This is a genomic window from Amycolatopsis sp. NPDC039088, assembly GCF_055598845.1.
This window is the reverse complement of the sequence record NZ_JBVKAE010000014.1, coordinates 102,961-218,303: the sequence shown is the minus strand read 5'-3', so window position 1 is coordinate 218,303 and position 115,343 is coordinate 102,961. Positions and strand designations below refer to the sequence as shown.

103 protein-coding genes and 3 tRNA genes (2 of these 106 only partly in view) are annotated in these 115,343 nt (G+C 68.0%); 57 read left to right on the top strand and 49 right to left on the bottom strand.

The features are described 5' to 3' along the window. The 3 genes in view from ACZ7KI_RS20215 to ACZ7KI_RS20205 are tightly spaced (each overlapping or abutting the next) and all read left to right on the top strand, a layout consistent with a single transcriptional unit that may run on beyond the window. Positions 1-1,073 carry the 3' portion of an AI-2E family transporter gene (locus ACZ7KI_RS20215; protein ID WP_470274628.1) on the top strand. It extends 133 nt beyond the left edge of the window, so 1,073 of the gene's 1,206 nt are visible here — the last part of the coding sequence; its start codon lies off the left edge, out of view; the stop codon is at positions 1,071-1,073. Continuing rightward, on the top strand, positions 1,070-2,236 hold the full coding sequence (gene macS / locus ACZ7KI_RS20210; RefSeq protein WP_470274627.1) for a MacS family sensor histidine kinase: 1,167 nt from the start codon (positions 1,070-1,072) through the stop codon (positions 2,234-2,236). Before ACZ7KI_RS20215 ends, macS begins: the two co-directional genes overlap by 4 nt. Then, positions 2,233-2,892 (top strand): response regulator, encoded by a 660-nt coding sequence (locus ACZ7KI_RS20205; RefSeq protein ID WP_470274626.1) that lies wholly within the window; start codon positions 2,233-2,235, stop codon positions 2,890-2,892. Before macS ends, ACZ7KI_RS20205 begins: the two co-directional genes overlap by 4 nt. Position 2,893: 1 nt before the next feature. On the opposite strand, the gene ACZ7KI_RS20200 is transcribed toward ACZ7KI_RS20205, so the two are convergent. Beyond that, positions 2,894-3,925, bottom strand: coding sequence for a hypothetical protein (locus ACZ7KI_RS20200; protein WP_470274625.1), 1,032 nt, complete (start codon positions 3,923-3,925; stop codon positions 2,894-2,896). Positions 3,926-4,009: 84 nt separating this feature from the next. On the opposite strand from ACZ7KI_RS20200, the gene ACZ7KI_RS20195 reads away from it, so the two are divergent. Next, a complete protein-coding gene (locus ACZ7KI_RS20195) occupies positions 4,010-4,675 on the top strand; it encodes a DUF1707 SHOCT-like domain-containing protein (protein WP_470274624.1) in 666 nt (221 codons plus the stop codon). Between the two features lie 4 nt (positions 4,676-4,679). Here ACZ7KI_RS20195 and ACZ7KI_RS20190 read toward each other — a convergent pair whose 3' ends face one another. The 7 genes from ACZ7KI_RS20190 to ACZ7KI_RS20160 form a co-directional block, all read right to left on the bottom strand. After that, a complete protein-coding gene (locus ACZ7KI_RS20190; protein ID WP_470274623.1) occupies positions 4,680-6,098 on the bottom strand; it encodes an MFS transporter in 1,419 nt (472 codons plus the stop codon). Between the two features lie 111 nt (positions 6,099-6,209). Then, positions 6,210-7,844 carry a phosphoenolpyruvate--protein phosphotransferase gene (gene ptsP / locus ACZ7KI_RS20185; RefSeq protein ID WP_470274622.1) on the bottom strand — a complete coding sequence of 545 codons (1,635 nt, stop codon included), beginning with the start codon at positions 7,842-7,844 and terminating at the stop codon, positions 6,210-6,212. A 68-nt stretch (positions 7,845-7,912) separates the two neighbouring features. Beyond that, positions 7,913-8,773 carry a ribokinase gene (locus ACZ7KI_RS20180; RefSeq protein WP_470274621.1) on the bottom strand — a complete coding sequence of 287 codons (861 nt, stop codon included), beginning with the start codon at positions 8,771-8,773 and terminating at the stop codon, positions 7,913-7,915. Between the two features lie 321 nt (positions 8,774-9,094). Next, entirely contained in the window at positions 9,095-10,177 is a 1,083-nt protein-coding gene (locus ACZ7KI_RS20175; RefSeq protein WP_470274647.1) for a DUF6346 domain-containing protein, read from the bottom strand. An 86-nt stretch (positions 10,178-10,263) separates the two neighbouring features. Then, a complete protein-coding gene (locus ACZ7KI_RS20170) occupies positions 10,264-11,277 on the bottom strand; it encodes a hypothetical protein (RefSeq protein WP_470274620.1) in 1,014 nt (337 codons plus the stop codon). Continuing rightward, complete coding sequence (locus ACZ7KI_RS20165) at positions 11,270-11,608, bottom strand: hypothetical protein (RefSeq protein WP_037308575.1); 339 nt, start codon at positions 11,606-11,608, stop codon at positions 11,270-11,272. Before ACZ7KI_RS20165 ends, ACZ7KI_RS20170 begins: the two co-directional genes overlap by 8 nt. A 24-nt stretch (positions 11,609-11,632) precedes the next feature. After that, positions 11,633-12,181 (bottom strand): YbaB/EbfC family nucleoid-associated protein, encoded by a 549-nt coding sequence (locus tag ACZ7KI_RS20160; RefSeq protein WP_470274619.1) that lies wholly within the window; start codon positions 12,179-12,181, stop codon positions 11,633-11,635. Between the two features lie 190 nt (positions 12,182-12,371). Here ACZ7KI_RS20160 and ACZ7KI_RS20155 point away from each other — a divergent pair, with 190 nt between their 5' ends. Further along, entirely contained in the window at positions 12,372-12,743 is a 372-nt protein-coding gene (locus ACZ7KI_RS20155; RefSeq protein WP_470274618.1) for a hypothetical protein, read from the top strand. Positions 12,744-12,781: 38 nt separating this feature from the next. Further along, entirely contained in the window at positions 12,782-13,498 is a 717-nt protein-coding gene (locus tag ACZ7KI_RS20150) for a TetR/AcrR family transcriptional regulator (protein WP_470274617.1), read from the top strand. On the opposite strand, the gene ACZ7KI_RS20145 is transcribed toward ACZ7KI_RS20150, so the two are convergent. From ACZ7KI_RS20145 to ACZ7KI_RS20135, 3 genes are all read right to left on the bottom strand, one after another. Beyond that, positions 13,495-14,232 (bottom strand): SDR family oxidoreductase, encoded by a 738-nt coding sequence (locus ACZ7KI_RS20145; protein WP_470274616.1) that lies wholly within the window; start codon positions 14,230-14,232, stop codon positions 13,495-13,497. The two genes, ACZ7KI_RS20150 and ACZ7KI_RS20145, sit on opposite strands and share 4 nt — an antisense overlap. Before the next feature lie 89 nt (positions 14,233-14,321). Continuing rightward, the gene (gene leuS, locus ACZ7KI_RS20140) at positions 14,322-17,177 is read right to left on the bottom strand and encodes a leucine--tRNA ligase (protein ID WP_470274615.1); all 2,856 of its coding nucleotides are present in this window, start codon (positions 17,175-17,177) and stop codon (positions 14,322-14,324) included. Positions 17,178-17,347: 170 nt separating this feature from the next. Then, the gene (locus ACZ7KI_RS20135) at positions 17,348-18,499 is read right to left on the bottom strand and encodes an esterase-like activity of phytase family protein (protein ID WP_470274614.1); all 1,152 of its coding nucleotides are present in this window, start codon (positions 18,497-18,499) and stop codon (positions 17,348-17,350) included. 65 nt (positions 18,500-18,564) lie between these two features. Here ACZ7KI_RS20135 and ACZ7KI_RS20130 point away from each other — a divergent pair, with 65 nt between their 5' ends. Continuing rightward, the gene (locus ACZ7KI_RS20130; protein WP_470274613.1) at positions 18,565-18,996 is read left to right on the top strand and encodes an SdpI family protein; all 432 of its coding nucleotides are present in this window, start codon (positions 18,565-18,567) and stop codon (positions 18,994-18,996) included. Here the strand turns inward: ACZ7KI_RS20130 and ACZ7KI_RS20125 are convergent. Then, positions 18,993-19,574, bottom strand: coding sequence for a YqgE/AlgH family protein (locus tag ACZ7KI_RS20125; RefSeq protein WP_470274612.1), 582 nt, complete (start codon positions 19,572-19,574; stop codon positions 18,993-18,995). The genes ACZ7KI_RS20130 and ACZ7KI_RS20125 overlap by 4 nt on opposite strands. 307 nt (positions 19,575-19,881) lie before the next feature. Between ACZ7KI_RS20125 and ACZ7KI_RS20120 the strand changes: the two genes are divergently transcribed. Genes ACZ7KI_RS20120 through ACZ7KI_RS20080 form a run of 9 tightly spaced genes read left to right on the top strand, consistent with a single transcriptional unit; the run spans position 19,882 to position 37,481 of the window. Continuing rightward, complete coding sequence (locus ACZ7KI_RS20120; protein WP_470274611.1) at positions 19,882-20,496, top strand: YbaB/EbfC family nucleoid-associated protein; 615 nt, start codon at positions 19,882-19,884, stop codon at positions 20,494-20,496. Beyond that, positions 20,496-20,825: a WXG100 family type VII secretion target gene (locus tag ACZ7KI_RS20115; RefSeq protein WP_465500219.1), complete on the top strand. Its 330-nt coding sequence runs from the start codon at positions 20,496-20,498 to the stop codon at positions 20,823-20,825. Before ACZ7KI_RS20120 ends, ACZ7KI_RS20115 begins: the two co-directional genes overlap by 1 nt. Positions 20,826-20,835: 10 nt before the next feature. After that, positions 20,836-28,140, top strand: a complete 7,305-nt coding sequence (locus ACZ7KI_RS20110) for a WXG100-like domain-containing protein (RefSeq protein ID WP_470274646.1) — start codon at positions 20,836-20,838, stop codon at positions 28,138-28,140. Further along, positions 28,137-28,583 (top strand): hypothetical protein, encoded by a 447-nt coding sequence (locus ACZ7KI_RS20105; protein WP_470274610.1) that lies wholly within the window; start codon positions 28,137-28,139, stop codon positions 28,581-28,583. The genes ACZ7KI_RS20110 and ACZ7KI_RS20105 overlap by 4 nt, the downstream gene beginning before the upstream one ends. 5 nt (positions 28,584-28,588) lie before the next feature. After that, positions 28,589-30,058, top strand: coding sequence for a TNT domain-containing protein (locus tag ACZ7KI_RS20100; protein ID WP_470274609.1), 1,470 nt, complete (start codon positions 28,589-28,591; stop codon positions 30,056-30,058). Further along, a complete protein-coding gene (locus ACZ7KI_RS20095) occupies positions 30,059-32,305 on the top strand; it encodes an ADP-ribosylglycohydrolase family protein (protein ID WP_470274608.1) in 2,247 nt (748 codons plus the stop codon). Between the two features lie 5 nt (positions 32,306-32,310). After that, entirely contained in the window at positions 32,311-34,383 is a 2,073-nt protein-coding gene (locus ACZ7KI_RS20090) for a YrhB domain-containing protein (RefSeq protein ID WP_470274607.1), read from the top strand. Positions 34,384-34,387: 4 nt separating this feature from the next. Continuing rightward, a complete protein-coding gene (locus ACZ7KI_RS20085; protein WP_470274606.1) occupies positions 34,388-35,515 on the top strand; it encodes an ADP-ribosylglycohydrolase family protein in 1,128 nt (375 codons plus the stop codon). Positions 35,516-35,555: 40 nt separating this feature from the next. Then, entirely contained in the window at positions 35,556-37,481 is a 1,926-nt protein-coding gene (locus ACZ7KI_RS20080) for a TNT domain-containing protein (RefSeq protein ID WP_470274605.1), read from the top strand. A gap of 18 nt (positions 37,482-37,499) precedes the next feature. Here ACZ7KI_RS20080 and ACZ7KI_RS20075 read toward each other — a convergent pair whose 3' ends face one another. The 3 genes from ACZ7KI_RS20075 to ACZ7KI_RS20065 form a co-directional block, all read right to left on the bottom strand. Then, complete coding sequence (locus ACZ7KI_RS20075; RefSeq protein ID WP_470274604.1) at positions 37,500-38,351, bottom strand: class I SAM-dependent methyltransferase; 852 nt, start codon at positions 38,349-38,351, stop codon at positions 37,500-37,502. 16 nt (positions 38,352-38,367) lie between these two features. Beyond that, positions 38,368-39,675, bottom strand: coding sequence for a sensor histidine kinase (locus tag ACZ7KI_RS20070; RefSeq protein WP_470274603.1), 1,308 nt, complete (start codon positions 39,673-39,675; stop codon positions 38,368-38,370). Between the two features lie 79 nt (positions 39,676-39,754). Next, a complete protein-coding gene (locus ACZ7KI_RS20065) occupies positions 39,755-41,173 on the bottom strand; it encodes a CCA tRNA nucleotidyltransferase (RefSeq protein ID WP_470274645.1) in 1,419 nt (472 codons plus the stop codon). A 148-nt stretch (positions 41,174-41,321) separates the two neighbouring features. Between ACZ7KI_RS20065 and ACZ7KI_RS20060 the strand changes: the two genes are divergently transcribed. The 9 genes from ACZ7KI_RS20060 (at position 41,322) to ACZ7KI_RS20020 (ending at position 52,633) form a co-directional block, all read left to right on the top strand. Continuing rightward, positions 41,322-41,843, top strand: coding sequence for an NUDIX hydrolase (locus tag ACZ7KI_RS20060; RefSeq protein ID WP_470274602.1), 522 nt, complete (start codon positions 41,322-41,324; stop codon positions 41,841-41,843). After that, complete coding sequence (locus ACZ7KI_RS20055; RefSeq protein ID WP_470274601.1) at positions 41,844-43,994, top strand: DUF6049 family protein; 2,151 nt, start codon at positions 41,844-41,846, stop codon at positions 43,992-43,994. It abuts the gene before it with no gap. A 353-nt stretch (positions 43,995-44,347) separates the two neighbouring features. Then, complete coding sequence (gene murJ, locus ACZ7KI_RS20050) at positions 44,348-46,495, top strand: murein biosynthesis integral membrane protein MurJ (RefSeq protein ID WP_470274644.1); 2,148 nt, start codon at positions 44,348-44,350, stop codon at positions 46,493-46,495. Between the two features lie 120 nt (positions 46,496-46,615). Then, positions 46,616-48,178 (top strand): protein kinase family protein, encoded by a 1,563-nt coding sequence (locus ACZ7KI_RS20045; protein WP_470274643.1) that lies wholly within the window; start codon positions 46,616-46,618, stop codon positions 48,176-48,178. Positions 48,179-48,209: 31 nt separating this feature from the next. Next, positions 48,210-48,869, top strand: coding sequence for an RNA polymerase sigma factor SigM (gene sigM, locus ACZ7KI_RS20040; protein ID WP_037308644.1), 660 nt, complete (start codon positions 48,210-48,212; stop codon positions 48,867-48,869). Beyond that, on the top strand, positions 48,866-49,651 hold the full coding sequence (locus ACZ7KI_RS20035; protein WP_470274600.1) for a hypothetical protein: 786 nt from the start codon (positions 48,866-48,868) through the stop codon (positions 49,649-49,651). The genes sigM and ACZ7KI_RS20035 overlap by 4 nt, the downstream gene beginning before the upstream one ends. A gap of 215 nt (positions 49,652-49,866) precedes the next feature. Next, positions 49,867-50,862: a thioredoxin-disulfide reductase gene (trxB, locus tag ACZ7KI_RS20030; RefSeq protein ID WP_470274599.1), complete on the top strand. Its 996-nt coding sequence runs from the start codon at positions 49,867-49,869 to the stop codon at positions 50,860-50,862. A 38-nt stretch (positions 50,863-50,900) separates the two neighbouring features. Then, positions 50,901-51,224, top strand: coding sequence for a thioredoxin (gene trxA, locus ACZ7KI_RS20025; protein ID WP_061981640.1), 324 nt, complete (start codon positions 50,901-50,903; stop codon positions 51,222-51,224). 260 nt (positions 51,225-51,484) lie between these two features. Beyond that, positions 51,485-52,633, top strand: coding sequence for an N-acetylmuramoyl-L-alanine amidase (locus tag ACZ7KI_RS20020; protein ID WP_061981639.1), 1,149 nt, complete (start codon positions 51,485-51,487; stop codon positions 52,631-52,633). Between the two features lie 359 nt (positions 52,634-52,992). Here ACZ7KI_RS20020 and ACZ7KI_RS20015 read toward each other — a convergent pair whose 3' ends face one another. Continuing rightward, a complete protein-coding gene (locus tag ACZ7KI_RS20015) occupies positions 52,993-53,637 on the bottom strand; it encodes a GNAT family N-acetyltransferase (protein WP_465459656.1) in 645 nt (214 codons plus the stop codon). 195 nt (positions 53,638-53,832) lie between these two features. Here ACZ7KI_RS20015 and ACZ7KI_RS20010 point away from each other — a divergent pair, with 195 nt between their 5' ends. Continuing rightward, the gene (locus ACZ7KI_RS20010) at positions 53,833-55,152 is read left to right on the top strand and encodes an aminotransferase-like domain-containing protein (RefSeq protein ID WP_470274642.1); all 1,320 of its coding nucleotides are present in this window, start codon (positions 53,833-53,835) and stop codon (positions 55,150-55,152) included. A gap of 37 nt (positions 55,153-55,189) precedes the next feature. Further along, positions 55,190-56,140, top strand: coding sequence for a D-alanine--D-alanine ligase family protein (locus tag ACZ7KI_RS20005; protein ID WP_470274598.1), 951 nt, complete (start codon positions 55,190-55,192; stop codon positions 56,138-56,140). A 48-nt stretch (positions 56,141-56,188) separates the two neighbouring features. On the opposite strand, the gene ACZ7KI_RS20000 is transcribed toward ACZ7KI_RS20005, so the two are convergent. The 9 genes from ACZ7KI_RS20000 to rpmH form a co-directional block, all read right to left on the bottom strand. Then, on the bottom strand, positions 56,189-56,599 hold the full coding sequence (locus ACZ7KI_RS20000; RefSeq protein ID WP_470274597.1) for a hypothetical protein: 411 nt from the start codon (positions 56,597-56,599) through the stop codon (positions 56,189-56,191). An 82-nt stretch (positions 56,600-56,681) separates the two neighbouring features. After that, a complete protein-coding gene (locus ACZ7KI_RS19995; protein WP_470274596.1) occupies positions 56,682-57,698 on the bottom strand; it encodes a ParB/RepB/Spo0J family partition protein in 1,017 nt (338 codons plus the stop codon). Then, positions 57,695-58,624 carry a ParA family protein gene (locus ACZ7KI_RS19990; protein ID WP_061981634.1) on the bottom strand — a complete coding sequence of 310 codons (930 nt, stop codon included), beginning with the start codon at positions 58,622-58,624 and terminating at the stop codon, positions 57,695-57,697. The genes ACZ7KI_RS19995 and ACZ7KI_RS19990 overlap by 4 nt, the downstream gene beginning before the upstream one ends. A gap of 64 nt (positions 58,625-58,688) precedes the next feature. Continuing rightward, positions 58,689-59,369 (bottom strand): 16S rRNA (guanine(527)-N(7))-methyltransferase RsmG, encoded by a 681-nt coding sequence (gene rsmG, locus ACZ7KI_RS19985; RefSeq protein WP_470274595.1) that lies wholly within the window; start codon positions 59,367-59,369, stop codon positions 58,689-58,691. A 250-nt stretch (positions 59,370-59,619) separates the two neighbouring features. After that, entirely contained in the window at positions 59,620-60,177 is a 558-nt protein-coding gene (locus ACZ7KI_RS19980) for a Jag family protein (RefSeq protein WP_470274594.1), read from the bottom strand. 30 nt (positions 60,178-60,207) lie between these two features. Further along, a complete protein-coding gene (yidC, locus tag ACZ7KI_RS19975; protein ID WP_470274593.1) occupies positions 60,208-61,308 on the bottom strand; it encodes a membrane protein insertase YidC in 1,101 nt (366 codons plus the stop codon). Between the two features lie 4 nt (positions 61,309-61,312). After that, the gene (gene yidD / locus ACZ7KI_RS19970) at positions 61,313-61,618 is read right to left on the bottom strand and encodes a membrane protein insertion efficiency factor YidD (protein WP_470274592.1); all 306 of its coding nucleotides are present in this window, start codon (positions 61,616-61,618) and stop codon (positions 61,313-61,315) included. Positions 61,619-61,622: 4 nt separating this feature from the next. Next, positions 61,623-62,033: a ribonuclease P protein component gene (gene rnpA / locus ACZ7KI_RS19965; RefSeq protein ID WP_465500244.1), complete on the bottom strand. Its 411-nt coding sequence runs from the start codon at positions 62,031-62,033 to the stop codon at positions 61,623-61,625. Positions 62,034-62,056: 23 nt separating this feature from the next. Beyond that, on the bottom strand, positions 62,057-62,200 hold the full coding sequence (gene rpmH, locus ACZ7KI_RS19960) for a 50S ribosomal protein L34 (protein WP_005154511.1): 144 nt from the start codon (positions 62,198-62,200) through the stop codon (positions 62,057-62,059). Between the two features lie 606 nt (positions 62,201-62,806). Here rpmH and dnaA point away from each other — a divergent pair. The 14 genes from dnaA (at position 62,807) to ACZ7KI_RS19890 (ending at position 77,672) form a co-directional block, all read left to right on the top strand. After that, complete coding sequence (dnaA, locus tag ACZ7KI_RS19955) at positions 62,807-64,444, top strand: chromosomal replication initiator protein DnaA (protein ID WP_470274591.1); 1,638 nt, start codon at positions 62,807-62,809, stop codon at positions 64,442-64,444. 922 nt (positions 64,445-65,366) lie between these two features. Next, complete coding sequence (gene dnaN / locus ACZ7KI_RS19950) at positions 65,367-66,500, top strand: DNA polymerase III subunit beta (RefSeq protein ID WP_470274590.1); 1,134 nt, start codon at positions 65,367-65,369, stop codon at positions 66,498-66,500. Positions 66,501-66,537: 37 nt separating this feature from the next. Then, positions 66,538-67,425: a phosphogluconate dehydrogenase (NAD(+)-dependent, decarboxylating) gene (gnd, locus tag ACZ7KI_RS19945; protein ID WP_470221551.1), complete on the top strand. Its 888-nt coding sequence runs from the start codon at positions 66,538-66,540 to the stop codon at positions 67,423-67,425. 26 nt (positions 67,426-67,451) lie between these two features. Further along, positions 67,452-68,606, top strand: coding sequence for a DNA replication/repair protein RecF (gene recF / locus ACZ7KI_RS19940; RefSeq protein WP_470274589.1), 1,155 nt, complete (start codon positions 67,452-67,454; stop codon positions 68,604-68,606). Between the two features lie 273 nt (positions 68,607-68,879). Beyond that, complete coding sequence (locus tag ACZ7KI_RS19935; protein ID WP_470274641.1) at positions 68,880-69,371, top strand: DciA family protein; 492 nt, start codon at positions 68,880-68,882, stop codon at positions 69,369-69,371. 205 nt (positions 69,372-69,576) lie between these two features. Then, on the top strand, positions 69,577-71,544 hold the full coding sequence (gyrB, locus tag ACZ7KI_RS19930) for a DNA topoisomerase (ATP-hydrolyzing) subunit B (RefSeq protein ID WP_470274588.1): 1,968 nt from the start codon (positions 69,577-69,579) through the stop codon (positions 71,542-71,544). A gap of 51 nt (positions 71,545-71,595) precedes the next feature. Beyond that, a complete protein-coding gene (gene gyrA, locus ACZ7KI_RS19925; protein WP_470274587.1) occupies positions 71,596-74,121 on the top strand; it encodes a DNA gyrase subunit A in 2,526 nt (841 codons plus the stop codon). 36 nt (positions 74,122-74,157) lie between these two features. Then, a complete protein-coding gene (locus ACZ7KI_RS19920) occupies positions 74,158-74,847 on the top strand; it encodes a DUF3566 domain-containing protein (RefSeq protein WP_037308707.1) in 690 nt (229 codons plus the stop codon). 47 nt (positions 74,848-74,894) lie between these two features. After that, positions 74,895-74,968 (top strand) — tRNA-Ile (locus ACZ7KI_RS19915). Positions 74,969-75,258: 290 nt separating this feature from the next. Further along, complete coding sequence (locus ACZ7KI_RS19910) at positions 75,259-75,447, top strand: DLW-39 family protein (RefSeq protein WP_016330468.1); 189 nt, start codon at positions 75,259-75,261, stop codon at positions 75,445-75,447. A 38-nt stretch (positions 75,448-75,485) separates the two neighbouring features. Further along, positions 75,486-75,558 (top strand) — tRNA-Ala (locus ACZ7KI_RS19905). Positions 75,559-75,724: 166 nt separating this feature from the next. After that, positions 75,725-76,096, top strand: a complete 372-nt coding sequence (locus tag ACZ7KI_RS19900; protein WP_470274586.1) for a hypothetical protein — start codon at positions 75,725-75,727, stop codon at positions 76,094-76,096. Positions 76,097-76,103: 7 nt separating this feature from the next. Then, positions 76,104-77,150, top strand: coding sequence for a hypothetical protein (locus ACZ7KI_RS19895; protein ID WP_470274585.1), 1,047 nt, complete (start codon positions 76,104-76,106; stop codon positions 77,148-77,150). A gap of 9 nt (positions 77,151-77,159) precedes the next feature. Next, entirely contained in the window at positions 77,160-77,672 is a 513-nt protein-coding gene (locus tag ACZ7KI_RS19890; protein ID WP_470274584.1) for a YbaB/EbfC family nucleoid-associated protein, read from the top strand. Here ACZ7KI_RS19890 and ACZ7KI_RS19885 read toward each other — a convergent pair whose 3' ends face one another. The 5 genes from ACZ7KI_RS19885 to ACZ7KI_RS19865 all read right to left on the bottom strand — a co-directional run bounded on the left by ACZ7KI_RS19885 (position 77,673) and on the right by ACZ7KI_RS19865 (position 82,422). Further along, positions 77,673-78,524, bottom strand: a complete 852-nt coding sequence (locus ACZ7KI_RS19885) for an ADP-ribosylglycohydrolase family protein (protein WP_470274583.1) — start codon at positions 78,522-78,524, stop codon at positions 77,673-77,675. Positions 78,525-78,534: 10 nt separating this feature from the next. Further along, on the bottom strand, positions 78,535-79,539 hold the full coding sequence (locus ACZ7KI_RS19880) for a helix-turn-helix domain-containing protein (RefSeq protein ID WP_470274582.1): 1,005 nt from the start codon (positions 79,537-79,539) through the stop codon (positions 78,535-78,537). A 154-nt stretch (positions 79,540-79,693) separates the two neighbouring features. Next, positions 79,694-80,971: a M14 family metallopeptidase gene (locus tag ACZ7KI_RS19875; RefSeq protein WP_470274581.1), complete on the bottom strand. Its 1,278-nt coding sequence runs from the start codon at positions 80,969-80,971 to the stop codon at positions 79,694-79,696. A gap of 93 nt (positions 80,972-81,064) precedes the next feature. Then, on the bottom strand, positions 81,065-81,706 hold the full coding sequence (locus ACZ7KI_RS19870) for a pyridoxine/pyridoxamine 5'-phosphate oxidase (RefSeq protein ID WP_470274580.1): 642 nt from the start codon (positions 81,704-81,706) through the stop codon (positions 81,065-81,067). After that, complete coding sequence (locus ACZ7KI_RS19865; protein WP_470274640.1) at positions 81,706-82,422, bottom strand: hypothetical protein; 717 nt, start codon at positions 82,420-82,422, stop codon at positions 81,706-81,708. Before ACZ7KI_RS19865 ends, ACZ7KI_RS19870 begins: the two co-directional genes overlap by 1 nt. A gap of 100 nt (positions 82,423-82,522) precedes the next feature. On the opposite strand from ACZ7KI_RS19865, the gene ACZ7KI_RS19860 reads away from it, so the two are divergent. Both ACZ7KI_RS19860 and ACZ7KI_RS19855 read left to right on the top strand, forming a co-directional pair. Beyond that, positions 82,523-83,044 carry a DUF2020 domain-containing protein gene (locus ACZ7KI_RS19860; RefSeq protein WP_470274579.1) on the top strand — a complete coding sequence of 174 codons (522 nt, stop codon included), beginning with the start codon at positions 82,523-82,525 and terminating at the stop codon, positions 83,042-83,044. Between the two features lie 167 nt (positions 83,045-83,211). Beyond that, the gene (locus ACZ7KI_RS19855) at positions 83,212-83,664 is read left to right on the top strand and encodes a DUF6918 family protein (protein ID WP_470274578.1); all 453 of its coding nucleotides are present in this window, start codon (positions 83,212-83,214) and stop codon (positions 83,662-83,664) included. 282 nt (positions 83,665-83,946) lie between these two features. Here ACZ7KI_RS19855 and ACZ7KI_RS19850 read toward each other — a convergent pair whose 3' ends face one another. Further along, entirely contained in the window at positions 83,947-84,678 is a 732-nt protein-coding gene (locus ACZ7KI_RS19850) for a hypothetical protein (RefSeq protein ID WP_470274577.1), read from the bottom strand. A gap of 89 nt (positions 84,679-84,767) precedes the next feature. Here ACZ7KI_RS19850 and ACZ7KI_RS19845 point away from each other — a divergent pair, with 89 nt between their 5' ends. From ACZ7KI_RS19845 to ACZ7KI_RS19835, 3 genes are all read left to right on the top strand, one after another. Next, positions 84,768-85,328, top strand: a complete 561-nt coding sequence (locus tag ACZ7KI_RS19845; protein WP_470274576.1) for a peptidylprolyl isomerase — start codon at positions 84,768-84,770, stop codon at positions 85,326-85,328. A gap of 52 nt (positions 85,329-85,380) precedes the next feature. After that, on the top strand, positions 85,381-86,343 hold the full coding sequence (locus ACZ7KI_RS19840) for a rhomboid family intramembrane serine protease (protein ID WP_470274575.1): 963 nt from the start codon (positions 85,381-85,383) through the stop codon (positions 86,341-86,343). 100 nt (positions 86,344-86,443) lie between these two features. Then, entirely contained in the window at positions 86,444-86,932 is a 489-nt protein-coding gene (locus tag ACZ7KI_RS19835; protein WP_470274574.1) for a hypothetical protein, read from the top strand. Here ACZ7KI_RS19835 and ACZ7KI_RS19830 read toward each other — a convergent pair. Together ACZ7KI_RS19830 and crgA are read right to left on the bottom strand one after the other, a co-directional pair. Continuing rightward, complete coding sequence (locus ACZ7KI_RS19830) at positions 86,917-87,294, bottom strand: PH domain-containing protein (RefSeq protein ID WP_470274573.1); 378 nt, start codon at positions 87,292-87,294, stop codon at positions 86,917-86,919. The genes ACZ7KI_RS19835 and ACZ7KI_RS19830 overlap by 16 nt on opposite strands. A 118-nt stretch (positions 87,295-87,412) precedes the next feature. Further along, on the bottom strand, positions 87,413-87,679 hold the full coding sequence (crgA, locus tag ACZ7KI_RS19825) for a cell division protein CrgA (protein WP_037308756.1): 267 nt from the start codon (positions 87,677-87,679) through the stop codon (positions 87,413-87,415). Between the two features lie 210 nt (positions 87,680-87,889). On the opposite strand from crgA, the gene ACZ7KI_RS19820 reads away from it, so the two are divergent. Genes ACZ7KI_RS19820 through ACZ7KI_RS19810 form a run of 3 tightly spaced genes read left to right on the top strand, consistent with a single transcriptional unit; the run spans position 87,890 to position 90,125 of the window. Beyond that, complete coding sequence (locus ACZ7KI_RS19820) at positions 87,890-88,990, top strand: class E sortase (RefSeq protein WP_470274572.1); 1,101 nt, start codon at positions 87,890-87,892, stop codon at positions 88,988-88,990. Next, positions 88,990-89,145 (top strand): hypothetical protein, encoded by a 156-nt coding sequence (locus tag ACZ7KI_RS19815; RefSeq protein ID WP_005161850.1) that lies wholly within the window; start codon positions 88,990-88,992, stop codon positions 89,143-89,145. Before ACZ7KI_RS19820 ends, ACZ7KI_RS19815 begins: the two co-directional genes overlap by 1 nt. 2 nt (positions 89,146-89,147) lie before the next feature. After that, the gene (locus ACZ7KI_RS19810) at positions 89,148-90,125 is read left to right on the top strand and encodes an LLM class flavin-dependent oxidoreductase (protein WP_470274571.1); all 978 of its coding nucleotides are present in this window, start codon (positions 89,148-89,150) and stop codon (positions 90,123-90,125) included. On the opposite strand, the gene ACZ7KI_RS19805 is transcribed toward ACZ7KI_RS19810, so the two are convergent. The 3 genes from ACZ7KI_RS19805 to ACZ7KI_RS19795 form a co-directional block, all read right to left on the bottom strand. Then, positions 90,122-90,514, bottom strand: coding sequence for an SCO5389 family protein (locus ACZ7KI_RS19805; protein WP_470274570.1), 393 nt, complete (start codon positions 90,512-90,514; stop codon positions 90,122-90,124). The genes ACZ7KI_RS19810 and ACZ7KI_RS19805 overlap by 4 nt on opposite strands. A gap of 110 nt (positions 90,515-90,624) precedes the next feature. Then, on the bottom strand, positions 90,625-91,359 hold the full coding sequence (locus tag ACZ7KI_RS19800; protein ID WP_470274569.1) for an ABC transporter permease: 735 nt from the start codon (positions 91,357-91,359) through the stop codon (positions 90,625-90,627). Positions 91,360-91,373: 14 nt separating this feature from the next. Next, positions 91,374-92,084, bottom strand: a complete 711-nt coding sequence (locus ACZ7KI_RS19795; protein ID WP_470274568.1) for an ABC transporter ATP-binding protein — start codon at positions 92,082-92,084, stop codon at positions 91,374-91,376. Positions 92,085-92,215: 131 nt separating this feature from the next. Between ACZ7KI_RS19795 and ACZ7KI_RS19790 the strand changes: the two genes are divergently transcribed. Together ACZ7KI_RS19790 and ACZ7KI_RS19785 are read left to right on the top strand one after the other, a co-directional pair. Continuing rightward, the gene (locus ACZ7KI_RS19790; protein ID WP_470274567.1) at positions 92,216-94,057 is read left to right on the top strand and encodes a sensor histidine kinase; all 1,842 of its coding nucleotides are present in this window, start codon (positions 92,216-92,218) and stop codon (positions 94,055-94,057) included. Next, positions 93,997-94,650, top strand: coding sequence for a response regulator (locus ACZ7KI_RS19785; RefSeq protein ID WP_470274566.1), 654 nt, complete (start codon positions 93,997-93,999; stop codon positions 94,648-94,650). The genes ACZ7KI_RS19790 and ACZ7KI_RS19785 overlap by 61 nt, the downstream gene beginning before the upstream one ends. A gap of 199 nt (positions 94,651-94,849) precedes the next feature. On the opposite strand, the gene ACZ7KI_RS19780 is transcribed toward ACZ7KI_RS19785, so the two are convergent. Then, positions 94,850-96,169: an FAD-dependent oxidoreductase gene (locus tag ACZ7KI_RS19780; RefSeq protein WP_470274639.1), complete on the bottom strand. Its 1,320-nt coding sequence runs from the start codon at positions 96,167-96,169 to the stop codon at positions 94,850-94,852. A gap of 111 nt (positions 96,170-96,280) precedes the next feature. Between ACZ7KI_RS19780 and ACZ7KI_RS19775 the strand changes: the two genes are divergently transcribed. The 3 genes from ACZ7KI_RS19775 to ACZ7KI_RS19765 are packed head-to-tail and all read left to right on the top strand — an operon-like array spanning position 96,281 to position 98,366. Further along, positions 96,281-96,925, top strand: coding sequence for an aminodeoxychorismate/anthranilate synthase component II (locus ACZ7KI_RS19775; protein WP_470274565.1), 645 nt, complete (start codon positions 96,281-96,283; stop codon positions 96,923-96,925). Continuing rightward, a complete protein-coding gene (locus ACZ7KI_RS19770) occupies positions 96,922-97,734 on the top strand; it encodes an ATP-binding cassette domain-containing protein (RefSeq protein WP_470274564.1) in 813 nt (270 codons plus the stop codon). Before ACZ7KI_RS19775 ends, ACZ7KI_RS19770 begins: the two co-directional genes overlap by 4 nt. Beyond that, positions 97,722-98,366 carry a hypothetical protein gene (locus tag ACZ7KI_RS19765; RefSeq protein ID WP_470274563.1) on the top strand — a complete coding sequence of 215 codons (645 nt, stop codon included), beginning with the start codon at positions 97,722-97,724 and terminating at the stop codon, positions 98,364-98,366. Before ACZ7KI_RS19770 ends, ACZ7KI_RS19765 begins: the two co-directional genes overlap by 13 nt. A gap of 61 nt (positions 98,367-98,427) precedes the next feature. Here ACZ7KI_RS19765 and ACZ7KI_RS19760 read toward each other — a convergent pair whose 3' ends face one another. From ACZ7KI_RS19760 to ACZ7KI_RS19720, 9 genes are all read right to left on the bottom strand, one after another. Then, entirely contained in the window at positions 98,428-98,844 is a 417-nt protein-coding gene (locus ACZ7KI_RS19760; protein ID WP_470274562.1) for a PIN domain-containing protein, read from the bottom strand. Then, complete coding sequence (locus ACZ7KI_RS19755) at positions 98,841-99,113, bottom strand: type II toxin-antitoxin system Phd/YefM family antitoxin (RefSeq protein ID WP_470274561.1); 273 nt, start codon at positions 99,111-99,113, stop codon at positions 98,841-98,843. Before ACZ7KI_RS19755 ends, ACZ7KI_RS19760 begins: the two co-directional genes overlap by 4 nt. A gap of 91 nt (positions 99,114-99,204) precedes the next feature. Further along, a complete protein-coding gene (gene pknB, locus ACZ7KI_RS19750; protein WP_470274638.1) occupies positions 99,205-101,172 on the bottom strand; it encodes a Stk1 family PASTA domain-containing Ser/Thr kinase in 1,968 nt (655 codons plus the stop codon). Then, entirely contained in the window at positions 101,169-102,458 is a 1,290-nt protein-coding gene (locus tag ACZ7KI_RS19745; RefSeq protein WP_470274560.1) for a protein kinase domain-containing protein, read from the bottom strand. The genes pknB and ACZ7KI_RS19745 overlap by 4 nt, the downstream gene beginning before the upstream one ends. 3 nt (positions 102,459-102,461) lie before the next feature. Next, the gene (locus ACZ7KI_RS19740) at positions 102,462-103,925 is read right to left on the bottom strand and encodes a peptidoglycan D,D-transpeptidase FtsI family protein (protein WP_470274559.1); all 1,464 of its coding nucleotides are present in this window, start codon (positions 103,923-103,925) and stop codon (positions 102,462-102,464) included. Next, positions 103,922-105,400, bottom strand: coding sequence for an FtsW/RodA/SpoVE family cell cycle protein (locus tag ACZ7KI_RS19735; RefSeq protein WP_470274558.1), 1,479 nt, complete (start codon positions 105,398-105,400; stop codon positions 103,922-103,924). Before ACZ7KI_RS19735 ends, ACZ7KI_RS19740 begins: the two co-directional genes overlap by 4 nt. Further along, on the bottom strand, positions 105,400-106,800 hold the full coding sequence (locus ACZ7KI_RS19730; protein WP_470274557.1) for a PP2C family protein-serine/threonine phosphatase: 1,401 nt from the start codon (positions 106,798-106,800) through the stop codon (positions 105,400-105,402). Before ACZ7KI_RS19730 ends, ACZ7KI_RS19735 begins: the two co-directional genes overlap by 1 nt. Then, entirely contained in the window at positions 106,797-107,264 is a 468-nt protein-coding gene (locus ACZ7KI_RS19725) for an FHA domain-containing protein FhaB/FipA (RefSeq protein ID WP_007030429.1), read from the bottom strand. Before ACZ7KI_RS19725 ends, ACZ7KI_RS19730 begins: the two co-directional genes overlap by 4 nt. A 160-nt stretch (positions 107,265-107,424) precedes the next feature. Continuing rightward, positions 107,425-108,675 (bottom strand): DUF3662 and FHA domain-containing protein, encoded by a 1,251-nt coding sequence (locus tag ACZ7KI_RS19720; RefSeq protein ID WP_470274556.1) that lies wholly within the window; start codon positions 108,673-108,675, stop codon positions 107,425-107,427. Positions 108,676-108,804: 129 nt separating this feature from the next. Here ACZ7KI_RS19720 and ACZ7KI_RS19715 point away from each other — a divergent pair. Both ACZ7KI_RS19715 and ACZ7KI_RS19710 read left to right on the top strand, forming a co-directional pair. After that, positions 108,805-108,887 (top strand) — tRNA-Leu (locus ACZ7KI_RS19715). 211 nt (positions 108,888-109,098) lie between these two features. Next, entirely contained in the window at positions 109,099-111,156 is a 2,058-nt protein-coding gene (locus tag ACZ7KI_RS19710) for an AAA family ATPase (protein WP_470274555.1), read from the top strand. Here ACZ7KI_RS19710 and ACZ7KI_RS19705 read toward each other — a convergent pair. The 3 genes from ACZ7KI_RS19705 to ACZ7KI_RS19695 all read right to left on the bottom strand — a co-directional run bounded on the left by ACZ7KI_RS19705 (position 111,104) and on the right by ACZ7KI_RS19695 (position 113,309). After that, positions 111,104-112,369, bottom strand: a complete 1,266-nt coding sequence (locus ACZ7KI_RS19705) for a hypothetical protein (protein WP_470274554.1) — start codon at positions 112,367-112,369, stop codon at positions 111,104-111,106. The genes ACZ7KI_RS19710 and ACZ7KI_RS19705 overlap by 53 nt on opposite strands. Beyond that, positions 112,323-112,823, bottom strand: coding sequence for a hypothetical protein (locus ACZ7KI_RS19700; protein WP_470274553.1), 501 nt, complete (start codon positions 112,821-112,823; stop codon positions 112,323-112,325). Before ACZ7KI_RS19700 ends, ACZ7KI_RS19705 begins: the two co-directional genes overlap by 47 nt. A gap of 111 nt (positions 112,824-112,934) precedes the next feature. Next, positions 112,935-113,309 (bottom strand): FKBP-type peptidyl-prolyl cis-trans isomerase, encoded by a 375-nt coding sequence (locus ACZ7KI_RS19695; protein ID WP_470274552.1) that lies wholly within the window; start codon positions 113,307-113,309, stop codon positions 112,935-112,937. Positions 113,310-113,450: 141 nt separating this feature from the next. Between ACZ7KI_RS19695 and ACZ7KI_RS19690 the strand changes: the two genes are divergently transcribed. Beyond that, a protein-coding gene (locus ACZ7KI_RS19690) for a penicillin acylase family protein (RefSeq protein ID WP_470274551.1) crosses the window boundary here: on the top strand, positions 113,451-115,343 show its 5' portion. It continues 1,341 nt past the right edge of the window; 1,893 of the gene's 3,234 nt are visible here — the first part of the coding sequence; its start codon is at positions 113,451-113,453; the stop codon falls past the right edge of the window.

Below are 115,343 nucleotides of genomic sequence, written 5' to 3'. Positions count from 1 at the left end.
TGGTGATCGCCGCGCTCTACGTCATCGTGTTCCTGATCGGCTACCTGTCGGTGGTCGTCATCCCGCTGTCGATCGCGCTGCTGCTCGCCGCGCTGCTCGCGCCCGCGGTCTCCAAGCTGATGACACTGAAGTTCCCGCGCGGACTCGCGGCCGGGATAGTGCTGATCGCCGGACTCGCGGTACTCGGCGGGTTGCTGACCTTCGTCGTCGCGCAGTTCTCCTCCGGCCTGCCGGAACTGCAGAAGCAGCTGACGGAGAGCCTCAACCAGATCAAGGTGTGGCTCATCGACGGCCCGCTGCATCTGCGCCAGGAGCAGATCCAGGAGTTCATCAACCAGGCGATCGGCTTCCTGCAGCACAACCAGTCGTCGATCACCACCACGGCGCTCACCACGGCGGGCGCCGTCGGCGAGATCGTCACCGGGTTCATCCTGACCCTTTTCATCCTCATCTTCTTCCTCTCCGGCGGCGACGGGATCTGGAAGTTCCTCGTCCGCGGCGTGCCCGGCCGGGTGCGCAACCGGGTCGACGTCGCCGGGCGGCGCGGGTTCGCCTCGCTGGTCAGCTACGTCCGCGCGACGGCGGCGGTGGCCGTGGTCGACGCGGTCGGCATCGGCGTCGGGCTGGCGATCGTCGGCGTACCGCTGGTGATCCCGCTGGCGACGCTGGTCTTCCTCGGCGCGTTCATCCCGATCATCGGCGCCGTGATCGCCGGCGCGGTCGCCGTGCTGATCGCGCTGGTGACGAAGGGCGTCGTCGGCGCGCTGATCGTGCTGGCCATCGTCATCGGCGTCATGCAGCTGGAGAGCCACGTGCTGCAGCCGATCCTGCTCGGCCGCGCGGTCAAACTGCATCCGCTCGCGGTGGTGCTCGCGATCACCGCGGGCCTGGTCACCGCCGGGATCGCGGGCGCGCTGCTCTCGGTGCCGCTGCTCGCGGTGCTCAACGCCGGTATCCGCTCGCTGCTGCACGAACACGATCCCGATCCGGCCGAGGTCGATGTCCTGAAGGATCAGGCGGCTCAGCCGAACGATTCCGGCTCGCCGGATGAAGAGGTCCAAGCCAAGCCGTGACCGAAACCCCGCTCTGGCGCGCCGTCTCGGCGTTGGGCACGCGGGACCCGGCCACTCCGCTGTGGCGCGGGGTGATCGTGCTTCGCGTGACAACGCTGCTCTTCGCGCTCGGCTCGTTCATCGTCCACTACGACGGCTACGCGAAACAGTGGCTGGCGTGGACCGCGTTCGGTGTGATGACGGCGTGGACGGTGGTCAGCGGCGTGCTCTACGCACGGCCGTCGAGCCGCTGGCCGTGGCTGGTCGGCTTCGATCTCGTGCTGACCGTCGTCCTCATGTTCACCTCGGCGTGGATTCTGTCGACCGCGCAGTTCGACGCCAACACGCCGCTCATCACGACGGTGTGGGCGGCGGTCCCGCCCGCGGCCGCCGGGACGCGGTTCGGCGCGCTCGGCGGGGTGCTCGCCGGGCTGGTGGTCTCGGTGGTCACCGGGCTGGTGCGCTGGCGGTTCGACGTCGACGTCGCGCGGGACGGCTTCCTGCTGACCGCGAGCGGGTTCGTGATCGGGCAGGCCGCGACCATGGCGCGGCGGTCCGCGGACGCGCTGACCAGGGCGTTGCGCATGGAGGCCGCGACGGCCGAACGGGAGCGGCTCGCCCGCTCGATCCACGACAGTGTCCTGCAGGTGCTCGCGCGGGTGCGCAAACGCGGCGCCGAGTTCGGCGGAGAAGCCGCGGAACTGGCGAAACTGGCGGGCGAACAGGAGATCGCGCTGCGCGCGCTGGTCACCACCGAGCCGACGCGGCCGAGCGCGAACGGCACCACCGACCTCCGGGCCGCGCTGCAGTTGCTCGCGACCCCGTCGGTGCAGGTCTCGACGCCGGCTGGCGAGGTCCAGCTGCCCGAGCACGTGACCGCGGAACTCGTGGCGGTGGCGCGCGAAGCGCTGTTGAACGTGGAGAAGCACGCCGGTCCCGAGGCGCACGCCTGGGTGCTGCTGGAGGACCTCGGCACCGAGGTCGTGATCAGCGTTCGTGACGACGGTCCCGGAATCGCACCCGGGGTGATGGAACGCGCGGCGGCCGAAGGACATCTAGGTATCGCGGAGTCCATCAAGGGCCGCGTGCGGGATCTGGGCGGAAGCGTCGCCCTCGACACCGCGCCGGGCCAGGGCACGGAATGGGAAGTCAAGGTTCCAGTCGCGGCGAGGGGAAAGCGATGACCGGTACGCCCGGAGTGTCGGTGATGGTGGTCGACGACCATCCGATGTGGCGGGACGGGGTCGCTCGCGACCTGACCGAGCACGGCTTCGACGTGCGGGCCACCGCGCCGGACGCGCCTGCCGCGGTGCGGATCGCGCGGACGGTCCGGCCGGACGTCGTGCTGATGGACCTGAACCTCGGCGAGACGTCGGGCGTTGACGCGACCCGCGAGATCACCACGGAACTGCCGTCGACCAAGGTGCTGGTCCTGTCGGCGAGCGGCGAGCACAGCGACGTCCTCGAGGCGGTCAAGGCCGGGGCGTCCGGTTACCTGGTCAAATCGGCCTCGGCGAGCGAACTGGTGGACGCGGTCAAGCGGACCGCCGCCGGTGATCCGGTGTTCACCGCCGGGCTCGCCGGACTCGTGCTCGGCGAATACCGCCGCATGGCCGACGCGCCCGACGACGGGCCCGCCCCGCCACGGCTGACCGAACGCGAGACCGACGTCCTGCGACTGGTCGCGAAAGGGATGACTGCGCGGCAGATCGCCGAGAAACTCGTGCTTTCGCATCGGACGGTGGAGAACCACGTCCAGTCGACGCTGCGGAAACTCCAGCTGCACAACCGCGTCGAACTCGCCCGCTACGCCATCGAGCACGGGCTCGACGAGGAGTAGTTCAGCCCTGGGCGACGGTCACCACCGACCGGTTCCGCTCGGCGGGCAACGGCGTCTTGACGACCGTCCAGTGTGGACGGTCCAGCCGCCAGCTCGCGACGACGTCGGTCGTGAGCACCAGAGCGTCGTCCTCGGTCCATTCGATCGCGGCTTGCTTGAGCGGGGTCGCGATCGGCATCGAGGGCGCCCGTGTCCAGGTCAGCGTGTCGAGGGCGAGCACCCAGACGTCGGCGGTCTGCGTCGCCGTCCCGGCCCAGGCCGGATCGCCGAACAGCACGGCGACCTTGTAGCCGTCCCGGCTCGGCACCACCGGCCCCGGCGTGCCGTTGGCCACCGGCCGTTCGACCGGCGTGCGCTGATCGTTGCGCAGGTCGAGCACGGAGAACTTGGTCAGCTCGGCGAGCAGCATCCGGTCTTTGGTGACCGCGAGCACCCGAGGGAACTGGTGCACGGCGCGGCCGGTGGCGGGGTCGATCAGGACGTCCTCGGCACTGGCGGTCCCGCTGTTCACCGTGATCAGCAGCCCCTTCGACACCTCTTGGCGCACCGCCGTCGTACAGCTAGCCGGACGCCCGCGGTCGCGTTCGACGCCGAGCAGGGAGACGTACTGGAGACGGCAGAGGTCGTTGCCGTCGTCACGGATCAGCCAGACGCCGGTTTCGTCGGCCGACGGGGCGACACTGCGCGCTTTCCCCAGCTTCCAGGGCTGATTCCTGGGATCCCCGTAGACGAGCACCTCGGACGGCTCCAGGCACGACGGCCCGCAGCGACCTGCCGACAACACGACCGGGAACTTGCCGACCCGGACGACGTCGTTGACCCTGTCCCCGTCCGGAGCGCCAGGAAGCGGAGTGGTGACGCCAGTGGCGGGATCGAGTATCGAAGGCGGCGAAGTCGCCATGACGAGCCGGAAACCGCTGTAGTCCACCGGTTCGCCTTCGATGCGCGACGGCGGTGGGGTCGTCGGCGCCGAAGGAGGCTGCGGAGGCTGGGCGTCGACGGTACAACCCGACAGCAGCAGGACAGCCGCCATCAGGGCGGCACAGGGGAGAAATGCGGGTCTGTTCAGGGTATTTCCCCGATCTCGCGCGTGAGATCCGGTTCTACCATTCCAGGCATGGGCGAGGAAGAGCAGTCGACGACCGAGACCAAGCCGTTGAGCGGACGGGACATCCGGGTTTCGGACGCGGAACGCGAACACGTCGTCGAAGTACTGCAGAAGGCGATCGGCCTCGGGATGCTGAACCTCGACGAGTTCACCGAGCGGACCGACCGCGCCCTCGCGTCCAAGACCCGCGGTGAGCTGAACGCGGTGCTCACGGATCTGCCCGGCCTGGTGCATCCCGAAGCGGGAATGATGCCGCGTCAGCAGCAGAATCCGTGGGTGCCGCCGCAACAGCAGTACGCCTACGGGTCGCCGTCCGGGCAGGCCATGGAACTCAACGGCAAGTACTCGGCGTTGCAGCGCAACGGGAACTGGCTGGTCCCGGAGTCGATGGTGATCCGGAACAAGTACGGCGCCACGAAACTGGACTTCTCCCATGCGGAGATCCGGTTCCCGGTGGTGTACATCGAATTGCAGGTCAAATGGGGTTCGGTGGAGATCACCATCCCCGAAGACGGTGCCGTCGACACCAACTCGATCACCGACATCAAGTTCGGCAGCCTCGACGACCGGACCCGCTCGAACGGCCGCCCCGGCACGACCCGGTTCGTCATCACCGGGCGCGTGCACGGGGGCGCGCTGATCATCAAGTACCCGCGGCGGGGCTTCTTCGGCTGAGGTTTCAGGCTCCGACCGGGCGCACGTGCCGCAGGTGCCTGACCACGAAGTACGCGACCGCCGCCAGCACCAGCGCGGCCAGCCCGGACACCGCGTGCATCCCGGTGGCGAAGGCGTCGTGCGCGGGGACGGCGTCGGCGAGCTGGGCCTGGGTGACGGCGTTGCCCAGCGTCCCGACGGTCGCGATGCCCAGCGCGTAGCCGAACTCGTTGCCGGTCTGCGACAGCGAGGCCGCCGAACCGGCCTTCTCCGGCGGCACGGAGCCGACGACCAGATCCGTGCCGAGGGTGACCAGCGGGCCGCCGCACAGACAGGTGATGGCGAAGGCGATCGACGGGATCACCGGACCGGCGCCCGCCTCGACCTGCGTCAGCAGCAGGAATCCGGCGATCGCACCCGCCAGCCCACCGGCGATCAGGGTCGCGGGACGGAAGCGACGGGCGAGGATCGGCGCGGTCAGGAAGCTGACGGTCGACGCGAGCATGCCCGGCAGCAGCGCCAGCGCGGCGCCGACCGGTGAAAGCTCCAGGACGAGCTGGAAGAACTGCGCGACGAACAGCATCGTCGTGCCGCCCAGCATGGTGAACGCGCACATCCCGCCCAGCGCCGTCGTGAACGCGCGACTGCGGAAGAGCTTCAGGTCGATCAGCGGGTCGGCGAGCGTCCGCTGACGGCGCACGAAGACCACGCCGAAACCGAGGCCGATCAGGAGCGAGGCCACCGGGACCACGTGCACGCCTTCGCGGGCGAGTTCCTTGATGCCGTAGACCGCGGGCAGGATCGTGACCAGCGAGAGCACGACACTCGGCAGATCGATGCGGCCGGCATTCTCGTTGCGGTACTCCGGCAGGAACTTGGGTCCGACGACGAGCAGCAGGACCATCGCGGGCACGCCGAGCAGGAACACCGAACCCCACCAGAAGTGCTCCAGCAGCACGCCGCCGACCATCGGGCCGACGATCGCGCCGACGGTGAAGCAGCCCGCCCAGATACCGATCGCGAGCGAACGCTGGCGGCTGTCGAGGAACAGGTTGCTGATCAGGGCGAGCGTCGACGGCGCCAACGTCGCACCGGCGATACCGAGGATCGCGCGGGCACCGATGAGCATCAGCGCGCTGGTCGAGAAGGCGGCCAGGACGGACGCCAGTCCGAACGCGGTGGCGCCGATCAGCAGCAGTCTCCGGCGGCCGATGCGGTCGCCGAGGGTCCCCATGGTGACCATGAAGCCGGCGATCATGAAGCCGTAGACGTCCATGATCCACAGCTGCTGGGTGCTGTCGGCGCCGAGGCTCTGGCTGAGCTTCGGCAGCGCGAGGATCAGCACGAAGACGTCGAGGGAGACCAGGAAGGTGGGCAGGGCCAGTACGGCCAGCCCGACCCACTCCCGGCGTCCCGCCCGCGTCGGGGTCATGGTGGTCGTCATGGTCGGAGTCCTTTCGTCGCTTTGGCTGTCTTCACCAAGGCGTCGAAGCCGTGGACCGGATTTCGACACGCTCCCCGAAACTTTCCCGACCGGGGGAGCAAGGGACCTTTGCTATCGCTTCGCGGTCACCGCGCGAGCCTCGACCGGATCCGCCGCGGCCAGTGCGGCCTCGGCGAGCGCCTCGCACTCGGCCAGCGTCGTGGCGGCCAGGCTCGCGCCGACCGCGCGTACGGCGGGCGCGTTCATCGACAGGCTGGTCAGGCCGAGTCCGGCCAGTACCAGCGCGAGCCGCGGATCGGCGGCGGCCTCACCGCAGACTCCGGCGGGCTTGCCGGTGTCCTTGGCTGCCTGGCCGATGACCTTGAGCAGGCGCAGCAGCCCGGGCTGCCAGGGGTCGTTGAGCTTGGCGACCGCGCCGAGCTGGCGATCGGCGGCGAAGGTGTACTGCGCGAGGTCGTTGGTGCCGACGGAGACGAAGTCGACCGCGTCGAGGATCTCGCGGGCGGTCAGCGCGGCGGCCGGGATCTCGATCATCACCCCCGCACGGGCGATACCGGCGGCACGGACCCGCTCGGCGAACCAGGCGGCCTCGGCGGCGGTGGCGACCATCGGCGCCATCACCGAAACCTCGGCCCCGGAGTCCTGTGCGGCACCCGCGATGGCTTCGAGCTGGCGGTCGAGGATCTCGGGCCGATCGAACGCGACGCGCAGGCCGCGTACGCCGAGCGCCGGGTTGGGCTCGGCTTCGGGCTCCAGGAAGGCGAGAGGCTTGTCGGCGCCCGCGTCGAGCGTGCGGACGATGACCGGCTTGCCGCGGAACGGCGAGAGCACGGCGGTGTAGGCCTTGCGCTGCTCTTCGACACTCGGCTCGGCGGAGGCGTCGAGATAGCAGAACTCGGTGCGGAACAGCCCCACGCCTTCGGCCCCGGCTTCGGCCGCGGCCTGGGCGTCGGTGGCGGAACCGACGTTGCCGAGCACCTTCACGCGGTGGCCGTCGGCGGTGGCTCCGGTGCCATTCCAGTCGATCGCGCCGACCTTGACGGCCGCGACGACCTCGGCGCTCGGGTCGGCGAGCTCGACCACACCGGTGTCACCGTCCACCGCAAGCGCTTGCGCGTCGAGGGCGAGGATCCCGCGCACCGCGACGACGGCCGGAATGCCGAGGGCGCGGGCGAGGATGGCGGTATGACTGGTGGGGCCGCCCTCCTCGGTGACGAGCGCGAGCACCTTGTCCGGATCGAGGCCCGCGGTGTCGGCGGGAGCGAGGTCACGCGCGACGAGCACACTCGGCGAAACCAGCTCAGGAACGCCAGGAGGCGCGATACCGAGCAGTTCGGCGACGAGCCTGTCGCGCACATCGCGGACGTCTCGGGCACGCTCGGCCATGTAGCCGCCCGCGGCCGCGAGCGCTTCGGCGAACTTCTCCGCCGCCTCGTGCACCGCACGCGGGGCGGGCAGGTTCTGGGTCTTGACCAGTGTCTCCGCCGAGGAGACGAGAGCCGGGTCCGCGGCCATGGCCGCGGTGGTGATCAGGATCGTCGCGGCTTCGCCGGTCGCGGTCTCGGCCAGCTTCTCGAGCCGGGCCGCCACGATCTGCGCGGCCGGTTCGATCCGGGCGGCCTCGGCGGCGGGATCGGCGGGCGCCGGTGTGTTCGCGGGTTCGCCGAGGGGTTCGGCGACTCGGACGACAGGACCGCTCGCGCGGCCGGGACTGACGGCGACCCCGGTCAGTGACTCAGACGGCATGGTCTAGACCATATCTCATAGGCGGCGTGACCTGGCTCATAGCTGACAGCACAACACAGAAGAAGACATCATTCCAGTTCGGACGCCTTCGGATAGGAGGGCTGAGCGCCTTGCCGCGTCACAGTGATCGCGGCGACCTTCACCGCCCTACGCGCCGCGTCAGCCAGCTCCTCCCCCTTCGCGAGCGATGTGGCGAGCGCACCCGCGAAGGCGTCCCCGGCACCCGTAGTGTCCACGGCTTCGACCTTCGGCGAGGACACCTCGACCACCCCGTCCGCGGTCACCACCGCCGCACCCTTCGCGCCGAGCGTCACGACGGCGGCCTTCGGACCGAGGTCGAGAAGCTTGGGGAAATCGGTTTCGCCGCCGAGAAGGAAAGCGGCCTCGTGCTCGTTGACCAGCAGGACGTCGAGATTCTGAAGCGTCTTCGCGGAAAGCTCGGCCGCCGGCGACAGGTTCAGCAGCGTCCGAACCCCGGCCTCGGCCGCCTTCGCGACGGCGTGCTCGACGGTCTCGAGTGGAATCTCGAGCGACAACACCACGATCTCGGCGCCATCGAGGTCGATGTCCTCAGGCCGCAAACTGGAATTGGCGCCCGGCGAGACGAGGATCGAGTTCTCGCCGTCGGGCGTCACGGTGATGTACGCGATACCGGTCGGACGCTCGCTGGTGCGCAACGGCCCCGTGTTCACCCCAGACTCGGCCAGCGACCGCTTGAGCAGCTCGCCGTACGGGTCGTCGCCGACCGCCCCGAGCAGCGCGACGTCGGCCCCGAGCCGAGCCGCGGCGACCGCGGTATTGGCCCCTTTGCCACCCGGCGACAAGATCGTGTCGCCACCGAGTACGGTTTCGCCACCCGCAGGTCGCCGGTCGACCGGCACGACAAGATCGGCGTTGGCGGAACCGATGACCAGTACCTGAGAAGTCATGGAGGAAACGATCCCATGACCAGCTGTTGTCCGGCGATGTCCCCACCGTCGGCGAAGATGTGAAGAACTTTGTAACTTTCCCGGTGCCTGGTGCGACAATCAGGCGAGCAGCGGAACGCCGTCACTCTTTCGGGGGATAACCTTCCCTCGGACGTCACTTCGGCGATCACCCCCGCTCTTCAGGTGCGTTGCCGCGTTCACGCGGTGACGTTGCCCCGATCCCGGCGCGAGCCGAGGTCAGGGCATCGGGTCGCCGGCGTCGATCACGTAGCCCCCCGAGTGATCGGCGCCGGCGGCGCCCCGCTTCGTCGGGCGCCGCACTCAGGACGCAACCGTGTTCCGCGGGATTCCCCGGTACTCGCTCAGCTTGTCCGGCCGGATCATCGTCATCGCGGCCCGGATCTCGGCGAACGCGGCGTCACTGAATGCCTCGGGAATCCGGTAGCCGTTCACGACCGGCGGAAGCAGACGGCCGTCGAGGTTCGCCCCGATCTCCCATAGCCCTTTCAGCGGTCGATGACGCTTCGCGAAATCCTCGTCGAGGGGGAAGAAGTCGATCATCCGCAAGATGCGTTTGCCATCAGTGACTGTGGTCAGCCGAAGCTCGCGGAGGTCTTCCCAGCCGACCTCGAAGGTCGCCTTGTCGCGACGGAACCAGCGGATTCCTTCGACCGACACAGTGAACGTGGTGCACCAGTTCGACTTTTTCCATCGCGCCGGAGTGCAGAACCACAGCCAGGCGGGAGAGAGGAGTCCGATCGCCGCGATCGTGAGAGTCGCTTCGCGGAGCTCCGTTCCGCGTCCCGCGGTGAAGCCTACGATCCCGCAGATGACGGCGACGACGAAGATCAACCCGAAAATGCGCCAGAACTTGGCGGACGACCAATCGTCGGGCGTGACCGTCCTCGAGGCCGTCGCAGGAAGGCCGGCAGGAGCCGCCACGCCACCCAGCGGACGAACTGCCGAGAGAGAAAGCGGGAGCGGCGCAGGCGGCTCCTCGACAGGTTTCCGGAAACGCTTGTTCCGTCGCCAGTGGGCGAACAGGCCCAACCCCACGACCCCGACGACCGGAGGTACGACGCTCCACCACGGAACGTCGCGCTTGAAATCCCGGGCGTAGTATTTTCCGAGTTCTTTGACGCGGACCGATTGACCGATATCGGCCGGTGTCAGCTCGTCAGGGAACGACCGTGCCGTCACCACTTTTTCACTGAACCGGGATGAATACGGGCGAACCTCGATGTCGCAAACCCAGTAGTAGCCGATCCCGGCGATGCTTAGCGGCCCTGTCTCCTCGCAAGTCTTCACCGTCGCCATATCGGCCGACCCGCCCGTTCCCTCCTCACCGTGGGACACCATCCCGCGGCCGATCAGGGTCCAGCAGATCAGCGCGTAGAGGAGCACACCGACGGCGACGCCGACCACCTTCCACGGGGATCTGCGCGTGACAGTGGGAACTGCTTCGTACCCGGTTATCAGAAGGCCGTTACTCACTGGAGCGACCCGGATATCCGTTGCGTGCCAGGTTGCTCGAAAATCGGCTCCTGCTCGGCAGTGCGCCTGGAGCCGACTGCTCCGTTTGTCTTCTCTGGCGGCTTCGGTTCACCAGTGGCGTTGATGGTGGTCTCTCGCCGGTCGCGCGTCTTGTCTTCCGACGCGCTCTTGACCACCTCCTTCACGGCCGTCTTTCCTGCTTCCTTCACCACTTCCCAGAACGCCCCCATTCCCGCACCCTCGAACACGTCGCCCTTCTTGAGGAGGTCGCCGACGTTCTTGTAGAAGTCCATCAACATGGACTTCGCGCGCATGAGGACGCGCATCAGCTTCTCGGCCCAGGTCATGGCTTCGGTGCTTTTTTCGATCGCGAAGGGAACGCCCTCCGCCGCCAAAGCGGCAGGGTAGGCAGGCGGCGGATACCTGGCGATGATCATGACGATTTTCGCCAGGGTGTCGGTGATCAGGTCGCGAATAATTGTTCGCACCACTGAGAGCACTGTCTTGCAGATGTTGATGATGTTCCCGGCGCGCTCGGCAAGCCGTACGATTTCCCGGTACCCGTTGAGCTGCTTTTGCACATAGGCGCGGTACGCGTCGGCTCCGGCGCCCGACCAGTCCATGCAGTTCTTTTGCACCTCATCGGTCAACTCTTCGGCCGTCGTCTTGACGTATTTGCCGACCTCCAGCCATTTCTGCACCTCGAGATCAAGTGCGTCTTGGTCGCCGGAAACCCAGTTCAGAGGTTCCTTCAAGAAGTCGACGTGCTCGATGATCCAACCGAAACCCCAGCTCATCAGAGTTTCCAGAGGGTTCTTGATCACATCGACGATATCCGGGACCGCTCCCGCCAGGCTGAGGAGTCCCTCCGTCCAATCACCGTTCGCGAGCTTTTCGATACCGCCCGCCAAATCTTGGATCGCGCCCGCGCCTTCCAGCGCGTTGTCCACCTTGTATTTCTCGGCGTCCGTTTCGTTCTTGGCGCTCTTGAGGACGTCGTTCTCAGCCACGTTCCACCTGCTCTGCCCGTTTCAGAAGATCCACCGCGTCCTGGTCGGTCACCCGGCGTACTTCGGCCCACTTCCGCACCGCGGCGACATGGTGCTCGCCTGCCGAGATCGCGGACTGCAGAGCCTCGCGCACGTTCTCCGAAAGGTTGTTGCAGATCAACGGCATCCCGCACATGTTGCCGATCAGTCCGAAGGCCAACATGTCCACACGATCTCTGTCCGCGTCGAGCGCGGTCCGCAAATGCTCGTGCGTCTGCTCCACTTGTTTGGCGTGTTCGTCGATCTGGTCCGGGTTTACGTCGAAACCCTGACCTGCCTGCGGCTGCCCCATGATTCCCCTCCCTCAAGTACCTGCTCAGCGCAGGAAGTCGCCACCGGTGAAGTAGTCGTCCTCGTGGTCCGTCTGCTGCCTGCGCGCCGCCCGAGGCGGGGCAGGAGGAGCCGGGGGCGCGGGCGGCTTGGGGGCAGGCGGGGGTGGCGGGGCGTCGAGTTCGTCCTCGGCGACGAAACGATCGTCCTCGTCCACGTCCTGGTGACCGCCCTCGACGAAGCCTGTCGGCTCGGGCTCCGGGTACTCGTTGTGCAGCTGGTTGACCAGCTCGTTCATGGTCTCGGTGCCCGCGATCGACGGGACGCCGGTCTGCACCGCGCTCGCCAGCTTGCTCTGCGCGCTTTGGACGACGCGGAGGATCTCCTGCGCGAGCGCCGGGTTGTCCCGCACCGACGGGCCGATCTCCAGGCCGACCAGGTTCCCGGCGTGGTTGACCTTGACCGAGATCTGGCCGTCCTTGCTGCGTCCGGACACGGAGACGCTTTCGATCTCGGTCCGCATCTGATTCGCCTTTCGCTGGGCATCGGCCAGCTTGGCCTCGAAATCAGCGAAGAGCTGCTCAGGGTTCGACACGCGAACCTCCCCTGTTCACGTCGTAGCCGTTCGGCGACCGAGTGTGGCATACGCGTCTGACATCGGGGAACGTTTCGCGCGCATCCGCACCCCGGTCGTGTGGATCACCACAGCGGACCCCGGTTTTCCCTACCGGACATGGCGGGCAACCTGGTGTTCGCGCAGGTCAGCGGGCCATAGCGTGCCGGTTATGACGATTTCGGACTGGAAACGCGCGATCTACGCGCTTCTCGCACTTCCGGCTTATCTCGGTGGCGCGAAGGCGCAGCGTGGGCTCGCGCGGCGCTGGCTCGGGCAGACGGGCGGGGCTCGATCGCGATTCGTGGCCGCTTTCGGTCCGAGCGTGCTCGCGTTCCTTCTCGCGTTGCTGCTCTTCTATCTCGTCGGGCGCATCGCGACCTACGGTCTGTTCTGGACGGGAAGCGACCCGGAGGGCACGTGGGGTGGTCCGACGCTGGCAGGGGCGTGGATCGTGCACTTCTTCGTCGCGCTCGGGATGGCGGTGCCGATTTTCCTGGCGCTCCGGCCACTCACCAGGCTCCAGGCTCGCCTTCTGGGCTGATCCCCGGTATCGATGCGCTGGCCACCTAGAATGCCCGGATGAGCAACCCCAGCCGCAGGGGTCGCGAGCGGGCTGCGACCGATCAGGACATCCGCCGGACGGCGCGGGCGCTTCTGGTCGAGCAGGGCCCGGAGGCCGTGACGCTGCGGGCGATCGCGCGTGAGCTCGGCATCACGGCGCCGGCGTTGTACCGCTACTACGGCTCACGCGACGATCTGGTCGAGCATCTGCGGGCGGACGTGGTCGCGGATCTCGCGGCCGAGCTCGCCGAGGACATCGCGCAGCTGCCGGACGAGGGCGCGCTGCAGCTTTTCGCCATCTGCAAGGGATTTCGGCGGTGGGCGCTGACGCACACCAAAGAGTTCACGCTGGTCTTCGCGTCGCCGGCGGGAGACGCGGGGAACAGGCTGGACGAGCCGTTCGGGAAGATCTTCCTCGCCGCGGCGGGGCGGGTCCTCGCGATGCACGATCTGGTGACGCCGTCGAACGACGTCGTTCCCGCCGAGCTCCGCGACGACCTCACGTCGTTCCGGGCGGAATTGCTGGCCGTGCTGGAGGAATCCGGCGCGACGTTCCCGTTGGAGAAGCTCGACCTCGGCGTGACGTACCTGATGATCCAGTTCTGGGCCCGGCTCTACGGGCACGTCACGCTCGAGGTCTTCGGCAATTATCCGATCCCGTTCTCGAAACCGGACGTCCTCTTCGACGCGATGCTGGCCGATCTCGCGCGCGAGATCGGCCTGTCGATCGACTAGGCCGCGTGCCCGCCGTCGACCGAAACGGTCGTCGCGGTCACGTACTTGCTTTCCGGCCGGGCCAGGAACGACACGGTGGCGGCGACCTCCGACGGCGAGCCGTAGCGGTCGAAAACCGTCATGCTCCGCTGGTCGGCGGCGTACGGGCCGTCGGCCGGGTTCATGTCGGTGTCGGTCGGGCCGGGGTGGACGATGTTCACCGTGATCCCGCGCGGGCCGAGTTCCCTGGCCAGGCCCTTGGTCAGGCCGAGCAGCGCGGTCTTGCTCACCGCGTACAGCGACATTCCCGGCCCGGGCACACGATCCGACACGCAGCTGCCGATGGTGATCACGCGCCCGCCCTCACCGAGGTGCCGGGCCGCGGCCTGCGTGGCCACGTAGACACCGCGGACGTTGACCGCCAGCACGCGATCGATGTCCTCCAGGCTCGTCTGGTCGAGCGGCCCGACGAAACCGACGCCCGCGTTGTTGACCAGTACGTCGAGCCTGCCGAACTCGGCGACCGTCGTCTCGACCGCGGCGGCCACGGCCGCGGCGTCGGCGCTGTCGGCCTGGATCGCCAGCGCACGACGGCCGAGTGCCTTGATCTCGTCCACGACGCCCGCCGCGAGTTCGGCGTTGTTCTGATAGGTGAGTGCGATGTCGGCGCCGTCCTCGGCGAGCCGGATCGCCGTGGCGGCACCGATCCCGCGGCTGCCGCCGGTCACCAATGCCACCTTGCCGTCGAGGGTCATGGGGTGTTCTCCGTTCGATTTCGTTGTCCTTGAACAACTCCATCGAATCGCCTCATGACCCTCGACGCTGGCGCAAATCCGCCACGGCGCTACAGCACGATGTTGACCAGACGTCCCGGTACGACGATCACCTTGCGCGGCGTGCCGTCGCCGACCAGGGCGGCGATCTTCTCGTCGGCCAGCGCCGCCGCCTCCACGGCGTTCTTGTCCGCGTCGGCGGCCACGGTGATCCGCGAGCGCACCTTGCCGTTGACCTGGATCGGGTACTCCACGGTGTCCTCGACCAGGTACTTCTCGTCGACGACGGGGAACGGCCCGTGCACCAGGGAATCCGCGTGGCCCAGGCGCTTCCACAGCTCCTCGGCCAGGTGCGGGGCCAGCGGCGCCAGCATCAGCACCAGCGGCTCCACCAGTTCACGCGGCGTCGCTTCGGCCGAACCGTAGGTCTTGGTGACGTAGTTGTTCAGCTCGATCAGCTTCGCGCCCGCGGTGTTGAACCGCAGTTCCGCGTAATCCTCACGGACACCGGCGATCGTCTTGTGCAGCTGCTTGCGGTCCTCGTCCTTCGCGTCCACATTGGACACCCGCAGTTCGCCGGTTTCCTCGTTGACGACCAGCCGCCACAGCCGCTGCAGGAACCGGTGCGCGCCGACGACGTCCTTGGTCGCCCACGGCCGCGAAACGTCCAGCGGGCCCATCGACATCTCGTAGAACCGGAAGGTGTCGGCACCGTAGTCGGCGGACATCTGGTCAGGCGTGACGACATTCTTCAGGCTCTTGCCCATCTTGCCGTATTCCTGCTTGACCTCTTCGTCCCCGAAGAAGAACTTGCCGTCGCGCTCCTCGACCTGGTCGGCCTGGACGTAGACGCCGCGGGAATCGGTGTAGGCGTAAGCCTGGACGTAGCCCTGGTTGAACAGCTTCCGGTACGGCTCCTTGGACGAGACGTGGCCCAGGTCGAACAGCACCTTGTGCCAGAACCGCGAGTACAGCAGGTGCAGCACGGCGTGTTCGACACCGCCGACGTACAGGTCCGTGCCGCCCGGGTCGTCGACGCCGTGCTCGGCGGGACGCGGGCCGACCCAGTACTCCTCGTTCTCCGGCGCGACGAACACGTCCGGGTTGGTCGGGTCCAGGTACCGCAGCTGGTACCAGCAGGAGCCCGCCCAGTTCGGCATGGTGTTGATGTCACGGCGGTAGGTCTTCTTGCCGTCGCCCAGGTCCAGTTCGACCTCGACCCAGTCCGTGGCACGCGCCAGCGGCGAGGACGGCGTGCTGTCCTTGTCCTCCGGATCGAAGGTCACCGGCGAGTAGTCGGCGACCTCGGGCAGTTCGACCGGCAGCATGCTGTCCGGCAGCGCGTGGACCTGACCGTCCTCGTCGTAGACCACCGGGAACGGCTCGCCCCAGTAGCGCTGGCGCGAGAACAGCCAGTCGCGCAGCTTGTACTGGACGGTGCCGCGGCCGTGGCCGTGCTCCTCCAGCCAGCCGATCATCGTCTTCTTGGCCTCGTCGACGCCCATGCCGTCCAAGAACCCCGAATTGATCGCGGGCCCGTCGCCGGTGAACGCCTTGCCGTCGAAACCGTCCGTCGGCTGGACGGTGCGGATGATCTCCAGGCCGAACTTCTCGGCGAACTCCCAGTCACGGGTGTCCTGACCGGGGACGGCCATGATCGCGCCGGTGCCGTAGCCCATCAGGACGTAGTCGGCGACGAAGATCGGGATTTCCTTGCCATCGGCCGGATTCACCGCGTAGGAGCCGGTGAAGACGCCGGTCTTCTCCTTGTTCTCCTGACGGTCCAATTCGGACTTCCGCGAAGCGGCGGTCCGGTAGGCGGCGATGGCTTCGGCCGGGGTGGCGGCCTCACCGGTCCAGCGGGCGTCGACGCCTTCCGGCCACGTCGCGGCGGTCAGCTCGTCGACCAGCGGATGCTCGGGGGCGACCACCAGATACGTGGCGCCGAACAGGGTGTCCGGGCGGGTGGTGAAGACCTCGATCTTCCGCTCGCCGGAAGCGAACGAGACGCGCGCGCCGTGCGAGCGGCCGATCCAGTTGCGCTGCATGGACTTGACCTTTTCGGGCCAGTCCAGCAGGTCCAGGTCGTCGACCAGGCGGTCGGCGTAGGCGGTGATGCGCATCATCCACTGCCGCAGACTGCGCCGGAACACCGGGAAATTGCCGCGTTCGCTGCGGCCGTCGGCGGTGACCTCTTCGTTGGACAGCACCGTGCCCAGCCCCGGGCACCAGTTCACCGGCGCCTCGGAGATGTAGACCAGCCGGTGTGAGTCGATGATCTCCAGCTGTTCGGCGCGGGTCAGCTCGCACCAGTTGCGGCCGTCCGGCGTGCGGCGTTTGTCCTGCGCGTACTCGGTCTCCAGCTCGACGATGGGCCGGGCCTTACCGGCCTTCTCGTCGTACCAGGAGTTGAAGATCTGCAGGAAGATCCACTGCGTCCACTTGTAGTAGTCCGGGTCGATCGTGGAGATCCGGCGACGCTCGTCATGCCCCAGGCCCAGCCGCCGGATCTGGCGCAGGTAGGTCTGCATGTTCTCTTCGGTCGTCTTGCGCGGGTGCTGACCCGTCTGGACCGCGTACTGCTCCGCCGGCAGACCGAAGGCGTCGAAGCCCATCGTGTGCAGCACGTTCCGGCCGATCATGCGGTGGTACCGCGCGAAGACGTCGGTCGCGATGAAGCCCAGCGGGTGCCCGACGTGCAGGCCCGCGCCCGAGGGGTAGGGGAACATGTCCTGGACGAACAGCTTGTCCGAGGGGACGGACGAGCCACTGTCGCCCTCGTCCGCGAGCGGGCCGACCGGGTTCGGGGCGTGGTAGGTGCCGTGGTCGGACCAGTAGTCCTGCCAACGCTGCTCGATCTGGCCCGCCAGCTCCGCGGTATAGCGGTGCTGAGGGGCCGAGTCGGCGCCTTCGCTCGCCTGGTTCATCGCCGAAATCCTCCGTGCTCATCCACGTCAAGCCACTCCAGAAACAACTCGACCCCTCAGCCCGGAGGGCATGAGGGGTCGCCGCGCTGTTCCCGGCCGATCGGCCGAGTTCAGCGCGGCAGGCTAAGGAGCAGCCGAGCCGTGTCCATGTACCCAGTTTAACGCGCTGGTCAAAGCCGTTCCGAGGGGACCGCCAGAGCGATGAACTGGGTCACTTGCGTCGCCGAGAAGTTGTTGTCGCTGACCAGCACCAGACTGCGCTCCCCGGTGGGCAGGCGCGGACCCCAGGTCATCCCCTCGACGTTGTCCACTGTGGACAACTTGAAGTCGGCGAGGTCGGCGAGCAGGCGCTTCTTGACCGGTTTGACGTTCTTGGCGTCGGCCGGCGAAGGCGTCTTCGCGATGTTCGTAGCGCCCTTCGTGTCGATCTCGTAGATGCGGATCTTGTTGCCGACACCGGTGACGAACGCGCGCTCCATGACGAGGTAGCGCGTCGGGTCGGCCTGGTCGACGGCCAACAGCGACGAGACACCGGTGGTCGCGAACGCGCCGGGCGGGTTCGGCGCCGCGAAGACCTTCTCCTGCGGGTACGCGTACTGCGCGAGCACCGGACCGAAACGCGACTGCAGGGTGATGCGGGAAAGGGCGCCCGATGTGGTGGTCGGCTCCGGACCGTCCTGCAGGAGCGGCCCCTCGACCGAACTGGCCACGAGCGAGCCGAAGCCGGCGAAGGTGAGGCCTTCGAGGACGAGGTTCTGCCGTGGCCCGGCGGTCGCGGCCATCTTCTCGTTGTCGGGAATCGGCAGGTCACGGACGTACGAGCCGTCGCGTTTCGCCTCTCGGATCGACGGATCGATCAGCGCGGCGGCGGAGCGCTCGCCCTCCTGCGACCAGAGGTAGTGGCCGGTCCACGGGTCGACACGGAGTTCCTCGGGGTCGATCGTCCGCATGTTCTGCGGCCGCGTCTGGTCGTTCTTCGCGAGCGGCGGGTACGGCGTGCCGTCGGGGCGCAGGAGCGGCTTCGTGCCAGTGAAGGTGACCGGACCGAGCCCCTTGGCGTCGAGGGAGAACTTCGCCGTGTAGAACCGGGCCGGGTTGATCGCGGACCGGTCGTCGCAGATCAGCGCGTACTCGCCGGTGCGGGGGTCGTAGTCGATGCTGGACAGGCCGCCGACGACGGTGCCCTCGTAGGGCAGGGCGTTCGGGACGGTCTGTTCACCGATCAACCGCAACGGACGGTGCTCGGCTTGCGCGGCGGGGGCCGCCATCAGGGTGAGGGGAACGGCCCCGATCAGGGCGACGGTAAGAACTCGGCGTGACATGGCCTGTAGCACAGTCGATCAGGGTATCCGGCAGGTTGCCGGAACGTCACGCTTATCCTCGTGGAGTGTTCGTCATAGCGCTGGTCCCGATCGTGCTGGGTGTCCTCGTCGGCTGGGGTGGTTTCCTCGGTCTGCGTGAGAAGCTGCCGCGTGACCGCGGCGCCGGCGTGCGTACCGCCGCCACGATGCGCAGCGAGGACGCCTTCCGCCTCGGCAACAAGGTCGCCGGGCTCCCGACGCTGGCCGGTGGCGTGATCGCCGTGCTCGCGGGTGCCGCCGCGCTGGTCATGCCGACGACGTTCGGGCTTCTGCTGGGCTCGGTCGTCGGCGTGATCGGGATGATCGCGCTGGTCGCCGCCGGGGGAGTGCTCGGCAACCGCGCGGCCGCGACCGTCCCGGCGCCCGAACCCGCCGCACCGGAAGCGCCCGCGGGCTGCAGTGGCTGCGCCTGCGGGACCTGCGGCGTCTTCAAGAAGGCCGACACGGCCACGGCTTAATTCCGCTGCAGGTCTCCCGGGTGGGTGGCCAGCAACGCCAGCGGGATGCCCTGACGACGCAGCACCTGACCCCACAGATCGTGGTGCGGCGAGGCGAGGACGTCACTGGGCAGCGCGGGCACGATCACCCAGTCGTCGCGTTCGATCTCGCTCGCGAGCTGCCCGGAGTCCCAGCCCGCGTACCCGGCGAAGACCCGCACGCCGCGGACCTTCGGGACCAGGATCTCGGGATCGGTGTCGAGATCGACCAAAGCGACCGGACCGCGGACGGCGATCACGCCGGGCACGCTGGACGCCGTCTCGCCGGTCCGCAGCGCGGCCAGGCACAGGGCGGTCTTCTTCTCCACCGGCCCGCCGACGAACACCGACTGCGGCTCGGCGACGTGTCCACCCCAGTTGGGCAGCACGTCGTACACCGGAACGTCACTCGGCCGGTTGAGCACGACGCCGAGCGTTCCCTCGTCCCGGTGATCTATGACGAACACGACGGTCCGCCGGAAATTGGGATCGAACATCGTGGGGGCGGCGACCAGGAGCGTTCCCGGTTCGACCTCGGCGTCCGCTGGCACATCCGCCATGATCCCACTTCGAGTGGAGACAAATCGTCCGGCCAGGGAACAACAGCATCACGAGCATCGTTGGACACACCAGGTCGGTGCGCTTTCCGTGTCCCCCGGGCTCACTGAAGAACCGCCTTTGTGGAATACCGTCCGGCTGGAGCCACACTGCGCATAGCCGCCGAGAGGCGACCTTTGAGCGCACCGACCTCCTTCTTCACGCACCAAAACGTCAGATGCGGCGATACGGCTCCTCCGTTGGCATTAGGGTGACGCCTACCGACACCGGGTGACGTATGCCCGGGATCAAGTACTTCCGGGGGCCCAAGTGACGACGGCAGGCGACGACAGCGCGCGCCTCGAAGCGCGCAATGCCGCCATGAAGGATCAGGTCGACACGCTGCTCGAACAGTTCGAGCGCCAGACGGCCCAGCTCCGGGACGCGCAGGAAGCCGCTTCGCAGATGTCCGCGACGGTGGTCTCGCAGGACGGTCTCGTCCGCGCCACCATCGACGCGACCGGCACACTCGCCAAACTCGAGATCCAGCCGAACGCCTTCGAACGCACCAACCCGGCGCAGCTGGCCAACACCGTGCTGACCCTGGTGCGCCAGGGATCGCTGCAGGTCAAACAGCAGGTCGCCGATCTGATGGCCCCGGTCACCGAAGGGCTGCCGGATCTCTCGGACCTCATCGAAGGCGCGCCGTCGCTGCAGGGACTGATGCCGGCGATCCCCGACTTCCTCGCCGAGGAAGAGGAGCCGTCCGCACCGGCCAAGTCCGACGACGACTTCGAGGATCCGCTGCTGCGCAAGGACGACGCCCCGCCGCCGGCCGCCCCGCCCGCGCCGCCGACGCCGAAACCGATTCCGAAGCGCGTGCGTCCAACGCGGGACGATGACGAGGACGAGCCGCCTTCGAGCTGGCTGACCAGGGGAGTCTGATGCCGAACGGTGGGGGCGGTGGCGGATTCACCGCGGATCCGGACGCGGTCAAAACGGCCGCGGCCAAACTGGGGCTCGCCGCAGATCAGCTGGACGACGTCGGCAAGGAACTGATGGCCGCGATCAACTCGCTCGGCCAATGCTGGGGGAACGACGACGCCGGCAAGGAGTTCGCGAAGGACTACGAGCCGGGCGCGAAGGGTTCGTCCGAAGGGTTCGCGAACATCGTCGAAGCGCTGCGAGGCATGCAGCACAACGTCGAACGGTCGATGACGGCGTTCACGAACGCCGAAGAAGAGATCAAGTCGACGCTGGACAAGAAGGCATAGCGCCATGGGTATGGAGATGCCCGACGCGGTCAAGTGGCTCTTGCCGATCGTCGTCGGGGAAAGCTGGCCCGAAGGCGACGAGGACAAGCTCCGCGAACTGCGCGACGCCTGGCACAACGCGTCGAGGGCCGTCCAGCCGATCGCCGACACCGCGACCAAGGGCGCCACCGAGGTCCTCGGCGGCTGGACCGGCGAGGGCGCGGAGAAGTTCGCCGAGGCGTGGAAGAAGTTCATCGAAGGCGACGAGGCGTACTTCAAGTCGCTGGCCGATTCTTCGAAGGCACTCGGCGACTCGTGCAACGCGACCGCGCTGGACGTCGAGTACACGAAGTACATGATCATCATCTCGCTGGTGATCCTGGCCGCGCAGATCGTCGCGATGCTCGCGGCCGCGGCGGTGACCTTCGGCGGCTCGACGGCCGGGATCGCGCCGGCGCAGATCGCCACCCGCATGACCGTCCAGATGATCTTCCGGCAGCTGATGCAGAAGCTCGCGCAGGAAGGCTTCAAGAAGGTCGCGAAGGAACTCCTCGAGAAACTTCTCAAGGAGGGCCTGAAGAAGATCGGCAAAGAGGTCCTGCAGAACACGGCGATGAACCTCGCCATGGACGCGGGCATCCAGGGCCTGCAGATGGCCAAGGGCGACCGCGACAGCTGGGATTTCAGCAAGACCAAGGATTCCGCGATCAGCGGCGCGGTCGACGGCGTCGTCGGCGCGGGCAGCAGCAGCATCGGCAAGGGCGCCACCAAGGGACTTTCGGACAGCGTCGGCGGCCAGATCGTCGACAGTGCGGCGCGAGGTGCCGTGCGGGGCGCGGCCGAAGGGGTCGCGAGCACCGTCGGACAGGCGGCCGTCACCGGTGACCTGGACAAGCTTTCCGCCAAGGACCTCCTGATGGGCGCTTCCGGCGGGGCCGTCGGTGGCGGTGTCGACGGGGCGAAGAGCCAGATCGGCGACATCCGTACCGCGAACACGCCGGGTGCCTCGGCGGCGGGCGACGGGCCGACGACGCCGGATGTCGATTCGGGGGATTCCGGGACGCCTTCGCGTACTCCGGACACCTCGTCGAGCCGCGATTCGTCCTCTAATGGCGATTCTTCGGAACGCAATTCGTCCCCTGATGGCGAAAGCTCGTCGCGGAGTACGTCCGAGTCGCCTCAGCAGACTTCGCAGCGCGTCGGGGACGGTGACCGGGTCACGCAGTCGTCGACGCAGGCTCCGGAACGATCGGCGGACGCCCCGGCGAACACCGGCGAGCGCGCCGGTTCGCCCGCACAGCCCCAGCATGCTCCGGCGGCGGCCGACAACGGCGCCGGTTCCGGGCAGCAGCAGGCCGCGTCGGCCAATCAGCAGCAGGCACCCGCGGCAGCGCAAGGACCGGCACAGACACCAGCGCAGACCCCGGCGGCGAGTTCGGCTCAGGGACCGGCTTCGAGCCCGGCCGCGAGTGCCGCACATTCCGGCGGGACGCCGTCGAGCGCTTCGTCCGGCACACCAACTTCGACCGGTAGCCCGGCTTCGACCGGATCACCGGCATCGTCCGGTGCCCCGGCTTCGTCAGGGGCGCCCGCCTCGACCGGAGCGCATTCTTCGTCGGGAGCGCCCGCTTCGTCCGCCGGCCCCGCTCCGGCGGCGTCGGCCGGCTCAGGAGGCTCGTCCTCCGGCGGGTACGGCATGGCGCCGAACTCGGGTTCGAGCACGCCCGGCTCGACGGGCGGGTACGGCATGGCGCCCGGCGGCACTCCGCCGGGCAATGGCCCCGCACCCGGCGGTTTCTCGCCGGGTGGCCACGATCCGGCCCGGCCGAACCGGCCGCACGACGGCGTCCAGGCCGCCGGCTTCACCGGCGCTGGCGGCCCGCAGCAGCCGCGATTCGACCAGCCGCCCGGCCAGACGCCGTTCCAGGGCCAGCCGCCGATGCAGCCGCCGCCCGGCGGTGGTTTCGCCCCTCCGCCGCCTCCTCCCGGTGGTGGCCATGGCCCCATGCCCTCTCGCGGACAGCAGGGGCCGATGGGTCCGCGTCCCACCGGACCGCAGCCGCCGCCTCCGCACCCTGGTGGACATCCGCAGGATCGTCGTCAGGACCGGGGACCGCAGGAACGACCGCAGCAGCGTCCTCAGCAACCACCGCCGCCCCCGGGCCCGCAGGGTCTTCACGGCCAGCAGCCGCCTCGGCCGCACCAGCCGCCGCAGGGTTATCAGGGCAGGCCGGGACCGGCTCCCGGTCCGCACGGTGGTGTCCCGCCGCGTCCGCAGACGCCTCCGCCGGGGCAGCATCCCGGCAACCGCGGTCCCGCCGGCTACCCGCCGCCTCCGCCGCGGCCCCCGCATCCGGGCAACGGCCCGGTTCCTGGCAACCGTGGCCCCGTGCCGCCGCCCCCGCCCGGACAGCACCCCGGCCAACGCCCCGGCCAGCAGCCTGGACCGCACCCCGGTCAGCGTCCGGTGCCGCCGGGCGGCGAACCGCCGCGGTTCGGTGGCCAGCAGCCGCAACGTCCGCCGCAGGTCCCGGCACCGCGCCCGGGTCACGACGGAAACGCGGGCCCGCAGGACCGCACGCAGCAACAGCAACGCCCGCAGCAGCCGCCGCCGCAGCGGCAGCCCGAACCCGTCCGGCCGGTGGAGCGCGCGCCCGAACAGGCCGCACCGCAGGAGCGCGCGCCCCAGCACGAGGAAGCACCCGCGTACCGCGGCAACCTCGAGGACGGCGCCGAGCTGCCGAAGGACAGGGACGCGGAAGCCCCGGCCGAGACCGAGACGCCCACTGACGTCACGCCCGAGGACAAGACCAACGACGACAGCGGTTCCTCGATCGACGAGCCGTACCTGACGGATCCGGACTTCCACACGGACGATCCCGCGGCCTATCGCGCGCTCGCCGAAACGCAGATCGACAAGCGTGGTTTCGACGCCGAGACCGGGGAAGCGCGGAGCGAACAGGTCCGCCGCGAAGCCCTCGACAAGCGCAAAGCGCACGAAGACCCGCGCGTCAAGCAGATGTCGGATCAGGGCGCGTACGCGGTGCACAGCTACACGCGCACCGACATGGCCGAGAGGATCACTCACGCCCAGCGGCACGGTGGGCCTGAGCTGGACGCGCTCCGCCCGCATATCGAGGCGATCACCTCCGGCCTCAACGAGATGCCGGTCTACGAGGGCGTCGTCTCGCGGCGGGTGAACTTCCACGGCAACGAAAGCGCCATGCAGGGCTTCCTGGAGGCGCACGCCAAGGGTCAGGTCATCTGCGACCCGCAGATGCTGAGCACGTCCCGGGTGACCCCCGACCATCCGCGCAGCATCTTCCCCGGCGAAGTCGAGATGCGCATCCAGTCGAAGACCGGACGCCACATCGAGGATCTCGCCTCCAAGAAGGAAGAGCGCGAAGTCCTGATGAAGTCGGCGACGCAGCTGCGCGTCACCGAAATCAAGAAGGGTCCCGGGCATCCCGAGCACCCCGACTACAAGGCGCGGCTGGACGACGGCTCGGTCAACGACCTGCCGAAGTGGATCGTCGAATGCGAAGAGGTCCTCCCCGGTGAAGAGGGCCACCTGACGCCGGAGCAGGTTCAGGAGAAGGTCGCGGAGCGGCGCGAGTACAACAACGCCGAGCAGGAGCGGCTGGCCAAGGAAGAGGCCGACCGCGATGCGCAGCTGCGCCGCGATCACCCCGAGCTGTTCAACAACCAGGGTTTCGCGGGACTCGAAACCAAGATCGCCGATGGCAAGGGCGGCTGGATCGACGCTTCCGAGGCTCCGGAGCACAACGTCCCCAAGCCGAGGGAGCACGTTCCCGACGGCGGCTGGTCGGAGCTGGCGAAGCCGCTCGACGAGGGCGGGACGCCGGTCATCCACGCCGGCTCGACCGACACCCCGCACCAGCAGGTCCGCCTGCTCATGGACGAGCTTCCGGCGGTCGGCGAGGTCAACACCCGCAACTACTACGCGCCCGAATCGTGGAAGGACGGCTACCAGACCAACTCGGCCGAGGCGCTGGTCGCGTTCGAGAACCGGATGAACGGTGGCGACGCCGTCGCCGGGCCGTCGACCGGTGGCTCGCCGCTGCAGCATGTCAGCGACCAGCTCGGTGGGCGGTGGTCTGATCAGCACGGATTCGCCGACATCGCCCGTGACCTGGGTGAACGTCCGGTCGGCGCGCGGACGGCGGTGGCGTTCGAGCACCACGCCCCCGGCGACCCGAACGCGCCGGAAGGCTCGCCGCGGTCCAAGGACCGGGTCGAGACGCGGATCGTCGCCGCGGTCAACACCCCGCACGGCGTGGTCTTCGCCGATCCGATGACCGGGCGGCTCGCGACGCTGCCCGACAATCCGACGTCGATCAAGGCGATGCCGATGGGCGGCGGCGACGCTCCGCACGCTCGCACGCCGGAAGCACCGACGCAGTCCCCAGCGCCCGAGACCGCGAAGGCGCCGGAGGAGACGCACACCGAAAAGACCGACAAGACCGACGAAAGCGCTCAGGAGCAGGCGAAATCGACTGCCGAACGGCTTGGCGGCGGCGACGAACCGCCGTCGTCGCCGGACCGGCCCGACGACCAGCAGGCGCCGAAGACCGAGTCCGACATCGCCGATCGGCTCAAGGGCACCGAAGAGACACCCGCGCGACTCGACGAGAGCTACCTCGACGACAAGAACTTCCGGGGCTCGCCGGAGGACCACAAGAGCCTCCGTGACCGCTACGACAATGCCGATCTCGCCGAGCAGGCCAGGGAAAAGGCACTCAAGCGGCTCGAAGCCAGCCCGCTGAAGGACCGCATCTCACCCGAGGCCGCGGAAGCGATCTACTCGTACTCGCGCGAACACGCCTACGCGATCAACGAAGCGAACCGCCTGGGTGAGTCGCACCCCGGCTTCGAGAACGCGCAGCGCAGCACCCGGGCGATCGTCGGCGCGCTGAACGAGCTGCCGGACTTCCGCGGCGAGTCCATCCGCGGCGTCGACACCAAGGGCGACATGCGCGCCGCCGGGATCATCGCCGCGCATTACGAGGTCGGCCAGACCGTCCCCGAACCGACGATGACCAGCTCCACCATCAAGACGTCGTCGGACACGAAGTCGAAGTTCGGCGAAGACGTCGAGATCCACATCATCTCGAAGACGGGCAAGGACGTTTCGTCCCTCGCCGAGAACCCTGGCGAGAACGAAGCGATCAACAAGCCGAAGACCCAGCTCTACATCCACAGCAAGGAGTTCAAGACTCCGCCGGGGGTCGACCGGCCGAAGTGGGTCATCCACGCCGAAGAGGTCGTCCACCCCGACCCTCGCGCCCTCACCGGCGACAAAGCCACGAAGGCGTTGGAGGAGCGGCGGGCCCGGCACGCCGCGGAGGCGCCCGAACTGGCGCGCCTCGCGCAGGAACGGTCGATGGCGCGCCTCGGCGGTTTCGACGAGCCTCAGACCCCGCCCATCACCACCGAAAACCCGGCCGAGCACAAGGTAGCGGACGCCGACAAGGGCCCGGAGTACGGCGAACAGCCCGCTCCGGACCACTCCGCCACCGACGACACGATGGAGTTGCCGGTCCCCGAGCGGGACTACTCCTCGATGGCGGTCGCGACGAACCCGCCGAGCGAACCCGCGATCCACGCCGGTTCGGCGAGCCCCGCGCAGCAGGCCGCCTACCTTGCCGACCGGCATCCGCGGCTCGGCGAAGTCAACCCGCATTTCCACGATCAGGATGCGCTGGCGAACGGCTTCCGGTCCAACTGCACCCGCACGCCGGGCGCGTACTGGGACCAGCTGCACGGCATCGATTCGACCGCCGATCCGCTGCTCGTGCACGAGATGGACAGCCGGGGCACGCTGGAGCACGTCGAAGAACGCTTCGGCGGCCAGTTCTCCGACAGGGCCGACTACGACACCGTCATCCGCGAGATGCGGGGCATGCCGACCGATCACCACGCCGTCGTCGCGGTGAAGTACCTCGACGAGAACGGCGTCGAGCGCGGCCACGTCGCCATGGTGGCGAACACGCGGGACGGTGTCGCGTTCATCGACCCGCAGTCGGGTGCGCTGATGAACCTGCCGCATCCGCCGCTGAGCATGAAGCTGATGCACGTCGGCGTCCCGGAAACCCCGGCCGCGCACACGGGGCAGCACGCCGATGGGCACACGACGCAGACCGAAACCGCGTCGACCAGGCCTGTCGACCCGCGTATCGCGTTCGCCAGGGAAGACACGCCCGAGGTGCAACCGTCGCGGATCGGTCCGGACGGCCGTCCGATCGTGACGCCGCATGACGCCGGCTACGGCATGGCGCACGATCCCGAGGTCGCGGCCGCGGTGGACGGACTCGACCCGGACAAGAAGCGGGCCGTTCACGAGGACGAGAACGGGGTCAAGCACGACGTCGGTCCGATGCGGGACTTCATCCGTGAGCACCTGCCCGCGCATCCGGAACTCGTCCGGCTGATGGAGCATCCGGACAACGCGTACCTGCGGGCTTCGCTGCTGAACAACCCGATGACCATCGGCAGCCTGCTGCTGCACCCGGAAGCCATCCCGATCCTCGAAGAAGCCTTGCGCGACGTCGAGGAACGCGGCTACGAGATGATCGACGAGGTCCGCCAAGAGGGCCCCGGCGAAACTCCGCTGACGCAGGATCAGCGCGACCTCGCGAACGCGGCGGCGGACATCGCCGCCGACGTGGACCCCGGCGATCAGTACCACGCCGGCTTCGATCGCGCGGACAAGGGCGATCCCGCGAAGATCCAGGAATTCCTGGACGCCGAACGGGAAGCGTGGCCGCGGAACCAGGGCGACCTCAACGCGATCGCCGACCGGATCGCGGCGGAGAACAACGGCGAGTCGTCGGGCCGCCCCGGTCCGAAGGACGACGACCGCGCGAAGGCGAAGATCGAGGGCTACGACGGAGACGCGTCGAAACTGACCGACCTGGTGGGCGTGAAGATCCAGTTCGACACGCTGGCCGACGTCTACAACGCGCTGAACGCGGTAATGGACAATCCGGACCTCCGGATCGTCAGCTTCGACGACCGGTTCGCGAATCCGCAGGACAGCGGGTACCGCGATCTGCAGATGAACGTCCGGCTGCCGAACGGGCACGTCGCCGAACTGCGGCTGCACCTGAAGCACATCGACACCGTGTCGGCCTACGAGCACGCCTTGTACGAGGTCCGCCGCGACTTCCCGACGTACAACCGGACACTGGACGAGAACAACAAGAAGAGGTTGTCCCCGGAACAGGCCCTGCTGGAGGCCGCCTTGATGGACCGGGTCCGGGAGAAGTTCATGGCCGGTCTCCGCAAGGGCCTGCCTCCTGAGGAGAACACGTGATCCAGACGCCGTCCTTCTACACGTACTTCGGAAAGACCTACCGCGTCGAGTCGACCGCCGACGGGGGCCTGACCGGTTTCCTCCTCAACCTGAGCACCGGCGAGTTCGACGAAAAGCCGGAGCACGTGCGTGAGGTCATGTGGGCGATGGCGAGTTCGGACATCAGCAAGGTGTCCGAAGAGAAGTTCGTCCAGGAGACCGAGCGCGCCCGTGCGTACGAACTCAAGGGCGGCGGACCGATCTTCGCGCTCTACGAGACCATCGACGGCCTGTACGCGCAGGCCAAGCGCGAAAACCGGCGTGTGGAACCGCAGGAATCGGCGCTGATCCAGTCGCTGCGCGAGCGCACCTTCAAGATGTGGGAGGACGAGCTGGCCCGCCGCGCCGCCGGGGAGCCGCCGTCGTTCCGGGCGGAACCACGTTTCCCGAACCGGGCGCGATGATTCACGTGGAACAACTCAGCGCCGGACAACAACGCGAGCTGCTGGTCGAGATCGGCAAGCTCATCCGGGCGGGGGTCACCGACGCCGCGCACATCGCCGTCGCCGATTTCCGGCAAGCCGGGGAGCACACCGAACTCGAGGGTCACAACGTCGTGCCCGCGCCCGAGCTGACTGAACTCTTCGGCAAGCTGCGCACGGGGATGTACGGCACGGGACGGGGGACCTGGCTCCAGTCGCGGTTCACGCTCAAACCCGAGGGAACCTTCGACTTCGACTTCACCCTCGACGACGAACCGGCCTGGACCGAAGCGCCGTCGACTTCGGCGTACCCGGACGAGCTGGCCGCCTTCCCCCGCGACGACGAGCACATCCCGGACTGGTGGCGGCTGCGCGCGCAGTTGCCGTTGCGGGTCGAATTCCGGCACGCCCGGATCGTCGACGCCTACACCGAGGGCAAGCCACCGGTGGTCGACAGACCGGAGCTCGACGAATCCGAAGCACCACTGATCGCGCAGTACCTCGAACGCGAACCGGCGATCCTGTCGGGAAGTGGCTTCGGCAAGGACATCTTCGAGCCCGAAGCCGACGGGGACGTCCCGGAGAGCTACCACACCGACGGCACCTGGATCTGGCACGCGTCCGTGCCGCATTACCTGCGGAAGTACGGGATCCCGCCGGAGCCGGACCTGGTCGAGCACATCCGGGGCCAGCGCTTCCAGCCGCCGTACGTCGAGCACCTCGTCCGGCGGACCGCCGAAGCGGATCTGCTGGGCAAGGCGCGACCGAAACCGGGCCGCTCCGACGTCAAGAAGACCGAGGGCGACATCGCCGCGGAGCTGGAGACGTCGCCGAATCCGGCCCTGACCGATGAAGAGCTCCTGGTCGTGCTGGTCAGCAGGCTCGGCGAGCACGCCGTCTGGCCGGAGGCGTACCGCATCGGGGACCGCGCGGACGGCGCCTGGTGCCTCAACTTCACCGAAAAGGGCTGGGAGGTCGCCGCCTATTCGAATGGCACCCCGGCCTCACCGAAGTACTTCGACAAACTCGAAGACGCGGCTCACCAGCTCCTCGGCGCCGTCCTCCTGCATCCGGCGCGGATGACCGCCGGCCACGAAACGCCGCTCGAGACCGCCAAGGAACTGGCCGACTGGCCGGTGCAGGCGGCACCGGGTGAGCCTCCCCTCACACTGCTCCGCAACAAGCGCGTCAGCCGGATGGTCGCCGGTACGGTCGTACTGCGGTTCGGCGAGGAAACCGGCAATCTGGTGCACCACGGAGGGGTACGGTTCGCCACGACGTCCCTGCCGCTGGAGCGGGAACGTGTCGGTGGGACCTACCGGCTGCGCCGCCCGCTCCACGTGATCACCGGTGTCACCGTCCCTTGGGCCAACATGCCCGGTGGGGCGGTGGCCTACGTGCTCCCGAAGACCATCGCCGAGCACGTGTCCGACGGTAGCCTGGAGAGGATCGAGTAGGTGGAATCGGCGGAAGCGGTAGCCAAGGTCGAAGAGTGGCTGCGCGCGGTCCACGGTCCGGACGTGTCCGCACCTGGCGGCGCCGGCCTGCGCGTGAACCACGAAAAGGTCCTGCGCATCCCCGAGGGCTGGTCGGTCCCCTACAACACGATCGCCTTCCTCGACGAGGGTCACGCCGAGAAGGAGATCTTCCCGCCGCCGTCGGTGATCGTCCGCGAACCGGACGGCGAACTGCGCCAGGCGCATCCGCAGCCGGGCGGGCTCAGCGTCCCGGTCGCGTTTCCCGGACAGGAGTCGTGGCGCGAGGTCGTCGACCCCGAATACGCCAAAGCCGGGCTCGGTGACCTCGGGGTCCCGCCCGCGGTCGTCGCGGGCTGGGTCCAGGTCAACGCGGACGGCGTGCAGACCGGGCAGGAGCGGGAGAACCCCGAGTACAAGGCCGGTCCCATCCGCCGCGGCTACCCGAAGCCGGAGAACAGGCTCGAAACGCTGCTGTCGTTCGCCAGTGTCGGCTGGCTGACCAGGGAACAGCTGCTCATCGGCCTGCTGCGCTGCGAGGTCTACGTCCCGGTGGACCTGGCCTCTGGCAAGACCGAGCGGTTCTATTTCAACGAAGACCGCGCCGAGCTGCGGGTGTTCAGCTCGACCAGGAATCTCCCGTCCCGTGAACACGGGTACTGGAAGGTCGACATCGCCACGCTGGCCGGTTACGAGAGCCCGCCGAACCTCGTGATCAACGGCGGCCCCGCGACGTTCGAGGACGTCAGCGGCGCCGAGCTCGCCGAGACCGCGGCGAAGTTCCCGCGCCGGGACGCCCACGTCGACGTCAACGAACGTTGCCCGGAAGCGGATCCGCAGCTGGAGGCCCTGTCGGCCGAAACCGCCGCGAAGATGGGCCTGACCGAACCGGTGAAACCGCCGCTGGCCGCGGCCGAACGGGCTCGCCGTCGCGGGTTCGAACTGACCGCCGAGGAATGCCAGAAGACCGTCCTCGGCCAGTCGTGGATGGCGCGGCTCAAGCTGCCCGAACCGCCGCGCAGCCGTCCGAACGATCTGCGGGCGAACGGGCTGGCACCGGGCTACGACAACGAAGGGCAGATCCAGCCGCGCCTGGACACCTTCGGCAAATACTTCGAGCGAGACCGCTCCAGCTCTCGTTATGGCTGGCAGCGCGTCACGGGCGCGTACGTGGGCTTCGCGCTCGGCGAGGCACTCGGCGCCGCGGTCGACCGGATGCGGCTCGACGAGATCCACAACGCCTACGGCCCCGACGGGGTCACCGACCTGCCGGTCGCGTTCGATCTGCCCGGCCGGATCGGGCCGCTCACCCAGCGGCTGCTGTTCTACACCGAGGCCGTGATCCGTAGCCCGCATCGCGAGCAGCCGGAGAACCGCGACGCGGAACGGGCGCTCGGGACGGTCGCGCGCAACTCGCTGATGCGCTGGCTGCACACCCAGGGCGCGCCGCTCGACAACGCCGACGGCTGGCTGGTGAAGGTGCCGGAACTCCGCGTCCGCCGCACCCCCGACGACGCCGAACTGAACGCCTACCACGCGTTGGCCACCATTTCGCCGACGGCGATGCCGCTGAGCGGGCCGGAAGCGCTGGTCGCGGCCCTGCCGGCGGCGATGACCGCGGCGGGCCCCGGCACGTCGATGAGCGGCGGCGTCCGCCAAGCGGTGCGTGACCTCGTTTCAGTCACCCACCCGGGGGAGATCGACGTCGAGGCGGCGACCTATCTGACCTGGCTGTTCGAACCCGCGCTGACCTCGGAGGCGTTCAGCTACCCGGTCTGGAACACCTCCCGCGAGATCTTCAACGACCAGAACCCGCACCAGCGCGGACCGGTCTGGGCGGATCTCAAGGCGATGGTCGCGGAATCGGTGCCGTTCTTCGGCAAGCACGGCCTGCCCGATCTGCGCGTCCCGGAACTGATCGGCGACGGCAAGGGCACGCTTTCGGTGCTGGGCCGCGCGTTCGCGGCGCTGTCCGGCTTCGAGAACTACCCGGAACAGGCACTGCTGAGGGCGGTCAACCACTCGGGCCGCAGCGCGGTCACCGGCGCGATCGCCGGTGCGCTGCTCGGCGCCCGCACCGGCATTCCCGGCCTGCCGCAGAAGTGGGTCGAACAGCTGGAACTGCGCTATCTGGTGGAGAACATCGCCACGGACGCGTTCTGGCATTTCGACCGCCATTCGGCGCTGCACGAGGTCGACGGCTGGGCCCAGCGGTATCCGCGCTGGTGAACGAAATGGGGACGATGAACGAAGAGGAAGCCGTCAGCCGCGTCGAAGAGTGGCTGGCGGGTCAAGGCGCGGAGGGGACCGGCGCGCTGCGGGTCCGCCGCGAGTACGTCGTGCGCGCGACCGACGGCTGGAACGTCACATACAACACCGTCGGCTGGCTCGACGGGACCGACCCGGCCGCCGGCCTGTTCCCGAGCCCGGTCGCCTTCGTCCCGGACGACGGCGGTGAAATCCGGCTCGACCTGGAGCTGATGGCGGTTTCGGCGGCGGGCGGTGACGGAGACGCCGACGCGTTCACCCGCTGGGTCGAGATCGTCGATCCCGAGTTCGACCCCTCGGTGGCCCCTGGCTTGCCCGTCCCGAAGGCAGCGATCGTGCGTTGGGAGCAGCACACGCTGTACGGCGAACCGACCGGCACGGTCCGCGCGAACCCCGAGCACCGGCCGGGGCCGCGGTTCGCCGGACGTCCGAAGCCGGAAAGTGCGGTCGAGACGCTCCTCGGCTACCTCCGCGTCGAGTGGATCACGCCGGAGGAATTCGTCCACTGGATGCTCGATCTCGAGGTGCTTGCCCCGGCGAAGGACGGCCACCTGCAGGTCCGCGACTTCGGCGACGCCGGAGCGCGCTTCGTCGTCTACACCTCCGAAGCGCAGATCCCGTCCGAGTACACGATGTGGCAGCGAGTCCAGCCTCGCGTGCTGCTGCGGCGGGCCAAGGACATCCCCGGGGTCGGCCTGCTGGTCAACCCGGGACGGCCGGAGACCTTCAACGTCTACCCGGAAACCCTGCGGCAGGTCGCCGACCTCGAACTCCCGGCCGGAACCGAACGTCCCGAGTCCGTCGGACGTCCCGCTTACTTCGACGAGGACTACGCGGAGGCGTTCAAAGCCCTTCGCGAGGAGTACGGCCAGGCTCTCGGCGAGGCCACCTCGAATCTGCGGAATCTCACTGACCAGGCCCGCGACAACGGTCTTCCGCTCAGCACTGACGAGCTCGTCCGCTACGCCCGCGCTGCGACGCTGGCTTACCAGCGGTCCCGGGCGAAGTACGACGGCCGTCCGCTGCCGGAACTGCCCGAAGATCTGTTCGCCAACGGGCTGGTGACGCACTACTACGACGACGGCCAACCGCGTCCGAGTGCCTGGACATTCGGGAAGTTCTACAACCCGACGATCCCCGTGGGCAGCTTCGCGTACCCGCGGCTTGTCGGCGCATACGTCGGCTTCGCGCTCGGCGACGCGCTCGGGTCGGGCGCGGATCCGGCCGAGGGCCTGCCGCTCGGCGGGCTCACCCGGCAGCTGCTGTTCCACACCGAGTCGGTGATCCGCGGCCTGGACGCGACTCCGGACAAGGCCGAGATCCCGGCGTCGCTGCCCGCGGGCGGACGTCCGGAAGGCTGGGTCGCGAAGGCCACCGCGTCCGCCGGACCGGCACCCGCCGAGTTCTCGGCCATGCTGGCAACCGCGCTGGCCGCGACGGTGACCGGCGGTGTCCCAGGCCCGGCCGACGATTCCTTCTACGCGATGAAGGTGGTCCGTGAGCTGGTCGGTTCCGCGGCCGGGCACGAGGTCGTCCACGGCGCCGAACTGCTGGTGAACCTGTTCCGCGCCCAGCTCGCGGCCCGCGACGGCGAGCCCGCGGTGGCGAACTTCCTCGAAGGTTTCGACGAGTACAGCGGCGAGGTCGGCGACCTGGTCAAGACCGTGCTCGACCTCAGGAACGACATCGACGGAGACGACGTCGAGCAGTTCGACAGCATCGGGGACGGCCGGACGCCGCTTTCGGTGCTGGGCAGGGCGTTGTTCGCCGCCGCGAAACGGGGACACGACCCCGAGGCGGCGCTCACGCTGGCCGCGCGCGGCGGCGCGGTGACCGGTGCGCTGACCGGCGCGCTGGTGGGTGCCAGGCTCACCGTGCCCGGGCTGCCGCAGACGTGGCTCGCCGCGTATTCCGACCTCGGCGTCGTCGACAACATGGCGGGCGACGCCTATTACTACTTCAACCGTTTCGGCCTGCCCCGCGAACCCGAGGAGCGACGTCGCTGGGACGCGAAACGGTACCCGCGAGGAGAACAGTAGAGCTATGCGCGAGTGGCTTCAGGATCCGGCGACCAGGTCGCGGCTGCGTGGCAGCCTGTTCGCCGGAGCGCTCGGCGACGCGCTCGGCGCGAAGACCGAGTTCGACTCGATCGACCGCATCCGGGAAATCGCCGGACCCGCCGGGATCACCGGCCTCATCCCCGCGTACGGCGGGCTCGGGCGGATCACCGACGACACCCAGATGACGCTGTTCACCCTGGAAGGCCTGATCAGGGCCCATGCGGGTGCGCGGCGGGAGCAAGGGACCTTTACTACCGCTGCTATCGCCGTGCCGGTCGAGCAGTCCCTCCAGCAGGCGTATCAGCGCTGGCTGCACACCCAGGGCGTCTCGTGGGAGCGGGCGCGCGGCCCGCACGACACGAGCGCCGAACCGGACGGCTGGCTGATCACGAACCGCGAGCTCTTCAGCCGTCGCGCCCCCGGCCTGACCTGTTTCAGCGAGCTGGAGGCGTACGGCAAGACGGGCGTGCGCGCCGGCATGGACAAGCCGGTGAACAACTCGAAGGGCTGCGGCGGGATCATGCGCGCGGCACCGGTCGCGCTGTGGTCGGACGACCTCGCCGAGGTCTTCCGGCTCGGCGCCGAGAGCGCGGCGCTGACGCACGGTCACCCGAGCGGGTACCTCTCGTCGGGTGCGTTCGCGGTGATCGTGCACGAACTGCTGCGCGGGAAACCGCTGCTCGACGCCGTCGCGACCGCACGGGTCGAACTGGAGAAGTACCAGGGACACGAGGAGCAGAGCGTCGCGCTGGACCAAGCGCTCGCCCTGGCCGGGGAAGGGGCCCCGACACCGGAGAAGCTCGAGACGCTCGGACAGGGGAACATCGGCGAGACCGCGCTCTCGATGTCGGTCTACGTCGCACTGAGCACCACGGATCCGAACGCCGCGCTGCTCGCGTCGGTGAACCACAGCGGTGACAGCGACTCGACGGGCTCGATCTGCGGGAATCTCGTCGGCGCGATGTACGGGGAGGAAGAACTCGAGACGGACTGGCTCGTGAAGCTGGAACTGAGCGAGGTGATCGGACAGCTGGCGGACGACGCGCTCGCGGAGTTCGGCGGAAACGCCCCGGGTGACGACCGGTGGTACGCCCGCTACCCGGCCTACTAGATTTACCTCCGGTTTGGGGAACTTGGGGAGGGGACGACACGTGCGTTACCGGGTTCAAGCGGCGGAGCGGCCGGATGGCCTGTACGCCGTATGGGGGGAAACCGTTTTCGCGGCCCAGCGGTCGACCGAAGACGGCACGCTGCTGCTCATCGCGCCGCCGGGGGAAGCGGCGCCAGAGGGGTTCGACCGCGAGTGGGACGGACGTGCCGCCCGGGTGGTGCTGAACGGCGAGGTCGGCGCGACCTTCAGCCTGCAGACCTACGGCCGGTTCGACGACGAGCACTTCCAGATCGCGCCGCAGACCGGCGGCGGCGAGCTGACCTTGCGCTGGGCGGGCGAGGACGCGGCCCGCGCGGCCGAACTGGGGCTGACGGACTTCTCGACCACGGCCGCGCCGTCACGGCTGACGGCGTTGTGGCAGACCAGGCACGATTTCGTCGAGGTGCCGGACGCCCGGCCGGTGAACGGCACGGGTGACCAGCCCGCGCTGCTGCGCGCCATCGGCCGGACACTGCTCGGCGTGCTGCCGCCGGGCTGGCAACGGGTCGGCGCCCAGTTCCGGCAGGTCGGCGACTACGCCGAACTCGAGGTCCGCTCGGTCGGCGACGAGGGCAACGGCCCGGTGTCGGTGTCGATCCCGGCTCCGCCGCGGCTCGGCACGCTGTTCACGCGGCTGCGCGCGGCGATGCACAACCCCGAGACCGGCACCTGGTTCCAGGGCACCTTCACGCTGGACTCGGAATCGCATTTCGACTTCGACTTCGACTCCGAACAGGAACCGACCTGGCGGATCCCGCCGAACGAGGGCGGGAAGCCGTCTCCGCGCGCGTACGCGGCCGAGCTGGCGATCTTCCCTCGCGACAAGAAGCACATCCCGGCCTGGCTCTCGGCCAAGGCGGGTCTGCCGCTGGACATCGGGTTCCGGCACGCGAAGGCCGTCGACGCGCACAACGAGGGCGAACGCCCGGTCGTCAACCGGCCGCCGGTACCGCCGGACCAGATGCGCGGCGTGCTCGACTACCTCTTCCGTTCACCGGTGGCGCTGACCCGGCCAGGTCCGCAGCCCGACATCTTCACCCCGAACGGCCCGCCGGACGTGCCGAACGCCTTCCACACCGACGGCGTCTGGATCTGGCCCGCGGCCGTCCCGCACTACCTCCGGAAGTACGGCGTGCCGCCGGAGCCGGAGCTGGTCGAGCACATCCGGGCCGCCGGGTTCCGGCCGCCGCTGGTCGGCGAGCTGGTGCGGGCGACCGCCGAAGCGGAGATCGTCGGCAAGCCGCGGCCGCCGCAGACCGACGCGGATCTGCCGGACGAGAGTGTCCGCACCCGCGTCGAGCGTGACGGCGAGCCGGTCCGCGACATCCGGGCCGGTGAGGTCCTGGACGTGCTGTACCAGCGGCTCGCCGAGCACGGGGTGGCACCGACGGCTTACCGGATCGGCGCGAACGCCGTACCGGAGCCGGGGGTCTGGACGCTGCGCCGCGCCGAGAACGGCTGGGAGGTGTCGCGTCCGCCGACGGACGAGCCGGTGGCGTTCGCCAAACTCGAAGAAGCGACGCGGTTCTTCCTCGGCACCCTGCTGCTGTATCCGGCACGGGCCTCGGTCGGCTCGAACGAGGAAGCCGACAACCCGGCCGACTGGCCGATCCTGCCGCTGCGGGGCGAGCCGCCGCTGAACTTCTTCCGCCGCAAGCGGATCATCGTGCTGCCCGCGGGCAGCACCGTGCAGCGGTTCGGGAACGAGACCGGCAACCTCGTGCACGCCGAATCGGCGCGATTCGTCGAGACGTCGCTGGCCGGGGACCGCGAACGGGATCGCCGCCTGTACCGCGTCCAGCGTCCGCTGCGCGTGGTCACCGGGATCACCGCGCCGTGGAACGGGACGCCGGGCGGGGCCGTGGCCTACGTGCTGCCCCGGCCGATCGCCCAGCACCTCGAAACCGGCGCCCTCAGCCGCATTTAGAGGACTAAATGCGGTCCTTCAGGACGCGGTGATGAGGACCGCGGGGGACCACCAGTAGTCGGCCAGCGGTTCGATCCGGATACCGGTGAAGCCCGCTTCCTTGAGCTGCGAGGCCCAATCGGTGGCAGGCTGCTCCCAGTTCGTCCGGTCGGCCCCGGGTTTCACCAGGCCCAGCAGGATCGGCAGCAGGAACCCCTGCGCCACCAGCGACGCGTTCTTGCCGTACTCCGAGATCCCGCGTTCGTAGCGGGTCACCAGGGAAAGCAGGTATTCGGCGGAGTCTTCGTTGTACTCGGGGACGTCGAACTCGGCGAGCACCAGGGAGCCGGTACGAGGCCGGAGTGCCCGCAGGACCTCGGTCCGCTCACCGGTCGGGATCGACTGGAGCGCGAACGTCGACTGCGTCAGCTGCCACTTCCGGTCGTCGTCGCGGGCGAGGAATTCCTGCGCGGTGGCGTCCCAGGTGTGCAGGCCATGGGTGCCGCCGAGCTGCTCGCGCGTTTCCGCGAGCAGCGCGCCCGACGGCTCGACCAGATCGATCCGGCCCGGCTGCCGGTTGGCCTGTTCGAGCGCGGGGACGACGGCGAGCCCGTCACCGCAGCCGAGGTCCAGCAGGGAACCGACGCCGTCATATCGCCTGGCGAGCCTCGTGCTGAGCGTGCGATAGAGCTGGACGTTCCCGCCCCCGCGGATGAAGGCGGTGAAGGCGGCGGGCTGGTCGTAGACCGGGCCGCCACCGCCTTCGCTCAGGTACCGGTGCAGTTCGTTGCCGAGCGTGGACCCGGCACGCCCGGCGAGGTCCGCTGCCGTGGCCCGGTCACCGTCGCGATACGCGGTGAGCGCCTTGACCAGGACATCCGTTTTCTTCATGTTCTCCTGTTTACCGTCAGAACGGCACCCAAAGGGTGACTCTGGTGCCATTGCCCGGAGCCGATTCCACCCTGGCCGTCCCGCCGACCTCGTGCAGCCGGGCGGTGATGGACTCACTGATCCCGAAACCGGCCGGCCGCGAGTCGAGGCTGAACCCCGCACCGTGGTCACGGGTGATCACCGCGACCCCGCCTTCCTGCTCCTCGACGCGCACGACGACCTTGTCCGTCCCGGCGTGTTTGAGCGTGTTGCGCAGGGACTCGCGGACGGCGTCGCGGATGGCGATCTGCCGGACCTCCGAGAGGGTGTCGTCGTCTAGTTCGGCGATCACGAGCTGCGCGCGCAGACCGTCCCGCGCCATCTCCGCCGCCAGCGACGCGAGTTTCTCGCCCAACGGCCGCGATCCTGCCTCCGAACGCTCCGAAGCCTCGCTCTCGATCGTCCGCCGCAGTTCCATCGACTGCGCCCGCGCCAGCCGCTGGACCTCGGCGAGCCGCTCGGCGGGATCGCCCTTGTCGGCCAGCGCGATCACTTCGAGCGTCTGCAGCACGGAGTCGTGCAGCACCCGGTGCTGACGCGCGCGTTCGGCGAGCCGGCCGTTGCGGATGCCGTAGGCGAGGGCGAGCCGGGTGCCGAGCCCGATCAGGACGAGCGCGCCGGTCGCGGTGAAGAGCACGCCGAGGATCGGCGGGAAGGTGGCCAGCGCGTCGGACGGCGCGCCGTGGCCGGTGCCGAACAACGACGCGAGCATCCGGACCGGGAAGCTGACGACGACCAGCGCCGCGGCGGCCGGCATGCCCAGTGCCAATGCCAGCAGCGCGACCTCGCCGAGCAGATGTTTGCCGGGCACCGCCATCGCCTCGGTGAACACCGAACCCGGCACGAGCGCGCCGACGGCCAGCGGCGCGAGCAGCGTGAACGCGAGGTCGATGGCCAGCAGCCTCGCCGCGTACTGCGGCTGGAACGGCGCCGACCGCAGCATCCACCGGATCCCGTAGGCGCTCAGCGCGACCGACCCCAGCGTCACCAGCCCGACCGGGCCGATACCCGTCATCCCGTGCGTGGAGACGTAGACCGCGAACGCGCCGGGCACCGCGAAGAGCCGGTAGACCAGCGGCACGAGTGCGACATAGCGGGCGGCTCGGAGCAGGAGATTGTCGCGATAGGCCGTGTCGACGGGGCCGGACATCCGCTGGATCCGCCGGAGCGCCCGCATCGGCGTCGGATCACCGACCTCGTCGGACAGCTCGCTCGTCGCCGTGGCCAGCGCGGGCGCGCCGCGTCGCAGCAACGTCACCAGGAAACTGGTCGGCCGCTTCGCCATGGAATTTCCCCCTGCCCGGAGCACCGGCAGGAGTATCTCCGGTTACACCGGATGGATCCAGAGACCAACGGGGTTCATCTCAGCCGATGCCGTTCTCGGCGGCCCACTTCCGCAACTCGGCCACGGCGTCGTCGTGCTCCAGCGGACCGCGGTCGAGCCGCAGTTCCTTCAGGTGCTTCCACGCCTTGCCGACGTCCGGCCCCGGCTTGAGGCCGAGGATCCGCATGATCTCTTCGCCGTTGAGGTCCGGCCGGACCCGGTCGAGGTCCTCCTGCGCCTGGATCGCTTCGATCCGCCGCTCGAGGTCGTCGTAGGTCGCCTGCAGCGCCGCCGCCTTCTTCCGGTTGCGCGTGGTGCAGTCGGCGCGCACCAGTTTGTGCAGCCGGGGCAGCAGGTCGCCGGCGTCGGTGACGTAGCGCCGCACCGCCGAATCCGTCCACTCGCCCTTGCCGTACCCGTGGAACCGCAGGTGCAGGAACACGAGCTGGCTGACGTCCTGGACGATCTCCTTCGAGAACTTCAGGGCACGCAAACGCTTGCGGGCCATTTTCGCGCCGACGACCTCGTGGTGGTGGAAGCTCACGCCACCGCCGGGCTGGAACTCGCGCGTCGCCGGCTTGCCGATGTCGTGCAGGAGCGCCGCGAGCCGGAGGATCAGATCCGGTTCCGACGTCGGTTCGTGTGACTTCTCCAGATCGATCGCCTGCTCGAGCACGGTCAGCGAGTGCTGGTAGACGTCCTTGTGCTGGTGGTGCTCGTCGATCGCCAGCCGCATGCCGGACACCTCGGGCACCACGCGGTCGGCGAGGCCGGTCTCGACCAGCAACTCGATCCCTGGCCGGGGATCGCCGGCGAGCAGCAGCTTCGACAGCTCGGCCTGGACACGCTCGGCGGTGATCCGGTCGATCTCGTCGGCCATCGACGTCATCGCGTCGATCACCCGCGGCGCCGCGGTGAACCCGAGCTGCGCGGAGAAACGCGCGGCACGCAGCATGCGCAGCGGGTCGTCGGCGAAGGACTCCTGCGGGGTCGCGGGCGTGTCGAGCACCCTGTCCTGCAGCGCCTGCAGCCCGTTGTGCGGGTCGACGAAGGTCTGGTTCGCCAGGTCGATCGCCATCGCGTTGACCGTGAAGTCACGGCGGAGCAGGTCGCCCTCGATGCTGTCGCCGAAGGTGACCTCGGGGTTGCGGCCGACGCGGTCGTAGCTGTCGGCGCGGAACGTCGTGATCTCCAGGGTCATGCCCTGTTTGGTCACGCCGACCGTGCCGAACGCGATACCGACGTCCCACACCGCGTCACCCCAGGCGCTGACGATCTTCAGTACCTGGTCCGGCCGCGCGTCGGTGGTGAAGTCGAGATCGCTCGACAGCCTGTCGAGCATCATGTCGCGGACGCTTCCGCCGACCAGGTACAGGCTGTAACCGGCCTTGGCGAAGAGCTTCGCGAGCTCATCCGCCAACGGGGAGATCCGCATCAGCTCCGCCACGGCGTTCTGCATCGCAGTGCTCTTCCCCGCAACCGCCTGCCCGGCGACCACCTTGTTCACGACAATCCCACCACGATTTGGATGTACTTACTACGACCCGGCCCAACACGGGCACGGTGAGCCAGCGTACCCGTACCGCCGTTTGCTCTAGCATCGCAGCATGTCTGGATCAGCCGGCCGCTCCGGCGCTTCGAAGCCGGGCCGCCGGCGGAGGCGCAGGCGGGGCAGGCGGCTGACCACGGTCGACGAAACCTCGGCCGGTGGACTCGTCGTCGACGCCGAACGGGCCAACGCCGCGCTGATCGGGCGGCTCGACAGGCACGGCAGACTGCTGTGGTCGCTGCCGAAGGGCCATATCGAGGACGGGGAGACGGTGGAGCAGACCGCGGTGCGGGAGGTGAAGGAGGAGACCGGCATCTCCGCGCAGGTCCTCCAGCCGCTCGGCACCATCGACTACTGGTTCGTGGCCGAGCGACGGCGGGTGCACAAGACGGTGCACCATTTCATCCTGGAATCCACCGGCGGCGAACTTTCGGACGAGGATGTCGAGGTGACCGAGGTCGCCTGGGTACCGCTCGCCGAGCTGGAGACCAAGCTCGCCTACTCCGACGAGCGCAAGCTGGTCCGGAAGGCCAAAGAACTCTTCGCGCAGCAACGCACGAACCGCCGAGGGAGCACCTGAGTGAAGCGGCTCGCCGCCACTGTCCTGTCGATCCTGTTCCTGGCTCTGCCCGCGTTGTTCGGCGCGGTCGCGCAGGCCCAGGAACAGCCCCGGCTGCGCGTGGACCTCGACCAGCTCAACCCCCGTGTGGTCACCACGACCTCGACGTCGCTCACCATCACCGGCCGCGTCACCAACATCGGCGACCGGCGGATCAGCAAACTCGGCGTGCGGCTGCAGCTGGGCACCCGGCTCCAGACCGAGCAGCAGATCAGCGACGTGCTCGGCGGCGGCAAGTTCAAGGACCTCTCGGCCACGGACTTCGTCGACCTCGCGCCGGACTCCTTGGAGCCGGGGCAGAGCGCCGGGCTGAACCTGGCCGTCCCGCTCGGACAGTCCTCGAAGCTGCAGTTCCCGCGGCCCGGGGTGTATCCGCTGCTGGTCAACGTCAACGGCACCCCGGATTTCGGCGGTCCGGAACGGCTCGCGGCGGTCAGCCTGCTGATGCCGGTGCTCGGCGTCCCCGGCAAGGCGCCCGCGTCGCGTCCGCCGTCCGCGCCGTCCACCAGCCTGCTGTGGCCGATCGCGAACAGCACCGTGCACGTCGTCTCGTCCCCGCTCGGCGGTCCGCTGACCCTGTCCGACGAGCGGCTGGCAGGCGAGCTGGGTACCGGCGGACGACTGGACTCGCTGGTCGCGGCGGCGCGCGCGGCCGAGGCCGACACGAAGGTCTCGTCGTCGTTGTGCCTGGCCATCGACCCCGATCTCGTCGCGACCGTGGACGGGATGACCCGCGGCTACCAGGTGGCCACCGGGAGCGGGCCTGTTCCCGGCAAGGGCGTCGAAACCGCGAAGAACTGGCTCGGCCAGCTGAAGGCACTGGTCGCGGGCCGATGCGTGGTCACCCTCCCGTTCGCCGACGCCGACCTCACCGCGCTGACGAAGGTCCGCGCCGGGGACGCCACCGACACCGCGCTGCTGGCCAGTGCGATCGGCGGCGCGGCGACGATCAAGAACCTGCTCGGGATCCAGCCGCAGGACGGCGTGCTCTGGCCCGGCGGCGCCCTCGACTCGCAGACCGTCGAGGCGCTCGGCAAGGCAGGCGTGAAGACCGTGCTGACCGACTCGGGCAAGCTCCAGTCCGATTCCCCGGTTTCGAGCGCGGTCTCGATCGAAGGAACGGACCTGCGCGCGCAGCCGATCGACGCGCTGATCGCCTCCGCACTGGACGGATCGGTGTCCACCCAGAACGGGCTCGGCGCGATCGCGTTCCGGGCCGGGCTCGGCGGGCAGACCGCGGGGCAGGAGCGTTCGCGCCTGCTGATCGCACCGCCGCGGCACTGGGACGAGACCGGCCCCGAGCTCACCACGTTCCTGGAGCGGATGGGCGACTTCTACGCCGCCGGTCTCGCCAAGTCGACGCCACTGCCCGATCTGCTCGGCGAGAGCCCTTCCGGGACCGCGACGGTCAATTACGACCCGCAGGACCTCACGGCCGCGACCAGCGGTGACGTCACCGCGAAGATGTCCCAGCTCGACAACGAGACGCTGGGCCTGTCGTCGGCGATGACGATGGATGCGACCAAACGGGTGAATCCGGCCGACGTGATCGCCCCGGTCCGGCTCGCCCTCATCCGAGCCGCGTCGCTGTCGTGGAACGGCGCGGACGCCGGGATCGTCACCGGGAACGCCCGCGGGGATCTCGAGGCGATCCGCAGCCAGGTGACCGTGGAGCGGCCGAAGCAGACGATCGCGCTGGCCTCCGGCGCGTCGCCGCTGCCGGCGTACATCACCAACGGCCTGCCGGTCGGCGTCAACGTCCGCACCGTGCTGAAGAACAACGTGGGCCTGCGCCCGACCGAAGCGGTCCCGGAGCGGACCGTCCCGGCCTACGGCGCCGTCAACCAGCTGATCCCGGTCGAGGCGCTGCGAGCGGGCCGGTTCAGCGTCGACGTCACCCTGACCACGCCCGACGGGACCAAGCTCGGCTCCGACGCGCGGTTCGAGCTGACCTCGACGGAGTACGGCGCGATCACCATCATCATCACGCTGACCGCGGCGGGCGCGCTGCTGCTGCTCTCGTCCCGTCGGATCTACCGCAGGATCAAGGACTCGCGGGCCGATCGGGCGAACGACACCGCCCCACGTGTGACCGAGGACGCACAGGTTTAAGTGTTTCAGGCCGTTGCCGATTACCCTGGGTCGAACGATGCCACCGGGCATCAGGTAGTCGAGCACCGAGGATTGGGCGCACGTTGGAACGAGAGCCGGGTGTACCGCCCGAGCGTGCAGGCCGTCCCCGGCGCGAAGGTACGCCGCCCCCGCCGCCCCGCCGCACCGATGGCCCGGTACGCCGTCCGGAGCGTTCAGGACGCCCCGAGCGCCCTGAACGCGGGGAACGCCGTCAGCCGCCTCCGCAGCTCCCGCCCGAACGCGGTGAGCGCCCGCGACGGGCGGTGCCACCGCCGTCCGTTCCTCCGCCTGCCGGGCCCCCGCCGTCCGTGCCACCGCCTCCTCCGCAGCCGGTGGACGGTCGCCGTCCGCGGGTGGTCGGCCGTCCCGACGACGAGACACGGCGGCTGAGGCCGCCCCAGAATCCACCGCAGAATCCGCCGGCACCGAACCAGGCGCCGCCCAAGAAACCCCTGCGGAAGGCCCCTCCGCCCGCGACGCCGCCGTCGCAGTCGACGCCGCCTCCGCCGACCCGGCGTCAGCCGGTCCCGCCGCCTGCGGCACCGTCGCTGCCGCAGCCGTCCCAAAATCCGCCCCAGAATCCACCACAGCGCCGTCCGCCGACGGCGCCGCAGGCGCTCAACCAGACACCGCCCCCGCCTCATCGAGGACGCCGTCAGCCGCCACCGGTCCGCCCGTGGCAGGTGGACCGGCGCGACGAACCCGACGCGACGCGGTTCATCCCGCGCACGCCCGGTGTCCCGATGGGATCGCGCTGGCCGGTCGCCGACCCCGACGTCCTCCGCCCGTACGACCAGCTCGCCACGCAGGTCATGCCGGCGATCAAGGACGCGCCGCTGGTCAAACCGCGGCCGGGGGACACCGGTGAACAGGACGTCGCCGCCCCGGCGAAGGCGCCGTCGATCGCGAAGTCCAGCGGCCGGATGGCGATCGCCTCGCTGATCAGCCGGATCACCGGCTTCGCGTGGAAGCTGCTGCTGGTCGCCGCCATCGGCGCCCAGGTCGAGAACGACTCGTTCAACGTCGCCAACACGATGCCGAACATCATCTTCGAACTGCTGATGGGCGGTGTGCTCTCCAGTCTCGTCGTCCCGCTGCTCGTGCGGTCGCAGGACGACAAGGACGGCGGCGAGGCCTACACGCAGCGGCTGGTCACGGTGGCGGGCACGCTGCTCGTCGTCGGCACGGCCGTCGCCGTCATCGCGGCACCGCTGATCACCAAGCTGTACGTCGACGACAAGGGCCAGGCGAATCCGGAACTGGTCACCGCGTTCGCGTACCTGCTGCTGCCGCAGATCTTCTTCTACGGCGTGTTCGCGCTGCTCTCGGCGATCCTGAACGCGAAGCACATCTTCGGCCCGACAGCCTGGGCGCCGGTGATCAACAACCTGGTCGTCATCTTCACGATCCTCGTGGTCTGGATCATGCCGGGGAACATCTCGACCGACCCCGTGTCGATCACCGACCCGAAGCTGATGACGCTCGGCCTCGGCGTGACCGCGGGCATCGTGGCGCAGTCGGTGCTGCTGATCCCGCCGCTGCTCCGGTCCGGGTTCAAGTTCAAATGGCGCTGGGGCATCGACAAGCGCATGAAGGAGTTCGGCGGGCTCGCCCTGTGGACCGTCGGCTACGTCGCGGTCAGCCAGGTTGGTTACACGATCACCACCCGTGTTCTGACCAGCGGCTCACAAGGCGGTGTGACCGCGTACAGCAACGCGTGGCTGCTCTTCCAGCTGCCGTACGGCGTCATCGGTGTCTCGCTGCTGACCGCGATCATGCCGAGGATGAGCCGCGCGGCCGCCGACGGCGACCACAAGAAGCTGATCGGCGACCTCTCCTACGCGTCGCGCCTCTCGACGGTGACCCTCCTGCCGATCTCCGCGGTGATGACCGTCGTCGGCGGTTCGGTCGGCATCGCACTGTTCACCTTGGGCAAGGGCACGGTCGAGAACGCGTCGCGGATGGGCGAGGCGCTGGCCATCTCCGCGTTCGCGCTGCTGCCGTACGCGCTGGTCATGCTGCAGATGCGGGTCTTCTACTCGATGAAGGACGCGCGGACGCCGGTGCTGATCATGATCGTGATGACCGTGGTGAAGGTGCCGCTGCTGTACCTGTGCCCCGCGCTGCTGTCGCCGGACAACATCGTGCTCGGCGTGATGATGGTCAACGGCCTCACGTTCGTCGTCGGCGCGATCCTCGGCCAGGTTTGGCTGTGGGTGACCCTCGGAAACCTCCGGAGCAAGCGGGTTCTCGGGGTGATCCTCTTCACGGTCGTCGCGAGTGTGCTCGGGGTCGGCGCGGCCTGGCTCGCCGGGCAGATCGTCCCTGACTCGTTCGGGCCTACTTTCCATGCCTGGGTGAAACTTCTCCTGCAGACGGTGGTCGGGATCGTCGTGTCGTTCGGCGTGCTCATGGCCCTGAAGGTCGAGGAATTGAAGCCCGCCACGGCCAGAATCACCCGGTTGATCAAGCGCGGGTAACGATTCACGCACGGATGGCGCGCGTTCACGCGTCGTATTCTGGGTACTCTCGGGGTGGGAGCTACGCGGGAGAGTGCGGTGGATACGAGACGGAGCGAACAGGCAGGGGAGGCGAGCCAGGTGGGCATCCGGGCCCAAAGCGGGTCGCTGGCCCCTGGCCGGGTCGTCGGTGACGGCCGGTATCGCCTGCTCGCACAGTTCGGGGTGGACGAACGAGCCGCCGCGCACCTTTGGCGTGCCCGCGACGGGCAGCTGAAGCGGGATGTCGCGCTGACGCTGCTGGTCGGTGACCCGGCGGACGCGGAAGCCGCGAGGCTCGCGCGCCGGACGTTGGAGCGTGCCGCGCACGCCTCGAAGTTCGGTCACGGCGGGGTCGCCCGCGTCCTCGACGTGCTCAGTCTCGGCAGCGGCGTCACCTCGAGCGAAGGTCTGCTCGGTGTCGTCGTCGCGGAATGGACCAAGGGCAGCGACCTGGTCGACCTGGTGGCGCAGCGTCCGGTCGCGCCCGCCGCGGCGGCCAGGATGGTGCAGGCGCTGGCGGAAGCCGTCGACCACGCCCATCAGAACGGTCTCGTTCTCGGCCTCGACCATCCGCAACGGCTGCGGCTCACCCCGGACGGCGCGCTGAAGCTCGCCTTCCCCGGCCCGCTTCCCGAAGCGACCCTTCGCGACGACGTCAAGGCGCTCGGCGCGGTCCTCTACCTGCTCCTGACCGGCCGCTGGGCGCTGCCCGGCGGTCCAGCCGCGATCCCCGCCGCGCCGCTTTCGCCGAACGGACGGGTCATCCCGCCGCGTTCGCTGGTCCCGACGGTCCCGGTCGAGCTGTCCTCACTCGCCGTCCGCACCATCGAGGACGGCGGCCACGGCGGCATCCGCACCAGCGCGGCCATCCTGCGTGTGCTGGACCAGGTCGCCGAAGCCGAGGAACGCACCCAGCTGATCAAAGCCGTCGGCGAAGACGAAGCGGTCGCCGAACCGGACGGCACCGTCTGGACGACGAAAAAACCGGTCAAGGACGTCGCGCGGCGCAAGAAGCTCGCGTTCGGCGTGACCGTGCTGGTCGTCGCCACCGTGGTGATCCTCGCCTGGGGCGGGATGATGCTGATCAACCTGTTCCAGGGCGAATCGAAGTCCAGTGGTCCGCAGATCAACGTCGCCGCGTCGCCGTCTTCACAGGTCACACCGCCTCCGGGCGAGCAACCCCCGCCGGGTCAGCAACCGCCCGCGCCTCCCGGCGTCGGCGCGGCGGTGAAGCCCTCCGCGGTCGCCGTGTTCAACCCGGGCAGCAGGGGCGACAGCCCAGGCCGCGCCAAGAACACGACCGACGGCGACGCGGGCACCGCGTGGAAGACCGACGAGTACGACAAGCAGTTGCCGGTACTCAAGGACGGCGTCGGGCTGATCATGACCTTCAAGGATCCGATCAACCTCAGCCAGATCAAGATCGACGCAGGAAGCCCCGGCTCGAAGGTCGAGATCCGCACCGCCGACAAGAAGAACCCGAAGCTCGACGAGACAAAGGTCGTCGGCAGCGGGGAACTCGCGGCGGGTGAATCGACCATCGCGTTGCAGCAGCCACAGCAGGGTCAGTACTTCATCATCTGGATCACTCAGCTGGGTGAAAATGACGAAGGCAAGTTCATCACCGAAATCAAAGAGCTGACGTTCCTGCCTGCGGGGTGACGCAGATCAAGGGGTCAGTAGGCTCTCCCGAGTGACAGCTGCAGCTCCCACGGACGCGGATCTCATAGCGGCCCATGCCGCCGGGGACCCGCACGCGTTCAGTGAACTGGTCCAGCGACATCGAGACCGCATGTGGGCAGTGGCCCTGCGCACCGTGCGGGATCCGGAAGAAGCCGCGGACGCCCTGCAGGACGCCTTCATCTCCGCGTTCCGCGCAGCGGGCAATTTCCGCGCCGAATCGCAGGTCACGACGTGGTTGCACCGCATCGTCGTGAACGCGTGCCTCGACCGCATCCGGCGGGGCAAGGCCAGACCGACCGTCCCGCTGCCCGAGACCGGGCAGTTCAACGAGCCGGCCTCGCCGCGCGACTCGATGTCCGAGCGCGAGACCAGCCTGGTGGTGAAGGAAGCCCTCGACCAGCTTCCCGAAGAGCAACGTGCCCCGATCGTGTTGGTCGACGTCGAGGGATACTCCGTCGCTGAGACGGCGAAGATGCTCGGCATCGCGGAGGGCACGGTCAAGAGCAGATGTGCCCGAGGTCGCGGAAAGCTCGCGAAGGTTCTCGGACATCTGCGGAACCCCGATGCGATTGCGAACGTCCCAACTCACGAAAGCAAACGAGAGCGCGCTACCCCGCAACGGGGTGCCAGGCGTCCTCAGGGCACGCCGGGTGACGGGGAGGGACGATGACAGACGAGAGCAGGGGGATCGGTGGGACCGTCGGTCCGCCGTGGTCTGTCGATGTGCTCGCCGACCTGCACGCAGGTGTGCTGGACGAGCGGGAGGCGGCCGAGCTGTGGCCGCTGGTGAACGCCGACCCCGAAGCACTGGCGATCATCGAAGCACTCGAAGCGACCACGGCCGACCTCGCGGAACTCGCGAACGAACCGGTCGCGCCCATGCCCGCGGAGTTCGCGGCCCGGCTCGACGCGGCACTGGCCGCCGAAATGCGGGCGACGCCTGCGTTTCAAGGCACACCTCAAGCACAGCAGGCGCAGGTGGCCCCGGTGGTGGACCTCGCGGCAGCACGGCGGAAACGGAACAAGCGGATCGGCTGGGGCGCCGGGATAGCGACCGTGGCCGCGGCGGCCATCGCCGCCGTCGCGATCGTCGTGCCCACCACGCAGCAGACGACGCCCGGCGGTGTCGCGCAGCCCCCGCCCGCACCCACTGGCCCTTCGGTCGGCGGAGACGGCGGCGGAGCGGAAGCCCTCGTCGGCAAGGCGATCGGCGTCCGTGACTTCGGCTCGCTGAAGACCGAAGAACGGCTCGACGCCTGTGTCGCGGCCGCCGGACTGGACCCCGACGTACGCCCGGAAGGCATCCGGCCGGTGAACGTCGCGGGCAAGGACGGCGTGATGGTGATCTACACCACAGGCAAACTCGCCCAGTTCCGCATCGTCGCGTTCGGCGCCGACTGCGGCCCCGGCAACCCGGCTCTCCTCTTCGACAAGATCATCGGACAGAAGTAGCCGGTCCGGAACCTCATCGGTCCCTCGCTCCCCACCAGCCCCATTTCGGGGGAGCGAGGGACCTTTGCTATCGCGCTAGTTTTCCTAGCGGCGCTAGAGGTCGGATCTCAGTGCCGCCGCAAGCGTGGAGAAGTAGCGGCGGTCACGGGCGGGAACACCGGCACCTACGATCGTGTTGAGCCTGGTGAACAGGTCACTACGAGCGGAGGTCACGGGTGGCTGCCGAGGAGATCAGGAACCTGATCGTCATTGGATCTGGTCCTGCGGGGTACACCGCCGCTGTCTACGCGGCACGAGCGCAGCTTGAACCGTTGGTGTTCGAGGGCACTCAGTTCGGCGGTGCGTTGATGACGACGACGGAGGTCGAGAACTTCCCCGGCTTCCGCGAAGGCATCCAGGGCCCCGACCTCATGGAAGAAATGCGCGAGCAGGCCAAGCGTTTCGGCGCCGACCTGCGGCAGGAGGACGTCGAGTCCGTCGAGCTGACCGGTGAGGTCAAGTACGTCTTCGCGAACGGCAAGCGTTACGCGGCCCGCGCGGTCGTGCTCTCGATGGGCGCCGCGGCGCGCTATCTGAACGTCCCGGGTGAGCAGGAACTGCTCGGCCGGGGTGTTTCGGCCTGTGCCACCTGCGACGGTTTCTTCTTCCGCGATCACGACATCGTGGTCGCCGGCGGCGGCGACTCCGCGATGGAGGAGGCGACCTTCCTGACGAAGTTCGCCAAGTCCGTCACGATCGTCCACCGCCGCGAGGAGTTCCGAGCCTCCAAGATCATGCTGGAGCGCGCCCGCGAGAACGAGAAGATCAAGTGGGCGCTCAACAAGCAGATCACCGAGGTCGAGGGTGACGGCAAGGTCGAGGGCCTCAAGCTCAAGGACACCGTGACCGGCGAGGAGTCGAAGCTGGACGTGACGGGTTTCTTCGTCGCGATCGGCCACGACCCGCGCAGCGAACTGGTGCGCGGTCAGGTGGACCTCGACGAGGACGGTTACGTGCTCACCCAGGGCCGCACTTCCTACACGAACCTGCCCGGCGTGTTCGCGGCCGGCGACCTGGTCGACCGGACCTACCGGCAGGCGATCACCGCCGCGGGTTCGGGCTGCGCCGCCGCGATCGACGCGGAACGATGGCTGGCGGAACACGCCGGTGTCGAGGCCGCGCAGGAAACCCCCGAGCTGGTCGGCGGCGGCTACGGCGCCTCCGCCAACTGACTCCACAGCACCCCGTTCACCACCCCAGAGGAGACACCATGAGCAACACCGTGAAGGTGACCGACAAGTCGTTCGTCGACGACGTGCTGACGAGTGAGAAGCCCGTCCTGGTCGACTTCTGGGCGACGTGGTGCGGTCCGTGCAAGATGGTCGCCCCGGTGCTCGACGAGATCGCGGCGGAGCACGGCGAAAAGCTGACCATCGCGAAGCTCGACATCGACGCCAACCCGAACACTGCGCGTGACTACCAGGTGATGTCGATCCCGACGCTGATCCTGTTCCAGGGCGGCAAGCCGGTGAAGCAGATCGTCGGCGCCAAGCCGAAGGCCGCGCTGCTCTCGGACCTCGCCGACGTCCTCTGATCTCGCGTTCACCTGCCGAAACCCGGGGCCTGCCAAGGCTCCGGGTTTCGTCGTTCCGCCGACCGGGTACTTCAGGTCGTCACGGCAACATGATCATGGCGCTCGACCGGGTTTCACGAACGAGGAGTCGACGCACTGACCGGGCCTCCGCGCTCACCGAGAGTTCACAGGGCACAATAGAGCACCGGGGTTCGCCCCGCAGAGTTTTCACGTCGTGCATCGAGCTCGATTCGGTGCCCCAAGGGAAGAGCGAGGAGTGCATGCGGGTACTCCGCCGCGGTGACGCCGGGCCGGACGTCGCCGAGATCAGGTCCACGCTTGCGGCGATGGATCTGCTCCCGCCGGTGACCGAATCCGGGGAGTACGAGGTCTTCGACACGCCTATGGAACACGCCGTGCGGGCGTTCCAGCAGCGTCGTGGGCTCATCACCGACGGCCTGGTGGGCCCGGCGACCTACCAAGCACTCCGTGGCGCCAGCTTCCACCTGGGGAGCAGGCCGCTGGCCTACATGTTCGCGGCGCCGGTGCACGGCGACGACGTTTTCGCCCTCCAGGAGCGGCTGACCGAACTCGGTTTCGACGCCGGCCGCCCGGACGGGCATTTCGGTGCGCAGACCGAACGCGCGCTCAAGACCTTCCAGCGCGACATGCGCCTGGTCGCCGACGGCATCTGCGGTCCGGCCACCATCCGCGAACTGCACCGTCTTTCCTCGCCGCGGGCCCGCGGCGGCCGCCCCGTCTTCCTGCGTGAGCAGGAGCAGGTGCGCCAGGCTGGCCCCCGGCTGCGCGGCAAGCGCATCGTGATCGACCCGGGCCACGGCGGCGAAGACCTCGGTGTCGTCGCCGGTGGCCTGCGCGAAGCGGACCTCGCCTGGGATCTGGCGCGACGGCTCGAAGGCCGGATGAAGGCCACGGGTATGGAGGCGCTGATCTCGCGCGGCCCGAACCAGAGCCCCAGCGAAGGTGAACGCGCGAAGTTCGCCAACGAGGCGGGCGCCGACCTGTTCCTTTCGCTGCACAACGACCAGAACCCCTCGCCCAAGGCGCAGGGGGTGGCGAGCTTCCACTTCGGCACCGGCAACGGCACCACCTCGACCGTCGGTGAGCTTCTCGCGGGCTTCATCCAGCGTGAGCTGGCCGTCCGGACGGGCATGCTCGACTGCCGCACGCACTACAAGACCTGGGAGATCTTCACCCGCACCCGCTGCCCGGCGGTGCGGATCGAGATCGGCTACCTGACCAACCCGGAGGACAGCCGCAAACTCGCCGACCCGGCTTTCCGCGACGTCGTCGCCGAAGGCATCCTGGTCGCCGTGAAGCGCCTCTACCTCCTCGGTGAAGGGGACCAGCCGACCGGCACGTTCACCTTCGCCGACGTCCTGGCCCACGAACTCGCCAAAGCGGAGTAGCCAGTCCTCCACACCCGCACGCGGGCGCACAATCCCCTGCCGACACTCTCGGCACAACCGGTTGTGTGCCCTCTCCCCGGACCACGCCACCCCTAGCCCCACGCGGTGCGCAGCCCCCGCCCTTCCCGGGGGGCGTCCCCAGGTCCAGCCTACCCATCCACAGATTTTCCACCGCTCCTATCAGGGATCTGTGGATAACTCGGCGGGTTACCCACAGCTGTCCCCAGGGTGGGGGATGGCCGCTGCGCGCGCCCGAAAACTCTGCTAGGGCCGCGCAATAAAGGGGCCTTTCATAGCGAATTTCGCAATGAAGGACGCTTTCATCGCAACCGGATTCGAACCCTCCGGGAAGGCGAAGCTCAGGCGCGACCCATGCTCGGCTCGGCGGTGGTGATGGAGACCTGGCCGAGCAGCCGTTCGAGAGCCGCCTCCACGTCTTCCTTCCACGAGATCGCCGACCGGAGTTCCAGCCGCAGCCGCGGCCACCGCGGATGAGGCCGCACGGTCTTGAACCCGACGCTCTGCAGGAACGCGGCAGGCAGCACGCAACTGTGCCCGCCGTCCGGATCGGTCTCGTCGGGCTTGGCGTCACCGAAGGCCTCGATCGCGCGGACACCGCGTTTCGTCAGATCCTTCGCGACGGCCTGCACCAGCATCCGGCCGAGTCCGCCGCCCTGGAATTCGGGGAGGACCTGGAAGGCGGTCAGCAGGACCGCGTCCGGTCCGGGCGGTGAAGTGGGGAAGGCCAGCGAACGCGGCACGGCGTTCGGCGGCGCGTAGAGCACGAAGCCGACGGGCAAGGTGTCGCTGTAGACGATCCGGCCACAGGAACCCCACTCCAGCAGCACGCTGGAGACCCAGGCTTCCTTTTCGACCTCTGTCGCGCCGTATTCCTCGGCCTGTGCCTTCAGATGCGGCGCCAGCTCCCAGTACACGCAGCGGCGGCAGCTCTTGGGCAGATGTTCGAGGTTGTCCAGGGTTACGCCCACGACGCGACGCGACACCGACAAACCTCCCTGAACGACGACACCCGACTCAGCCCTGTCCCGAGCACGGCTCGCTGAAGGGGTCCAGACCGAGGATAGGCCGATGTGATGAACACCGGAAGGCCAGGGCCCCACAAGGGAGGGTGGTTACACTCGATGGAACTACCAGTCGGTAGCGACTATGTCCACTTCGAAGCACGGGTGAAGCGCCTGATGACCGAGAACCGCCCTGTCCGGCCACAGGCCGGCCGACACAACCTCGACCCGCATCTCGACCGCTACGCCGCGCGTACGGCCGGAATGACTGCTTCCGAGATCAGGGCCTTGTTCGCGGTCGCCAGTCGCCCCGAGGTGGTATCGCTCGCCGGCGGGATGCCGAACCTCGCCGCTCTTCCGTTGGACACCTTGTCCACGCAGGTCGGCGAACTCATCGCCGAAGAAGGTTTGGTCGCGCTCCAGTACGGCTCCGCGCACGGCGTCCCGGCGCTGCGCGAACAGATCTGCGAGGTCATGGCCCTCGAGGGCATCAAGGCCCACCCGGACGACGTCGTCGTGACCGTCGGCTCCCAGATGGGCCTCGACATGGTCACCCGGCTGTTCTGCGACCCGGGCGATGTCGTCATCGCCGAAGGACCGTCGTACGTCGGCGCGCTCGGCTCGTTCGCCGCGTACCAGGCGGACGTCGTCCACGTCGCGATGGACGACCACGGTCTGGTCCCCGAAGGACTGCGCGCCGCCCTCGCGGAGACGAAAAAGGCGGGCCGGCGGGTCAAATTCCTCTACACGATTCCGAACTTCCACAACCCCGGTGGCGTCACGCTGGCCGTCGAACGCCGCGCCGAGATCGTGGAGATCTGTCGCCAGCACGACATCCTCATCGTCGAGGACAATCCGTACGGCCTGCTCGGCTTCAGTGGCCAGACGTACCCGTCGCTCCGCTCGATCGACCCCGACAACGTCGTGTACCTGGGCTCGTTCTCGAAGACCTTCGCCTCCGGCCTGCGGGTCGGCTGGGTGCTCGCACCGCACGCCGTCCGGGAGAAACTGGTGCTCGCGGCCGAGTCCGCGACCCTTTGTCCGCCGACGCTTAACCAGTTGATCGTGTCGCGATACCTCTCGACTCACGACTGGATGGGTCAGATCAAGACCTTCCGCGAAAACTACCGGGAGCGCCGGGACGCGATCCTGTCCGCGCTCGATCAGCATATGCCGGATGGCTGCACCTGGACCAAACCCGACGGCGGTTTCTACGTCTGGATGACCGTCCCCGAAGGCGTCGACACGAAGGCGATGCTGCCGAGGGCCGTCACCGCCCGGGTCGCCTACGCCTCCGGAACCGGTTTCTATGCCGACGGTTTCGGCAGCAGACAGCTCCGACTTTCCTATTGCTACCCGACGCCCGAGCGGATCCGCGAAGGCGTCCGGCGGCTCGCCGCGGTGCTCGAGTCCGAAATGGACCTCGCGCGTACCTTCGGTAACGTGAGCCCACGCTCGATCTCGGGGCCGCAGAACCCCTCTCCGGACACGGTCTGATCGACCGGGCGTCCCCATAGACACAAAGGAGTCCTCGGTGGTCGACCGCACCGTTGCCGTGCTCGCAGGCGGACTTTCCCACGAACGCGACGTCTCTCTCCGCTCCGGACGCCGGCTCTCCGCCGCGCTGCGGGAGGAGGGTCTCCTCGTCGAAGAGTGGGACACCGACGCAAGCCTGCTCGAACGTCTTCGCACCCAGCGCCCCGACGCGGCCGTCGTCGCCCTTCACGGTGGTGAGGGGGAGAACGGCTCGGTGCAGACGGTGCTGGAAATGCTGGACGTGCCGTACGTCGGTACCAGCTCGCAGGGCTGCCGACGCGCGTGGGACAAGCCGACGGCCAAGGCCCTGGTCGCCAATTCGGGCTTCACCACGCCGGACTGGGTCGTGCTGCCGCACAGCATCTTCCGCGAACTCGGCGCGCAGGCCGTACTGGACGCGATGGTCGAAAAACTGGGCCTGCCCCTGATCCTCAAGCCCCACCAGGGCGGTTCGGCACTGGGCACCCAGGTCGTCAAGGAGGCCGCGGACCTGCCCGCCGCCATGGTCGGCTGCTTCGCGTACGGCGACACCGTTCTCGCCGAAAAGTACATAGAAGGCGTTGAAGTGGCCGTGACGGTCATCGAAGGCGAAGCGGGACCTGAGACCCTGCCCGCAGTCGAGATCGTGCCGGAGAGCGGCGTGTACGACTACACGGCTCGCTACACCGCCGGGCTGACCGATTTCTTCACCCCCGCGCGGATCTCCGACGAGGCCGCCAAGGCGGTCAGCGAACTGGCCGTCGCCGCGCACCGGCAACTCGGGCTTCGCGACATCTCGCGGACCGACGCGATGGTCGCCGAGGACGGCACGGTCTACTTCCTCGCGGTGAACCTGTCGCCGGGCCTCACCGAGACCTCGACGGTGCCGATGGCGATCGAGGCCGGCGGCGCCACGCTCGGATCGGTCTTCGCCGACCTCGTCGGACGAGCGGTTTCCCGCAAGAGCTGAACCGGATTCGACGAAGGGGACTTGCCCGGGACGGGCGAGTCCCCTTTTTCATTTCCGCGCTACCGCCACGATCTGATAGGCGTCCTCGTAGATGACCACCCCGGGGTCCGCCGACCGGACGGTCTCGCACGGAACCTCGTGCGCCTTCAGAATCGAGAGGTAGCCGTCGACCCGCTCGATGAAGACGCGGGCGGTCGCTTTGAACCACGCCGCGGCGCCGGGGTTCACCGCCGCGTCGTAAACGCTCGGATCGCTGTGTGCCGGGTTGATGAAGTTCGCGTCATACCAGTCGTTGTTCGCCCGGCGAAACGCTTCTTGCTCGGCGGTGAGGCGACCGGCTCGAGCGAGGCCGTTGACGAGACCGAAGACGCCGGTGAAGTTCCCTCGCTTGTCGCGCGTTGGGCTCTGAAAGCGCACGAGGGAAAGCTCGCTCGCCGACTCCTCCTCGATCCGTTTCACGGGAAACATCTCAACCACTCAGCGTGACTCCGTTCTCAGCGCTCCGCAATCGTCACCGTGACAAAACGACCTGGGGTGATCCCTAATCGGTTTCTGGTGTCTGATTTGCCTGATTTTGATCCATGAGCGCGACGATGCGTTCAAGATCGTCAACCGACCCGAATTCGAGGGTGATCCGGCCCTTCCGGCGGCCGAGGTCGACCTTCACCCGGGTGTCGAACCGGTCCGAAAGCCGGTTCGCCAGTTCCTGGAGACCCGGTGCCTGGATCGGCTTGCGAGGAGCGGGCTTCGGCTTGGCCGGTTTCTCGCTCTTTTTGAGCGTGACGGCTTCCTCGGTCGCGCGGACCGACATGCCCTCCGCGACGATCCGTGCGGCCAGCTCTTCCTGACTTTCAGCGTCCTCGAGTGAGAGCAACGCCCGTGCGTGCCCGGCCGAAAGCACGCCGGCGGCGACCCGTCGCTGGACCGCGAGGGGGAGTTTGAGCAAGCGGATCGTGTTCGTGATGACCGGGCGGCTACGTCCGATCCGGCCGGCCAGCTCCTCGTGCGTGACCGCGAACTCGTCGAGCAGCTGCTGATACGCGGCCGCCTCTTCGAGCGGGTTGAGCTGAACGCGGTGGATGTTCTCGAGCAGCGCGTCGCGCAGCATCGCCTCGTCGGCGGTCTGGCGGACGATCGCCGGGATCGCCTCCAGCTCCGCCAGCTGAGACGCGCGCAGCCGCCGCTCGCCCATGACGAGCTCGTACTCGTCGGGCCCGAGCTCCCGGACCACGATGGGCTGCATGAGCCCGAACGCGCGGATCGAATGCTCGAGCTCGTTGAGCGCCTCTTCGTCGAAGACCTGCCGCGGCTGCTTCGGGTTCGGCTTGATCTGGCTGACCGGCACCTCGCGGTAGACCGCTCCGGCCACCGCGCCACCGTGCGAACCGGCAGCGCCGTTGGCCGCGAACCAGCCCTTGTCGTCCGGCCCGGTCGGACCGGACGGAGGAGCGGGGACCGCGGCGGAACCGTTCTCGGCCGGGGCCGCAGAGCCCGGTGGCGGACCGGTGGGGATCAGGGCGGCGAGCCCGCGCCCGAGCCCCCCTCTGCGCTCACTCATGCCGTACCGCTCCTTTCTTTCATCTCCGCCCCACGCTGGGCGATCTCCTTCGCCGCGTCCACGTAGCTCATCGCACCCCGTGAACCCGGGTCGTACGCGAGGACCGTCTGCCCGTACCCGGGCGCCTCGGACACCTTCACACTGCGCGGGATCACCGTCTTGAGAACAGTGTCCCCGAAGTGGTTCCGGACCTCGTTCGTCACCTGATCGGCCAGCTTCGTCCGGCCGTCGTACATGGTGAGCAGAATCGTGGAGACGCTGAGTTCGCGGTTCAGGTGCTTCTGGACGAGCTCGATGTTGCTCAGCAACTGCCCCAGACCTTCGAGCGCGTAGTACTCGCATTGAATCGGGATCAGCACCTCCTGCGCGGCGACCATCGCGTTGACGGTCAGCAGACCGAGCGACGGCGGGCAGTCGATGAAGACGTAGTCGACGCCGATCTCGTCGAGGATCTCGGACGAGAGCGCCTCCTTGAGCCGCATCTCGCGGGACGCCATGGAGACGAGTTCGATCTCGGCGCCGGCGAGGTCGATGGTCGCGGGAACGCAGTAGAGGTTCGAAGACTGCTCGCTCTGCGCGGCCGCTTCGGCGAGCGACACCTCACCGATCAGGACCTCGTAGATCGACGGCGTGCCGGACCGGTGGTCGATGTCGAGTGCCGTGCTGGCGTTGCCCTGTGGGTCGAGGTCGATCACGAGCGTCTTGAGCCCGTGGACGGCCAGGGCGGCGGCGAGGTTCACCGTGCTCGTCGTCTTGCCGACTCCGCCCTTCTGGTTGGCGACCGTCAGCACGCGCCGACGGGCGGGCCGGGGGAGCGCGCCCTCCTTGGGGTGCAGCACGCTGGCGGCTCGGACGGCTTCCTCGGCGATGGGCGTCCAGCCGAGTTCGCGGCCAGTGCTCGCGGGGTCGGACGGTGGGGGAGTCACCGGTCTTGAACCTCCTCTGTAGTGGAAGTTGGCGTCGTTCTGCGTTGTTTCACGTGGAACCGGACTAGCTACGCCTGCCGCGCGGCCGAGACGGTTTCGGAGGCAGACGGTGAATCACGACGACCGTGCTGGGGACCTCGAGCACCTTGGTGCCGCACTCGAAGACCTCCGGCTCGCCGCCACCGGCCTTCCGGACGGCAGCGCGATCGCGTTCGATTTCCTCTCCAGCGCTCGCTCCTTTGAGGGCGACCAGAGCGCCTTGGGAACGCACAAGCGGAAGGCACCAGCTCGCGAGCCGGGCCAATGGGGCAACGGCCCGGGCGGTGACGACGTCCGCGCCACCGAGCTCCTCGCGCACCTGCCGCTCTTCCGCGCGCCCGCGGACAACGGTGATGGGGAGTTCCAGCTTCTCGGCAACCTCGGCCAGCCAGTCGACCCGGCGAGCCATCGGTTCGAGCAGAACGATATCGAGGTCCGGTCGACTGATGGCGAGCGGTACACCCGGAAGCCCCGCGCCCGACCCGACGTCGACCACGCGGGCGCCGCCGGGGATCCGTTCGCCGATCACGGCGGAGTTCAGCACGTGCCGCTCCCAGAGCCGGTCGACCTCGCGGGGACCGATGAGCCCGCGCTCGACGCCGTGACGCTCCAGAAGTTCGACATAGCCGACGGCTTGCTCGACGCGGTCTCCGAACACCTCCGTCGCCGCGCTCCGTACCGATGCGGCGACCCCGTCCAAGCCCACTCTCGCTCCCTCAACCTCGACGCCGTTTCACGTGAAACGCGCTCCACTGATTGTCCATGACGCCGGGGGCAAAGCGGGGAGACAGACCGCAACTGTGGACAACTCCACTCGTCCCGGAGACCACGCGTGGCGTTTCACGTGAAACGCCACGCGTGTAATTCACTCCGCGACGGCGACCCGGCGACCGTGCCCTATAGATAAGGAAGCGGCCCGCCGGATGACCGGCGGGCCGCTTCGCTCAAAGAACTCGTCAGGCGGGGAAGATGACGACCCGGCGCTTCGGGTCCTCTCCTTCGCTCTCGCTCTTGACCCCGTCGACAGCGGCGACCGCATCGTGCACGACCTTCCGCTCGAACGGGCTCATCGGCTGCAGCCGGACGCGCTCACCGGAGGAGAGCACCGTCTCCGCGGTGGAGCGGCCGAGCTCGCGAAGCTCCTCGCGACGGTCCGCACGCCAGCCCGCGACGTCCAGCATCAGCCGGCTCCGCGAACCGGTCTCCTGCTGGACCGCCAGCCGCGTCAGCTCCTGCAGCGCTTCGAGCACGGTGCCACGCGGGCCGACGAGCTTCTCCAGATCCTCGCCACCGTCGATGCTGACGATCGCGCGGCCCGCCTCGACATCGAGATCGATGTCGCCGTCGTAGTCCAGAAGGTCGAGCAGCCGCTCGAGGTAGTCGCCGGCGATGTCGCCCTCCTTCACGAGGACGTCGTCGTCGACACCTCCCTTGCGAGCGGTCTCGTCAGCGACGTCCTCGGTCCCGGCCGCGCTGTTCTCCTCGGCGTCGATCGTGTCGATCGTCTCCGCCATTCTTAGTCTCCTCTCCAGCCCGGATCGGCGTCAGCGACGCTTCCGGCCTGATTTCTTAGTCGAGTCCGAGATGAGACCGGGCACGTCCGTGCCGTTCTCCTTCGAGCCGTTCGTAGACGACTCGGTCGCCGTGTCCTTGGCGTCCGTCTTCTCCGCGGCGGGAGCGGTCTGGGCGAAGCCGTGAGGCGAGCCCGCCTTCTTGACCTGACCACCGGAGGACGGCTTGTTCTTCTTCTGCTGGACCGGCTTCTGACCGGGACGCGGCGCGGTCGGCTTCTGGCCGGGCTTCGGGCCGAGGTTCGCGCGCTTCTCCTTCTCGGCCTGCTTGCGGGCCTCTTCTTCCTTGTCGATCTTCGTGTAGACGAGACGCTGCTGCATCAGGGTCCAGCCGTTGTTGGCCAACCAGTAGAAGAGCAGACCGAGCGGGAACAGCGCACCGAAGATGAGGACACCGAGCGGGAAGATGTACATCGTCAGCTTGTTCATCATCGCGGTCTGCGGCGTCGCCGACTCGGGGTTCTGACGCTGGACCGAGTGCCGCGCGGTGAGGTGCGTGGCGATGCTGGCGACGATCATCAGCGGGATCGCGACGGGGGCGACGTGCCAGTGGAAACCGGCGGGCGCGTTGCCGCCGCTGACCACGCCGACACCGGTGTAGATGGCTTCACCGAGGTTGGTGCCGAACAGCTTGGCGTTGACGTAGGACTCGACACCGGACTGGGTGAAGAAGTAGTTCTCGGTCTTCGGTCCGCCGTACGGGTTGATGGTGAACATCCGCAGGACGTGGTTCAGACCGATGAAGACCGGGATCTGAAGCAGCATCGGAAGGCAGCTGCCCAGGGGGTTGACGCCGTGCTCCTTCTGGAGCTTCTGCATCTCCATCGCCTGGCGCTGCCGGTCGTTGGCGTACTTCTTCTGGACCTTCTTCATCTCCGGCGCGAAGTCCTGCATCTTCTTCATCGACCGGACCTGGTTCACGAACGGCTTGAACATGATGCCGCGGACGGTGAACGTCAGGAAGATGATCGCGAGGATCCAGGACACCGCGTTCGCCTCACCGAACACGAGCCCGAAGACCTTGTGCCAACACCACAAGATGAAGGACACGGGGTAGTAGATGAAGTCGAGCACTGAGCTACTCCTCGATCGGTGTTTCAGGTCGGCGGCGGCGCCACGAGAACGTCTCGGGAACCGGATCGCGGCCGGGCGGAGTCCACGGGCCGCAGCGCAGCAGTCGCCGGGCCGCGAGATAACCACCGCGGCCGGCGCCGTGCCGGGTCAGTGCCTCGACGGCGTACGCACTACAGCTCGGGTAGAACCGGCACGCCGGAGGAAGAAAAGGAGAGATCGCCTTGCGGTAGAGCTTGATGGGCAGCAGCAGTACCCATGCCACCGGGCCCGGCCGGGCCTCTTCGGTGGTCTCGTTCTCGGTGGCTCGCATGCCGTTACACCGCAGATCCGTTGTCGGGGGGTCGCGCCTGGCGGGACTTCCCGGTGACGACGGATTGCCCGGACAGCCCGAGGCGCCGCAACGACGCGTCGAGGTCCGAACCGAGTTCCGCGCTGGACGCGTCCGCGGCCGGTGGTAGTGCCCGTATCACCAACGAGCTCCCCGGCGGCAGTGTTCCGATCCTGGCGGAAATGAGATGCCGCAACCGGCGGGTGACCCGGTGGCGGACCACCGAGTTGCCCACAGCCTTGCTCACCACAAAACCCGCCCGCGCCGCTTCGGCGGCATCGGGCGGGTCCGTGGTCAACGCATGGACGACGAGGCGGCGCCTGCCTGCCTTGGCCCCACGCCGCATCACGGCACGGAAATCCTCACTGCGCCGCAACCGAGCGGCGGCCGGCAGCACGACGTCCCTCGACGGCGGCCGGATCAGGCGGACAGTGCGCCGCGGCCCTTGCGACGGCGAGCCGCCAGGATCGCCCGGCCGGCGCGGGTCCGCATCCGCAGCCGGAACCCGTGGACCCGGGCGCGTCGGCGGTTGTTCGGCTGGAAGGTGCGCTTACCCTTGCTCACGACTAACTTCTCCTGTTTCTCGGCCGCCGGGAACGGTTCGACCCGTTCCTGGCGTGTCGTGCTGACGCACGGCAGTCTCTGGTGTCTCCTACCAACGTGTGGCCTCGTCACGTCGAGCGACGACAACGTGGGCACGCGAAACGCCCCCGCTGTATACGGGAGACCTTACGAGGGTACGCACCCACCGGCTGGGCTCGGCAGGCACCCCCTCGACCACGGACCGCGACCGGGCGTGGAGAGTGACCATCCGCGACGCGAAGGCACCGAATGGCAACACGCCGTACACCGTGAAATGCTTGCGCACGAGGACGCCTTGTGGCAACTGGCGGGGCTTGTTAGCGTGCCCCTCCCGGGTTTTCGCCGAGGTGGAGCGGCGCAGGTGCCCGGTCGTCCTCGGGATGTGGAGGCGTCCCGCCGGCATACGTTGAGCCCGCAGGTGACGTCGCCGCGGGCCGCCGTACATTAGTGCACAGCTGTGGACAACTATGTGGATATTTGCTGTGCGCATGAACTGATCGGGCCATGATGACGCTCGACGGAGCTTTTCCGGGCGTTCGCTTGAGTGATCTCGCCGCACGCACCGATGAGGGGAGGGGAGTCAGGCAGGTGTCCGATCACCAGCACAACCTTGGCGTCATCTGGGAACAGGTCGTGCGCGAACTGTCCGACGGCACCCTCTCCCCGCAGCAGCGCGCCTGGATGCGGGTGACCCGGCCGATCGGCCTCCTCGACGGCACCGCCTTGCTCGCCGCGCCCAGCGACTTCGCCAAGGAAGCGATCGAACGCGCCCTTCGCGGCGCGATCACCGAAGCCCTTTCGCGACGGCTCGGCCGCGCGGTCTCTCTCGCGGTGAAGGTCGACAGCACCGAGACACACACCGCGATGGCTGCCCCCGCGCCCGGTCCTCGCTACGACCCGTCACCCGGCCGGGTGGAAAACGGCTCCGGCCCCCCGCATGGCACCCCTCCGCTGCCCGAGGGCGACGGCATGCTGTCCCCGAACCGGCCTCGGCCCGAGCCGCCGAAACCGCGGCCGCCGATGCAGCCGAGGCACCCGGTCGACAACAGCCTCAACGACGGCGATGACAGCGATGAAGAAGTCGACGAAGAGGGCGAGGCCCTCGCCGCCGTGACCGAGATCTGGCCGACGTTCTCCGGCCAGCCGATCGCGGGCCAGCCCTACACCGCGCCGGCGCAGCCGCAGACGTCGAAGACGAAGCTCAACGAGAAGTACACCTTCGACACCTTCGTCATCGGTGCGTCGAACCGTTTCGCGCACGCCGCCGCGGTCGCCGTCGCCGAAGCACCGGCGCGCGCGTACAACCCGTTGTTCATCTGGGGTGAGTCCGGACTCGGGAAGACCCACCTGCTGCACGCCGTCGGGCACTACGCCCAACGGCTCTTCCCAGGCATGCGCGTGCGGTACGTGTCGACCGAAGAGTTCACGAACGACTTCATCAACTCGCTGCGAGACGACCGCAAGGTCGCGTTCCAGCGCCGCTATCGCGACGTCGACATCCTGCTCGTCGACGACATCCAGTTCCTGGAAGGCAAAGAAGGTACGCAGGAAGAGTTCTTCCACACCTTCAACACCCTCCACAACACGAACAAGCAGATCGTCGTCTCCTCCGACCGCCCGCCGAAGCGCCTCGAAACGCTGGAAGACCGGCTGCGCACGCGGTTCGAGTGGGGCCTCATCACCGACATCCAGCCGCCCGAACTCGAAACGCGGATCGCGATCCTTCGCAAGAAGGCCGCGCAGGACAGGCTCGCGGTACCCAACGAGGTGCTGGAGTTCATCGCTTCGCGCGTCGAGGCGAACATCCGGGAACTCGAAGGCGCGCTCATCCGCGTCACCGCCTTCGCGTCGCTGAACCAGCAGCCGGTCGACGTCGGACTCGCCGAGATCGTGCTCCGCGACCTCATCCCCGATTCGCACGCGCCGGAGATCACCGCGCCGACCATCATGGGCGTCACTTCCGAGTTCTTCGACGTGACACTCGACGACCTCTGCGGCCCCGGCAAGACGAAGGCGCTCGCGACCGCGCGTCAGATCGCGATGTACCTCTGCCGCGAACTGACCGACATGTCGCTGCCGAAGATCGGGCAGACCTTCGGCGGCCGCGACCACACGACGGTCATGCACGCGGACAAGAAGATCCGCAAGGAGATGGCCGAACGCCGCCGCATCTACGACCAGGTGCAGGAGCTGACCTCCCGCATAAAGCAACGCGCCCGGCAGTAATCCCTTAGCACACAAGGACTTCAGGGGCTCTCACCGTCCAGGTGGGAGCCCCTTCTTCATGCCCTCTTCCAGCTCAAGCGGCCGTCCACATAGGCCAGAAGCGCGTGTAGAGCCGTGAAGAGCGGGTACCTCGCCGACATGACGTACGCGTGCGAAGCAGCCGAAGAGCGCCTACGCACGCTTCGCGATTTCCCTTGTGTACAAAGGAAATCCACATGCTGTGGGTACCTTGTGCACAACTCCCGCAGGCTCCGGGCCAGCGGCGACCGGGTTTCCATCCACATCCCGCTCACAGGCAGTCCACAGCATTTCCACACCATGATCCACACGCTGTCCCCAGGTTGTCCCCATTCTGTGCACAAGGATTACCCGTGCCGCTCGGATCACTCTCCCGAGCGATTCCGGTCACGAACCGGGCCCACAGCCCCTGGGTACAAATCGCCGCGCAGCTGGGGATAACCGTGGGGACAACTGTGGATGACTGTGGACAGATCGAGCGCCGCCCGAAACCATCCACCGACGGTCCGAGCTGTCCACCGTCCGTACACACCCGGAGTCCACAGGGTCCGAGGCGTCCGGACCTGCGCGAACGAGGCTTGTCCACACAATCCACAACGCCTATTACTACTGCTGTTCTTAGTTCTTCTTAAGAAGGGAATAAAACAAAAACAGGCGAAGGACGAATCTGGGGACAGCTTCGAGCCGTGTCGTCTTGTCGACAAAACCAAGGGGAGGCCGAGGTGACGCGGACCCCGGCGACGGCCTAACGTGGGTCACTGCACCTGGTCTGCGTGTCGACGTGCGTTCGCGTCCTCGCCGGACCGGACAAACCTGCGAGGCACCTGGCCATCGCGCTCTCCGGCCGCGGTGACCCGTTGAGCTTTCGAGCCGTCAGGGGCTCGGCTGTCGAAAGGAAGCGCGCATGAAGATCCGCGTCGAGCGTGACGGGCTGGCCGACGCCGTCGCGTGGGTGGCGAGAAGCCTCCCGTCGCGGCCTCCGGTCCCGGTTCTGGGCGGTGTCCTGCTCGATGCGGGATCCGACGGGACGAGTGACGCACTCACCGTCTCCGGATTCGACTACGAGGTCTCCGCCACGGTCGGCGTCCCGGCCACCATCGCCGACGGCGGCCGCCTCCTGGTCTCCGGCCGTCTGCTGGCCGACATCACCAAGTCGCTGCCCGCGCAGCCGGTCGAGATCTCCGTCGACGGCGCTCGCGCGACCATCACCTGCGGCTCCGCGCGCTTCTCCCTGCCGACCATGCCGGTCGAGGACTACCCGCAGCTCCCGTCCCAGCCCGCCTTCGCCGGCGAACTCACCGGCGACGCCTTCGGCCAGGCCGTCACCCAGGTCGTCGTGGCCGCGGGCAAGGACGACACCCTCCCGATGCTGACCGGGATGCGGCTGGAGATCTCCGGCTCCTCGCTGACCCTGGTCGCCACCGACCGCTTCCGGCTCGCCATGCGCGAGTTCACCTGGGAGCCCGCCGAGGGCCTGTCCGACGCCGCGGTGCTCATCCCGGCGCGCACCCTCGCCGAGGCCGCGAAGACGCTCGGTGCCAGCGGCGCCAAGATCCGCCTCGCGCTCGCCAGCGGTGAGGGCCTCCTCGGCCTCTCCGGCTCCGGCCGCTACACCACGACCCGTCTCCTCGACGCGGAGTTCCCGCCGTACCGGCAGCTGCTGCCCGCGCAGCACACGTCACGCGCGGTCATCGAGGTCTCCGCGCTCGCCGAGTCGATCAAACGTGTTTCGCTGGTCGCCGAACGTGGCACCCAGGTGCGGCTGGAGTTCAACGACGGTTCGCTGCGGCTCTCGGCCGGTGGCGACGACGAGGGTTCGGCCGAAGAAGAACTTCAGGTCGATTACGAAGGTGAGCCGGTGACCATCGCGTTCAACCCGGGTTATCTCGTCGACGGGCTCGGCGCGCTGAACGCGAACCGGGCGGAACTGACGTTCACCACGCCGAACAGGCCGGCGCTGATCAAGCCCGCCGACGAAGAGGGCAACGTCGTCCCCGGCTACCTGTACCTGCTGATGCCGGTCCGGCTCCCGGGCTGACCGGCCTTCGTTTCTGTTCGCACCAAAGGGGATCTTCATGGCTCAGCTGGGACTTATCGGCCTCGGCAAAATGGGGTTCAACATGCGCGACCGGCTGCGCGGCGCCGGTCACGAGGTGATCGGTTACGACCGCAACCCGGACGTCACCGACTCCACGTCGCTCGAGGACATGGTGTCCAAACTGGACGGTCCGCGGATCGTCTGGATCATGGTGCCCGCCGGTGAACCCACCCGGCAGACCGTCGCCGAGCTCGGCAATCTGCTGTCCGAGGGCGACCTCGTGATCGACGGTGGCAACTCGAAGTACACCGACGACCGCATCAACGCCGACCTGCTCGCGGCGAAGAACATCGGCTACCTCGACTGCGGTGTCTCCGGTGGAGTGTGGGGCAAGGACAACGGTTACGGCCTGATGGTCGGCGGAGCCGCTTCGGATGTCGAAAAGGCCATGCCGATCTTCGACGCGCTTCGCCCCGAGGGCCCGCGCGAAGAGGGCTTCTCGCACGCCGGCGCCGTCGGCTCCGGTCACTACGCGAAGATGATTCACAACGGCATCGAGTACGGCATGATGCAGGCCTTCGCCGAGGGCTTCGAGCTGCTCGAAGCCGCGAAGGTCGTCGAGAACGTGCCCGCGGTCATCAAGGGCTGGCAGCGGGGGACCGTCGTCCGCTCGTGGCTGCTCGACCTGCTCGTCCGCGCGCTCGACGAAGACCCGGAGCTGGACGACCTCGAGGGTTACGTCGAGGATTCCGGCGAAGGCCGGTGGACCCTCGAAGAGGCGATCAACAACGCGGTGCCCGCGCCGGTCATCTCGGCCGCGCTGTTCGCGCGGTTCGCCTCCCGCCAGGAGGACTCCGCCGCCATGCGTGCCGTCGCCGCGCTGCGCAACCAGTTCGGCGGGCACGCCGTGAAAAAGGTCCAGTGACGACGGCCGGCCACTAGGCAGACGGGTTGTACCTCAGACATCTCCAGGTCACCGACTTCCGGTCCTGGCCACTGGCCGATCTCGCGCTCGAACCCGGGCCGACCGTCCTCGTCGGACAGAACGGCCGCGGCAAGACGAACCTCCTGGAGGCGATCGGCTACATCGCGACCCTGGGTTCGCATCGCGTCGCGACCGACGCACCCTTGGTGCGGCATGGCTGTGAACGCGCGCTGATCAGGGTCGCGGTGGTCAACGACGACCGCGAGCTGACGGTCGAGCTGGAGATCACCCCGGGCAAGGCGAACCGCGCGCGGATCAACCGCGGCGCGGTCGGCAAGCCCCGTGACGTGCTGGGCATCCTGCGCACGGTGCTGTTTTCCCCGGAGGACCTGGCACTCGTGCGCGGGGATCCCGGCGAGCGCCGGCGCTTCATGGACGAGCTCCTCGTGCTGCGGGCGCCCCGGTACGCCGGGGTCCGCGCCGACTACGAGAAGGTGCTGAAGCAGCGGAACGCCCTGCTCAAGACGGCGGGCAAGCGGCGTACGGGACGTGAAGACCCGTACGCGTTGTCGACGCTCGACGTCTGGGACGACCACCTCGCGGTCGCCGGGGCGGCGTTGCTGGCAGCTCGGCTCAACCTCATCGCGGACCTCGCGCCGTACGCGGCCGCCGCCTATATGGGCGTCGCGCCCGACTCGAGACCGGCGAAGATCGCGTACAGGTCCAGCCTTGGCGAAGCGATGCCGGAGGGCTACGGCGTTCCGGACGGTCCACGCGCCGAAGAAGCGGTACTCAAGGAAGTGCTGGTAGAAGCGCTGGGGCGGTCCCGGAACCTGGAGCTGGAGCGCGGGGTGAGCATGGTCGGCCCGCACCGGGACGAACTCGACCTCATCCTCGGCGAAGCGCCGGCCAAGGGCTACGCGAGCCATGGGGAGTCCTGGTCGTTCGCGCTCGCACTGCGTCTGGGAAGCTACGAGCTCCTGCGTGGCGAGGCCGGGGAACCGGTGCTTCTCCTGGATGATGTGTTCGCCGAGCTGGACCGGCGTCGCCGGGCCCGGCTGGCGGAGGTGGCGGCAGGTGCCGAGCAGGTGCTGGTGACCGCCGCCGTGGATGAGGACGTACCCGCCGAACTGGCCGGGCACCGGTTCCTCGTGGCAGATGGTGAGATCAACCCAGAGTGATCCCGCGAGCGGACACCCGGGGTGATCGGCGCCACAGCAGTTGCCCACCGATCTGGGGACAAACCTGTGGACAGTGTGGATAACACCGTGAACGCGTTATCGCCCCGCGTGACCAAGGGGCCCGAAAAGCGGCTTGACGCCTCCCAAAAGGGGGGTAACCCCAGTGAGGGAAGTCTGTTCGACACGCAGAGTGAACAGCCTCCGGCACCGAACGGCGCAACCGATACCAACAGCAAGGAACCGGCTACCGGCCGTGACCTCGCTCATCTCGCGCTGGAGGCCGCGAAGGCCAAAGCGAGGGCACGCGGAGTTGAACCAGGCGTGCGCCGGGGCCGTATCACCGGAGGGGGAGCCGGTGCGAACGGACAGAGTCCGCGACGTCGTCGCTGGTCAGGGCCGGGCGCCGACACGCGCGACCCGCAGCCGCTCGGCAGGCTCGCCTCGCGGCTGGCGGTCGACCGCGGCTGGAACACGCGGCTGGCCAACGGACAGGTCTTCGGCCATTGGGCACGGCTTGTGGGTGAAGAGGTCGCCGAACACGCCCAGCCGGTGGCCTTGAAGGACGGCGAACTGACCGTGCGTGCCAGCTCCACGGCATGGGCGACGCAGCTGCGCCTGCTCCAGGGACAACTGCTGACGAAGATCGCGGCCGGTGTCGGGCACGGCGTGGTGAAGAGGATGCGGATTCAGGGGCCGACGGCGCCGAGCTGGCGGAAGGGGCCGCGGCACGTCCCGGGACGTGGTCCGCGTGACACGTACGGCTGATCCGAGTTGCGCTTCGCCGCGACTGTGCCACCAGCGCCCCGAGAAGACGCCCAGAGCGCTTCGCGAACGTCAAGACTCTTCTTCGAACGATTTAGCGCGTCTGTGAGCGAATCAGGGGTGTCCTTGCCGCATGTCAGCGGACGCGGCCAAGTACACTGGAGATGAGCGAGCGTCTGCTCGAGCGAGACGAGGAGAATCAACGCCTGTGACCGAGAACAAGAGCGAGTACAACGCGTCGTCGATCACGGTGCTCGAAGGGCTCGAAGCTGTCCGCAAGCGTCCCGGTATGTACATCGGTTCCACCGGTGAACGCGGCCTCCACCACCTCGTGCAGGAGGTCGTCGACAACTCCGTCGACGAGGCGATGGCGGGTCATGCCACCAAGGTCGAGGTTACCCTGCTGGCCGACGGCGGCGTCCGCGTCGTCGACGACGGCCGCGGTATCCCGGTCGACATGCACCCCAAGGAGAAGAAGCCGACCCTCGAGGTCGTGCTCACCGTGCTCCACGCGGGCGGCAAGTTCGACAGCGACTCCTACGCGGTCTCCGGTGGTCTGCACGGTGTCGGCGTCTCCGTGGTGAACGCGCTGTCGAAGAAGCTGCTGGCCGAGGTCAAGTACGGCGGCCGCAGCTGGCGGCAGGAGTACACCGACCAGCTCCCCGGCGAGCTCGAGGACCTCGGACCGGCCGACGAAACCGGCACCACGATCACCTTCTGGGCCGACGGCGACATCTTCGAGACCACGACCTACAACTTCGAGACGATCTCCCGTCGTCTCCAGGAGATGGCCTTCCTCAACAAGGGCCTGACCCTTTCGCTGCGCGACGAGCGCGTCGCCGACGAAGAGACCGAAGAGGACGCCTCCGGCCAGGCGGCGCGGGTCAAGGAGAAGACCTACTGCTACCCAGGCGGTCTCGAGGACTTCGTCAAGCACATCAACGGCAGCAAGGACCCGATCCACCCCAACGTGATCTCCTTCGAGGCCAAGGGCACCGGCCTCGAGGTCGAGGTCGCCATGCAGTGGAACAACGGCTTCACGCCGTCGGTGTACACCTTCGCCAACACGATCAACACGCACGAGGGCGGCACGCACGAAGAAGGCTTCCGCGCCGCGCTCACCCGCGTCGTCAACGCGTACGCGCGCGAGAAGAAGCTGCTCAAGGAGAAGGACGCCAACCTGACCGGTGACGACGTGCGCGAGGGTCTCGCCGCGATCGTCTCGATCAAGCTGTCCGAGCCGCAGTTCGAGGGCCAGACCAAGACCAAGCTGGGCAACAGCGAGGCCAAGACGTTCGTGCAGCAGACGTCGAACGAATGGCTGGCCGACTGGTTCGAGCGCAATCCCACCGAGACGAAGACGATCATCAACAAGTCGATCTCCTCGGCACAGGCGCGGATGGCCGCCCGCAAGGCGCGCGACCTGGTCCGCCGCAAGGGCGCGCTGGAGATCGGCGGGCTGCCCGGCAAGCTCAAGGACTGCCGCTCGACCAACCCGTCGGAATGCGAGCTCTACATCGTCGAGGGTGACTCGGCGGGCGGTTCGGCCAAGGAAGGCCGCGACTCGATGTACCAGGCGATCCTGCCGATCCGAGGCAAGATCATCAACGTCGAGAAGGCCCGTATCGACCGCGTCCTCAAGAACACCGAGGTCCAGTCGCTGATCACCGCGCTCGGCACCGGTATCCACGACGAGTTCGACCTCGAAAAGCTGCGGTACCACAAGATCGTGCTCATGGCCGACGCCGACGTCGACGGCCAGCACATCACCACGCTGCTGCTCACCCTGCTGTTCCGGTTCATGACCCCGCTGATCGAGCACGGGCACGTGTTCCTCTCGCGGCCGCCGCTGTACAAGATCAAGTGGCCGCGGACGGAGCCGGAGTACGCGTACTCCGACCGGGAACGCGACGCCGTCATCCAGGCCGGTGTCGAGGCGGGCAAGCGCCTCCCCAAGGACGACGCGATCCAGCGCTACAAGGGTCTCGGCGAGATGAACGCCGAAGAACTGTGGGAGACCACGATGGACCCGGCGAACCGGCTGCTCGGCCAGGTCACCCTGGACGACGCCGCACAGGCCGACGACCTGTTCTCCGTACTGATGGGCGAGGACGTCGAAGCGCGCCGCTCCTTCATCACGCGCAACGCCAAGGATGTTCGCTTCCTCGACGTGTAGTCACGTCCCGTTTCTCTGTCCAATCAGGACTGCCCTCACGAGAAGGACCTCATGACGGAAACCTTGCCGCCGGCTCCGGACCACGACCGGATCGAACCGGTCGACATCCAGCAGGAGATGCAGCGCTCCTACATCGACTACGCGATGAGCGTCATCGTGTCGCGAGCGCTGCCGGACGTGCGAGACGGCCTCAAGCCGGTGCACCGCCGCGTGCTGTACTCGATGTTCGACTCCGGCTTCCGCCCCGACCGCGGGTACAACAAGTGCTCCCGCGTCGTCGGCGACGTGATGGGCAACTACCACCCGCACGGTGACTCCGCGATCTACGACGCGCTGGTGCGGCTCGCCCAGCCGTGGTCGCTGCGGTACCCGCTGATCGACGGCCAGGGCAACTTCGGTTCGCCGGGCAACGATCCGGCTGCCGCCATGAGGTATACCGAGTCGCGGCTGGCGCATCTCGCGATGCACATGCTGCAGGACATCGAAGAAGACACCGTCGACTTCTCCGACAACTACGACGGTCGTACCCAGGAGCCGGACGTCCTGCCGGCGCGGTTCCCGAATCTGCTGGTCAACGGTGGTTCCGGGATCGCGGTCGGGATGGCGACCAACATCCCGCCGCACAACCTGCGCGAGGTGGCCGACGGCGTCAAATGGGCGCTGGAGAACTTCGAGGCCACCGACGACGAGCTGCTCGCCGCACTGCTGGTCCGGATCAAGGGCCCGGACTTCCCGACCAAGGCGATGATCCTCGGCAACTCGGGGATCGAGGACGCGTACCGCACCGGCCGCGGTTCCGTGCGCATGCGCGCGGTCGTCGAGGTCGAAGAGGACGCCAAGGGCCGCACGATCCTGGTCGTGTCCGAACTCCCGTTCCAGGTCAACCCGGACAACCTGGTCGAGAACATCGCGAACCTGGTCCGCGACGGCAAGCTCACCGGTATCTCCGACATCGCCGACGAGTCCAACAGCCGCAGCGGGATGCGGATCGTCGTCACGATCAAACGTGACGCGGTCGCGAAGGTCGTGCTGAACAACCTGTTCAAGCACACGCAGCTGCAGCAGAACTTCGGTGTCAACATGCTGGCCCTCGTCGACGGCGTGCCCCGCACGCTGCGGCTGGACCAGATGATCCGGCACTACGTGAAGCACCAGATCGAGGTCATCGTCCGCCGGACCCGCTTCCGGTTGCGCAAGGCCGAAGAGCGCGCCCACATCCTGCGCGGTCTGGTCAAGGCGCTGGACATGCTCGACGAGGTCATCGCCCTGATCCGGCGTTCGCCCTCGGCCGAAGAAGCCCGCCCCGCGCTGATGAGCCTGCTCGACGTCGACGAAATCCAGGCGACTGCGATCCTCGACATGCAGCTCCGCCGCCTCGCGGCACTGGAGCGGCAGCGGATCGTCGACACCCTGGCCGAGATCGAACTCGAGATCGCCGACCTCAAGGACATCCTCGAGAAGCCCGAGCGGCAGCGCTCGATCATCGCCGAGGAACTGCAGGAGATCGTCGACAAGTACGGCGACGACCGGCGCACCAAGATCATCCCGTTCGACGGCGAGGTCTCGGTCGAAGACCTCATCGCGGTCGAGGACGTCGTCGTCACGATCACCCGCACGGGTTACGCCAAGCGAACGAAAACCGATCTGTACCGCTCGCAGAAACGCGGCGGCAAGGGCGTACAGGGCGCGACGCTGAAACAGGACGACATCGTCCAGCACTTCTTCGTCTGCTCGACCCACGACTGGATCCTGTTCTTCACGAACAAGGGCCGCGTCTACCGGGCCAAGGCCTACGACCTGCCCGAGGCCAACCGCAACGCGCGCGGCCAGCACGTCGCGAACCTGCTCGCGTTCCAGCCGGACGAGAAGATCGCCCAGGTCATCGAGATCCCGAACTACGAGGTCTCCCCGTACCTCGTGCTCGCGACCCGGCGCGGCCTGGTGAAGAAGACCAAGCTCACCGACTTCGACTCCAATCGCGCCGGCGGCCTCATCGCGGTCAACCTCCGCGAAGGGGACGAACTGGTCGGTGCCGTGCTCGCGGCCGCGGAAGACGACCTGCTCCTGGTGTCCGCGGAAGGCCAGTCCATCCGCTTCCACGCCACCGACGAGGCACTGCGCCCGATGGGCCGCGCGACGTCCGGTGTGCTGGGCATGCGGTTCAACGACGGCGACGAACTGCTCGGCATCAACGTCGTCCAGCCGGACAGGTTCCTCCTCGTCGCCACCGACGGCGGCTACGCCAAGCGCACCCCCACCGACGACTATCCGGTGCAGGGCCGCGGTGGCAAGGGTGTGCTGACCATTCAGTACGACCGGAAACGTGGCAGGCTGGTGGGTGCGGTCATCGTCGACGCCGAAGACGAGCTTTACGCGATCACCTCCAGCGGCGGGGTGATCCGGACTTCGGCCGGACAGGTGCGCAAGGCAGGCAGGCAGACGAAGGGAGTGCGGCTGATGAATCTCGACGAAGGAACCACTCTTCTCGCGGTCGCACGCAACGCGGACGAGCCCTCAGACGTCGCCACTGCAGGTAGTACTGAAGGAGAAGAAACCCCGGCGTCGGAGCAGGAGTAGACGACGCCCCACGTACTGGGTAAGGACTGACACCTCGTGACACCATCCGAGAAGCCCGAAGCAGGCGGCGCGCAGGCGGGATCGTCGAGCCCGCCCTGGCAGCGTGACAGCGGTGCGGGGGAGGCCGAAGGCGCCGGCGAGCAGACGGTCTCGGTGTCTTCGGTAGCCACCGAAGACGTGGCCTACTCGGAACCGAAACAGGACGCGACAACCGTGACCGACTACCACGGGGTCAGCGGCACCGCCGCGAAGAGGCTGTTCGGCGACAGCGGAGAGGGCGACCAACCCGCCCCCTCCGCCATCCCGTCCGCCTCCCGCACCCGCGCCGCCCCGACCGCGCTCCGCCGCCCCGGCCGCGGACCGCGTCGCGCCAGCCTGCAGATCAAACGCTTCGACCCCTGGTCGGTGCTGAAACTGTCCCTCGTCCTCGGCGTCGCGCTGTTCTTCGTGTGGCTCGTCGCCGTCGGCGTCCTCTACACCGTCCTCGACGGCATGGGCGTATGGGACAAACTCAACGGGACCTACTCGTCGCTCGTCGGCGGCGAAGGCGCCGACGCACCGGCCGACCCGTTGATCAGCGCCGGTCGCGTCTTCGGGATCGCGGCCATCCTCGGCGCCATCAACATCGTGCTGATCTCGGCACTCGCCACCGTCAGCGCGTTCATCTACAACGTCTCCGCCGACCTCGCCGGAGGCCTGGAAGTGACCCTTTCCGAACGAGAGTGACCCGGTTGCAGGGCGCCGAAAGGCGTCCTGTAATCTTCTCGTCGTTCGGGCCCATAGCTCAGGCGGTTAGAGCGCTTCGCTGATAACGAAGAGGTCCCAGGTTCAAGTCCTGGTGGGCCCACCCGGTTGGCCCGGTCGTGTTTGTGGAAAGCACAAACCACGACCGGGCGTTTTTCATTTCTGGGGGTCGAACCCCCAGACCCCCGCCAGGGAGGCTTCGCCCCCTGGACCCCAGGGGCGGCCCGGGCCCTGGCGGGCCCATTGCCGTGGAAGAGTGAGTCGCCGCCATGGGGAGTGGTGAGGGATCCGTGGTTCCACGTGGAACGGTGCGTGGGGGTGGGGAGCGAGTAGGGGCCGTGCAGTAGCATCGGTGGGTAGGCGGAGCAACTCGGCGGAAAGAGGGGGCTTCTGATGAAGAAGCTGTTGGCACTCGCGGTCATCGCGGGCGGCGTGCTGTTCGTGATCAAGCGCAACAAGGCAGCCAAAGCCGAGGCCGACCTCTGGCGTGAGGCCACCGCGCCCACCGAGCGTCCGTTGGGCACCGCCTCCACGAACGGAAGCGCCCCGGCCAAGGCCGCGGACGCGTCCCGCAACAACTGATTTCGGCGCGGGCGGGTTATCATGACCGCCTGCGATCCGGGGCTGTAGCTCAATTGGTAGAGCACTGCCTTTGCAAGGCAGGGGTCAGGGGTTCGATTCCCCTCAGCTCCACATCACTCGGGGCGAGTTGTGTCGGCGGTAAGCGCCAACACAACTCGCCCCGTTTTCTATTCGGGGACCGCGGTGACGTTCGTCACCGAACGCGGATCGTGAAGTCGTGCTCCCAGCCAAGTCAACGCTGCTTACATGGGACTGGAATCCGGACAGCGAGGTGAACATGGTCAGTTTCGAAACCGACCTCGACGATCTCAGGTTGTCGAGCAAGGAACTGCAGAAGGCCGCCGACATAGTCAGTACCGCCCATACCGGTGTGCAAGGGCAGGACGTGCCCGCTCCCGACCCCACCACCGGTGCCTTTCTCCCCGGCTTTTTCGCGCCGGACACCGCGTTCGGGAAGTCTCTGGGCATGCGCGGGGTTTCGGCGGCTTACGAGGAACACCGCCAGGCCGTCGAGAAAATGCTGGGGAAGCTGCTTCGCAGTACGCAGGACGCCTCTCAGGCTTTGGCGAGGGTCGCCGAACTGTACGAATCCGTGGAAGAGGACAACCGGCAGCGAGTGAACCGCGCCGCCTATGGGGAACAGGGGTAGCTCCAGGATGGACGGGTACTTCAACGCACTCGACGCGGAGACCACCTCCGGAGGCGACGACAGGAACAGCGAACTTCTCGAGGGAATCACCGACGACCTCAAAGCGGGCGCCCAAAAGGCCTTCGCGGCGGTGGACATCCTTTTCCAGGACTGGCTCTTGGGCAAAGACTTGGACCTCAGCGGCGGACGCAAGGAGGAGGTCCGCGATTTCTTCCTCGAGTTCTCCGAGGCGGAACTCGTCGGCTCCGAGAACAGCCTGCAGACCATGATCGAGGCCTACGAACGGCTCTGGAACGCCTTCCAGGACACGAAAGCGCCGCTCGACCGGTCCCTGGTCCTGCTTCTCAAGTGGCGCGGTGAAGGCGCCGAGACCGCCAAGAGCTACATCCAGGGTCTCGTGAACACCTATTCCCGCGTGGGCACCAAACTCACCGTGCTGGAAGCCGACATCGTGGCCGCGCGCGACGCCATCGCGACCGCGCGGGCCGACCTGAGCAACCTCGCCGCTTCCTTCCTGACCGCCGCGGAGAAATACCGGGAGGACAAGGAACGCCAAGACGAATCCGCCTTGACGAAGGCGTTGGCGGCGGGTTTCGCCGGCGCTGTCGCCGCTTTGCTCGTGGCGGCCGTTCCGCCTGCCGGTGCCGCTCTCACCGCGGCGACCTTCTTCACCACCGCGAACGGGGTCCAGGTCGCCGGTGCCGCGGCCGGTGCCGGGCTCTCCACGCTGATGTCGGAGAACGCTTCGATCATCGGGGACAGCCCCGAAACCATCTACAACAGCTTCCACGATGGCGTGGTCAGCATCAGGGAAGGCATGTTCCGCGCGACGGAGTCGCTGATCTCGAAGATCAACGTCGAGATCAACAATCTGCCGATCATCCCCGAGCCGCCGGACGTCAGCCCGGGTGAGACCTTCGACCCCGGCAACTTCGAAACGGAGAACACCGACAAGGGAACGGAAAAGCGCGTCCGGGACAAGAACGTCGACATCTCGAACGACGGCAAGTTCCAGGACCCGCCGATGGAACTGTCGCCGCTACCGGTCGACTGACGGAGGATCGTGGCCGAGAAACCGGCTCCCAAGAAGGCCCCCGTCGACCGGCAAGCGATGCTGGAGGCGCTGGCCGCCCTGTCGGTGGACGCGTCCTCACCGGACGGCGCCATCTCCGTTTCGGTCAACACCGACGGCGTGATGACCCGGCTCAGAGTGAGCGAAGCCGTGTCGCGGATGTCGCCTGCCGAGATCGCGGACGCCGTCATGCGGACTTATCAAGAAGCGCAGCAAGGATCCGCGAAGCGCAGTGCGGAGCTGATGGCGCCGATCGGCAACGCCGGGTACATCACGGACAGGCTCCGCTGGCGGCTCGGGTTCACGCCGACGTTCCAGCAGACCGGGGAAACCGTCACGCCGGCTTCCCCGGTCTCGCGCCGGACTCCGGCGGGCACCGAGAACGTGGTGCTCAAGGACCGTTCGGAAGAACCGGCCGGGCCAGCCAAGGACGAGCAGCCCGAACCGGCGGAGTCCGACGACCAGTACTACGAGCAAGGTCTGCGGTACCGGCCTTCCTGGTAGTCAGAGGTCGAGCAGCCGCTCGTCGAGCTTGGCCAGGTACTCGCGGCCGAACTCGCCGTTCTCCAGGTCGCGCCACAGCACCGGCGGCAGATCCTGGGCCACCTCGGGCGAGCGCGACGCGGCGGCGAGCGCGATGGTCGCGGCGGTGTCGACGTCGCCGGTGAACGCGACGCAGGTGTGCAGCATCCTGGCGAGGCCACCGCCGTCGGCGAGTACGGTCAGCGCGGCGCGGACGCTCATCCAGCCCTGCGGCCCGATCTTGCCCGACCACGGCCGCGCCCAGCCGCCGTGCCCGACGTCCTCGGGAAGCACCCCGTCGATCCACCGTGCGACCTCGGCCAGCGGGCCGAGCCGGTGGTGGCAGTAGTGCACGGCGAGCGCCGCCGCCTGGGCCGCGGCGATCCCCGCCGGGGTGTCGTGCGTGATCCTGGCCTGCAGTTTCGCGTGGTACAGGACGTCGTCGACGGTCGGCAGGACCCCGATCGGCCCCGCTCGCATGGCCGCCCCGCTCTTGTCGCTCTGCGGCTGGAGGCGGCGCAGCAGCTCTTCGCCGTCACGGACTTCGCTGAGCAGCTGATGGAAGCGCGGCGCGTAGCCGTCGTGCGGATCGCGGTGGTAGACGAGGACGAACTGCTCGGCGAGCAGCGACGGCGTCCACCGGCGACCCGAGACGAGCAGTTCGGCGATCGCGATCGTCATCTGCGTGTCGTCGGTGTAGCGGCCGCTCGGCACGCCGAGAGAGCCCGGATGCGGCACGTACCCCGCCAGCGTGTTGTGCTCGGCGACGAAGCTCGGGTACGCGTGTTCGAAGGAACCTCCGTACGCGTCACCGATGGCCAGTTCGACCAGCATCCGAACTCCTTCAGGCGGTGAGGCGGGCCGTCTCCGAAGGTAGTTTGCCGTAGGTCTGGCGGTAGAAACCGGAAAACCGGCCGAGATGCGTGAAGCCCCATCGCAGCGCGACATCGGTGACGGTGCCTTCGGCGCGTCCCTGCGCGATCGCGAGCAGGTCCTGGTGCACGTAGTCGAGCCGGACACGTCGCAGGTACTCCATCGGTGTCAGCCCGAGTTCGGTGCGGAACGCCAGCTGCAGTGCGCGCACGCTGGTCCGCGCGACCATCGCCAGCTCACCGATCGACACCGGCTCGGCGGCGTGTTCCTCGCAGTGGATCATCGCGCGGCGGACCGCCGCCGACTTCGGCCGCGGCCCTTCCCCGGCGAGGTCACCGGACATCGAATGCGGTTGTGTGTCGAGCAGGCCGTGCAGCAGCAGCTTCTCGAAATGCGCGGCGGCCAGCGGCGACCGGTCGAACAGGCCGGAGGCCGCGGTCTCGCCGAAGGTGTGGAGCAGCTGGATCCACTGGCCCATCCCCGACGTTTCGACGATGGCCGGATCGAAGCGCACGGTCGACGTCGGCGCCTCGCCGAGCCGTTCGCGCATCGCGTCCGCCACCAGTTGCTTGCCGACCCGGAGCATCAGGATGTCGGGGTGCTCGAATCTGGTCCGGAAACGGGTGTCCGGTCCGGTCACCACGTGGCGCGACGGCACGATCTCCTGGCCGAGGGTGATCTGGTTGCGGCCGGTCAGCGTCACGATCACGGTGTAGGCGTCGGGGGTCTCCTCACCCTCCAGTACGACGTCGGAGTCCAGCGTCAGTTCGTAGACCGAGAGGCCGTTCGGGTCGATTCCGGGGCTGCGGAGGCCGCTGAGCTGGGAAATGTCGAAGAACCCGGTGGGAGCCGGGGTGTGCAGCTTGACCGTGTCCGGCGCGAGGAACGCTTGGAACGTGTGCTCGAGTTCGTCGAAGTCGTCGCCGGTGACCACCGTCGACGCGATCGAAGATCCTTCCGCGAACCGCTTGCGCACCTCTCGATTATCCAGAATTCGGCCATTCGGGGCACCGAAGAACAAAGTCGATCATGCTATCGGTCGTGACCGACGGGGCGACGCCCGGAGCTTCAGCTGGGAATCGCCGAAGAGCCGGGCGTCGCGAGTGGCCGATCTCAGAAACCGAGCGGGATCAAGCCCCCGCCTCGTTGATCAGGATGTCGACGGCCTTGTCGTTGCGAGCGGTCTGCTCCGGGATCACCGAAGCGGGCGGGTAGAAGCCGTCGATCCCACCGTCCTTCGGATACATCTCGAAGGTGTAGCTGAGGATCTTGTGCTTGCCCCACGCCCAGTCGTTGATGTCGCCGTCGGTGACGTACAGATCGCTGGACTGCTCGGGCGTGTAATCGTTGGTGGCGGCCATCTTCTTGCCGACGTCGGCGAACCGCCGCGCTTCGGCCTCGGTCATGCCCTCGTCGGTTTCGTTCTTCGTGTAGCCGAACGGCCAGAGCACCAGTTCCGAGAAGGTGTGGAAGTCGATGTGCGTCTTGATCTGCTGTGCGTCGCCGACCACCCGCGAGTTCACGAAGTCCGCGACCGCCTTGGTCTCGGCCTCGGAGAACGCCGAAGGACCGTGGTAGTCCTCGGCGGACGGGCTGTTGCTCGACCCGCCGCAGCAGTTCCACTTGTAGTCCCAGTTGCGGTTCGGGTCGGTGCCGACGGCGCTGCTGCCCGGCACCGGCTTCCGCGTCTTGCGCCAGCCCTGGTACTCGCCACCGGAGATGTCGTACTCGGAACCGTCCGGGTTGACGTTCGGGATCACGTAGATCTCGTGCTCGTCGACCATCTTCTTGATGGCGGGGTCGCTCGCGTATCCGCTGGTGAGCCGCTGCACGATCCGCAGGCACATCTCGGTGGTGAGGTGTTCGCGCGCGTGCTGGTTGCAGGTGAACAGGACCTCGGGCTCGTTCTCGTCCGTGCCCGCGTTGTCGCTGATCTTCAGCAGGTTCAGCTCGCGGCCTTCGTATGACTTGCCGACGCTGGACAGCGTCGCGATGTCGCTGTGGTCCTTCGCGGCCTTCTGCAGCTCAGCGGTCGTTTCGGCGTAGGTGTGGTACGCCTCGTCGCCCGGCGGGAAGTCGCCCGCGACGGCCGCGGTGCCCGCTCGATCGCTCCGTTGTTTCAGCATGCTGTCGAAGTCACCGAGCGGCTTCAGGGTGAACCCGCCGGCGCGCAGGCTCGCGGCCTGCTCGGGCGTGGCGACGACGGTCAGCGCGCCACCGCGCGAACCTGCCACGTCGACACCGGTTCGGGCGACGGCGGTGCGCTTGCCGGTGTCGTTCGCGCCCTCCACCGCATACAGCCCTCTCGCCGGGTCGCCGGTCTGGGCGCTCGCGACGGGCGTCGTGACGGCCAGCAGGGCGAGCCCTGTGGCGGCCAAGGCGCCACCAATGCGACGGCGTGTGGACATTTCGCCTCCGAACGATCAGGGGACAAGGTGCGTTCACCGTCGTCGAAGTGAATCGTCCACGACAACCCGACGATCGTCGTTCCCAGTTACCGTTTACGGCCAGAGGCGTTCTTTGCGCCAGGACTCGTTCTCCCGCCGATAGCGGAGACGGCGGTGCCGCCGATCATGGTCGGCCTGCCAAAACTCCACTTCGGACGGTGTCACCAGATAGCGCGTCCAGGTTTCCGGTGCCACGCCGGGATTCTCCTCGACCCAGCGCTCCGCTTCCGCTGCCGCGCGGTCGAGGTCGGCCGGATCTTCGAGCACCTGTGACTGCCTGCCGATGAACGCCTCCACCCGGGACGCCGGTGGCCGGGCGGTGAAATCGGCCGCGGAGACCTCGGGATCGGCGACCGAAACCGGACCGCGCAAGCGGACCTGACGGCCGCGTCCCGGCCAGAAGAACGTCAGTGCGGCGTACGGATTCTTCGCCAGCTGCACGCCTTTCGGGCTTTCGGAACTCGTCGCGACCGCCCAGGTGTCGCCGTCGACGTCCTTGAGGATCACGACCCGCGCGTCCGGTATCCCATCGGCGTCCACTGTGGACAGAGTGACGGCATGCGGTGCCAACACGTGTTCCCCGGCTTCGTCGAGCCATTCCAGGAAGAGCTCGCTCGGCGTGTCCGGGGTCTTCTCGGTGTCGAACTCCGGCAGCTCTTCGGGAAACGACGGCCAGCCGCGCAACTTGCGGTTCATCAGTATCCCGGCGGGCGCTGGCCGTGCGCCGGCGGCGGGTAGTGCGGCGGATGCTGGCCGGGCGGTGGCCCCTGCGCGGGCGGCGGCCCGACCGGATACTGCGGCGGCGGCGGTTGCTGCGGCTGCCAGCCGGGAGGCGGCTGCTGACCGGGCGGCGGGCCCTGGTGCGGCGGACCGGGCGGCATCGGCGGTTGCTGTCCCTGCGCCTGCTGCCACTGCACCTGCTGATAAACCTCGGCGGGCTGCGGAAAACAGAACGTCAGCTTCGCGTTGACCGAGCCCTGCACCGCCGCGCCCCACAGCTTCCCGCCGACGAACGCGTACATCTGCGCCGCCGAAACGTCGACGGCCACCATGCGTGTCTCGCCGCCGAACTGGTTGCCGGACTTCGCCGACGCGGCCTGCGCGGCGTCCGGGTACACTCGATCCCCGATCAGACCGGCGATGACCACGGAAGCCGCCGTCCAGCCGACAGTGCCCATCACGTTCGCGCGCGCGTGCTGTGTCGCCAGCCCGGTGAAGTCGTACAACGCGGGCGCCGTCACCTCCGGGATCGCCGCGGCGACCACGCAGTAGTTCATCGTCGACATCATCACGGATTCGGTGAACAGGCCGACGACGGCCGCGCTCGGGCCGATCTGGACCGTGTTCAACCTGCCGCCGCTGCGCTGGATGCGTTCCGCCACCGCACCCAGGTACTGCTCCTTGGTGAGCACTGATGCCTCCTGAAGACCCGTCACGCCCCGCCATCGTCGCATGAACAGGGCGGATGGTTGCGGCGACGCGGTCATCCGATCTGCTTCACTGGACGCCACTATGCGACGTCTCCTGATCCTGCCGCTCGTCGTACCGCTCCTGGTGGCCTGTGGGCCGAAGGAACAACCGCCCGCGACGAACCCGGCCGCGCCGTCGAGCAGCCCGGCGCCCCAGCTCCCGCCGACGCCGGAACCCACCGGCAAGGGTCCGTGCCCGTACCTGAGCGCCGAATCCGTTTCGGACGCCAACGGGCAGAAGGTCTCCAAGGTCAAAACCTCGGCGGATCAGCCGCATCCGACCTGTTTCTTCTACGCGCTCAGCGGGAAACTACAGCTCACGGTGCGCGTGTACGTCGGGGAACCCGCCGTGGCCAAGGCACTGGTGGACCGGGCCGCACCCATCGACACGTCCAACCCCGCCGACGAACCGGCGGGCTGGAAAGGCGGCTACCAGCCGTCAGGTGACGGCGCCGTTTACGCCGTCGCGAAGGGCGGGAACGCGGTAGTCGTGACGACCAATCAGAAGCAGAGCATCAAAGCGCGCACGGTGGCGAAGGAGGCTATCGGTGCGCTGCGTCTCTAGGTAGTGGTATCCACACGTCAGAGTGAAGTTGATCTTGTACTACCCTGTGCCGCACGCGCGACGGTTCGCGGGACCAGCGCAACGCCAGATCCGGCGGAGGCCGCCTTGCGGTGTGGCTCGGCGGCACAAAAGATCATTTCTCCCCATAAGACAAAAGGACAGGTTTCGTGGCTGACACCCTCAAGGAAATCTTGCTCGACTCCAGCCGTCGTCCGGCGGTCGTGAGCGACTTCGAAGGTCTCGTCGACGCCGAGGTGTCGGACAAGGGCGGCGTTTCGGGTGCCGTCGTGAAGACCGGCTTCGCGGCCGTCAAGAAGATCAAGCCGGGCATCATCCCCGCCGCCGTCGACACCCTGCTCGACGACTTCGCCGGTGCCCTCGAGCCGTTCTACGGCGACTACAAGGCCAAGGGCGGCAACGACTTCGGCGCCTACCTGGCCAGCCGCGGCGACGAGGCTTCGGACGCGCTCCTGTCGGTCACCGACGCGCGCGCCGAGAAGAGCAGCCGCGACAGCATCAAGAAGGTCTACGGCAAGCTGCGCCCGAACGGCAAGAAGAACGTCGAGGAGGCCCTTCCCCGCGTCGGCCAGCTGATCGACAAGCACGCTGCGTCTGTTTAATCGCGCGCTGACGTAAAGCGCGCCGAAGGGGCGCCCGTTCGCTTTCAACGTTCTGTTGGGAGGGAAGGGCGCCCCTTCATCGCGTTTACGTGGGCCTTCGGCCCAAAAGAGGGCGCGCGACCGGTGAAGTCTCGCCGTCGCGCTGGCGCGCTTTCGGCGAGACGAGTCCGCCGGTCACCTTGTTGGGCGCGTTGATCTTCGGCACCAAGACGTAAGAGGGCCGTCCAGTGACCGGGGGTGGTCACTGGACGGCCCTGGCGACAAGCAGAAGAGGGTTCGGCGTCAGTTCTTCTTGTCGGCGGAGCTGGTGCTCGAAGCCTGGTGCCCGTTCTTCGGGGTACCGGGCTTCGGTGCCGCGGGCTTCGCCGGACCCGAACCTCCAGCCTGACCGGAAGCCGACGGACCGGAAGCGGCGGGCTTCGCGGGCTCGGGCTTCGGCGCGGCGGCGGCCGGAGCAGCGGGCTTGGCGGGGGGAGCGGGCGGTGCCTTGGGCGGAGCAGGCGCGACGGGCGGCTCCTGCTTGGAGCGCAGTGCGTAAGCCGCACCGGCACCGACCACGGCGATACCGAGGACCCACGGCCAGCGACGACGCTTACGGGTCCCCTTGGCAGCAGCCTTGGCCTCGACGAGGGCAGCGCGGAAGTCCTTCTTCGCGGCCTTGAAATCCTTCTTGCCGCGACGCTTCGACTCACCGGCGGCCTTCGCCGCCTGGATGGCGGCCTTGCGCGCCTTACGGCCCGGCTGCCGCATCTCGGAAAGCCTGGCCAGTGCCTCCTTACGAGCCGCCTTCGAGCTCTTCTTGAGCTCCTTGCGGGTCAGTTCCGTCTTCTTCGCGAGCTTCTTGCGCGCGCGACGGCTGGTCTTAGCGATCTCACCGGCGCTCTCGGAGAGCTTGTGCTCGGCTACCTCAACGGCGTGGGCGGTGGCTTCCTTGCCCGCCTCAACCGCTCGTTTGCGCAGGCCGAGCGCGCCGGCCTTCGCCGACTCGCTCACCGAATCTGCGGCCCGGGTCATGGCCTTCACCTCATCAATCGTTTTGATTCCGCTTCGTTGCTTGTAACCTATCGTGCCCCTTTTCCGCAGATCTTGCCGCAGATGGCACGATGAAGCCCGTGACTGAAAGCAAGGGATCCCTCATTGGTGGCGCGCTGAAGGCCACTCTGCACACCAACCAGGGTGACATCAACCTGAACCTGTTCCCCGACCACGCGCCCAAAACGGTCGCGAACTTCGTCGGGCTCGCCGAGGGCAGCAAGGAGTACACGCAGCCCAACGCGAAGGGCTCGAACTCCGGCCCGTTCTACGACGGTTCGATCTTCCACCGCGTCATCGACGGCTTCATGCTCCAGGGTGGCGACCCGACCGGCACCGGCCGCGGCGGCCCCGGCTACAAGTTCGGCGACGAGTTCCACCCGGAGCTCCAGTTCTCCAAGCCGTACCTGCTGGCCATGGCCAACGCCGGACCCGGCACCAACGGCTCGCAGTTCTTCATCACCGTCGCCCCGACGACGCACCTGAACTTCAAGCACACGATCTTCGGCGAGGTCGCGGACCAGGCCTCCCGCGAGGTCGTCGACGCCATCGGGCGCACCGCGACCGGTCCGGCGGACCGTCCGCTGAACGACGTCGTCATCGAGAAGGTCAGCATCAGCCGCGAGGGCTGACCACGCTCATCACACGGCCTGTTACGGGGGATTTCGGTAGGTTGGTGGCATCGTGAGCCAACCACCGAATCCCCAGTACCAGCAGGCCGCCATGCCCGGCTGCTGGTGGCACCCGAACCGGCCGACCGGGCTGAGCTGTTCACGCTGCGAGCGTCCGGCCTGCCCGGACTGCCTGCGCGAAGCCGCCGTGGGCTTCCAGTGCACCGACTGCGTGCAGGCAGGCCGCCAGCAGGACCGCGTCCAGCAGCAGCAGTACCGCGACGCCGGCTACGGCGCGACCACCATCACCGGCGCCCGGCCGCCTCGCGCGGCCGTCGTGACGCCGGTCCTTCTGGCGCTCAACGTCGCCGTCTTCTTCATCACGGTCGCCCAGTCCGGCAGCATCGCGAGCAACAACTTCTCGGAGCTCTTCCAGTTCGGTGAGCTGTGGAATCCGGCGACCCTGGCGGCCAACGAGTGGTGGCGGATCTTCACGTCGGGGTTCCTGCAGTTCGGCCTGCTGCACATCGCGGGCAACGCGTTCTCGCTGTGGTTCATCGGCCGCCCGCTGGAGACCATCCTCGGCCGGGTCCCGTTCGTCGCGCTCTACTTCATCTCGATGCTCGGTGGTTCGGCCGCGAACCTGGTGTTCACCGACCTCGACGCCGTCCCCGTGGTCGGTGCCTCTGGTGCCATCTTCGGGCTCATGGGCGCCTACGCGGTCATCGTCGTCAAGCTCAAGCTCAACCCCACCTGGCTGCTGGTCATGCTGGGGCTGAACGTCTTCATCACCTTCCAGGTGCCCGGCATCTCGATCCTCGGGCACGCGGGCGGGTTCGTCGCGGGGCTCCTGGTGACGTTCGCGCTGCTCTACGCGCCGGAGAAGAACCGGCTCAAATGGCAGATCGGCGGGCTGGCGATCGTGGTCGTCGCGCTGATCGGGCTCATCGCGTGGAAGGACTCGCAGACAATCTCCGCGTCCTGCGAGCTGACCACGAACCGCGGCCAACCCTCTTACGTCTGCTACCCGGAGTAAACCTGCTTCCACCGAGTGGGTTATGCGATTACCCGGTGGGGAAGCAACATGACGGGGTACCTTCAGGTTGATCATCAACATCGTCAACTTGGGGGTTGAGATGAAGATCCGGAAAGCGGCAGCTCTCGCCGCCGTCGCCGTGCTGGCTTCGGCACTGACACCGTCGGTCGCGCAGGCCGATCAGGCCGCTGAGACCTGTCAGACCTACACCAAACGCTATTTCCTCGGCTCGGGCAGCGCGATCACGCTGCGTGTCGCCTACGTCGATGCGGCGTTGAAAATCTGCTTCGGCGATCCCGGCGTCACTTCGGCGGCGGCGACGCAGACCGTCGGCACCACCGGGCCGGGCGCGGCCAGCGGCTGGGAGATCACCGCCGGTCCGGCTGTGGTGGAAGACCAGCGACCGCGGCACGTGAAGGCGAAGTTCAGCGGTTCGCTGCGGACCTGCGTCGTGAAGATCAACCCGATCTGCTCGCCGGCCTCGCCGTACGAGATCTTCGGGGAGTACGCGCCGCCCGCGGTGGGACCGGCCGTTCCGGGCTGGTCACACGGCCCGAACGGCGACGTCCACTACTACGACAACGCCTGACCCTTGAGGGCGGTGAGGACGTCCAGGACGTCCCTGGGGTCCTCGCCGAGGTCGATCCGGCCGAACACCAGCAGGTGTTCGCCGGATTCGACCTCGAGGGTGAGGCTGTCCCGGCCCAGCCGCCGCGTCGTGCGCAGCCGGAGCCGGGCTTCGGTCCAGGAATAGCGGTGCGCGCCGCCGACCGTCCTGGCCAGGATTCCCTCGGGGCCGGCGGCCAGCCGAGGCCGGAGCAGGGTGCCGTGGAGCGCGAGCGCGCCCGTGGAGAGCGTGGCCATCCCCGTCAGCACGGTGCCGCCGACGTCGCCGTCGAAGGCCAGCCACGCCGCTCCTGCCAGCAAGAACACGGTGATCACCCAGGCCACTACCACAACGTTCTGGCGCGGCGCCCACGAGGTGGGGTAGTTATCCACAGGGGTTATCCACACTGGGGATGAGTCACACCGGTGTAATTCGGCGTCAAGCCGCCAACCGGGGTAATCGTCACCGCCACCGCATCGTCATGAGCAGCCCGGCGATCATCAGCACGAAGCCGATGGCGAAGTTCGTGTTGCCCAGATCGGCCATGAACGGGATCTTGTCGCCCGCGATGTAGTTGACGACCAACCACAACAGGCCGACCAGCATGAGACCGAACATCACGATCTTGTAGAACAGGTTCGACGGGCCCGCGGCCTTGACCTTCACCGGCGTGCGGCGATCGGTCGGCGGGGTGTACGCCGTCTTCTTACGGACCTTGGACTTCGGCATCGTGTTCCTCGCGTACTGTTCGGCTTCCCTGGTGGCGATGACCCGCTTTCGGGTGCGCAACCAGCGCCACGTGCACACGTTAACGTAAACGAGCGCCGCTGGGCACCGTCCGGGACCGGTCGATTTCCCGCACTGTGACACTGGTGTCACACACGGTTCGACATTGTGCCGGTTCGATACTGCGGCTTGGTTCGAGACTGAGGAGCTTGCGTGGCTGAGCGGGAAGAGCCGGGCGGGGACCGACGGCGGTACTCCGGACGACCACCTGGCGAGGGCCGTCCGGCCCCCCGGCGCAGGCCGGACGAGGCGACATCGCCGCGTCGTGCCCCCGGAGAGGCGCCGACACCCCGTCGGAGGCCGCCGGAAGGGGCGCCACCGCGCCGCCGGATGGACGGGCCCCCGCCGCGTCGTCGTCCCGCGCCGCCGCCGGGTTCGACCGAGGAGACCGTCGTCTTCGAGCCGGTCGGTGGCGGCACCGCGACCGAGGAACGCCCGCCGAGGGAACTCGGCAAGGGCGGCGTCGCCATCCGGACGGTGGGGGAACTCCTCATCACCGCCGGTCTGGTGGTGCTGCTGTTCATGGTCTACGAGGTCTACGTGACCGACCTGTTCTCGGCGGGCAAGCAGTCCGAGGCGAGTTCGGAACTGGACGGCGACTGGTCGAAGGATCGGCAGCTGCATCCGGAACTGGTCGACGGGAAGGCGTTCGCCCGGATCCACATCCCGGTGTTCGGCGCCGACTTCAACTTCACCATCCAGGAAGGCACGACCGAGGCCGCGCTCGAAGTGGGCCCCGGCCACTACAAGGGCACCGCGATGCCGGGCGAGCCGGGCAATTTCGCGGTCGCAGGCCACCGCGTCGGCAAGGGCGCGCCCTTCAACGACCTGGACAACCTCAGCTCGTGCGACCAGATCGTCATCGAGACGCAGACCGACTTCTACATCTACAAGGTGCTGCCCTACAAGGACGAGGTCGAGGGCTGGGCCGCGGGCAAGGGCGCCGAGCCGAAGTGCAAGAACGTCGGGACGCTGCGCGACCCGAACGCCACCGACGGCGGCGCCTACGGCGAGACCAACGGCCGCCGTATCGTGTTCCCGACCAAGGGCGAAACGGTGAACCCGGTGCCGTACAAGGATCCGGAGATCCTGCCGAAGGCCGAGCAGGTCGCGCTGCTCACGCTGACGACCTGTCACCCGCAGTTCTCGGCGCGCGAGCGGCTCATCATTCACGCGGTGCTGACCCAGCAGGTACCGAAGGACCAGGTGGGCAACTACGCCGAACTCCTGCCCAAGATCTCGGAGGCGCGCTGATGTACGGCTGGATCTGGCGTAAGTTGCCGGGCCCCTTCGCGGTGAAACTGGCGACGGCGGTCGTGCTGGCGCTCGGGATCGTGGCGCTGCTGATGTTCGTGGTCTTCCCCTGGCTGGAGCCCCGCCTGTGGTTCAACGAGGTTTCGGTCCAGTAAGCGTGCGATTCGGAGTATTTCTCGTCTCCGGGCGGTTTCCCGGGCAGGAGGACGCCGATGTCCTGCGCCGCTCGGTCGACGCCGCCATCGCCGCCGAACGGGCCGGGTTCGACGACGTCTGGTTCGCCGAGCACCACTTCATGCCCTACGGCGTCTGCCCGTCCGCGATCACCCTCGCCGCGCACGTGCTCGGCCGGACCGAACGGATCGCGGTCGGCACCGCGGTCAGCGTGCTGTCGATCGCGCATCCGGTGGCGCTCGCCGAACAGTGGTCGCTGCTGGACGCGGTCTCCGGCGGAAGGCTGCGGATCGGCGTCGGCCGCGGCGGGCCGTGGCAGGACCTCGAAGTGTTCGGCACCGGTTCGGCCCGCTACGAAACAGGGTTCGAAGAGAGTCTCGACCTGCTGCTCGCGGCGATGACGTCGAAGACCGTCTCCGCCGACGGTGACCACTTCGCGTTCCGTGAGGTGCCGATGGTGCCGCGGCCGCAACGCGCCCCGAGCATGGTCGTGGCCTGCGGTGACGCCGGATCGCGCGCGGTCCGGCTCGCCGCCGATCGCGGATTGCCGATGCTGCTCGGCCTGCACGCCGACGACGACGTCAAGATCGAAACCCTTGCCGCGTACGGGGATTCCGCCGCGGAGCATGTCTCGACGGTGATGTGCCAGGTGGGGGACGACGCCGTGGACGTCGTGCGGTCGGCGTTGCCGGGTTCCCTGAAGGAGGGGTTCGCCGGGCACGTGTACCTGAACGGCAAGCGCGGTCTGGAGAAGGACCCGGTCTCCTACACCGACAAGCTGTGCGAAATGCACCCGATCGGCGGCGTCGGGTACTGCGTCGACCGGCTGGGAACGAGCATCCGGCGTACCGGGGTCTCCCACGTGATCATGATGGTGGAAGCGTCCGGTACGCCGGAGGGAACACTCGAGAACATCGCGCGGATCGGCGCCGAGGTGCTACCCGCGCTGCGAAAGGGCTAGCAGTCGCGGAGTTCCGGGCTTTGGTTCAGCAGCTGGCCGCGCGGCGAGACGAACGCGCGGTAGCGGTCACTGTCCACTTGGGACGTTTTGAAGACGGCGACCCGGTGGCAGTTCTGGAACGCCAGCTTCACGCCGAAGTGCCGTTCCAGTCCGCCGCGGATGGCGTCCGAGGCGAGGGCCCGCAGCAGCTGACCGCGTTCGGCCTCGCTCGGCGGCGGCGTCTCGTTGTCGGCGAACCCGTCGGACGCGCCGTCGGCCTCCGCGATGACACCGGTGATCACGGTCCAGGCGTAGGGCAGGGATTCCCGGACACAGGCGACGAATTCGGCGTCGGAGACCTCCCCGCGCTCGGCCTTTTCAAGCAGCGCGGGCGATACATCCAGAGACATCGAACCTCCGAGGAAGACACAGGGAACGTGGGCCGTCTTCCTGACTACTCACCCTCGGCCCAAGTCACAAGAGAAAACGATCATCATCACCACTTTGGCGGAAGCGGTGGTCACTCCCAGCGAAAGAGCTTCGCCGCCACGACACAACTGCCCACCGCGAAAGCCGCCAACACGGCGAGTTGCAGCGGCTGGGCGCCGGCGCCGGTCCAGGCGTCTTCGAGGGCTTTGACGCCCGGCGGGACATATGCGCCGATGCTCTGGATGGCTTCCGGCAGCAACGGACGCGGCAGGTAGACGCCACCAAGGAACATGATCGGCAGGTAGGCGATCATCGCGATCCCGCCCGCGGCGCGGCTGGTCTTGGCGACCGACGCCGCGATGAGGCCCAGCCCGAAGATCGCCGCCGTGCCGAGGACGAACGTGAGCAGGAAGCCGAGCGGGTGACGCGGACCGGGGACGTCGAAGACGACGGTGCCCACCACGAGGAGCACGCCGACACCGCCGATCGTCACGGTGACGTTGATGATCAGCTGCGCCACCAGCAGTTTCGCTGGGTGCACCGGTGTGGTGGCAAAGCGGCGGAGAATTCCTTGTTCGCGATAGGTCGCGATGATCCCGGGTATCGACTGCAACCCCATCATCGCGATGGTGAGCACGACCATCGACGGCACCCAGGCGTCGAGGAACCGCTGCCCTGGGGTGTCCGGGCTTTCGGTCCGAATGGCAGGGATCGCGCCGAGGATGGCCATGATGGCGGTCGGCAGCACGAGTCCGGAGATGAGAAAGGTCGGTGACCGGAGGGCGAGTTTCGTTTCGGTGAGGGTGATCTTGGTGAGCGTGTTCATGTCTCGTCTCCAGTTCAGTCGCGGCCGGTCAGGGTCACGAAGGCGTCGTCCAAAGTGGATTTACCGGCGCTGTCACGGAGTTCGGCCGGGGTGCCGGTGGCGACCACGCGCCCGGCGTCGAAGATCGCGAGGCGATCGCAGAGTCGCTCGGCCTCGTCCATGAAGTGGGTGACCAGCAGGACGGTGACGCCGGTGTCGCGCACGGTCTCGACGAGTTTCCAGGTGTCGCGGCGGGCGTGCGGGTCCAATCCGGTGGTCAGCTCGTCGAGGACAGCGACCTCGGGGCGGCCGATCAGCGCGAGCGCGATCGAGACACGCTGCTTCTGGCCGCCGGAGAGCTTGCCGAAGTACTTGTTCCGCTGCTCGGTCAGGCCCAGCTTGGCGAGCAGGTCGCCGGGGTCGGCGGGGTTCGCGTAGAAGGACGCGTAGAGGTCCAGCGCTTCGTGGACCTTGATCTTGTCGGGCAGGCGGCTCTCCTGGAGCTGCGAGCCGAGGCGCTGCCGGAGAGCGGTGTGGTCCTTGCCGGGATCGAGGCCGAGGACCGCCATCGTGCCGGAGTCCGGCGTCCGCAGTCCCTGGAGGCATTCGACGGTGGTGGTCTTGCCCGCGCCGTTGGTCCCGAGGATGCCGAAGATCTCGCCCTGTTCCACGTGGAACGAAACGTCGTCGACCGCGACGTGCTCCCCGTACGTCTTGCGGAGGTTGGTGACTTCGATGAGTGGCATGCGAAAAACGTTATGGCGCAACGAGTCCGGCCAGAATGGTGCTGAATCCCCAAGTGGGGTGGGGCTGGACCCACCCCTCCTGTGGAGCTGTGGTCACTGTGCCCGGAGTGGCCGTGCGCGAGACTTTTCGCATGTACCTCACTTCCGTGCGCCGGGGCTTCGCGCTCGCGGCCTTGGCGCTGGTGAGCTGGCTGGACCTGCTGCTCGAACTGGTGGGCTTCTGCCTGCTCTGTGTCGGCCTCGTCTTCGCCTACACACTGGCGCTCGAAGGCACACGTCCGCGCGCCGCGCTCACCCGACGGCTGGCCGGGCGTTGGTGCGGTATCGACGTCGAGCCTCCCTACCGGCCGGCGCCGCCCGAACCGGAACGTGAGCGCGATGGCTGGTACCGAGACGGGAACAACCTGTTCAAGCGGTCGTGGTTCATCCGATGGACCAAACGGTTCGAGTGGATCTCCGACGATCCGGCGACCGGCCGCGACCTGGGCTGGCAGCTGTGGAATCCGCTCGCGGGCTTGCTTCTGGCGCCCGCGGTTCTGCTGGCCGGGCCGCGGGCGCTCCGGCTCTACGGGAAGTGGACGCGCTGGTGGCTCGGGCCTCGCCCGGCCCGCACCGGGGACGGCTGGGTGAAGTCGAGGCTGAAGGCGCTGGGATTCCAGCTGGGCCTGTTCGGGCTTTCGGCCGCGCAGCTCGGGGTGGCGATCCCGACGCTGCTCACGTTGCTCGGACCGGCGCCGCTGTTCCCGACACTGGTCGTAGCCGGTCGTTCGGTGACCGACACCCTGCGCCGCGAGGCCAGGAACTGGACCGGTGTGCGGATCGACCGCCCGTACCTGCCGGAGCCGCCTTTCCCTGTCCCGCGGACGGACGGTATGTACCAGTACCGGCGGCAGCTCTACGACACACCGTGGTGGCCGGCGAGGCTGGCTCGCCTGCGCTGGGCGATGTCCGACCGCGCGACCTGGCGCGACATGGCGGGCGCGGTGGTCAACTCCGTCGTGCTGCTGCTGATGGCGGTACCGACGGCGGCGCTGGTGTTCTTCGGCTTCTGGGGTGTGCTGGTGCTGTGGGTGTGGCGGCCGATCGCCCACTGGGCGGACATCTCGGGGTCGTCCACGCAGTGGTTCTCGATGGTCGGGCTTCCCGAGGCGACCACGCACTGGCAAGCGCTCACTCTGACTCCCGTGGCCGTCGCGGCCTTCGTCGCCGGGCTGGTCGCGACGCCGTGGCTTGCTCGCGCCGGGGCACGCTTCGCGAAGCTGTTGCTGGGGCCGACGGAGGCTTCGCGGCTGGGGCAGCGCGTCGAAAGGCTGAAGCAGACGCGGACGGACGCGTCGGTCGCGCAAGCCGCCGAGCTGCGGCGGATCGAGCGGGACCTGCACGACGGCGTCCAGTCGCGGCTGGTCGCGATGGGGATGAAGCTCGGGGCCGTCGAAGCGCTGATCGACAGTGACCCGGCAGCGGCGAAACGGCTGGCCGCCGAACTCCGGCAGACGTCGTCGGAGACGCTGACCGAGTTGCGGCTGCTGGTCCGCGGGATTCACCCGCCGGTGTTGTCCGAGCGCGGTCTCGGTGACGCCGTGCGGGCGATGGCGTTGGACAGTCCCTTGCGAGCCACGGTGAACGGCGTCCTGCCTCGGCTGGAGCAGCCCGCCGAGGCGTGCGCGTACTTCGCTGTCAGCGAGTTGCTGGGTAACGCCGCGAAGCATGGTGAGGCGCGGCGAGTGTCGATCGACCTGGGATACGACGACGGTCTGCTGCGGATCGAGGTGACCGACGACGGGAAGGGCGGCGCGAACGCGGCTCGAGGAAGCGGGATTCGCGGGATCGAACGCAGGCTGGGCGCGTTCGACGGTACTTTTGCTCTGACCAGCCCGCCCGGCGGGCCGACGAAGGCGACCGTGGAGATCCCGTGCCAGCTCGACCCCGATGTGTCGTCGCCGAAGACCAGTACCTCCTCCGAGACGGACTGACGCATTTGCTGACCGCGCACGGCTTCGACGTCGTCGAAGCGGTCGGGACCGGACCGGAGCTGGAACGGGCGTTGCGCGGACACCGGCCGGACGTTTCGGTCGTCGACGTCCGCATGCCGCCGACCAATACCGACGAGGGGCTGCAAGTCTCCTTGTCGATGCGGCGTGAAATCCCCGGGTTGCCGATTCTCGTGCTCTCGCAGCATGTCGAGCAGCTTTACGCGCGCGAACTGCTCGCCGACGGTGCCGGTGCGATCGGATATCTGCTGAAGGACCGGGTCTTCAACGCCGACCAGTTCATCGACGCGGTACGTCGGGTGGCTGGCGGCGGGACCGCGATGGATCCCGAGGTGATCGCGAAACTGGTGGCGGGCAACGTTTCCGACCCCTTGTCCGCGCTGACCCCTCGTGAACGCGAAGTGCTCGGGCTGATGGCCGAGGGCTGTTCGAACGCCGCCATCGCCGGGCGGCTGCACTTCAGCGAGGGAGCGGTGGGGAAACACACCGCGAACATCTTCGCGAAACTCGGCATCGTCGCTTCGGACGACACGAACCGGCGGGTACTCGCGGTGCTGGCCTATCTGGGTTCCTGAGGTCGCTCACTCAAGTGTCATGAGGGGTCCCCAACGGACAAATTTCGTCCTATGGGGACCCTTCATGACGTGCCCGACAGTTGTCCACAACCGAGCCCGGCTGTGGACAACCCCGTCTGACCAGCCCGTTTCCCCTTCCCAGCCGATAGACTGAGCTCGGGGCCGCCCCCTGGGACGGGTGGGGGGCTGGGTAGGTGAGTCAAGAGCGCGAGATGCGGGTCATTTCGTCGCGTTCCACGACCTTGACGCGATCGCGGCCGTGCGGGGCGCCGAGGGACTTTTCGTGGGCGTCGAGTTTGCCCCAGCCTTCCCAGGTGGTGAAGGGGATGCCGCGCTCGGTCAGGAAACCGAGGATCGCGTCGGGATCGTCCACCGCCGGAGCGGCCAGATCGTCGGCGTCGGCCAGCAGGCTCGCGATCGTCTCGGCCGCGTCACCCTTGGTGTGCCCGATGAGGCCGACCGGGCCGCGCTTGATCCAGCCGGTCACGTAGACGCCCGGCACCTGGTCCTCGTCGATGTCCAGCACGCGGCCGGCCTGGTTCGGCACGGTCCCGGTGTTGTGGTCGAACGGGATCTCCGGCAGATGCGACGACAGGTAACCCACCGCGCGGTAGACGGCCTGGACGTCCCAGTCGTGGAACTCGCCGGTGCCGCGCACGTTCCCGTCACCGGTCAGTTCGGTGCGCTCGGTCCGCAGGCCGACGACGCGGCCGTCCTCGCCGAGAACCTCCGAGGGCGAGTGCAGGAAGTGCAGGTGCAGCCGCTTCGGCCGGTCGCCCTGGTCGCGGATCGCCCATTCCTGTAGCGTCTTCACGACCATGTCGACCTGCTTCGACGCCCGAAGCGTCGCGACGCTGCCGTCGTCGAACTCGATGTCCTCCGGGTAGACGATGACCTCGACGTTCGGCGAGTGGTCCAGCTCGCGAAGCTCAAGCGGCGTGAACTTCGCCTGAGCCGGACCACGGCGCCCGAACACGTGCACATCGGTGACCGGGCTGGCCTTCAAACCCTGGTAGACGTTGTCCGGGATGTCGGTGGTGAGCAACTCGTCCGCGGTCTTCGCGAGGATCCGCGCCACGTCGAGCGCCACGTTCCCGACACCGAGCACCGCGACCGAGGTCGCGTTCAGCGGCCAGGTCCGCGGCACGTCGGGGTGCCCGTCGTACCAGGACACGAAGTCCGCGGCGCCGTAGCCGCCGTCGAGGTCGATGCCGGGGATGTCGAGCGCGCGGTCGGCCATGGCGCCGGTCGAGAAGATGACCGCGTCGTAGAACTGGCGCAGGTCGTCGAGCTTCAGGTCGGTCCCGTAGTCGACGTTGCCCAGCAACCGGATGTTCGGCTTGTCGAGCACCTTGTGCAGAGCGGTGACGATGCCCTTGATCCGAGGGTGGTCGGGCGCGACGCCGTACCGGATCAGCCCGAACGGCGCCGGCATGCGCTCGAACAGGTCGATCGTCACGTCGGCGTCGGACTTGTCGAGGATGTCGGCGGCGTAGATGCCGGCCGGACCGGCACCCACGATGGCTACACGAAGAGAACGGCTCACTCCTACCACGGTAAGTTAGGCAGCCCTAACAATCATTGTGATCTGGCGTACGGTCCACCTGGTGGGAGCCGCTAAGCTGGCGACATGCGCGTCCTCGTGGTCGACAACTACGACAGCTTTGTCTACAACCTGGTCCAGTACCTGGCCCAGCTCGGCGCCGACTGCACCGTCTGGCGTAACGACGTGGTGGAAGTCGACAAGCTCGGCGAGTTCGACGCGGTCCTCGTCTCTCCCGGCCCCGGAACCCCGGAACGTGCTGGTCAGAGCATGGACGTCATCCGCAAATGCGCCGACGAGCGAATCCCGATGCTCGGCGTCTGCCTCGGTCACCAGGCACTGGGCGTCGTCTTCGGCGCCACCGTCGATCGCGCACCCGAACTGCTGCACGGAAAGACCAGTCAAGTCCACCATTCGGGCGGCGGTGTCCTCGCCGGACTCCCCGAGGAGTTCACCGCCACGCGGTACCACTCGCTGACCGTTTTGCCGGAAACCATCGATGGCGCCGTGTTCGAGATCACAGGTAGCACCGACACCGGCATCGTGATGGGCATGCGCCACCGCGAACTGCCGCTCGAGGGCGTCCAGTTCCACCCCGAATCCGTGCTCACGCAGGGCGGGCACCGCATGCTGGCGAACTGGATGGCTTCGGCCGGGCACCCCGTCGCCGACGCCACGGTGAACGAACTCGAACAGGCGACCCGTGCGCTGCAGAAGGCCGCTGCTGCGTGACCTCGCTGATCCGGCTCGAAGGAGTCGGTAAGCGCTACGGCCGCGGCGAACCCGTACTCGTCGACGTCGACCTCGACGTCCCGACGGGTCGCGTGATCGGCATCCTCGGCTCGAACGGCTCGGGGAAGTCGACGTTGCTCAGGATTCTCGCGGCGCTTTCCCGTGAGACCTCGGGAAACGTCGTCGGCAGCCCGCGCGTCGGCTACCTGCCGGACCGCTTTCCGGCCTGGCAGCGGATGAGTGCCAAGGCCTATCTGCGGCATATGGCGCGCATCGATGGCTTTGTCGACTTGTCGGCCATCGATCCGTTGCTGGAGCGGTTGGCGCTGGTAGGCGGTCCGGACGCGCCGCTGCGGACGCTTTCGAAGGGCAACGCCCAGAAAGTGGGTCTCGCACAGGCCGTCTTGGCCGAGCCCGATCTGCTGATCCTCGATGAACCTTGGTCCGGTCTCGACGTCGAAGCGCATACCGTGCTCGGCGAGCTCGTCGCCGAAACCAAGGAGCGCGGCGCGAGCGTGGTCTTCACCGACCACCGGGCGGCCGTCGTGCACGCCCACGCCGACGAGGTCCACCGGATGGACGCCGGGCACCTGACCCGCGTCGAGACAGCGGCGAAGGCCGAAACGGCGACCAGGGTCGTCTTGCGCGGACCCAGCGGTGACTGGTCTTCGGAACCAGGTGTCAGCCAGGTCGTCGCCGACGGCGAACAAATCGTCCTGACGGTCGAAGCCGGACACGCGGACGCAGTCCTGCTCCGCGCGCTCAACCGGGGCTTCTCGGTCCGGGAGGTGGCGCCGTGCTCGCCATGACCCGCTACTACCTCGCGCTGCTCGGCCATTCTCAGCGCTACCTCCCCGCGGTCCTCGTCTACCTCGCGGTCAACACCGTCCTCTACACCGACCCGAAGTCGCCGTTGCTGCCGCAGTACGGGATCAGCGCGGGCTCGCTCCTGGTGGTCTCGTGCTGGCTGACCATCGCGATGCTCGACATCGAAGACCCGGTCCAGCGGCTGGTGACCTTCAGCCACGCCCGCCGCTGGCGGTCGGTCCTCGGTGGTGCCTCATTGGCCGTCTTCGGCTGCGCTCTCGTGCTGATCATCGTTACGCTGACGTGGTCGATGATCCGATCAGGCGCTTTCCAGCCCGGCACCCTCGCCCTCGGAGCAGGCGTGCACGCGTTGTGCGCGCTGTTCGGGATCGCGATCGGCCTGCCCTGCTCGCGGCTGCTGGTCCCACGCATCGGCTGGTCCGTACTGGCGGCGGTCTTCGCTCTCGCGGCTGTGCTCCTGGTCAAGTGGCTGCCGCTGGCGAACCCGCTGCTGCGCGCCCTGACCGCACAGCAACCACTGGCCGGCCCGTTCACGGTCGCCGTGGTGGCAGCGTTCGCCGCGTCGCTCGTGAGCATGACGGCCGTCGGATACCTGCTCCGCCGCAACGCCTGATGCCCTGGCCGGCCTGCTCGACACCAAGGAAAACGTACTCTCGACTGCCTGGCGTGATGCGCTAGTCCGTGGTCGCACTACCAGGCAGCGCGATCACCTTGACCAGCGGTGCGAGGTCAGTGAGGTCGTCTCCGTTGCGGGTGACCAAGGGAATTCGATGGATTGCCGCGACCGCTGCGATGAGAAGGTCCGTTCGCCGACCTCGTGGCTGCCTGCCGCTGTCGAGCACCATGGCGTACAGCTGGCCGTACATTCGAGCGGACTCCGGCGTGAACGGGAGACAGACCATTCGCGCTTCCACCCGTTGAAGGCGTACCAGCCGGGAAGCCCGATCACGAGGGCGAGCCGCGCCGTGCACGCCGGCGGCCAACTCCGCCAAAGTGAACGAACTGATGGCGGCCTGAGTATCGAGAGGGAGTTCCTCGGGGCCGGGAAGGGCGATGACCGCCGACGTGTCGAGCAGAACCGCTTCGGTCACCGCTCCGGCTCTCCCGCGCCGCGGTCCGGGTCAGGATCTGCCGCGCGATCGACATCCGCGAAAAATTGCTCGGGATCTTCGGGTGGAAGATCACCCAGTAGATCGATCAACTCTCCGAACGGGACGAAGGTCGGTTTCTGACTGTGCGGCACGATGTCCGCGACAGGTGTGCCGTTGCGCGTGAGAACGAAGCTGTCCCCTTCTTCGACGGCACGCATGATGTTCGGCGTGTCGTTGCGCAGCTCGCGTTGAGTGATCTGCCGGACCATGAACCCCAGTGTAGCGCTTCGTAGCGACCTGTCTCCATGACACGAAAAGGGCCCCGCACGAAACCGTGCGGGGCCCTTTCACTTCGGTCGATCACGGAGTCGGGATGATCCCCCCGCGTGAACTCGACGGCGGCGACGTCTCATCGCCTTCGACGACGAACAGCGTGATCGGCGCGTTCTTCGCGATCTTCGAACCGGCCTGCGGGTTGGTCCGGCTGACCTTGCCCGCGTCGTCCTTGTCGCCGTTCTTGTCGGCCTGACTGTCGAGCTTGCCGGTCCATCCGAGCTGCTGCAGCTGCCGGATGGCCTGGTCTTCGGTCATGCCCTTCAGGTTCGGCATGTCGAAGGTCTCCTGGCTGCCGTCCGACACGGACAGCTTGACCACACTGCCGACAGCGAGCTTCCCGCCGTTCGGGGTCTGGTCGAGCACCGTGCCCTTGGGCTGGTCGGAGCTCGTGGTGGAGACCGAAGGGGTGAATCCGGCGGTCTTCAACCCGGCTTCGGCCTCGGCCTGCGTCTTGCCCTTGTAGTTCGGGACCGTCCTCAGTTCCTTGGACTTGCCGATCGTGAGGTCGACCTTGGAACCCTGGTCGACCTCGGACTGCGCGGTCGGGTTCTGCGACAGGACCTTGCCGGCCTGGTTCGGGTCGTCGGTCTCGTCCTCGGTGATCGCACCGACCTTCAGACCGGCGCCGGTCAGCGCGGTCTCGGCTTCGGACTGGGACTTCCCCTTGAGGTCCGGCGTCTTGACCTTGGAAGGCTTCGCGCCGACGGTCAGCGTGATCTTCTCCGTGGTCAGCGTGACCTGACCTTCGTTCGGAGCGATCGCGATGACCTTGTCGATGTCGTTCTCGTCGCAAGCCGGCAGACCATTCACGGCCTCGCCGGTGCAGGGGACCTTCTTGGTGGGTTCGAACGCGTTGAATCCCGCGTTGCGCAGCGAGTCCTTCGCGGTGGCTTCGGACTGGCCGAGCACCTTCGGGATCGTCTTGCTTTCCGCGCCGGTGCTGTTGAACGCGTTGGACAGCCACATGATCAGCAGCACCACGGCCGCCAGCGACACGACGAGACCGGCGATCAGCCAGGCACGGCGTTTCTTCTTCGCCGCCGGGTCCTCGTCCTCTTCTTCGAACTGGTCGTAGCGCTGCGGCACCCGGCGGTCGGAGTCCATGACCTGGGTGCGCTCGTCCTCCGACATCACCATCGGCGCGGACGGCCGCTGGCCGGACAGCGTGCGGACCAGGTCCGAACGCATCTCCGCCGACGACTGGTAGCGGTTCGCCGGACCCTTCGCGAGCGCCTTGAGCACGACGGCGTCGAGCTCGGGCGCCACCGCCGGGTTCACCGACGACGGCGGGTTCGGGTCCTCCCGGACGTGCTGGTACGCCACCGCGACCGGGGAGTCGCCGGTGAAGGGCGGCTCGCCGGTGATCAGTTCGTACAGCACACAGCCCGCGGCGTAGACGTCGGAACGCGCGTCGACGGACTCACCGCGGGCCTGCTCCGGCGAAAGGTACTGCGCCGTGCCGATCACCGCGGCGGTCTGCGTCATCGCGGACTGCCCGTCGTGCATGGCGCGCGCGATGCCGAAGTCCATCACCTTGACGGCGCCGTTCTTCGTGATCATCACGTTCGCCGGTTTGACGTCGCGGTGCACGATGCCGTGGCGGTGCGAGAAGTCCAGCGCCGCGCAGACGTCGGCCATGACCTCCATCGCCCGTTTCTGCGACATCGGACCTTCGGTCTTGACGATGTCGCGCAGAGTCCGTCCTTCGACGTACTCCATGACGATGTAGGGCAGCGGGCCGAACTCGGTGTTCGTCTCGCCGGTGTCGTAGACGGCGACGATCGCCGGGTGGTTCAGTGCCGCCGCGTTCTGTGCCTCGCGACGGAAACGCTCTTGGAACTGGGGATCCCGCGCCAGGTCGGCACGCAGGATCTTGATCGCCACCTCCCGGCCCAGGCGCACGTCGTGGCCATGGTGGACCTCGGACATGCCTCCGTAGCCGAGCGTCTCGCCCAGCTCGTAGCGGTTGCTGAGCAGTCTTGGTGTGCTCATCTCTGCGTGCCGTTCCATTCCGTCCAAGGTGTGCTCATCATGCCTGGATTCGCCTGCCCGGCCGATTCCGGCACCGCGGGATACGCGGATGTCGGCGGTGGGCCTTCAGGCGTCTTACCCGGTGCCGGTGCATGTTCACTCGTTTCCACGCCGCCCGACTGTTGTCCGTTGCCCGAACCGACCAGTCTCACGATGAGGAAGGCCCCTGCCACCAGTACTGCGATCAGGATCACCGCGAGCAGCACCCACCAGCCCCATTGTGGCCGTTTGCCGGGCAGCCGCCGGACCGCCATCGGGGGCGGGCCGGTGACCGGGTGCATCGCCGGATGCGACGCCGGGCCGACCGCCACCATCGGGTTCGGCGGTGAGACCGGACCGGGCGGCCCATGCTGCGGCAGCACGGGCGGCTGGCCCGCGGCGTAGGCGACGTTGACCAGCCCCGACGGCGTCGGCAGCGGCAGGCCCGCGCGGACGGCGGCCACCGCGGCCGCGAATTCGCCGCCGCTGTTGTACCGCTGTCTCGGATCCTTGATCAGGGTCGCTTCGATGACCGCGCGGGCGCCCGGCGGTACGTCCGGCGGGAGCGGCGGCGGGATGTCGCGGATGTGCATCATCGCGACGGTCACCGCGTTCTCCGAAAGGAACGGCCGGTGACCGGTGAGACATTCGTAGCCGCACACGGCCAGCGAGTAGACGTCGCTCGCCGGTTCGGCGTTGTGCCCGAGCGCCTGCTCGGGCGCGATGTAGTGGGCGGTGCCCATGACCATGCCGGACCTGGTCACCGGTGCGGCGTCGGCGGCCTTCGCGACACCGAAGTCGGTGATCTTCACCTGACCGGCAGGCGTGACCATGATGTTGCCCGGTTTCACGTCGCGGTGCACAAGACCGGTTTCGTGCGCGGCCTGCAGTGCGTTACCGGCCTGCTCGAGGATGTCCAGGGTGCGCTCGGCGTTCAGCCGTCCCTCGCGGGTGATGATCGCGGCCAGCGGATCGCCCTCGACCAGCTCCATCACCAGATACGCGATCGACAGCTCGTCGGCGACCGTCTCGCCGTAGTCGTGCACCGCGGCGATGCCGGGGTGGTTCAGCGACGCCGTCATCCGCGCCTCTGTCCGGAACCGGTGCAGGAACTCCGCGTCCCCGGACAGCTCCGCCTTGAGGATCTTGACCGCGACCGTCCGGTCCAGTCGCGTGTCACTCGCCTGCCAGACCTCGCCCATCCCGCCGACGGCGATCCGGTTCGTCAGCTTGTACCGGTCGGCCAGCAGCTGACCCGAGGACAGCATGCGCTATCCACCCCCGAGCATCGCGTTGACGGCGGCGCGGCCGATCTCCGCGGCCACGGTGCCACCGGTCGCTTCGAGCCCGCGGTTACCACCGGACTCGACGATCACCGAGACGGCGATCTTCGGGTCCATCGCCGGCGCGAACCCGGTGTACCAGGCGTGCGGCGGCGTGGCCTTCGGGTCGTTGCCGTGCTCGGCGGTGCCGGTCTTGGAGGCGATCTGGATGTCGGCGCGTTTGCCGGCACCCTTCGTGTTCTCCTCCGACGCCAGCATCATGTCGCGCAGGATCGCGGCGTTCGCGCTGGACAGCGCGGCGTCGCCGGTCAGTTCGGTCGGGGTGAAGTCTTCGATGGTCGACAGGTTCGGCGCGAGCAGCGCCTGCACGAGCTGCGGCTTCATCGCCATGCCGTTGTTCGCGATGGTCGCCGAGAGCAGGCAGTCCTGCAGCGGCGTCAGACGCACGTCGCGCTGCCCGATGGCGCTCTGGAACAGCGCCGCCTTCGACTCGAGCGGCCCGAGGCTGGAGGAAGCGACCCGCATCGGCACGGTCAGATCCTCGCCGACGCCGAAGTTCTTCGCCGTCGCGTTCAGCTTGTCCTTGCCGAGTTCGCCCGCGAGTTCGGCGAACGGCACGTTGCAGGAGTACCGCAGCGCTTCCTTCAAGGTGCTGCCCTTGCAGGGGGCGCCACCGTAGTTCTCCAGCGTCGTCTGCGTGCCGGGCAGTTTGACGTTGGGCGCGGTGTTGACCGGCATGTCCGGTGTCTTGCCGTCTTCGAGCGCGGCCGCCGTCACCATCAGCTTGGCCGTCGAACCCGGCGGATAGGTCTCCGAGATCGCGCGGTTCAGCATCGGCTTCTTCGGATCGTCACGCCACTCGCCCCACGCCGCGATCTGCTCCTTGCCGACGTGCGAGGCGAGCTTGTTCGGGTCGTACGACGGCGTCGAAACCATGGCCAGGATGCGCCCGGTCTTGGGCTCCATCGCGACCACCGAACCGGTGTAGCCCTTCTGCGTCATCAGGTCGTACGCGGCCTTCTGCACGGCCGGGTTGATCGTCAGCCGCACGTTGCCGCCACGCGGGTCGCGGCCGGTGACCATGTCCGACAGACGCCGGACGAACAGCCGCGGGTCGGAGCCGTTGAGGACGTCGTCCTCGGAGCGCTCCAGGCCGCCGGAGCCGTAGTTGATCGAGTAGTAGCCGGTGACCGGCGCGTACATCGGCCCGTCGACGTAGGTCCGGATGAACTTGTACTTGTCGTTCGACGGGTCGACCTTCGCGAGGGCGGCGCCGTCGGGGGTGACGATGAGCCCGCGCTGGCGGGAGAACTCGTCGTAGAGCACGCGCAGGTTGCGCGAGTCCGTGCGGTAGTCGTCGGCCTTCACCACCTGGATGTAGGTGGCGTTGGCGAGCAGGAGCACCACCATGACGAGCATGGCGACGCCGACCTTGCGGAGCGGGGTGTTCACGAGGCGCTCCCCTCACCGGTCGCGGGCGGCCGCTGGACCATCACCGTGTGCGCTTCCGCGATCGGCGCCTGTGGCTGTTGCGGCTTCGGCCGCGCGGCGGGTTTGCGGGCGGCGTCGGAGATTCGGAGCAGAAGGGCCACCAGGATGTAGTTCGCGAGCAGTGAAGAACCACCGCGGGAGAGGAACGGGGCGGTGATCCCGGTGTTCGGGATCAGGTTCGTGACGCCGCCGACGACGACGAAGATCTGCATGACGATGGTGAACGCCAGGCCGCCGCCGAGGAGTTTGCCGAAGGTGTCGCGGACGGCCAGCGCGCTGCGCATCCCGCGCATCGCCAGGATGAGGTACAGCATCAGCATCGCGGCGAGACCGATGAACCCGAGTTCCTCGCCGATCGCGGTGGTGATGAAGTCCGTTTTGGCTTCCGGGACCATGTCCGGCCGTCCGGAGCCGAGACCCGTACCGCCGACGCCGCCGGTCCCGAGACCGAACAGGCCCTGCGCGACCTGGTAGCCGCCGCCGGGGTCGTCGTAGGTGGCGAGCGGGTCGATCCAGTTCCGGACGCGCTGCTGGACGTGCGTGAACAGGTTGTAGGCGATGATCGCGCCGATGGCGAAGAAGCCGACGCCCAGCACCACCCAGATGGCCCGCTCGGTCGCGACGTACAGCATCACCAGCGTGACGCCGAAGAACAGCAACGACGTTCCGAGGTCCTTCTCGAACACCAGCACGCCGAGGCAGGCGGCGGCCGCGATGAGGATCGGGCCGAGGTCACGGGCACGCGGCAGCTCGACGCCGACGATCTTCTTGCCCGCGACCATGAACAGGTCCCGTTTCGTCACCAGGAACGAAGCGAAGAAGATCATCAGCAGGATCTTCGCGAACTCACCCGGCTGGATCGAGAAGAACGGCAGCTTGATCCAGACCTTCGCGCCGTTGACCTCGGAAAGGGACGACGGCAGCACCGCGGGCAGCGCGAGCGCCACGATGCCGACCAGACCGCAGGTGTAGCCGTAGCGGGTCAGCGTGCGGTGGTCGCTGATGACGACCAGGACCACCACGAACAGCACCAGCGAGATCGCCGTGAACAGCACCTGCTTGGTGACGTCCGGCGTGTACTCCTTGCCCTGCTGGATCGCCCGTTCCGCGAGCGCCAGGTCGATCCGGTGGATCATCACGAGGCCGAGCCCGTTCAGGAGCGCGACGCACGGCAGGATCACCGGGTCGGCGTACGGCGCCCAGCGGCGGACCGCCAGATGCGCCGCCGTCAGCACCCCGAGATAGGACAGCCCCAGCCAGATGATCGAGCTGGTGAGTTCCTGCTCCTGGTTCGCCTCCACCAGCACGAGCGCGATGGTCACGATGAACGTCGCGAACGCCAGGAGAACGAGTTCGGTCCCGCGCCGCTTGGGCAGCTCGCGCGGAGGGTTCGTGGCGAACTGGGCCGAAGCCGGGTCGGCGAGCGGCGTGCTCATCAGTTACCGCCCCCTGGTGCTGCCGTGGCCGGCGTCGAGCAGTCCCTCCCCGCTGGCTGATTCGCCGAGCTCGGCGAGGCGGGGGTAGAAGGGGGAGCCGCCGACGACGACACCGGTGGTGCCGGCGAAGACTCGGTAGGCGGCGCGGAAGTCGAGCTCGTGTTCGGTTTGCAGTCGGCCAGCTGCTTGTGCGGCCGCAGGAAGTCGTCGATGTACTTGCGGGCGTCGTCGAGGTTGTCCTTCTTGACGCCGTTCTTCACCGCGATACGCGCGTCCTCCTGCAGCGCCGGCACCAGCAGTTTGTCGGTGCACAGGCCGCCAGGAGGACACGAGCCCTGCTCGTAGGCGTGCAGGTCGATGCCGAGGATGCTGCCGGGGACGCCGCGGTAGATCACGACCTCCTCGCCGGGACCCTCGCCGACGTAGTACTGGCTCAGCACGAAATACCGCGTGGCGATCGCCGCCGCGGCCAACACGATCAGGACGACCACCGCTCCCGCCAGCCAGCGAAATCGCCTCCGGCGCTTGACCTTCGGGTCCTCCTGTGGTGGCTGGACCTCGGGCCGCGGTTGCGGCGCGGGCTGCGTCAGTGCCCTGGCGCGGGCGGCGGGGGAGTCGCCCTGGTGGAACTCGTCGCTGCCGTCCCCGGCGGCGCCGCCCACGATGGGGGCGTCTTCACCGAAGTCGACATCGACCACGTCGGCGATGATGACCGTGACGTTGTCCGTGCCGCCGCCCTTGAGCGCCAGCTCGATCATCCGGTCCGCGCAGGCCTGGGGATCCGGGATCTGGACCGCCTCGGCGAGGGTCTCGTCGCTGACCATGCCGGACAGACCGTCCGAGCAGATCAGGTAGCGATCACCGGCGCGGGCTTCGCGCACAGTCAGGCTCGGCTCGACCTCGTGACCGGTGAGCGCCTTCAGCAGCAGCGACCGCTGCGGGTGCACCGCGGCCTCTTCCGGCGTGATCCGGCCCTGTTCGAGAAGTTCGTTGACGAAGCTGTCGTCGCGGGTGATCTGCGAGAACTGCCCACCGCGCATCAGATACGCCCGCGAGTCGCCGACGTGCACGACACCCATCCGCGAACCGGCGAACAACACGGCGGTCAGGGTGGTGCCCATCCCGTCGAGGTCCGGGTCCTGCTGGACGAGTTCGGCGATGGCGGCGTTGCCGTTCTGGACGGCTTCGCGCAGCTGGGCGAGGAGATCGTCACTGGGATCGTCGTCGTCGAGCGGGGCGAGGGAGGCGATGACGACCTTGCTGGCCACTTCACCGGCGGCGTGGCCGCCCATACCGTCGGCGAGAGCGAGCAGGCGGGGTCCGGCGTACACGGAGTCCTGGTTGCTGGAACGCACCAGGCCCCGGTCGCTGCGAGCCGCGTAGCGGAGGACGAGAGTCATGGGCGAAGCTCGATCACCGTTTTGCCGATCCGGATGGGGACTCCGAGCGGGACCCGGAGGGGTGCCGTGACCTTAGCCCGGTCGAGGTACGTGCCGTTCGTCGAGCCCAGATCTTCCACGTACCAATCCTCCCCGCGCAGGGCGATCCGGGCGTGCCGGGTCGACGCGTAGTCGTCGTCCAGCACCAGGGTCGAGTCGTCGGCGCGGCCGATCAGGATCGGCCTGCCGTCCAAGGCGATCCTGGTGCCCGCCAGCGCACCATGGGTCACGAGCAGCTGCTGTGGCGACTTTCCGCCGCGCGGCTTCTTGTTTTCCTTCTTCTTGCGACCGAACGTCGGAACGGCGACCCGCAGCCCGGAAGCCGCGTACAGATCCGACCGGACGACGCGCAACGCGGCGAACACGAAGAGCCAGAGCAGCACGAGAAAGCCCACTCTGGTGAGTTGAACGACCAGCTCTGGCACTTGTTGTGTCCGCTCCCGCTTCTCCTGTACGCCGCGGAGAGACCGGGCCGTCCGGGATGGTCGGCTCCGCACAGCCTTGCTCTCCGCATCCGACCTGAAGTGCCGATCCACCGCAGGTCCCGCACCGCAATTCTGCGGTACCCCCTCCAGACGCCGCCGGTCAGCCCTGCGTACGGAACACGAGAGAGGAGTGGCCGACGCGGATCACGTCGCCGTCGGCGAGCTGCCAGGTCTGCACCGGAGTGCCGTTGACGGTCGTGCCGTTCGTCGAACCGATGTCCGCGAGCGTCGCGCTCTGCCCGTCCCAGGTGATCTCCAGATGACGACGGGAGACCCCGGTGTCCGGCAGCCGGAAGTCGGCGTCCTGGCCACGCCCCACGACGTTCCCGCCCTGCTTCAGCGAGTACGAGCGGTTCGAGCCGTCGTCCAGCTGAAGGCTCGCGGCGAGCTGACGGGCCGCCGCCGGCTGGCCGCCATAACCGCCACCCTGCGCGTACGGGTCCGCGGCGGGCTGGCCGTACGCCTGCTGGGCGCCGCCGTACTGGTCGTACCCGCCTTGCTGCGGCTGGCCGTACTGGTCATAGCCAGGCTGCTGAGCCCCACCGGCGTAACCCTGGTCATAGCCGGGCTGTTGCTGCTGGCCGCCGTACTGGTCGTACCCGGGCTGCTGAGCGCCGCCGTAACCCTGGTCGTACCCAGGCTGCTGCGGCTGGCCGTACTGGTCGTAACCAGGCTGCTGAGCGCCGCCATAGCCCTGGTCATAGCCAGGCTGCTGTTGCTGCTGGCCGCCGTACTGGTCGTAGCCGGGCTGCTGGGCGCCGCCGTAACCCTGGTCGTAGCCGCCCTGCTGAGCGCCATAACCCTGGTCGTACCCGGGCTGCTGCTGGCCAGCCTGCTGTCCGTAGCCGTACTGGCCCTGCTGGCCGTACGGGTCACCCTGGTCGTATTGGCCGTAGCCGGGGGGCTGGCTCATTGCTGGGTCTCCTGCGTTGCTGGGTCGTGCCGACCGTGACGAACCTTCGGCGCCGTGGGGCTTGACGTCGGGATCGACGGACGAACGGGTCTTGAACTGTCCAGTATGCAGCGCCTCATTGCGCTCGAGCGAAACTACGACGTCACCATAGGTGTCCCAACCGTGCTCGGCGAGATGTTCCTTGACCGCCCCCGCCAACACCGACGTGACCCGAAGCTCGTCTCCGGCCATGCGCTCGTGATCAGCCTGCCCCAACGACACGACATAGTGATTCGGGGCGAGCTGTCGACCACCGGCCAGCTCACGAACGTTCTCCTCGCTCTCGCGCTCAAGCGCCACCGCCACTTCCTGCGTGACGACGTTGCCACCGAACATGCGCGCGAAGGTATTGCCCACGAGGTTCTCGAGCCGCCTATCAAAGCGCTCAACGCGGCCCACCGGGCAACCTCCTCACACGTGTGCTTCCCCGTCGATCCTATCCGGGTACGGCCAGTCGGACACGGCCCCCGGTGAAACCCGTGAAATCAGCCTGCTACGCTTTGCGAGCTGTCAGAGAACGAAGCACTCGGGCGAGTGGCGGAATGGCAGACGCGCACGGTTCAGGTCCGTGTGTCCGAAAGGACGTGAGGGTTCAACTCCCTCCTCGCCCACTCGTGGTCAGAGGCCCGGCGCTAGCGCGCCGGGCCTCTTTTCATGTGGTCGTCGCTCGTCAGTTCCCGGGGGGCCGAGCCCCCGGACCCCCCACGGTGCGTGAAGCGGCGGTTGGCGAGTGGGGTCGGCCTCGGGCCTGGCCTGTGAGGGAGAGTGGCGGGGCGGTTACGTCGGGTAGGGTCGGGAGCTCACCGTGGGGAGGGGCGGGGAGTGAACGAGGGGCACGACGATCATTTCGGTGGGCAAGCCCACAATTCGGTGCAGGGGCGGGAGAGCGACGGCGGGCCGGCTTTTCACGGTCGGGCGCCTCGCCGGACGATGGTGCCACGCCAGGTCACCAAAGAGCCCACGCACTACACCAATTACGAGCGGCAACTCGGCGAACTGGACGAGATCCTCGGCCACGAGAACCGGGCCGCCGGACCGGCCATCGCCCTCGTGTACGGACCACCGGGCAGCGGCCGCAGCACCCTCTGCCGCAAATGGGTCCATTCCCAGGACGTAACCTCGTTCGCCGACGGGACCTTCTATGTCTCGCTCGCCTTGGCGGCACAGCGGGCTTCGGATGCTCTCGAAGACCTGCTGCGCGCGGTGGGCTATCAGACCGACGAAATCCCGTCCGGCCTCGAAGCGCGGACGGCCATGTGGCGCAGCTGGAGCTATGGCAAGAAGATCGCGGTCATCATCGACAACGCCCTGATCGCGGCCGAGATCGTTCCCCTGATCCCCGGACCGGGACCCTCCGTCGTGCTCGTCGTCACCGGTGGCAAGTCGCATCAGCTCCAGGCCGAGTTCTCGGGACGGCGGGTGCGCATCGCGCCGCTGTCCGAAGACGCCGCGCGACTGCTGCTCGGTCGCATGATCGGAACGGATCGGCTTGCCGCCGAAGCGGGTCCGATCACCGGACTGATCAAGCGCTGTGCCGGATCGGCGGTCGCGCTCACCGTGCTCGGAGCCTTGCTCGCCGAAGAGCCCGCCGCCAGGACCCTCCGCAGGATCGAGCGCAAGGGCGGCGTGCTCGAGGCGCTCGAGATCAGCCAGGTGTTCGATGTCGCGTACGACCTGCTTCCGCCCCTGGCGCAGGCCGTCTACCAGGTACTCGGTATCCATCCCGGCGACGGCGCCGTCGCCGCGAAGACCGTCGCGGACGTCCTCGGCGAGGACGAGTTCGACGTCTCCGACGCGCTTCAAGAACTGCGGAACCGGCATCTCGCTCACGAGGTCGCGGACGACCGGTACCTCATCGCGGGACAGCTCGTCCGGGACCATGCCGCGACGAAGGCCGACGGCGAACTGCCGCTCCGGCTGCTCGCCGCCTACCGTGGCGCCGGGCTCGCCGCGGAAGCCGCGTTGCCGAGCCGCGGCTGGATGGCCGAGCTCTGGCCCGATCTCAGGATCGCCCCGCTGCCGGACGCGGACGCCGCGCGGGTCTGGCTCGCCACCGAGCGCGAGAACCTGGAAGCAGTGCTCGAACTGGCGTATCAGCACGGACGACACGAGTGGGTTTGTCAGCTGTGTCTGGTGCTCTGGCCGGACCATCTCAACGGCGAGCACTCCGAAGACATGGTCCGTGCGAACGAACGCGGTGTCGAAGCCGCTCGGGCGTGGGGCGATGACCTCGCCGCCGCCGTGATGACCTTCCAGGTGGGTTTCGCCTACCGGCAGGCTCATCGGGCGGACTTCGCGGCCGACCGGTTCGAGGAATCGATCGACTTCGCGAGCAAGGCCGGTTCGATGACCGCGCTGGGAACGGCCATCGAGTCATTGGGGTTGGCGAAGCTCGACCTCGGTGAGCCAAGCGAGGCGGAAGAACTGTTTCGGCGCGCTCTCGAACTGGCGAAGCAGATCGGCGACGACCGCAGGCAGGCTGTCGCCCGCTTTCATCTGGCGAAGGTCCGCCCGCCGTCGGAGGCGATCGAATTGCTCGCCGCCGCCGAGGCCGTCCTCGGCGCCGAGCACCTCAACCAGGTCAAAATCGCTTTGTGGCGTGGCAAGAAGCTCCTGGAAGCCGGCGTTCATGCCGAGGCGGCCGCCATTTTGCACCGGACGCTCGACCTGGCGACGGAGCGTTCCTTGAACCGCGAACGCGCCGAAGCGAACGAAGCCTTGGCCGAGTTGTCGTTCGCGACGGCCAGGCCGGCCGAGGCGCGTACGTTCGGGGAAGCCGCGAAAGAGATCTACTACTTTTACGGCTTCACGCCCGACTACGACCGGATCAAGGCCAAACTGGCGAATGCGGCCGACGACGGTTCTTCGCCAGCACAGTGACCTTCGCCGAGTAGGTCACCGAGCCGCGACGTAGGCGGAGTTCTTCCGGTACGGCACCGGCCTCCTGCCGAAGCAAGGCGTGGACGACCGAGACGAACGCGGACTCGACGCTGTCGATCCCGAGCAGAAGACCGCCGTCGGTTTCGATCCGCCATTCGGCTTCGCCCGCGCGGGTGGCCGCGACCCGGCAACCCGGTAGCGCTCGCAACGTCGCGGCGGTCCACGCGTCCGGGTCGGGCGTGCGGTCCGGCCGCACCACGACCTCGGCCAGCTTCAGCAGGGTGATGTCCGGCTCGTCCGTTCCCACGACCAGGTGGGTGTTCGCTTTGCCGAGTGTCTGCTTCTCGCGGCCGTCGACGGGGAAACGCGCCATGGTGGCCGTCCCGTCGGCGTCGAACGTCACTTCGGCGGTCCATGCCCTTGGCTTCGGCGGAACGATTTCCGGGACCGGGAGTGCCTTCGGTGAGGGGGTGATCGACGGTGGGGACAACTCGATCGTGGAATAGACGAGATCACGCAGCAGATCGGCGGACTTACCCGGCACGGAGGTGGCGAGGTCGGTGATCTCCGCATACCTTCCCGGTCGATGCGCGTCGATGACCTCGTCGATTCGCGCCCAGGGTTTCGAGCCTGGCTCCAGCCGGGGCGCCGTCCGCAGGAGCTGGGCGATGGGGGAATCCGGGTGGACGGTCTCTTCCGGAGCGGAGCCGAGGATGATCGGGGTGCCGAGACAGGCCGAATAGAAGGTCACGGAACCGTGGTCGCCGATCGTCAGGTCGGCGGCGGCGAGAGCCGGGCGCCAGAGATCCTCGTCTTCGAAGACCAGGACACCCGCTCGCGCGCATTCGTCGAGCCACATTTTCGTCTGCCAGGGAGAATGGCCTCGAATGATATTGGGATGCAGGGCGACGGCTATCCGGTACGAATCGTGTGGAAGCTCGTGAGCGAGTTCCAGCACCAGTGACGAGTTCGCGCCGAGCAGTGACGCGGTGCCCCACGTCGACGAAACGACCACGAATCGCTGATCCTTGTCGAGTCCGAACGCCTGCCGGTATGTCTCCCGCAGTGGTGTGCTCGCCCGCAATCGGTCGAGACAGGGATCGCCTGCGACGACAGCGCGTTCGACGGCCTCGGGGCAGGCGGCGCGCAGTCGTTCCAGCTGTTCCTCATGGGAAAGGACGATATGGGTGGCGACGACCTTGCCGTCGTGCATCAGCCAGGGGGCGGAAAGTCCGAATACGTTTCCGCTTTCCGCTTTCCGCTTTCCGCTTTCCGCTTTCCGCTTTCCGCTTTCCGCTTTCCGCTTTCCGCTTTCCGCTTTCCAAGAATTTATTGTAGCCCATTCCGTGTGGAATGACGATCAGTGGTGCTTTGATTTCGTGCAGGTCGCCCCCGTAGCTCGCCGAAATCGCCGAGTCGAAACGGGTCCGGATCGCGCGGTCCCACGGCAAGGTGGTCACGCCGCGTGCCGCGAGGTATTCGGAGGTGCCGTCGGTGAAGGCGCTGGAGCCCGGGCAGGTGAAGACGATCTGGACGCGCGGGTCGCCCGCGAAGAGTTCGAGGACGTCGAACAGCCGGGTGGCGGCCGTGACGTTGTGCACGACAGCGAGGACCGTCCGCTCGGTGGCGACTGTCCTCCACTGTGCAGAGAGGGGGACAGTGGGCACGAAGGGCGATGCTACCCATTGGCGAACGTCGAGTTCAGAAGCTCGTGGTGCCGTGTAGGTCACCCCGGCGGCCCGGCGGAACGGGTCCGCCGGGCCGGGGAACGAAACGGGTCAGTTCACGCTGACCAGGTCGACCACGAAGATGAGGGTCTCGTTCGGCTTGATGACGCCGCCGGCGCCACGGTCGCCGTAGGCCAGATGCGGCGGGATGACCAGCTTGCGGCGGCCGCCGACCTTCATCCCGGCGACACCCTGGTCCCAGCCGGGGATGACCTGGCCGCTGCCGAGGCCGAAGCGAAGCGGTTCGCCGCGGTTCCAGGACGCGTCGAACTCGGCGCCGGTCGAATGCGAGACGCCGACGTAGTGCACGGAGACGGTGTCGCCGGTCTTGGCCTCCTGGCCATCGCCGACGGTGATGTCGGTGGTCTCCAGGTCGGCGGGCGCGGCGCCCTCCGGGCGGTCGATCTGGGGCTTTTCCAAAGGCATGCCCACAACCTACCTACGCAGGTCCGGGGTTCGCAGGCCGAGTGTTCCGCCGAACGGTGGCAAGAATGCGAAAAGTCTTCACAAAATTCGATACCCGTCGGTAGTGTGCGCCTCGTCACGCTCCGACGACGGAGGTCTTTCATGCGACGAGGCATACGGATCCTGACCACGCTGGCGGGCCTGACCCTGGTGGCGGGGATCGTCCCGGCACTGCAGGCGAACGCGGCCGAAGCCCAGAACTCGGTGGTGGCTGCCGCGCTCGACGACTACTGCGGCGGTCAGTGCGGCGACATCCTGCCGCCCGGCACCAAGGGGAACGCCACCCTCGCCGAGATTCTGGCGCACAAGGCGTTCGGCACCCGGCCGGCGCATTCCGCCGACCAGCTCGGGAAGTACGCCTCGCTCGCCGACGGCTACCAGACGCTGACCACGGAAAAGATCAACCAGTTCTTCAACGACGCCTCCTTCGGCGTCCAGTCCGGGCAGGTCGAGAGCACGATCCAACCGCGATCGGACGTGACGATCACCCGCGACAAGGCGACCGGCGTCCCCCGGATCGTCGGCACGACACGGCCGGGCACGATGTACGGCGCCGGATACGCCGCCGGGCAGGATCGCCTGTGGCTGATGGACATCATGCGCCGCGTCGGCCGCGGCCAGCTGACCTCGTACGCCGGGGGCGCGCAGGGGAACCGCGAACTCGAGCAGAGCTTCTTCGCGTCGGCGCCCTACACCGAACAGGAACTGCAGGCGCAGATCGACCGCGCCGCGGCGAGCGGTCCGCGCGGCGCGCAGGGCAAGGCCGACGCCGAGGCCTACGTCCAGGGCATCAACAAGTACATCTCCGACGCGCACAGCGGCCGCTACTTCCCCGGCGAGTACGTCCTCACCGGCCACGTCGACTCGATCACCAACGCCGGGACCATCGAGCCGTTCAAGCTGACCGACCTCGTCGTGCTCGCCGGGGTGGTCGGCGCGCAGTTCGGCGCGGGCGGCGGCGGTGAGGTCCAGAACGCCATCGCGAAGATGGCGATGCAGGAGAAGTACGGTCTCGAACAGGGTGACAAGGTCTGGAAGAGCCTCCGGTCCGAAGACGACCCCGAGACCGTCAAAACCCTCCACAATGGACAGACCTTCGCCTACGGCAAGGCCCCGGCGAACCCGCAGGGCGCCGCGATGCCGGACAAGGGCACCGTTTCCGGGCAGCAACTGGTCTTCGACCCGACCGGTTCCGCCGGGACGGCCACGCCGGCCAAGGTGGACGTTCCCGCGCCCGACGACCAGAAGGCCGTCCGCGGCATCTTCGACGACGGCGTCCTGCCCGGCAACATGCTGTCCGAGAAGCACGGCATGTCCAACGCGCTGGTGGTCTCCGGCGCCAAGACGGCGAGCGGTCACCCGGTCGCGGTCTTCGGCCCGCAGGCCGGGTACTTCGCCCCGCAATTGCTGATGTTGCAGGAACTCCAGGGCCCCGGCATCAGCGCTCGCGGTGCCTCTTTCGCGGGCATCAGCATGTACGTGCTGCTCGGCCGCGGCAAGGATTACTCGTGGAGCGCGACTTCGGCGGCGCAGGACATCACCGACACCTACGCCGTCGAACTGTGCGAGCAGAACGGTTCCGCGCCGACGAAGAACTCCAACTTCTACCGCTTCCGCGGCCAGTGCCTGCCGTTCGAGATCGTCGAGCGCAAGAACGCCTGGAAGCCCACCGTCGCCGACGGCACCGCGGAAGGTTCGTACACCCTGCGCAGCTTCCGCACGAAGTACGGTCCGGTGACGAGCCGGGCGCTGGTCGGCGGCAAACCGGTCGCGTACACGTCGCTGCGGTCGACCTTCCAGCACGAGATCGACACGATCATCGGCTTCCAGAAGTTCAACGATCCGGACGCGATCAAATCCGCGCAGGACTTCCAGGCCGCCGCGGCCGACGTCAACCAGACCTACAACTGGTTCTACGCCGACTCCCGTGACGTCGCCTACTTCAACTCCGGCTCGAACCCGGTCCGCAATCCGAACGTCGACCCGGCCTTGCCG

Coding starts and splice junctions, on each gene's coding strand:
- ACZ7KI_RS19910 (WP_016330468.1), top strand. CDS start 75,259: ATGAAGAAGCTGTTGGCACTCGCGGTCATCGCGGGCGGCGTGCTGTTC.
- ACZ7KI_RS20145 (WP_470274616.1), bottom strand. CDS start 14,232: ATGACCCTCGACGGCAAGGTGGCATTGGTGACCGGCGGCAGCCGCGGG.
- dnaN (WP_470274590.1), top strand. CDS start 65,367: ATGAAGATCCGCGTCGAGCGTGACGGGCTGGCCGACGCCGTCGCGTGG.
- ACZ7KI_RS19875 (WP_470274581.1), bottom strand. CDS start 80,971: ATGTCCACACGCCGTCGCATTGGTGGCGCCTTGGCCGCCACAGGGCTC.
- ACZ7KI_RS19695 (WP_470274552.1), bottom strand. CDS start 113,309: ATGCCTTTGGAAAAGCCCCAGATCGACCGCCCGGAGGGCGCCGCGCCC.
- ACZ7KI_RS20125 (WP_470274612.1), bottom strand. CDS start 19,574: ATGGCGGATGTGCCAGCGGACGCCGAGGTCGAACCGGGAACGCTCCTG.
- ACZ7KI_RS19705 (WP_470274554.1), bottom strand. CDS start 112,369: ATGCACGACGGCAAGGTCGTCGCCACCCATATCGTCCTTTCCCATGAG.
- ACZ7KI_RS20035 (WP_470274600.1), top strand. CDS start 48,866: ATGACAGACGAGAGCAGGGGGATCGGTGGGACCGTCGGTCCGCCGTGG.
- ACZ7KI_RS19845 (WP_470274576.1), top strand. CDS start 84,768: ATGAAGCCCGTGACTGAAAGCAAGGGATCCCTCATTGGTGGCGCGCTG.
- ACZ7KI_RS19745 (WP_470274560.1), bottom strand. CDS start 102,458: ATGCTGTCCTCGGGTCAGCTGCTGGCCGACCGGTACAAGCTGACGAAC.
- ACZ7KI_RS19995 (WP_470274596.1), bottom strand. CDS start 57,698: ATGAGTGAGCGCAGAGGGGGGCTCGGGCGCGGGCTCGCCGCCCTGATC.
- ptsP (WP_470274622.1), bottom strand. CDS start 7,844: ATGCCGTCTGAGTCACTGACCGGGGTCGCCGTCAGTCCCGGCCGCGCG.
- ACZ7KI_RS19885 (WP_470274583.1), bottom strand. CDS start 78,524: ATGCTGGTCGAACTGGCCATCGGTGACGCGTACGGAGGTTCCTTCGAA.
- ACZ7KI_RS20110 (WP_470274646.1), top strand. CDS start 20,836: ATGGAGATGCCCGACGCGGTCAAGTGGCTCTTGCCGATCGTCGTCGGG.
- ACZ7KI_RS20205 (WP_470274626.1), top strand. CDS start 2,233: ATGACCGGTACGCCCGGAGTGTCGGTGATGGTGGTCGACGACCATCCG.
- ACZ7KI_RS20150 (WP_470274617.1), top strand. CDS start 12,782: ATGAGCAACCCCAGCCGCAGGGGTCGCGAGCGGGCTGCGACCGATCAG.
- ACZ7KI_RS19795 (WP_470274568.1), bottom strand. CDS start 92,084: ATGCCACTCATCGAAGTCACCAACCTCCGCAAGACGTACGGGGAGCAC.
- ACZ7KI_RS20090 (WP_470274607.1), top strand. CDS start 32,311: ATGGGGACGATGAACGAAGAGGAAGCCGTCAGCCGCGTCGAAGAGTGG.
- ACZ7KI_RS20165 (WP_037308575.1), bottom strand. CDS start 11,608: ATGGGGCAGCCGCAGGCAGGTCAGGGTTTCGACGTAAACCCGGACCAG.
- ACZ7KI_RS20180 (WP_470274621.1), bottom strand. CDS start 8,773: ATGACTTCTCAGGTACTGGTCATCGGTTCCGCCAACGCCGATCTTGTC.
- ACZ7KI_RS20085 (WP_470274606.1), top strand. CDS start 34,388: ATGCGCGAGTGGCTTCAGGATCCGGCGACCAGGTCGCGGCTGCGTGGC.
- ACZ7KI_RS20020 (WP_061981639.1), top strand. CDS start 51,485: ATGCGGGTACTCCGCCGCGGTGACGCCGGGCCGGACGTCGCCGAGATC.
- ACZ7KI_RS19805 (WP_470274570.1), bottom strand. CDS start 90,514: ATGTCTCTGGATGTATCGCCCGCGCTGCTTGAAAAGGCCGAGCGCGGG.
- ACZ7KI_RS20060 (WP_470274602.1), top strand. CDS start 41,322: ATGTCTGGATCAGCCGGCCGCTCCGGCGCTTCGAAGCCGGGCCGCCGG.
- ACZ7KI_RS19860 (WP_470274579.1), top strand. CDS start 82,523: ATGCGACGTCTCCTGATCCTGCCGCTCGTCGTACCGCTCCTGGTGGCC.
- leuS (WP_470274615.1), bottom strand. CDS start 17,177: ATGAACCAGGCGAGCGAAGGCGCCGACTCGGCCCCTCAGCACCGCTAT.
- crgA (WP_037308756.1), bottom strand. CDS start 87,679: ATGCCGAAGTCCAAGGTCCGTAAGAAGACGGCGTACACCCCGCCGACC.
- ACZ7KI_RS19895 (WP_470274585.1), top strand. CDS start 76,104: ATGGACGGGTACTTCAACGCACTCGACGCGGAGACCACCTCCGGAGGC.
- ACZ7KI_RS20075 (WP_470274604.1), bottom strand. CDS start 38,351: ATGAAGAAAACGGATGTCCTGGTCAAGGCGCTCACCGCGTATCGCGAC.
- ACZ7KI_RS19790 (WP_470274567.1), top strand. CDS start 92,216: ATGTACCTCACTTCCGTGCGCCGGGGCTTCGCGCTCGCGGCCTTGGCG.
- ACZ7KI_RS19870 (WP_470274580.1), bottom strand. CDS start 81,706: ATGAACCGCAAGTTGCGCGGCTGGCCGTCGTTTCCCGAAGAGCTGCCG.
- ACZ7KI_RS20155 (WP_470274618.1), top strand. CDS start 12,372: ATGACGATTTCGGACTGGAAACGCGCGATCTACGCGCTTCTCGCACTT.
- ACZ7KI_RS19800 (WP_470274569.1), bottom strand. CDS start 91,359: ATGAACACGCTCACCAAGATCACCCTCACCGAAACGAAACTCGCCCTC.
- gnd (WP_470221551.1), top strand. CDS start 66,538: ATGGCTCAGCTGGGACTTATCGGCCTCGGCAAAATGGGGTTCAACATG.
- ACZ7KI_RS20010 (WP_470274642.1), top strand. CDS start 53,833: ATGACCGAGAACCGCCCTGTCCGGCCACAGGCCGGCCGACACAACCTC.
- ACZ7KI_RS20070 (WP_470274603.1), bottom strand. CDS start 39,675: ATGGCGAAGCGGCCGACCAGTTTCCTGGTGACGTTGCTGCGACGCGGC.
- ACZ7KI_RS20135 (WP_470274614.1), bottom strand. CDS start 18,499: ATGTCACGCCGAGTTCTTACCGTCGCCCTGATCGGGGCCGTTCCCCTC.
- ACZ7KI_RS19775 (WP_470274565.1), top strand. CDS start 96,281: ATGCGCGTCCTCGTGGTCGACAACTACGACAGCTTTGTCTACAACCTG.
- ACZ7KI_RS20200 (WP_470274625.1), bottom strand. CDS start 3,925: ATGGCGGCTGTCCTGCTGCTGTCGGGTTGTACCGTCGACGCCCAGCCT.
- ACZ7KI_RS20195 (WP_470274624.1), top strand. CDS start 4,010: ATGGGCGAGGAAGAGCAGTCGACGACCGAGACCAAGCCGTTGAGCGGA.
- gyrA (WP_470274587.1), top strand. CDS start 71,596: ATGACGGAAACCTTGCCGCCGGCTCCGGACCACGACCGGATCGAACCG.
- ACZ7KI_RS19730 (WP_470274557.1), bottom strand. CDS start 106,800: ATGACTCTCGTCCTCCGCTACGCGGCTCGCAGCGACCGGGGCCTGGTG.
- ACZ7KI_RS19755 (WP_470274561.1), bottom strand. CDS start 99,113: ATGGTCCGGCAGATCACTCAACGCGAGCTGCGCAACGACACGCCGAAC.
- ACZ7KI_RS19835 (WP_470274574.1), top strand. CDS start 86,444: ATGAAGATCCGGAAAGCGGCAGCTCTCGCCGCCGTCGCCGTGCTGGCT.
- ACZ7KI_RS20190 (WP_470274623.1), bottom strand. CDS start 6,098: ATGACGACCACCATGACCCCGACGCGGGCGGGACGCCGGGAGTGGGTC.
- ACZ7KI_RS19735 (WP_470274558.1), bottom strand. CDS start 105,400: ATGAGCACGCCGCTCGCCGACCCGGCTTCGGCCCAGTTCGCCACGAAC.
- pknB (WP_470274638.1), bottom strand. CDS start 101,172: ATGAGCACACCAAGACTGCTCAGCAACCGCTACGAGCTGGGCGAGACG.
- ACZ7KI_RS20115 (WP_465500219.1), top strand. CDS start 20,496: ATGCCGAACGGTGGGGGCGGTGGCGGATTCACCGCGGATCCGGACGCG.
- trxA (WP_061981640.1), top strand. CDS start 50,901: ATGAGCAACACCGTGAAGGTGACCGACAAGTCGTTCGTCGACGACGTG.
- ACZ7KI_RS19815 (WP_005161850.1), top strand. CDS start 88,990: ATGTACGGCTGGATCTGGCGTAAGTTGCCGGGCCCCTTCGCGGTGAAA.
- ACZ7KI_RS20065 (WP_470274645.1), bottom strand. CDS start 41,173: ATGCAGAACGCCGTGGCGGAGCTGATGCGGATCTCCCCGTTGGCGGAT.
- ACZ7KI_RS19850 (WP_470274577.1), bottom strand. CDS start 84,678: ATGACCCGGGCCGCAGATTCGGTGAGCGAGTCGGCGAAGGCCGGCGCG.
- ACZ7KI_RS19980 (WP_470274594.1), bottom strand. CDS start 60,177: ATGGCGGAGACGATCGACACGATCGACGCCGAGGAGAACAGCGCGGCC.
- ACZ7KI_RS19900 (WP_470274586.1), top strand. CDS start 75,725: ATGGTCAGTTTCGAAACCGACCTCGACGATCTCAGGTTGTCGAGCAAG.
- yidD (WP_470274592.1), bottom strand. CDS start 61,618: ATGCGAGCCACCGAGAACGAGACCACCGAAGAGGCCCGGCCGGGCCCG.